Annotated in this window: 98 protein-coding genes and 1 tRNA gene (2 of these 99 running past the window's edge); 41 read left to right on the forward strand and 58 right to left on the reverse strand. The window is 41.5% G+C overall.

Going from position 1 to position 115,343, the window contains the following annotated elements:
- The 3 genes from lpxB to KJK34_RS08495 form a co-directional block, all read left to right on the forward strand.
- Positions 1-868: the 3' portion of a lipid-A-disaccharide synthase gene (gene lpxB / locus KJK34_RS08485; RefSeq protein ID WP_223053431.1), read on the forward strand. Its footprint begins 245 nt before the window's first position; only the last 868 of its 1,113 coding nucleotides appear in the window; the start codon falls outside the window, past its left edge; the stop codon is at positions 866-868.
- 69 nt (positions 869-937) lie between these two features.
- Positions 938-1,687 carry a C40 family peptidase gene (locus KJK34_RS08490; protein ID WP_223053432.1) on the forward strand — a complete coding sequence of 250 codons (750 nt, stop codon included), beginning with the start codon at positions 938-940 and terminating at the stop codon, positions 1,685-1,687.
- Between the two features lie 45 nt (positions 1,688-1,732).
- Positions 1,733-3,757, forward strand: a complete 2,025-nt coding sequence (locus KJK34_RS08495) for a ComEC/Rec2 family competence protein (protein ID WP_223053433.1) — start codon at positions 1,733-1,735, stop codon at positions 3,755-3,757.
- Between the two features lie 3 nt (positions 3,758-3,760).
- On the opposite strand, the gene KJK34_RS08500 is transcribed toward KJK34_RS08495, so the two are convergent.
- From KJK34_RS08500 to KJK34_RS08515, 4 genes are read right to left on the reverse strand one after another with little or no spacing between them, the layout of a single operon-like run.
- A complete protein-coding gene (locus tag KJK34_RS08500; protein WP_223053434.1) occupies positions 3,761-4,225 on the reverse strand; it encodes a thioredoxin family protein in 465 nt (154 codons plus the stop codon).
- A gap of 49 nt (positions 4,226-4,274) precedes the next feature.
- Entirely contained in the window at positions 4,275-6,017 is a 1,743-nt protein-coding gene (locus KJK34_RS08505) for a peptide MFS transporter (protein ID WP_223053435.1), read from the reverse strand.
- A gap of 32 nt (positions 6,018-6,049) precedes the next feature.
- On the reverse strand, positions 6,050-7,672 hold the full coding sequence (locus KJK34_RS08510) for a peptide MFS transporter (protein ID WP_223053436.1): 1,623 nt from the start codon (positions 7,670-7,672) through the stop codon (positions 6,050-6,052).
- Positions 7,673-9,847, reverse strand: a complete 2,175-nt coding sequence (locus tag KJK34_RS08515; protein WP_223053437.1) for a S9 family peptidase — start codon at positions 9,845-9,847, stop codon at positions 7,673-7,675.
- 163 nt (positions 9,848-10,010) lie between these two features.
- On the opposite strand from KJK34_RS08515, the gene KJK34_RS08520 reads away from it, so the two are divergent.
- Complete coding sequence (locus tag KJK34_RS08520) at positions 10,011-11,363, forward strand: hydroxymethylglutaryl-CoA reductase, degradative (protein ID WP_223053438.1); 1,353 nt, start codon at positions 10,011-10,013, stop codon at positions 11,361-11,363.
- Entirely contained in the window at positions 11,341-12,243 is a 903-nt protein-coding gene (locus tag KJK34_RS08525; RefSeq protein ID WP_223053439.1) for a GYDIA family GHMP kinase, read from the forward strand. The genes KJK34_RS08520 and KJK34_RS08525 overlap by 23 nt, the downstream gene beginning before the upstream one ends.
- Positions 12,244-12,293: 50 nt before the next feature.
- Here KJK34_RS08525 and KJK34_RS08530 read toward each other — a convergent pair whose 3' ends face one another.
- From KJK34_RS08530 to KJK34_RS08560, 7 genes are all read right to left on the reverse strand, one after another.
- Positions 12,294-14,399, reverse strand: a complete 2,106-nt coding sequence (locus KJK34_RS08530; protein ID WP_223053440.1) for a peptidylprolyl isomerase — start codon at positions 14,397-14,399, stop codon at positions 12,294-12,296.
- A gap of 90 nt (positions 14,400-14,489) precedes the next feature.
- Positions 14,490-15,755, reverse strand: a complete 1,266-nt coding sequence (locus tag KJK34_RS08535) for a hemolysin family protein (protein WP_223053441.1) — start codon at positions 15,753-15,755, stop codon at positions 14,490-14,492.
- A 10-nt stretch (positions 15,756-15,765) separates the two neighbouring features.
- Positions 15,766-15,963: a hypothetical protein gene (locus KJK34_RS08540; protein WP_223053442.1), complete on the reverse strand. Its 198-nt coding sequence runs from the start codon at positions 15,961-15,963 to the stop codon at positions 15,766-15,768.
- A 19-nt stretch (positions 15,964-15,982) separates the two neighbouring features.
- Positions 15,983-16,546: an LPS export ABC transporter periplasmic protein LptC gene (gene lptC, locus KJK34_RS08545; protein ID WP_223053443.1), complete on the reverse strand. Its 564-nt coding sequence runs from the start codon at positions 16,544-16,546 to the stop codon at positions 15,983-15,985.
- A gap of 2 nt (positions 16,547-16,548) precedes the next feature.
- The gene (locus tag KJK34_RS08550; RefSeq protein ID WP_223053444.1) at positions 16,549-17,919 is read right to left on the reverse strand and encodes a tetratricopeptide repeat protein; all 1,371 of its coding nucleotides are present in this window, start codon (positions 17,917-17,919) and stop codon (positions 16,549-16,551) included.
- A 15-nt stretch (positions 17,920-17,934) separates the two neighbouring features.
- A complete protein-coding gene (gene bamG, locus KJK34_RS08555) occupies positions 17,935-19,197 on the reverse strand; it encodes a BamG family beta-barrel-assembly machinery protein (RefSeq protein ID WP_223053445.1) in 1,263 nt (420 codons plus the stop codon).
- A complete protein-coding gene (locus tag KJK34_RS08560) occupies positions 19,190-19,924 on the reverse strand; it encodes a type III pantothenate kinase (RefSeq protein WP_223053446.1) in 735 nt (244 codons plus the stop codon). Before KJK34_RS08560 ends, bamG begins: the two co-directional genes overlap by 8 nt.
- 99 nt (positions 19,925-20,023) lie before the next feature.
- Between KJK34_RS08560 and KJK34_RS08565 the strand changes: the two genes are divergently transcribed.
- The 4 genes from KJK34_RS08565 to KJK34_RS08580 all read left to right on the forward strand — a co-directional run bounded on the left by KJK34_RS08565 (position 20,024) and on the right by KJK34_RS08580 (position 23,911).
- Positions 20,024-20,096: transfer RNA gene (locus tag KJK34_RS08565), tRNA-Phe, on the forward strand.
- A gap of 165 nt (positions 20,097-20,261) precedes the next feature.
- Entirely contained in the window at positions 20,262-22,286 is a 2,025-nt protein-coding gene (locus KJK34_RS08570) for a thioredoxin domain-containing protein (protein ID WP_223053447.1), read from the forward strand.
- Between the two features lie 2 nt (positions 22,287-22,288).
- Entirely contained in the window at positions 22,289-23,131 is an 843-nt protein-coding gene (locus KJK34_RS08575) for a mechanosensitive ion channel family protein (protein ID WP_223053448.1), read from the forward strand.
- A 90-nt stretch (positions 23,132-23,221) separates the two neighbouring features.
- Positions 23,222-23,911 (forward strand): DOMON domain-containing protein, encoded by a 690-nt coding sequence (locus tag KJK34_RS08580; protein WP_223053449.1) that lies wholly within the window; start codon positions 23,222-23,224, stop codon positions 23,909-23,911.
- Between the two features lie 2 nt (positions 23,912-23,913).
- On the opposite strand, the gene tsaB is transcribed toward KJK34_RS08580, so the two are convergent.
- Genes tsaB through KJK34_RS08595 form a run of 3 tightly spaced genes read right to left on the reverse strand, consistent with a single transcriptional unit; the run spans position 23,914 to position 27,247 of the window.
- On the reverse strand, positions 23,914-24,573 hold the full coding sequence (gene tsaB / locus KJK34_RS08585; protein WP_223053450.1) for a tRNA (adenosine(37)-N6)-threonylcarbamoyltransferase complex dimerization subunit type 1 TsaB: 660 nt from the start codon (positions 24,571-24,573) through the stop codon (positions 23,914-23,916).
- Between the two features lie 5 nt (positions 24,574-24,578).
- On the reverse strand, positions 24,579-25,868 hold the full coding sequence (locus KJK34_RS08590) for an efflux RND transporter periplasmic adaptor subunit (RefSeq protein WP_223053451.1): 1,290 nt from the start codon (positions 25,866-25,868) through the stop codon (positions 24,579-24,581).
- Positions 25,869-25,876: 8 nt separating this feature from the next.
- Positions 25,877-27,247, reverse strand: coding sequence for a TolC family protein (locus tag KJK34_RS08595; protein ID WP_223053452.1), 1,371 nt, complete (start codon positions 27,245-27,247; stop codon positions 25,877-25,879).
- Positions 27,248-27,385: 138 nt separating this feature from the next.
- Here KJK34_RS08595 and KJK34_RS08600 point away from each other — a divergent pair, with 138 nt between their 5' ends.
- On the forward strand, positions 27,386-28,780 hold the full coding sequence (locus KJK34_RS08600; protein ID WP_223053453.1) for a DUF4403 family protein: 1,395 nt from the start codon (positions 27,386-27,388) through the stop codon (positions 28,778-28,780).
- Positions 28,781-28,782: 2 nt separating this feature from the next.
- Here KJK34_RS08600 and KJK34_RS08605 read toward each other — a convergent pair whose 3' ends face one another.
- The 18 genes from KJK34_RS08605 to KJK34_RS08690 all read right to left on the reverse strand — a co-directional run bounded on the left by KJK34_RS08605 (position 28,783) and on the right by KJK34_RS08690 (position 49,965).
- Entirely contained in the window at positions 28,783-29,016 is a 234-nt protein-coding gene (locus tag KJK34_RS08605; RefSeq protein ID WP_223053454.1) for a hypothetical protein, read from the reverse strand.
- Positions 29,017-29,046: 30 nt separating this feature from the next.
- Positions 29,047-29,631 (reverse strand): DUF420 domain-containing protein, encoded by a 585-nt coding sequence (locus tag KJK34_RS08610; RefSeq protein ID WP_223053593.1) that lies wholly within the window; start codon positions 29,629-29,631, stop codon positions 29,047-29,049.
- Positions 29,632-29,642: 11 nt separating this feature from the next.
- Positions 29,643-30,269 (reverse strand): SCO family protein, encoded by a 627-nt coding sequence (locus tag KJK34_RS08615; RefSeq protein WP_223053455.1) that lies wholly within the window; start codon positions 30,267-30,269, stop codon positions 29,643-29,645.
- Positions 30,270-30,275: 6 nt separating this feature from the next.
- Positions 30,276-30,926: a GNAT family protein gene (locus KJK34_RS08620; RefSeq protein WP_223053456.1), complete on the reverse strand. Its 651-nt coding sequence runs from the start codon at positions 30,924-30,926 to the stop codon at positions 30,276-30,278.
- 75 nt (positions 30,927-31,001) lie between these two features.
- Entirely contained in the window at positions 31,002-31,352 is a 351-nt protein-coding gene (locus KJK34_RS08625) for a cytochrome C oxidase subunit IV family protein (protein ID WP_223053457.1), read from the reverse strand.
- Positions 31,353-31,383: 31 nt separating this feature from the next.
- Positions 31,384-32,361, reverse strand: a complete 978-nt coding sequence (locus tag KJK34_RS08630; RefSeq protein ID WP_223053458.1) for a cytochrome c oxidase subunit 3 — start codon at positions 32,359-32,361, stop codon at positions 31,384-31,386.
- A gap of 45 nt (positions 32,362-32,406) precedes the next feature.
- Complete coding sequence (locus KJK34_RS08635) at positions 32,407-32,991, reverse strand: cytochrome c oxidase subunit 3 (protein ID WP_223053459.1); 585 nt, start codon at positions 32,989-32,991, stop codon at positions 32,407-32,409.
- A 3-nt stretch (positions 32,992-32,994) separates the two neighbouring features.
- Positions 32,995-33,897 (reverse strand): heme o synthase, encoded by a 903-nt coding sequence (gene cyoE / locus KJK34_RS08640; RefSeq protein ID WP_223053594.1) that lies wholly within the window; start codon positions 33,895-33,897, stop codon positions 32,995-32,997.
- 247 nt (positions 33,898-34,144) lie between these two features.
- Positions 34,145-34,888: a deoxyribose-phosphate aldolase gene (gene deoC / locus KJK34_RS08645; protein WP_223053460.1), complete on the reverse strand. Its 744-nt coding sequence runs from the start codon at positions 34,886-34,888 to the stop codon at positions 34,145-34,147.
- Between the two features lie 46 nt (positions 34,889-34,934).
- Positions 34,935-35,309 carry a VanZ family protein gene (locus tag KJK34_RS08650; RefSeq protein ID WP_223053461.1) on the reverse strand — a complete coding sequence of 125 codons (375 nt, stop codon included), beginning with the start codon at positions 35,307-35,309 and terminating at the stop codon, positions 34,935-34,937.
- Entirely contained in the window at positions 35,302-35,682 is a 381-nt protein-coding gene (gcvH, locus tag KJK34_RS08655) for a glycine cleavage system protein GcvH (protein ID WP_223053462.1), read from the reverse strand. Before gcvH ends, KJK34_RS08650 begins: the two co-directional genes overlap by 8 nt.
- 60 nt (positions 35,683-35,742) lie before the next feature.
- Positions 35,743-43,062, reverse strand: a complete 7,320-nt coding sequence (sov, locus tag KJK34_RS08660) for a T9SS outer membrane translocon Sov/SprA (protein WP_223053595.1) — start codon at positions 43,060-43,062, stop codon at positions 35,743-35,745.
- An 83-nt stretch (positions 43,063-43,145) separates the two neighbouring features.
- Positions 43,146-43,727, reverse strand: coding sequence for a Holliday junction branch migration protein RuvA (gene ruvA, locus KJK34_RS08665; RefSeq protein WP_223053463.1), 582 nt, complete (start codon positions 43,725-43,727; stop codon positions 43,146-43,148).
- Positions 43,728-43,780: 53 nt separating this feature from the next.
- Positions 43,781-46,075: an NADP-dependent malic enzyme gene (locus KJK34_RS08670; RefSeq protein ID WP_223053464.1), complete on the reverse strand. Its 2,295-nt coding sequence runs from the start codon at positions 46,073-46,075 to the stop codon at positions 43,781-43,783.
- Positions 46,076-46,139: 64 nt separating this feature from the next.
- Positions 46,140-47,063, reverse strand: coding sequence for a tRNA epoxyqueuosine(34) reductase QueG (gene queG / locus KJK34_RS08675; RefSeq protein ID WP_223053596.1), 924 nt, complete (start codon positions 47,061-47,063; stop codon positions 46,140-46,142).
- A 42-nt stretch (positions 47,064-47,105) separates the two neighbouring features.
- The gene (locus tag KJK34_RS08680) at positions 47,106-47,459 is read right to left on the reverse strand and encodes a four helix bundle protein (protein WP_236937616.1); all 354 of its coding nucleotides are present in this window, start codon (positions 47,457-47,459) and stop codon (positions 47,106-47,108) included.
- A 49-nt stretch (positions 47,460-47,508) separates the two neighbouring features.
- Complete coding sequence (ruvB, locus tag KJK34_RS08685) at positions 47,509-48,534, reverse strand: Holliday junction branch migration DNA helicase RuvB (protein ID WP_223053465.1); 1,026 nt, start codon at positions 48,532-48,534, stop codon at positions 47,509-47,511.
- Positions 48,535-48,606: 72 nt separating this feature from the next.
- A complete protein-coding gene (locus KJK34_RS08690; RefSeq protein ID WP_223053466.1) occupies positions 48,607-49,965 on the reverse strand; it encodes a UDP-N-acetylmuramate--L-alanine ligase in 1,359 nt (452 codons plus the stop codon).
- A 92-nt stretch (positions 49,966-50,057) separates the two neighbouring features.
- Here KJK34_RS08690 and KJK34_RS08695 point away from each other — a divergent pair, with 92 nt between their 5' ends.
- Positions 50,058-50,918, forward strand: a complete 861-nt coding sequence (locus tag KJK34_RS08695) for a hypothetical protein (protein ID WP_223053467.1) — start codon at positions 50,058-50,060, stop codon at positions 50,916-50,918.
- Positions 50,919-50,976: 58 nt separating this feature from the next.
- Here KJK34_RS08695 and KJK34_RS08700 read toward each other — a convergent pair whose 3' ends face one another.
- On the reverse strand, positions 50,977-53,121 hold the full coding sequence (locus KJK34_RS08700) for a S46 family peptidase (RefSeq protein ID WP_223053468.1): 2,145 nt from the start codon (positions 53,119-53,121) through the stop codon (positions 50,977-50,979).
- A 179-nt stretch (positions 53,122-53,300) separates the two neighbouring features.
- Between KJK34_RS08700 and KJK34_RS08705 the strand changes: the two genes are divergently transcribed.
- Both KJK34_RS08705 and KJK34_RS08710 read left to right on the forward strand, forming a co-directional pair.
- A complete protein-coding gene (locus KJK34_RS08705) occupies positions 53,301-54,053 on the forward strand; it encodes a nucleotidyltransferase domain-containing protein (RefSeq protein ID WP_223053469.1) in 753 nt (250 codons plus the stop codon).
- On the forward strand, positions 54,050-55,105 hold the full coding sequence (locus KJK34_RS08710; RefSeq protein ID WP_223053470.1) for a DNA polymerase beta superfamily protein: 1,056 nt from the start codon (positions 54,050-54,052) through the stop codon (positions 55,103-55,105). Before KJK34_RS08705 ends, KJK34_RS08710 begins: the two co-directional genes overlap by 4 nt.
- A gap of 139 nt (positions 55,106-55,244) precedes the next feature.
- On the opposite strand, the gene obgE is transcribed toward KJK34_RS08710, so the two are convergent.
- The 4 genes from obgE to hpt all read right to left on the reverse strand — a co-directional run bounded on the left by obgE (position 55,245) and on the right by hpt (position 58,782).
- Positions 55,245-56,255, reverse strand: coding sequence for a GTPase ObgE (gene obgE, locus KJK34_RS08715; RefSeq protein ID WP_223053471.1), 1,011 nt, complete (start codon positions 56,253-56,255; stop codon positions 55,245-55,247).
- 117 nt (positions 56,256-56,372) lie between these two features.
- Positions 56,373-57,647, reverse strand: coding sequence for a hemolysin family protein (locus KJK34_RS08720; protein WP_223053472.1), 1,275 nt, complete (start codon positions 57,645-57,647; stop codon positions 56,373-56,375).
- Positions 57,648-57,658: 11 nt separating this feature from the next.
- On the reverse strand, positions 57,659-58,234 hold the full coding sequence (locus KJK34_RS08725; RefSeq protein ID WP_223053473.1) for an adenylate kinase: 576 nt from the start codon (positions 58,232-58,234) through the stop codon (positions 57,659-57,661).
- Positions 58,235-58,254: 20 nt separating this feature from the next.
- Positions 58,255-58,782 (reverse strand): hypoxanthine phosphoribosyltransferase, encoded by a 528-nt coding sequence (gene hpt, locus KJK34_RS08730; RefSeq protein WP_223053474.1) that lies wholly within the window; start codon positions 58,780-58,782, stop codon positions 58,255-58,257.
- Between the two features lie 185 nt (positions 58,783-58,967).
- On the opposite strand from hpt, the gene KJK34_RS08735 reads away from it, so the two are divergent.
- From KJK34_RS08735 to KJK34_RS08745, 3 genes are all read left to right on the forward strand, one after another.
- The gene (locus KJK34_RS08735; RefSeq protein ID WP_223053475.1) at positions 58,968-60,242 is read left to right on the forward strand and encodes a PQQ-dependent sugar dehydrogenase; all 1,275 of its coding nucleotides are present in this window, start codon (positions 58,968-58,970) and stop codon (positions 60,240-60,242) included.
- A 171-nt stretch (positions 60,243-60,413) separates the two neighbouring features.
- Positions 60,414-62,492 carry a TonB-dependent receptor gene (locus tag KJK34_RS08740; RefSeq protein ID WP_223053476.1) on the forward strand — a complete coding sequence of 693 codons (2,079 nt, stop codon included), beginning with the start codon at positions 60,414-60,416 and terminating at the stop codon, positions 62,490-62,492.
- Between the two features lie 32 nt (positions 62,493-62,524).
- Positions 62,525-63,085, forward strand: coding sequence for a hypothetical protein (locus KJK34_RS08745; RefSeq protein WP_223053477.1), 561 nt, complete (start codon positions 62,525-62,527; stop codon positions 63,083-63,085).
- On the opposite strand, the gene KJK34_RS08750 is transcribed toward KJK34_RS08745, so the two are convergent.
- Entirely contained in the window at positions 63,082-64,359 is a 1,278-nt protein-coding gene (locus KJK34_RS08750; protein ID WP_223053478.1) for an MFS transporter, read from the reverse strand. The genes KJK34_RS08745 and KJK34_RS08750 overlap by 4 nt on opposite strands.
- 127 nt (positions 64,360-64,486) lie before the next feature.
- Here KJK34_RS08750 and KJK34_RS08755 point away from each other — a divergent pair, with 127 nt between their 5' ends.
- On the forward strand, positions 64,487-64,885 hold the full coding sequence (locus tag KJK34_RS08755; protein WP_223053479.1) for a hypothetical protein: 399 nt from the start codon (positions 64,487-64,489) through the stop codon (positions 64,883-64,885).
- Here the strand turns inward: KJK34_RS08755 and KJK34_RS08760 are convergent, their stop codons facing one another.
- Complete coding sequence (locus KJK34_RS08760; RefSeq protein ID WP_223053480.1) at positions 64,886-66,349, reverse strand: glycoside hydrolase family 130 protein; 1,464 nt, start codon at positions 66,347-66,349, stop codon at positions 64,886-64,888.
- A gap of 193 nt (positions 66,350-66,542) precedes the next feature.
- Between KJK34_RS08760 and purK the strand changes: the two genes are divergently transcribed.
- From purK to KJK34_RS08775, 3 genes are all read left to right on the forward strand, one after another.
- Positions 66,543-67,718: a 5-(carboxyamino)imidazole ribonucleotide synthase gene (purK, locus tag KJK34_RS08765; RefSeq protein ID WP_223053481.1), complete on the forward strand. Its 1,176-nt coding sequence runs from the start codon at positions 66,543-66,545 to the stop codon at positions 67,716-67,718.
- Between the two features lie 116 nt (positions 67,719-67,834).
- Positions 67,835-68,323: a 5-(carboxyamino)imidazole ribonucleotide mutase gene (gene purE, locus KJK34_RS08770; protein WP_223053482.1), complete on the forward strand. Its 489-nt coding sequence runs from the start codon at positions 67,835-67,837 to the stop codon at positions 68,321-68,323.
- Positions 68,324-68,351: 28 nt separating this feature from the next.
- Entirely contained in the window at positions 68,352-70,379 is a 2,028-nt protein-coding gene (locus KJK34_RS08775; protein WP_223053483.1) for a M3 family metallopeptidase, read from the forward strand.
- Positions 70,380-70,473: 94 nt separating this feature from the next.
- Here KJK34_RS08775 and KJK34_RS08780 read toward each other — a convergent pair whose 3' ends face one another.
- Entirely contained in the window at positions 70,474-70,908 is a 435-nt protein-coding gene (locus tag KJK34_RS08780; protein ID WP_223053484.1) for a hypothetical protein, read from the reverse strand.
- A gap of 124 nt (positions 70,909-71,032) precedes the next feature.
- Here KJK34_RS08780 and KJK34_RS08785 point away from each other — a divergent pair, with 124 nt between their 5' ends.
- The 4 genes from KJK34_RS08785 (at position 71,033) to KJK34_RS08800 (ending at position 73,207) form a co-directional block, all read left to right on the forward strand.
- Positions 71,033-71,539 carry a GbsR/MarR family transcriptional regulator gene (locus tag KJK34_RS08785; RefSeq protein WP_223053485.1) on the forward strand — a complete coding sequence of 169 codons (507 nt, stop codon included), beginning with the start codon at positions 71,033-71,035 and terminating at the stop codon, positions 71,537-71,539.
- Positions 71,540-71,554: 15 nt separating this feature from the next.
- The gene (locus KJK34_RS08790) at positions 71,555-72,118 is read left to right on the forward strand and encodes a Crp/Fnr family transcriptional regulator (RefSeq protein WP_223053486.1); all 564 of its coding nucleotides are present in this window, start codon (positions 71,555-71,557) and stop codon (positions 72,116-72,118) included.
- Positions 72,119-72,184: 66 nt separating this feature from the next.
- Complete coding sequence (locus tag KJK34_RS08795) at positions 72,185-72,832, forward strand: hypothetical protein (protein WP_223053487.1); 648 nt, start codon at positions 72,185-72,187, stop codon at positions 72,830-72,832.
- An 18-nt stretch (positions 72,833-72,850) separates the two neighbouring features.
- A complete protein-coding gene (locus KJK34_RS08800) occupies positions 72,851-73,207 on the forward strand; it encodes a bleomycin resistance protein (RefSeq protein WP_223053488.1) in 357 nt (118 codons plus the stop codon).
- Between the two features lie 48 nt (positions 73,208-73,255).
- Here the strand turns inward: KJK34_RS08800 and KJK34_RS08805 are convergent, their stop codons facing one another.
- Positions 73,256-74,074, reverse strand: coding sequence for a UbiA prenyltransferase family protein (locus tag KJK34_RS08805; RefSeq protein WP_223053489.1), 819 nt, complete (start codon positions 74,072-74,074; stop codon positions 73,256-73,258).
- A gap of 130 nt (positions 74,075-74,204) precedes the next feature.
- On the opposite strand from KJK34_RS08805, the gene gcvP reads away from it, so the two are divergent.
- The 4 genes from gcvP (at position 74,205) to KJK34_RS08825 (ending at position 79,602) form a co-directional block, all read left to right on the forward strand.
- Positions 74,205-77,054, forward strand: a complete 2,850-nt coding sequence (gene gcvP, locus KJK34_RS08810) for an aminomethyl-transferring glycine dehydrogenase (RefSeq protein WP_223053490.1) — start codon at positions 74,205-74,207, stop codon at positions 77,052-77,054.
- A gap of 47 nt (positions 77,055-77,101) precedes the next feature.
- Positions 77,102-78,055: a hypothetical protein gene (locus tag KJK34_RS08815; protein WP_223053491.1), complete on the forward strand. Its 954-nt coding sequence runs from the start codon at positions 77,102-77,104 to the stop codon at positions 78,053-78,055.
- Positions 78,052-78,432, forward strand: coding sequence for a group III truncated hemoglobin (locus KJK34_RS08820; RefSeq protein WP_223053492.1), 381 nt, complete (start codon positions 78,052-78,054; stop codon positions 78,430-78,432). The genes KJK34_RS08815 and KJK34_RS08820 overlap by 4 nt, the downstream gene beginning before the upstream one ends.
- 111 nt (positions 78,433-78,543) lie before the next feature.
- The gene (locus KJK34_RS08825; protein ID WP_223053493.1) at positions 78,544-79,602 is read left to right on the forward strand and encodes a 3-oxoacyl-ACP synthase III family protein; all 1,059 of its coding nucleotides are present in this window, start codon (positions 78,544-78,546) and stop codon (positions 79,600-79,602) included.
- Between the two features lie 4 nt (positions 79,603-79,606).
- Here the strand turns inward: KJK34_RS08825 and KJK34_RS08830 are convergent, their stop codons facing one another.
- Positions 79,607-81,076 carry a lipopolysaccharide biosynthesis protein gene (locus KJK34_RS08830; protein ID WP_223053494.1) on the reverse strand — a complete coding sequence of 490 codons (1,470 nt, stop codon included), beginning with the start codon at positions 81,074-81,076 and terminating at the stop codon, positions 79,607-79,609.
- The gene (locus KJK34_RS08835) at positions 81,069-81,989 is read right to left on the reverse strand and encodes a glycosyltransferase family 2 protein (RefSeq protein WP_236937617.1); all 921 of its coding nucleotides are present in this window, start codon (positions 81,987-81,989) and stop codon (positions 81,069-81,071) included. Before KJK34_RS08835 ends, KJK34_RS08830 begins: the two co-directional genes overlap by 8 nt.
- A 24-nt stretch (positions 81,990-82,013) precedes the next feature.
- On the opposite strand from KJK34_RS08835, the gene KJK34_RS08840 reads away from it, so the two are divergent.
- The 3 genes from KJK34_RS08840 (at position 82,014) to KJK34_RS08850 (ending at position 84,465) form a co-directional block, all read left to right on the forward strand.
- Positions 82,014-82,862, forward strand: a complete 849-nt coding sequence (locus KJK34_RS08840; RefSeq protein WP_223053495.1) for a glycosyltransferase family 2 protein — start codon at positions 82,014-82,016, stop codon at positions 82,860-82,862.
- An 80-nt stretch (positions 82,863-82,942) separates the two neighbouring features.
- Positions 82,943-83,683 carry an MlaE family ABC transporter permease gene (locus KJK34_RS08845; protein WP_223053496.1) on the forward strand — a complete coding sequence of 247 codons (741 nt, stop codon included), beginning with the start codon at positions 82,943-82,945 and terminating at the stop codon, positions 83,681-83,683.
- Positions 83,683-84,465, forward strand: a complete 783-nt coding sequence (locus tag KJK34_RS08850; RefSeq protein ID WP_223053497.1) for an ABC transporter ATP-binding protein — start codon at positions 83,683-83,685, stop codon at positions 84,463-84,465. The genes KJK34_RS08845 and KJK34_RS08850 overlap by 1 nt, the downstream gene beginning before the upstream one ends.
- Positions 84,466-84,472: 7 nt before the next feature.
- Here KJK34_RS08850 and KJK34_RS08855 read toward each other — a convergent pair whose 3' ends face one another.
- The 10 genes from KJK34_RS08855 to porU all read right to left on the reverse strand — a co-directional run bounded on the left by KJK34_RS08855 (position 84,473) and on the right by porU (position 100,320).
- Entirely contained in the window at positions 84,473-88,228 is a 3,756-nt protein-coding gene (locus tag KJK34_RS08855) for a T9SS type B sorting domain-containing protein (protein WP_223053498.1), read from the reverse strand.
- 124 nt (positions 88,229-88,352) lie between these two features.
- The gene (locus KJK34_RS08860; RefSeq protein WP_223053499.1) at positions 88,353-89,414 is read right to left on the reverse strand and encodes a mannose-1-phosphate guanylyltransferase; all 1,062 of its coding nucleotides are present in this window, start codon (positions 89,412-89,414) and stop codon (positions 88,353-88,355) included.
- An 84-nt stretch (positions 89,415-89,498) separates the two neighbouring features.
- Positions 89,499-90,095, reverse strand: a complete 597-nt coding sequence (locus KJK34_RS08865; protein WP_223053500.1) for a SprT-like domain-containing protein — start codon at positions 90,093-90,095, stop codon at positions 89,499-89,501.
- Between the two features lie 9 nt (positions 90,096-90,104).
- Complete coding sequence (locus KJK34_RS08870; RefSeq protein ID WP_223053501.1) at positions 90,105-90,782, reverse strand: SDR family NAD(P)-dependent oxidoreductase; 678 nt, start codon at positions 90,780-90,782, stop codon at positions 90,105-90,107.
- Entirely contained in the window at positions 90,782-91,729 is a 948-nt protein-coding gene (locus KJK34_RS08875) for a M20/M25/M40 family metallo-hydrolase (protein WP_223053502.1), read from the reverse strand. The genes KJK34_RS08870 and KJK34_RS08875 overlap by 1 nt, the downstream gene beginning before the upstream one ends.
- A 90-nt stretch (positions 91,730-91,819) precedes the next feature.
- Positions 91,820-93,502 carry a pyruvate dehydrogenase complex dihydrolipoamide acetyltransferase gene (locus tag KJK34_RS08880; protein ID WP_223053503.1) on the reverse strand — a complete coding sequence of 561 codons (1,683 nt, stop codon included), beginning with the start codon at positions 93,500-93,502 and terminating at the stop codon, positions 91,820-91,822.
- Positions 93,503-93,505: 3 nt separating this feature from the next.
- Complete coding sequence (pdhA, locus tag KJK34_RS08885) at positions 93,506-94,507, reverse strand: pyruvate dehydrogenase (acetyl-transferring) E1 component subunit alpha (RefSeq protein ID WP_223053504.1); 1,002 nt, start codon at positions 94,505-94,507, stop codon at positions 93,506-93,508.
- A 199-nt stretch (positions 94,508-94,706) separates the two neighbouring features.
- Positions 94,707-95,189, reverse strand: a complete 483-nt coding sequence (locus KJK34_RS08890) for a cytidine deaminase (RefSeq protein WP_223053505.1) — start codon at positions 95,187-95,189, stop codon at positions 94,707-94,709.
- Between the two features lie 3 nt (positions 95,190-95,192).
- On the reverse strand, positions 95,193-96,431 hold the full coding sequence (porV, locus tag KJK34_RS08895; RefSeq protein ID WP_223053506.1) for a type IX secretion system outer membrane channel protein PorV: 1,239 nt from the start codon (positions 96,429-96,431) through the stop codon (positions 95,193-95,195).
- Between the two features lie 40 nt (positions 96,432-96,471).
- Positions 96,472-100,320, reverse strand: a complete 3,849-nt coding sequence (gene porU / locus KJK34_RS08900; protein ID WP_223053507.1) for a type IX secretion system sortase PorU — start codon at positions 100,318-100,320, stop codon at positions 96,472-96,474.
- Positions 100,321-100,527: 207 nt separating this feature from the next.
- Between porU and gldJ the strand changes: the two genes are divergently transcribed.
- Together gldJ and KJK34_RS08910 are read left to right on the forward strand one after the other, a co-directional pair.
- Positions 100,528-102,195: a gliding motility lipoprotein GldJ gene (gldJ, locus tag KJK34_RS08905; RefSeq protein ID WP_223053508.1), complete on the forward strand. Its 1,668-nt coding sequence runs from the start codon at positions 100,528-100,530 to the stop codon at positions 102,193-102,195.
- Between the two features lie 62 nt (positions 102,196-102,257).
- Entirely contained in the window at positions 102,258-103,544 is a 1,287-nt protein-coding gene (locus tag KJK34_RS08910) for a UDP-N-acetylmuramoyl-tripeptide--D-alanyl-D-alanine ligase (RefSeq protein WP_223053509.1), read from the forward strand.
- Positions 103,545-103,797: 253 nt separating this feature from the next.
- On the opposite strand, the gene galE is transcribed toward KJK34_RS08910, so the two are convergent.
- Positions 103,798-104,817 carry a UDP-glucose 4-epimerase GalE gene (galE, locus tag KJK34_RS08915; RefSeq protein WP_223053510.1) on the reverse strand — a complete coding sequence of 340 codons (1,020 nt, stop codon included), beginning with the start codon at positions 104,815-104,817 and terminating at the stop codon, positions 103,798-103,800.
- Between the two features lie 33 nt (positions 104,818-104,850).
- On the reverse strand, positions 104,851-105,984 hold the full coding sequence (locus KJK34_RS08920; RefSeq protein ID WP_223053511.1) for a DegT/DnrJ/EryC1/StrS family aminotransferase: 1,134 nt from the start codon (positions 105,982-105,984) through the stop codon (positions 104,851-104,853).
- Positions 105,985-106,085: 101 nt separating this feature from the next.
- On the opposite strand from KJK34_RS08920, the gene KJK34_RS08925 reads away from it, so the two are divergent.
- Complete coding sequence (locus tag KJK34_RS08925) at positions 106,086-107,315, forward strand: 3-deoxy-D-manno-octulosonic acid transferase (protein WP_223053512.1); 1,230 nt, start codon at positions 106,086-106,088, stop codon at positions 107,313-107,315.
- Entirely contained in the window at positions 107,315-107,761 is a 447-nt protein-coding gene (locus KJK34_RS08930) for a GNAT family N-acetyltransferase (RefSeq protein WP_236937619.1), read from the forward strand. The genes KJK34_RS08925 and KJK34_RS08930 overlap by 1 nt, the downstream gene beginning before the upstream one ends.
- A 4-nt stretch (positions 107,762-107,765) precedes the next feature.
- On the opposite strand, the gene KJK34_RS08935 is transcribed toward KJK34_RS08930, so the two are convergent.
- Entirely contained in the window at positions 107,766-108,131 is a 366-nt protein-coding gene (locus KJK34_RS08935) for a hypothetical protein (RefSeq protein ID WP_223053513.1), read from the reverse strand.
- Positions 108,132-108,424: 293 nt separating this feature from the next.
- Positions 108,425-109,180, reverse strand: coding sequence for a hypothetical protein (locus tag KJK34_RS08940; protein ID WP_223053514.1), 756 nt, complete (start codon positions 109,178-109,180; stop codon positions 108,425-108,427).
- 126 nt (positions 109,181-109,306) lie between these two features.
- Between KJK34_RS08940 and KJK34_RS08945 the strand changes: the two genes are divergently transcribed.
- The 3 genes from KJK34_RS08945 (at position 109,307) to KJK34_RS08955 (ending at position 112,264) form a co-directional block, all read left to right on the forward strand.
- A complete protein-coding gene (locus KJK34_RS08945) occupies positions 109,307-111,454 on the forward strand; it encodes a S46 family peptidase (protein ID WP_223053515.1) in 2,148 nt (715 codons plus the stop codon).
- Positions 111,455-111,695: 241 nt separating this feature from the next.
- Positions 111,696-111,896 (forward strand): hypothetical protein, encoded by a 201-nt coding sequence (locus KJK34_RS08950; RefSeq protein ID WP_223053516.1) that lies wholly within the window; start codon positions 111,696-111,698, stop codon positions 111,894-111,896.
- Positions 111,897-112,030: 134 nt separating this feature from the next.
- Positions 112,031-112,264, forward strand: a complete 234-nt coding sequence (locus KJK34_RS08955; RefSeq protein ID WP_223053517.1) for a hypothetical protein — start codon at positions 112,031-112,033, stop codon at positions 112,262-112,264.
- Between the two features lie 46 nt (positions 112,265-112,310).
- On the opposite strand, the gene KJK34_RS08960 is transcribed toward KJK34_RS08955, so the two are convergent.
- Entirely contained in the window at positions 112,311-112,664 is a 354-nt protein-coding gene (locus KJK34_RS08960) for a winged helix-turn-helix transcriptional regulator (RefSeq protein ID WP_223053518.1), read from the reverse strand.
- 119 nt (positions 112,665-112,783) lie between these two features.
- Between KJK34_RS08960 and KJK34_RS08965 the strand changes: the two genes are divergently transcribed.
- From KJK34_RS08965 to KJK34_RS08975, 3 genes are all read left to right on the forward strand, one after another.
- Entirely contained in the window at positions 112,784-114,295 is a 1,512-nt protein-coding gene (locus tag KJK34_RS08965; protein ID WP_223053519.1) for an alpha/beta fold hydrolase, read from the forward strand.
- 7 nt (positions 114,296-114,302) lie between these two features.
- Positions 114,303-114,800 (forward strand): NADPH-dependent F420 reductase, encoded by a 498-nt coding sequence (locus KJK34_RS08970; RefSeq protein ID WP_223053520.1) that lies wholly within the window; start codon positions 114,303-114,305, stop codon positions 114,798-114,800.
- 241 nt (positions 114,801-115,041) lie between these two features.
- On the forward strand, positions 115,042-115,343 hold the start of the coding sequence (locus tag KJK34_RS08975; protein ID WP_223053521.1) for a tetratricopeptide repeat protein. Its footprint extends 1,273 nt past the window's final position; the window shows 302 of its 1,575 coding nt (coding positions 1-302); it begins with the start codon at positions 115,042-115,044; its stop codon lies off the right edge, out of view.

Consider the following 115,343-nt stretch of genomic DNA (forward strand, 5'->3'; position numbering starts at 1 on the left):
CTTTAAGCCTGATGTAATATTGTTTATAGACTATCCCGGTTTTAATATGCGCATTGCCAAGTGGGCAAGGCTGCAGGGTTTTAAAACCCATTATTATATATCGCCGCAAATATGGGCATGGAAAGAAAACCGCATAAAAGCTATTAAGCGCGATGTGGATAAAATGTATATCATCCTGCCGTTTGAGAAAGACTTTTATGAAACGAAACATCAATTCCCTGTTGAGTTTGTTGGGCACCCGCTGATTGATGCCATACAAAACCGCCAGGCTACGGATACTGAAGCCTTTAAAAAAGAATTTAGTTTAGACAGCAGGCCTGTAATTGCGCTCCTGCCCGGCAGCCGCAAGCAGGAAATCAGTAAAATGCTGAGTGTGATGCTCTCTGTAACCGATAGCTTTCCTGATTACCAGTTTGTAATTGCCGGCGCGCCCAGCCAGGAATATGATTTTTACAAACAGTTCCTGAACAACAAAAATATCCATTTTATAAGTAACCGCACTTATGATTTGCTGAGTGTTGCCCATGCCGCACTTGTTACATCGGGTACCGCAACACTAGAAACAGCTCTTTTTAAAGTACCGGAGGTGGTATGCTATAAAGGCAGTTGGGTGTCTTACCAGATTGCAAAGCGTATCATCACGCTTAAATACATCTCATTAGTTAACCTCATCATGGATCGAGAAGTGGTTAAAGAGCTTATTCAGGATGAATTTAACACCAAAAACCTGAAAGCGGAGCTGCAAAAAATACTTAACCCTGCACATCGTGAAAAGCTGCTGAAAGATTATGATTTACTGGAAGAAAAGCTGGGTGGCGCCGGCGCAAGTGCTACAACGGCAGGCCTCATTTTCAAACATTTAACATAGTTTGTTAATTTCAACACAAAAATTATTTATATTTGCAAAAACCCGTGTTGAATTTGAAAAGATAAAGTTTTGAAGAAACTCCTGCCCCTATCCCTGTTTTTCCTGATGATGGTATCATTCACAACATCAGCACAAATTGTAACCTCAAAAAAAGAGGCACAGAAAAAAGGAATATACTCTTATTCTGAAAAGGAAAATAGCACCGATAATGCTGTAGCAGTTGCTACAGAAAAACCTTCAAAACCTACACAAGGCCCCGCACAGCCTGTAATTACTACTACAAATAACGATAATGTTGCAGAAGCTGCACCTGAAGTACAGCAAGACGCAGTAACAGAAAAAAAGGAGAAGAAGAAAAAGAAAAGGGTAACGGAGAGCCAAAGGCCGGATCCGGATTACATTCCTGCACCTTATGAAAACTACCTCGCCATGCAGATTGTAAACAACGCAATGGAATTTGAAGGTGTTAACTACAGGTCGGGCGGTACTACAAAAGACGGGATGGACTGCAGCGGTATGGTTTACACCACCTTCAATATTTTTGATATCTCATTACCAAGAAGTTCGTATGAAATGGCAAAGGCAGGCAGAAAGATAGACCTTAGCGATGTACGCAAGGGCGATCTGCTTTTCTTTGACAACAACCCGAGGAGGAAACGCATTAACCACGTTGGCCTTGTAACCGAAGTTACCGAAGATGGCGAGATAAAATTCATACACGCTACATTACAGCTCGGCGTTGTGGTATCTTCTATGAGCGAAACGTATTATGATAAGACTTTCGTTCAGGCAAACCGCGTTATTGAAGACGATTTTTAATCAGGACTGATAAAAACGCACAGCTAATTTCAATATCACACACACATGAAGGTATTGAAATATCCTGTTATTCCACTTACTTTTTTTGTAGCCGCAGGCATCTTTTCAGCAGATTTAATTAGGCCGTGTATTAAGGCTGCACTACTATTTTTTGCTGTAAATATTGTATTACTTTTAGCGGCTTATGTTATCTCTAAAAAGCAGTTGCTGCAAAAGCCGTGGTTTACGTTAGCTGCACTTTTATTTGCTCTTTGCATTGGGCTTTCTGCATTTACACTTGCTTATCCTCCAAACAACCCCACTCATTACGCTACGATGCTGAATGAGCAGGATATACCTATAATCAAAGGCTATATATCAGAACGGCTCAAACCCAATGATTACAACGAGAAGTATTACTTTAAGATTCAGTCGGTAGATAAAAAAGCGGCCACAGGAAAACTGCTTGTTACTGTACCTAAGGACAGCCTCCGAAATATTTATAATGCTGGAGATATACTTTATATCGCTGCAACACCACAGCCTGTTTATGTCTCAATGAATCCGTACCAATTTAGCTATGCCAGTTATATGGAAAAGCAGGGTGTTTTCCATCAGGTAAAGCTGAAAGATAATTTTATACAGCAAGGGCAGGTACATAATTTTGATTACTACGTTGGCACATTACGTAACACTCTAACAGAAAAATTAGAGCAGCAGCATTACAGTGCGCAGGTCACCAATGTTCTAAAAGCGCTATTATTAGGGCAAAGGCAGGATATCGACAATGAGCTGAACCAAAATTATATAGATGCGGGTGTTATCCATATACTCGCCATATCAGGGCTGCATATAGGCATACTGTTTTATATACTTAACCTGCTGCTAAAGCCACTTCGGTATTTTAGAAATCAGGGAAAGCTGTTAAGGCTACTCGCCATGCTAACAGTACTATGGAGCTTTGCCATAATTGCCGGGTTATCGGCATCTGTAGTAAGGGCAGTGGTAATGTTCAGCTTTGTGAGCATAGGGCAATACATAAACCGGAATACAAATACATTCAACTCATTAGCGGTATCAATGCTTGTATTGCTTTTAGCTAAGCCTTCTTTTTTGTTTGATGCAGGCTTTCAGCTAAGTTATGCTGCAGTTTTTGCAATTGTGTGGATGCAGCCTCTTTATTCGAGAATAAAACCATCTAAATATAAAGCAATTAATTACTTTACGCAGCTTGTAGCGGTATCCATAGTGGCGCAATTGGGCGTATTACCGCTGAGCCTGTATTATTTTAACCAGTTCCCGCTGCTGTTCCCTCTTGCCAATATTGTGGTCATACCGCTCTCTACCGTTTTATTAATAGTAGGAATAGCAGTGATTATATTAGGTTTCATCCGGGCGGATGCTGCAGCACTTTTAGGTAAGGTATTAGGTTTTATTACCGAAGTAATGAATTCTTTTATCGAATGGGTTGCTTCTTTCAGCACTTTCACTATAAAAGACATACCTTTTAACCTGCTGCTGATGGTGTGCATGTACATACTTATACTATGCACCGTGTCATGGATGTTTAAGAAGAACTATACACGTACTGTTGCGCTCCTGGCTGCTGTAATGGTATTTCAGGTAAGCTATATAGTAATTAAATGGCAGGCAGATAATTTAGATGAGACTATTATATTTCATAACTTGGAGCATAGCCTCATTGCTAAAAAGAAAGGGAAAGCTATTACTTTTTTCAGCCCAGACAGTCTTGCCGCTTCTAATAGGAATGCGAAAAGCTACACTAAAGGTAATTTTACAGATAACACAGAAGTCAGGCCGCTTGAAAACCTGCTTTGGCACAACGGTAAACGAATACTCATATTAGACAGTACCGGCGCTTATACAGGCAATATGCGGGCAGATTTACTACTGCTGACACAATCGCCTAAAATAAACCTTGAACGCACGCTGGACAGCCTTAAACCGGCTGTGGTAGTTGCAGACGCGACCAATTATAAAAGCTACGTGAGCCGCTGGCAGGTAACCTGCCAGAAAAGAAAAATCCCTTTTCATGCTACTGCCGAAAAGGGATCTTATACTATAAGGTAAATGTTATGCTTTTGCTTTAAGCACCTCCATTAACTGCTCCGGAGTGTGGTAGCCGATAATGGGTTCTTTTACATTTCCTTTTTTATCAAAAATTATCATTGACGGATAAGCACGCACTTTTAAGAACAGCGTAAACTCATGTACACTGTTGCGGCCTCTTCTGTCGGCAACATAATTCGGGTTAGCATATTTCTTACCCATGTAGTTAACATCATCATTGCCTTCTGCATTAAATTTTACCGCATAATAATTAGCGTTAATGTAATCGGCAACGGTCTTATCATGAAATGTATTTTTATCCAGCATTTTGCATGGCCCGCACCAGTCGGTATATACATCCATAAATATAGGCTTCGGATTTTTTTTCTGCGCGGCAAGCGCTTCATCCAGTGTCATCCATTTTATTTCCTGTGCCCGGGCAGCAACTGTGCCTAATGCAACAAAGAGTATTAATAACAGTTTTTTCATATTATTTAAGTTTATAGTATTAGTTTTTCAAAAAGGATGCCAAAGCATGTTAACGAACACCGTGCATCAGCTTTTTAAGCAGCGGGTGCAGTATCATTACCAATATACCAAGGCCTATAGGCACAAAGGTAAAGATAAGGAAAAACGTTGATAATGAATACTTTTCGGTAATTGTATTAATCATACCTCCCATAGTACCTGCTGTTTTGTTACCAATGGCAATAGCAAGATACCAGATACCGAACATGATACCGATCATCCTGGCAGGTACCAGCTTACTTACATAAGAAAGCCCTACAGGAGAAAGGCAAAGTTCGCCCAGTGTATGGAAAAGGTAAGCAAAAATAAGCCATACCATACTCACTTTTATATCACCACCATCGGTAAGTGTAGAAGCTCCATAAGCCAGGGAGGCAAAGCCAATACCCAATAATGAAAGACCAAGCCCGTATTTAAATGCTGCGGGCGGGTTATATTTACTCTCCCATACTTTAGACACCATAGGAGCAAAAGCAATGATAAAGAATGAGTTTAATATACCAAACCAGGAAGCGGCAACAACCGTTTCATCTTTTGTGAATTCGCGGTACAGCATCCAGATAACAACACCCCAGATCACTGCAAAACTGAATCCGAGAATACTGTTACCTACCGGATATTTTTTAAATGTCTGGCCGAACAATTTACCTAATACATAGGTTATAATGATAAGAGGGACAACTGTTAGCAAAGCATTTATAACCTTAAATACAGATGCTGTGCTGCCTGTTAATTCTCTTTGGGTATATTTTTCAGCAAAAATGGTCATAGAGCCACCTGCCTGCTCAAACGAAGCCCAGAAGAAAACAGTAAAGAAGGCAAAAATTGTTACGGCAATAAGCCTGTCTCTTGTAACTGTTGCATAACGTGTAAGCCTGCTTACCAGTAGTATAACGAAAAGTACAACACCAAGTATGATGGTAAAGTTAGAACCATCAAGCGAACCAACTGTAAAATCAAGTAAATTATTGCCGCTGATTTTAGAATACGGGTCATTAAGTATCCACACAAGGCCAAGCAAAAGCGATATTACTATAAGTGTAAGGTCAAAATTGGTAAACGGTACACGCTTATCTCCATCAGTAGCTACTTTCCTTTCTGCCTGTTCGGCAGCGGTAGGCTTGGTGCCTATATTGCCAAAAATATTTTGTGTAAAGTAAAATTGCAGCATACCAAAAAACATGAAGATACCGGCAAGGCCAAAGCCCCAGCTCCAGCTTACCTGCTCACCGATATATCCGCAAAGCATAATACCCAAAAAGGCACCTGCGTTTACACCCATATAAAATATGGTATAAGCACCGTCTTTCTTTTCAGGATGGTCTTTATACATATAAGATACTATAGATGTCATATTCGGTTTAAAGAAACCGTTACCGAATATAAGAAGCCCTATACCGATGTAAAGAAACATAGGCGTTTCTACAGCCATACTGGCATGCCCCAACGTCATTAAAAGGGCACCTATTACAACAGCCCAACGATAGCCCAGATACCTGTCGGCCATATAGCCACCCATAATGGTTGTAAGGTAAACAAGCGAAGTATAGGTTCCGTATAAAGCAAGTGCGTTCTCCTCAGGCCATGCCCAACCGCCGTCAGCAATTGAAGATATAAGGAAAAGTACCAAAAGGGCACGCATTCCGTAATACGAAAAACGTTCCCACATTTCGGTAAAGAACAGCACAAACAGCCCTGCCGGATGCCCTAAAACATTGGATTTAAAAAAATCATTTGAAGTTGTTGTAGACATAGTATATATATTGATTCAAAAAAATTTAGTTTCTACTTTTCGTCCTGCATCAGTTTTTTAACAATAGGCGAAATAACAATCAGCACCACACCGGCTATTAATGCATAAATGGCCAGTTGTTTATAGCCATCGGTATAAGTAGCCAGCTTTTGCGGCAGCGAGTCGTTCTCTCCTGCTTCAGATAAGCCTGCACCCAATATACCTGCCACATACTGCCCGTATGCACTTGCCAGGAACCACATACCCATCATTACCCCCTGCAGCCTTTGCGGCGACAGCTTGGTCATTAACGACAGGCCTATCGGTGAAAGGCACAATTCGCCAAAGGTTATTACAAAATAAGCAAGTACAAAAACATCTAGGCTGGCTATGCCCGAACCGGCAATAACCTCGAAAAAGCGTGTAAGGTAGAAAATATAGAAGCCGCCTGCAAGAAAAATAAATCCAAGTCCGAATTTTATAACTGAATTAGGCTCAATTTTCTTTTTTGCCATTGCAATCCAGGCAAGGCCAACAAGCGGTGCAAAAATAATTACAAATACAGAGTTTGCGGCATTATTTACACCGTTAGGGTCTAAGGTCATAGTGCCTAAAACGGTATTATCTAAGTTTTGCGCGGCAAAAATACTGAGTGACCCCCCACTCTGTTCAAAGAATGCCCAAAATACGATTGAGAATAGTATGAATATAAGTGCGGCTATCAGTTTTTTGCTTTCTGCCCAGCTATGCTTGCTCATTTCATAAACAAGATAGATAAGGGTAACAGGGCCTATTATATACATAAACCAGTCGGTATATTCTGTTTTGGCTACCATTGCCATAATTACAGGAACTACCGCAAGCGTACCCAGGTAAACAGCATACTCATACCAGTTCTTCCCTGACTTAATTTTTCTTTTTACGGTGGTTGGTTCTGGCTCTACGGTACCTATACCCTCTATTTCAGGGATTTCTTTTACTTTATTGTGCTGGCTCTTTAATGGCGATAAGCCAATAGGCCCAAGTGTTTTTTGAGTAAAGATAAAAGTGATAAGGCTTATTGTCATTACAACACCTGCAAGGCCAAAGGCAACATTCCATGTATATTCTGCAGGTATGAAACCGGAGAATAACTGCCCTTTACCGATTGCAATACAGGCATAGCCACCCAATAGTGCCCCTATGTTAATACCCGAATAAAAAAGCGAGAACCCTGCATCCCTCCTTGAATCTCCTTTTTTGTAAAGTGAGCCTACCATTGTAGAGATGTTTGGCTTAAAGAAACCGGTACCTACTACTGTAAAACTGATACCTAAAAAGAAATTACTTTCAGGGAAAGGGTCAAAAGCCAGGATGGCACTACCCACAATCATTAAGATACCTCCCCAGAACAGCGACTTCCTGAAACCTAAAATTTTATCTGCAAACAAACCGCCTATAAATGTAAAAGCATATACAAAAGCCTGCGTAGCGCCATATTGCAAGTTGGCCTGGCTTTCCTGCATGTGTTCTCCATTTTCGAGTACCAGGTGGGTAATCATAAAGTAGGTTAAAACACCACGCATACCATAAAAACAGAAACGTTCCCACATTTCTGAAAAGAACAATCCCCAAAGCTGTTTAGGATATTTGCCCTTAAAATTCTGGATTTCTTCCAGCGAAGCAGTTGTATTCATTTACAGGTTTTCTTTAATAAAGTTAGTCATCTTGGTATATAGCTGCAGCCTTGTTGCGCCGCCGTAAATTCCGTGGTTTTTATCAGGGTAAATAGCCCAGTCGAATTGTTTGTTGGCCTGCACCAGCGCTTCTACCATAAGCATGGTGTTTTGCAGGTGCACGTTATCATCTGCAGAGCCGTGCACTAACAGGTATGCGCCTTTAAGCTTGCTTACATGATTTATCGGCGAGTTTTCATCATAACCCGAAGGGTTTTCCTGCGGCGTCTGCATGTAGCGCTCTGTGTAAACCGTGTCATAAAAACGCCAGTTGGTAACCGGTGCCACCGCAATAGCCATTTTAAACACATCATTACCTTTAAGCAGGCAGTTAGAAGACATAAAACCGCCGTAGCTCCACCCGAAGATTCCAATGCGCGATTCATCTATATACTCATAAGCCCCAAGCGTTTTTGCTGCATCTATTTGGTCTTCAACCTCATATTTGCCTAATTGCTTATAAGTAACTTTTTTAAAATCGGCTCCTTTAAAGCCTGTACCCCTGCCATCTACACAGGCTACTATGTAACCCTGTTGCGCCAGCATCATGAACCAATAGTCGTCATAGCCATTCCAGTCGTTATTTACCTGTTGCGAACCCGGGCCGCTGTATTGGTACATGAACAATGGGTATTTTTTTGAAGAGTCAAAATCGGCGGGCTTTATAATCCACACGTTAAGTTCATGCCCTTTATCTGTTTTGATAACTGTAAATTCTTTTTTAGGAAGGTTATAAGGTTTTAGCTTTTCTGTAAGAGCTTTGTTATCGAGGATTTCTTTTACCAGCTTACCATCTTTAGAGTTGTGGAGCGTGTAAGTAACCGGTACTGTTGCACTTGAATACGAATTTATAAAGTAATCGAACTTAGGGCTAAAGGTAGCATTGTTGGTACCTGTTAGCGGCGTAAGCCTTACTTTGTTTTTGCCATTAATGCCAATACGGTACACATCACGGTTAATAGAGCCATTTTCTACCGACTGGTAATATATGTTGCCGCTTGTTTTATCAAACCCATAATAGGCAGTTACCTCCCAGTTGCCGTTTGTTACCTGCTTTATCAGCTTGCCATTACTGCCGTAGTGGTAAATGTGGTTGTAGCCGTCTTTCTCGCTTGTCCAGATAAAGCTGTTGTCGTTAAGAAAAGTAAGGTTATCAGTAATATCAATATAGGCTTTATCGGTTTCATTAAGTATTCCTGTTGCAACGCCACTGTTGGCATCAACAAAAACAAGGTCGAGGTTGTTCTGGTGCCTGTTCATAACCTGTACGCTTAATGTTTGCGCATCCTTGGTCCACTTTAAGCGCGGCAGGTAGTAAGGGTTAAAAGCGCTAAGGTCTATTTTTTTTGTAGTATTGTTCTTTACATCATATATGTAAAGTGAAACTTTAGAGTTCTCCTCCCCTGCCTTTGGGTATTTAAAAGTATAAGGCTGCGGATACAGGCCCTGGTTGTAATACTCCATTGTAAATTGCGGCACATCTGTTTCATCAAAACGGATAAAAGCAATTTTATCGCCTGCTGCATTCCAGTCATAAGCTCTTACAAAAGCAAACTCTTCTTCATACACCCAGTCAGTAATTCCATTAATAACAGCGTTTACGCTGCCGTCTTTTGTTATCTGTGTAACCTTGCCCGAAGCTAAATCTTTTACATATAAATTATTTTTATATGCATAGGCCACTTTGCTGTTATCGGCAGAAAATGTAGGCTCCTGCACTTTTTCATCAACAAGGGCGGTTAGCTTTTTGGCTGCTATGTCATACACAAAATAGTCTGCAACAAACGAATGGCGAAAAATTGGCTCAGAATTAGCAGCAATCAGGAGCTTCTTTTCATCAGGACTAAATATGTAACTGTCTATGCCGCCCTGCAATTCTGGATGATTTTTAGAATCTATCAGTGTAGTCACTTTTTGTAGCGTTGCAAAATCGTACAAGTCAATTTGTGCTGTCCGCGACTTCCAGTCAGTGTTCAGTACAGTGTAATGATTTGTATTTTTAAGTGCCTGAAGTTCGTCCATGTTGCGGGTGCGGAAAGCACCTGTCCATATTTCTTCAAGGGTTATTTTCTGTTGGGCAAAAAGAGGTGCCGCCGACAGTAAAAATAAAAAAAAGGTTATTTTAATGTTATTCATTTTGCAGATGGTAAAAAACTCCCAATTTTAATAAAAATTTGTGAATTAGCGGACGATTTTTTTGTTAAATGCAGGATTGCGTTTTCAGCAACAGGTTTTTATTTTGGCAAATGCGCCACCTATGGCGTATCTTTGCAGCCTGCATACATATAAGCAACTGATAATGAGTAAAGCAATAGCAGGTTTTTCTAAGCTTGCAAAAGACGAAAAAATAGAATGGATTGCGAAAGAATATTTTGCCAATCCGGAAGAGGCGGCAGCATTAGTACGAAAATACTGGAATAATGATGCTGAACTGCAGAAACTCCATGACGAATTTATAGAAAATACCATAACCAACTTTTACCTGCCGTTGGGTGTTGCACCTAATTTTGTAATAAATGGCAAAGAGTACATCCTGCCAATGGCGGTGGAAGAAAGCTCTGTGGTAGCCGCAGCAGCTAAGGCTGCCAAATTCTGGGCGGCACGTGGTGGCTTCAAGGCAACCATACTCGGTACCGAAAAAATAGGCCAGGTACATTTTATGTACACCGGAGATACCACCAAGCTGCAAGCCTTTTTTGAAGCTATAAAACCAAAACTGATTAGCGGCACCCACGAACTTACCAGGAATATGGAAAAGAGAGGTGGCGGAATTACAGACATTGAGCTTCGAGATAAGACTAACATCCTTGAAAATTATTACCAGTTGCATGCCACTTTTGAAACAGTGGACAGCATGGGGGCTAACTTTATTAACTCGTGCCTGGAGCGTTTTGCCAAAATACTGAAAGAGGAAGCTGCGGCCTACAGTGGCTTTACATCTGATGAAGAGGACATAGAGGTAATAATGAGCATCCTCTCTAATTATGTGCCGGGCTGTGTGGTACGTGCCGAGGTGAACTGCCCTGTAGAAGAACTTACCGTTGAAAAAGATATAGACCCCGAAGTATTCGCCAAAAAATTTGTGACCGCCATAAAAATAGCCGAAGCAGAACCCTTTAGGGCAGTTACCCATAACAAAGGGATAATGAACGGCATTGATGCGGTTGTAGTGGCAACAGGTAATGACTTTAGGGCGGTAGAAGCCGGTGTGCACGCCTATGCCTCTAAAAGCGGCAGCTATTCGAGCCTTTCTCACGCCACGATAGAAAATGGTATTTTCAGGTTTTGGATAGATGTACCGTTAGCATTGGGTACTGTTGGCGGTTTAACCTCACTACACCCGCTTGTAAAATTCTCGCTTGAAATGCTGGGCAAGCCTTCTGCAAAAGAGCTTATGCAGATTGTTGGTGTTGCCGGGCTGGCGCAAAACTTTGCCGCAGTGCGCTCTTTAACCACTACAGGCATACAGCAGGGGCACATGAAAATGCACCTGATGAACATACTGAACCAACTGAAAGCGACAGATGACGAAAAACTTGAAGCTGCCAAACACTTCGAAACCAACACAGTAACGCACGCAGCAGTCGCAGATTATATAGAAACTTTAAGAAAAGTAAACCCGACACTTATTGAAAAAGACTTTTTACAGTAACGGTAAACTACTTTTAACAGGGGAATATACAGTGCTTGACGGGGCAAAAGCCCTTGCTTTACCTACACGTTTTGGACAGTATCTGGATATTGAGCCAAATAGTAAACCCTACATAGAGTGGAACAGTTTTGACGCTGATGGTTCACTTTGGTATGAAGATATACTGCCAATAAATGATATTATCAGTAATACCTGTAAAAGCGATAATACAGTAAGCCAGAGGCTCACAAAAATTCTGCACACCGCACACGGCATGAACCCGAGTGTGCTGCAACACGGCTTTACAGCAGAAACAAGGTTAACCTTTCCCCGCTCGTGGGGGCTTGGCACTTCCTCTACCCTTATCAATAACGTGGCAATGTGGTTTGGCATTGATCCTTACAGCTTATTGTGGGAAAGCTTTGGGGGCAGTGGCTATGATATTGCCTGTGCAGCAAATAATACCCCTATTTTCTACGAAATTAAAAATGGAAAACCTGTTGTAAATACTGCAGATTTTAGCCCTGACTTTAGGGATAACCTGTATTTTATTTACCTTAACAAAAAGCAGGACAGCCGTAACGCAATAGCTGCCTACAGGGAAAGAACCGAAAACAGAAGCCTTACAGACACTATCAGCAAACTAACGGAAGCTATATATAACGCAGCCACTTTAAATGATTTCAGGAGCCTTATTGATGAGCATGAAGCTGTAATGAGCGATGCATTAGGGCAGCAAACCGTAAAGCAACAATTGTTTCCTGATTTTGACGGCAGCCTTAAAAGCCTGGGTGCATGGGGTGGCGACTTTATACTTGCCGCTTCTCCGGAAGAACCTCATCCTTATTTTGAAGCTAAAGGATATACTACTATACTCCCCTATAAGGACATGATCTTATAAACAAAAAAACCACTCTTGCGAGTGGTTTTTTTATAGTATGTCACAACATATTACTGATTAAATTCAGCCCTGTTGTCTTCTATATCAGCATTGTCTTTAAGCGCTGTGGTAAGCCTGAACTGTACACCGCCCCTGCTTTCTGTTTTAAGCCTTGTGGCAACTGCATTATAGTTCGGCAGCTCGGCAGCTTTGGTTACATTCTTGGTTTTCACCATAAATACACCCATATTACCTTCTATAAGGCCTGATGTTTTGCCTTCGCCAAGACCGAATGCCTTACCTACAACTTTTGGCTCAGAACCTACACCCGGAACCATTGGTGCTGCAAGCGTAACATCCGTAGCTGAAGCAACACTTGAGCCAGAAGACTTGGCTACCGCTTCAAGCGTATCGCCTTTCATCTTTTCTTTGATAAGGGCAGCTTTCTTCTCATTCCTAAGTATAGGCAGTACAGTATTTTTAGCTTCATCAAGCGGCATTAAGCCTTTCTCGTTCTTACTCTTTAGCTTTGCTATAACATATCCTTCAGGAACGTCAAATTTCTTAACATCTCCTTCTTCAGTATCTTTGTTAAATGCCCAGCTAACAATTTGCCTTTGCTGGCCTAAGCCCTGTATGTTCTCATCATAAGCACCAAGTTTGTTGGTCGTTTTAACCTCAAGGTTAAGCGCTTTTGCAAGTTCTTCAAGCGGCTTATCGGCTGCATCCATCTCAAGTTTGGTTGCTTTGGTGAAAAGCTCATCACTTGTTCCTTCAGACGGACGTATTTCTTTAGCGATTGTAGCAAGCTGAACAGCATCATACTTATCAAGCACTTTCATAACGTGGAAACCAAACTCAGTTTCTACAACTCCGGTTTTACCAACTGGATTGTTGAAAAGGAACTTGTCAAACTCAGGAACCATTTGTTTCGGCATTACATCATCATAAATACCGCCATTATTTTTAGAACCCGGGTCATCACTGTTCTCAGCGGCAAGCTGTGCAAAAGAACCTGGGTTAGCATTTACTTTCTGTAGTATTTCATTGGCTTTAGCCTGAGCTTCTTCTTTAGTCCTGTTATGTTCTCCCGGAGATTTGCTTCCGTCAAAAGCTATAAGTATGTGGCTCACTTTAGCACTTGCATTCGGCCTTCTGCCCACAACCCTTGTCAGTTTCAGGTAACCGTTGTCAGTATAAGGCCCGTAAACCTCACCTGCAGGCAGGTTAAATATCTGCTCTGCATGATCTATAGGAAGGCTCTTTTTGGTTACGAATGTAGTATCATATGCTACATCAGAATTTTTGTTTACAAAATCCTTTACATCAGCTACGCCCCTAAAGCCTGCTATAGTATCGTTAGCTTTTGTCTGCTCATTGTAAACAACCCTCGGAGAAAGTATTTCGTTAACACTTTTCCTAAGCTCAGCCTCATCTTCTGCAGATGGCTTATCTTCTATAAGCACGTATTCTACAAAACGAGAAGCCTCTGCCTTATATTTTTTCTCGTTCTTCTTCATGTAGGCAGTAATTTCCTCATCAGAAACTTTTACCTCATCATCATTTATAGTTGCATAAGGAACAAATACGTAATCAAAGTTTACCTTATCATTTTCCAGCTTATGCTTGGCTTTTGCATCAAGGTTTGTGGCAACCATACCTGCTTTTACCATAGTAAGGTAAAGCTGTTTTTTAGCTGCATCCTCTACAAGCGGCATATTCCTTTCAATCATCCTCCACTGGTCAGGGTTAGTGGATTTCATGTTTACAAGGAACTCATTAAACTTATTTTTATCAAACTGGCCTATAGCGTTAAGGAACTGAGGGTTTTGTGCTACAGAAGGATCCTGCGCATACATATTATAAACGTGGTCTTTACCAACCCTTAGGCCTATTTTTTCGAAACGTTCGCTGTACAATTTATTTTCTACTTCCTGGTTCCAAACCATGTTGGTAGCCTGTGTTGCACTAATGCCACGCTGCCTTGCCTGTACATCATTTACCTTCTGGATAAATTCCTGGGCAGGTATGTCTTCACCGTTTACGCTACCTATATTTTTAGTAACGCCAAAGCCACCGTTGCTTATAACATCAGTAACTATAAATGCAAGCAGTGATAGGCCTATCACCAGTATCAGTAGCAGGGAACGCTCCCTAATTTTTGATAAAACCGCCATTTTATTGATTATTAATTTAAAATTCAGTGGGCGAAAATACAATTATCTCTTTAATAATAAAAGAAGTGACCTTATATTTTCGAAAGTTTTTTACTGCTCCCTGAGGTGCCTTATTTTTAGAAGTTCTATTTTTTTTGACGAAGCCGCCTCTATTGTTATTTCAAAACTGCCGCACTGTATGCGTTCTCCTGTTTTAGGTATTTCTTTAGCGTGGTGTACAACAAAACCACCCAGTGTGGCATAAGAATCTGTTTCCGGAATTTCGAGGCCATACTCCTCATTTACATACTGCACATCAAGCCTTGCAGAGAAAAGCCATTCACCATTTTCCAGCTCCTGCTCTACCAGTTCTTCCTCTTCGTCATGCTCATCTTCAATTTCACCAAAAAGCTCCTCAATAATATCCTCGATTGTAATGATGCCCGCGGTACCGCCATATTCATCCAGAACCACCGCCATACTTTTGCGCTTACGGGTAAGGATGCCCAAAAGTTCTTTAATAAAAATCGTCTCCGGCACATACTCAATGCTTATCATCATCTCCCTGATGCTGCCGCGTTTCCTGAACAATTCGAAAGAGTGGATATAACCGACTATATTATCAAGCGTCTCTGCATAAACCACCATTTTAGAATAGCCTGTATCTACAAAAAGCTGCTTTAGCTCATCGATGCTGTCATTAAGCTCTACTGCAGCAATCTCGGTGCGCGGTGTCATCACTTCACGAGCTTTAAGGTCGGCAAACTCAAGAGCGTTCTGAAACATCTGTATTTCAGAATCTACTTCTTCCTCTTCGTCCACGCCGTTCATCTGCTCGGAAATATAATTGCCCAGCTCACCCCTTGTAAAGTAAGCCTTTCGGGTATCGCCTGTTGTGCGGAGAATTTTAAGCAGTATAAAATCAGAGAGTTTAATAACAAAAAGTGCCACCCAGTAAAAAAGGCAATAAAAGATATAAGCCGGCAAAGCGAAAAACTTTATCAGCGTGTTGGCATATATCTGAAAAAATACTTTTGGAAGGAATTCTGCCGTGAGCAATATTATAAAAAGTGCAATTACTATTTGCAGTAGTATTTCATAAAAAACCGGAAAGTGCCACCCGAAGGCATCCATCCACCGCAGGGCTACCTGCCCCATATAATACCCATATATTACCAAAACTATGCTGTTACCCACAAGCATAGCCGTAATAAACTGAACGGGATTTTCGGTTAAACGGGTTAAGATACGGGAAATAAGGTTGGCCTGCCTTTTTTCTACACCCAGGTAAACCTTGTTAGAGGAAACATAAGCAATTTCCATCCCCGAAAAAAAGGCTGAAAGTAACAGGCAAAGTATGATAACCGCAGCCTCCATGCGCTACGGTTTAATTATCTTTTTTCCTGTCTGCCCACTTTTTTGCATACCTAAGCCTGAAGAAAAACATAAACAATGCCACAAGGGCAAGTAAAAACATAACAATTCCATTACTGCTGTCGCCTGCGTTTAAAGATGATATACCCTCATAAACCAAAAAGGCAGCAGCAACAAGATAAAGATATGCTACTATTTTAAGATAACCCATTTTTATTTAAATAAATTTATTATAAATCGCTGCTGTCGACATTATTGGCTTCACCACGGTTACGTTGGGTGTTAACTACTTTAAAGTCTTTACTAAAGTCGATACCCGGCCCTTCAAGGTAACTGCCGTTTTCCGGATCATACAGCTTAAAATATTTTTCGGTGTAAAACCACTCATTTTTCTGGTCATAGTACAGCTGCTCTGTTTCAAGCACTTTGCCGTCAGACGAGGTAATCTTTACATTGCCCTGCATGTCAATCAGGTCGGTGTCGGCATAGTTAATGGCATAATCGCTCTCTACATAGCTGTTTTTACCGCCTTCATCTACAAGCGTAACATGAACCCCTTTAGGAAACTCATTAAAACCATACTTAAGGTTATTGAAGTCGAGCATCAGTGGGCTAACCAAAATAGCCTTTACCTTTCCTGAATCGGTATATTTCAGGTTTACATTTTCTGCCCTCACCTGCGGACTGAATTCAACGGTATTAATACGCTGCACATCTTTAATATCGCTGTCACAGGATGCAAGTATAGCCAGTACTGCAACTATAGGTAAAAAAAAGCGTAGGGCCTGCTTCATCATTACAGTTTTGGCAGTTTAACCGTTTCGTTTATCCAGCAGCCATACTGCACTTCGTCACCTTTTTTATAACCCGCCGCCTTAGCTTCATCTTTGTTGGGAAGCCTATCTGTATACTGCTTAACAAGCGCCTGTGCCGTTGGCTTATATTTGGGCTCTGCAGCGGCAGCTTTATTAACCATGTCTATAGCTTTAAATAAAAGTGCTTTTTGCTGAAAATCATTAAGGCCGCAATCCCTGCTGCCTACAGACGAATATAATTCTGCAAGGAAAAGATAAGGCTCACCTGATTTAGCATTGGCAGACGCAGCCATTAATGCATATTTTTTTGCCTCTCCTTTATCAATATTACGGTAAATACCTGCAATATGCATATACAGTTCTGCTTTGCGGCTTGGTGAGGTTTCCAAAGCTATGGCATCTTCAAAGTAACCAATTGCCTCGTCTTTTTTAGTTTTCTTTAATGTTACATCTCCCGCCCTGAAAGCAGTTGCCGCAGTGCGGTTATTTTTATATGATGCTACTGCTGTATTATACAGAACATCTTCCCTGTAACATTTGTTTTCATAAAGAACGGATGCAACAGACTCCAGCCATGCCGCATCATCCTTATGCTCTTCAAAACGGCTTCCGTAATAGTCGGCAAGCGATTCGCATGACACATAGTTTGACGACAGCTTATCTATATTCTGGTGAACAGCGCTAAGGGCATTAATGAAATTATCGGCATTTTTTAGGAACTGTTTTTCCCTGCGGGTAAGCGGCTCCTTTTCCTGCTTGTCCTGCAAGGCTGCTTTTTCAGCTATAAACATATTGCGGGCGTACGTAACCTGTGCTGCAATTCCAGTATATTTTTCGATAAAGTCAGTACCTGTTATGTTTTTATCACCCGCTTCATAGCGCTTCAGGTACAGCATAAAATACTCCTGCAGGGCATCATAATCTGTAAACTTCTTCCTGTTTGTGGTATAAAAGCCATCTAGTGCTTTAAACACTTCTTCATCATCTGCCAGCTTATGCTCTTTCATCAACATCGCTTTCCTTACCACACTGCCGTTACCCGGAAAATTTTTCTCATAATCGGCATACAGGGTTAAAAGCGTATCAATATTAGCCTGTTTATCTTCGGGTGTGCGCGATGATTCAGCCTTTATTTTATAGATTTCTTCCCCATACAAATAAGTATCAACGCTATACTTAGGGCATTCTTTAATAAGGTCCTTCAGCAGCGGTGCGGCAGCATCATAATCTCTGTTTAGCACAAGTGCCTCATAGCTTTCAAACTTTTTCTTGCATTCTTCCTGCTTTTGCGCGTTTGCGGCTAAAGCCAAAAAGAATGAAAGTACCGTTAGCAGAACCTTATTCATTTTCATAGATTTGCAATTTTATTAGTCATACTTACGCTTGATGAACCAGCGGTCGCCAAGTGAAAAGCTGACAAAGAAGTTTACATAATTTTCCTGTATCAGGTTGGCGTTTGTTGTACCGCGCCTTCCAAACTCAACCCCCATATTCAGGTTACTCGTAAGGTAAGGTAGCGGCAGCCCAAGGCCAAGTGTAAGCCCATAATCGTTAATACTCTCATTATTTACTACAAGCCCTGTCTTTTCAAACCTAAGGCCTGCCCTGTATGTTATCTTTTTAAGATAGTTGTTATACGACTGGTAGTTTGGCACATAATAACCTCCTAACGCTATTTTATGGCCACTTTCAAAACCTGCCGATGTAACATTATCAAACCTGTTGCCAAGTTCGTTGCTTTGCCTGAAGGTATATTCGGCACCGGCAAACCACTTTGTTTTATTACCAATACCAGTACCAAACGTAAATTTTGAAGGCAGCTTAACATCATCATTCCCTACAGAAACGGTAACCTCATCAACTATAAGTTCGGCACCTGAGTTGGCATAAGTAATTGTTGCATATTGCCTTTCGGTACTACCGGCAAGGGTAACCTGTGGTGTAAAGGTGGCACTGGTAAACCAGTCATATTTGCCGTTCAGTTTTGCCTGGTACATCAGGCCGACATTAAATGAAAAACCATTGTACTCAGAATCGTTTATTTCCCTTGTGGGATACTGCACCGGAACATTAGGTAACGCCACAATAGATTTTGTTTCTATATTCCCGAAGTTATATTGCCCGTCTATACCCACACTTAACTGAGGTAGGACTTTATAGGCAACACCGGCAAAAACGCGGTTAAGCCCGCCGCTGCCCTGAAACCTCCTGTACTCTTCAAACTCACCGTTGTTTACAGTATTTTCTATCTTATACCCAACATCGCTATATGGCATAAGCCCGAAAGCCACACCAATTTTTTTGCCGATAGGCACACCTACAGCAAGATAATCCAGCGTTGTCCTGTTCGAATTGCTTTCAGCATTGTCAGTTTTAAATGTGGTGGTACTAGAGCTACCGCCAACGGTAAAGTTAGTGAAAATAAGCGAGCTGTATGATGCGGGGTTCTGCAGGTTTACGTGAATACTGTCGGGAATAATACCCAAGCCCCCCATGCTGCGGTTTTCTACCGTGCCTTTAAATGTCATATCGCCAATTCCGTAGTACGAATAAGGAGAGGCACTTCTTTCCTGTGCAAACGCTAAGACAGAGAAAACCAAGCAACAGCTTATAATAACTTTTTTAATCATGTTTGTTTTGTATAGTATATAATTTATTCAGGCTTTCCAACAGGAAATTTGAATTGGCAAATATGGTGTTTTTTAACCGTACAGCCAAAAATTCGGCATCGCCCCCGGTAAGTATAACAGTAACACTGCCATAATCCTGCACATATCGATTTATAAAACCCTCAATTTCAAACAAAAGGCCATTAACCACACCCGAGTGCATCGACTGTTTTGTGGTATTGCCGGTATAATGCGCCGGTATTTCCGGGTATAACAACGGAAGTTTTGCTGTAAAATTATGCATGGCCTCATATCTCAGTTTCAGCCCCGGCGATATGGCACCACCGTGATACCTGTTCTGGCTATCTGTAAAATCATAAGTAACGCAGGTACCCGCATCAATAACAAGTTTATTTTCTTGGGGGTATAGGAGTGCTGCCCCCGCAGAAAGCACCATACGGTCTATACCCAGCGTTTGGGGTGTTTCATAAAGATTCTGAAAAGGAAAAACTGACTGATGGTTTATAACTGTTACACACGAATATTTTTGGAGCACCGAAATTACTTCATTATGCCCTGCACCCACCGAAGAAAGCACAGAATCTGCCAAACCGGGATAGCCTGAAAAAATTTTTTCAATTTTTTTTTCGCTGTCGTTTTTGTCGAAAATGAATTTCTCTAAAAGAGCATCATCCTCAAATACAGCGGCTTTAATTTTTGTATTGCCTACATCTACGGCTAAAAGCATCTTTGTTTGATTATCGGCGCAAAGATACGAATACATTTTTTTTGAGATTTGTTTTGGATAATATAAAAATGGTTCTATATTTGCACCCGCAATAACAACGGTACCTTAGCTCAGTTGGTAGAGCAATGGACTGAAAATCCATGTGTCCCTGGTTCGATTCCTGGAGGTACCACAAAGCCCGCTAACAGCGGGCTTTTTTATTTTACTAATATATCAAAATATGATATATTATAATTTACTTCACTTTTGCTTATACATTAGTGCCCTGTTAAGTTGTGGTATTTCTATTGCTCCCACAGGTGTTTTGCCTAACTTTACGTTATAAAATATACGCCTGATGAACGAACTTTCTACAGAAACCAGCCCATACCTGTTACAACACGCCAACAACCCTATACACTGGAAAGCATGGAATGAAGCTACGCTTGAAAAAGCAAAGACGGAGAACAAGCTTATTGTTTTAAGTGTTGGCTATTCGGCCTGCCACTGGTGCCATGTGATGGAGCATGAAAGCTTTGAGGACGATGAAGTAGCAGAAGTAATGAACAGTAATTTTATTTCGATTAAGGTTGACCGCGAAGAGCGGCCCGATGTAGATGCTGTTTATATGAAAGCGGTTCAGTTAATGACCGGGCAGGGCGGATGGCCCATGAATGTGGTACTGCTGCCAGACGGCAGGCCCGTTTGGGGCGGGACGTACTTCCGAAAGGAAAACTGGATCTCTGCATTAGAGCAACTACAGGAGCTTTTTAAAAGTGAGCCTGAAAAAGTAGTAGAGTACGCCGAAAAGCTTCATGCAGGTGTGCAGGCTATGATACCTGTAGGCAACACTGAAGAAGGCCCTATACCCCACCCTGACAACATGAAGGCGATTATAGAAAAATGGGCGCGCAGTTTTGACGATGAGTATGGTGGTTATGCACGTGCCCCAAAATTTATGCTGCCTGATAATTACCTTTTCTTGCAGCGCTACGGCTATCAGGAAAACAGGCCCGATATTTTAGCCATTACCGACCTTACCCTCACCCGGATGGCATGGGGCGGGCTTTTTGATACTGTTGGCGGGGGCTTTTCGCGCTATTCTGTAGATATGCGCTGGCACGTGCCGCATTTTGAGAAAATGCTGTATGACAACGGGCAGTTAATGAGCCTTTATGCCGAAGGCTATAAACGCACAAAAAACCAGCTTTACAAAGAAGTCATAGAAAAAACACTGGCTTTTGTAAAGCGTGAGCTGACACACGAATCCGGGGCTTTTTACAGTGCGCTGGATGCTGACAGCCTTACTGCCGCAAATCATTTAGAGGAGGGAGCATTTTATGTTTGGGAAAAGCAGGAACTGAAAGATTTACTCGGTAGTGACTTTGAATTATTTGCCACTGTATTCAATATTAATGAAACAGGATATTGGGAAGACGGCAAGTTTGTGCTTATACAAACGCTTCCGCTAAATGAGCTGGCGCAGAATGCAGGCATTACTGAAGAAGCATTAAGGCACAAAAAACACGAATGGGAAAAACTGCTGTTTGCAGAGCGTGAAAAACGGCAACGCCCACGGCTTGATGACAAAGTACTTACATCATGGAATGCGCTTATGCTAAAAGGCTACACAGACTGCTATATGGCATTGGGCAAGGAGGAATATCTTAATGCCGCCCTTAAAAATGCTGTTTTCATCACAGAAGTGATGTGGAGCCCTGAAGGTAACCTGTGGCGGACTTTCAAAAACGGAACGGCGAAAATAGAAGGATTCCTTGAAGATTATGCGCTTACAGCACAGGCGCTAATCAGGCTGTATGAAGCCACCCTAGATGAAAAATGGCTAACGTATGCACGCCAGCTTACCGATTATTGCCTTGAAAATTTTTATGATGAGGGGCAGCAATTTTTTGCATATAATTCGCTTAAAGGGGAAAAACTGATTGCCCCGCATTTTGAAACTGAAGACAATGTAATACCTGCCTCCAATTCGGTTATGGCAAATGTACTCTACACGCTGAGCCTGCTGTATGACAATAGCCACTATGAGAAAATTGCACTGCAAATGCTGTATCATATACTGCCATCGCTGGATTACCCTTCGGCTTTTTCTAACTGGCTAAACCTGTGGCTTAGCCTTTCGGAAGACAACAGGGAGCTCGCCGTATGTGGGGATAAGGCAGAAAATGCAATAAAAGAGCTTAATAAAGAATATCTGCCCCACGTAATAAAAGCAGGCTGCATGGCAGAAACCGATATCCCATTTGTTAAAAACCGCTTTGTTAAAGATACTTTAATGTTTTATGTTTGTAAGAATAAGGCTTGTAATTTGCCGGTTTCTACTATAGAAGAAGCTTTGAATGATGTTAAACCCAAATATTAAAAATGAACGATTTTAATGATGCATTAGAAAGGCTCAGTGAAAGCCTTGTCGATTTTTTCCCGAATTTATTAAAGGCACTTGTCATACTTATAATAGGCATATTTGCCATTAAGTTTTTCAGGTGGTTCATGAAGCGTATCATGACACGCCGGCAGGATATGGATCCTACCCTGATAAAATTCATGATGGACCTGCTTACATGGGTGTTGAGGATTTTCCTTTTTATAATGGTAGTAAACGCGTTGGGTGTAGAGACTTCTGCATTTGTTGCCGTTATTGGTGCGGCAGGTTTGGCAATAGGCCTTTCGTTACAGGGCTCACTATCTAATTTTGCAGGCGGCATACTTATAATTTTGTTTAAACCTTTCAGGGTTGGCGATTTTATAGAAGTACAGGGCGAAGGCGGTACCGTTACTGAAATACAAATTTTATATACCCGTATGCTTACACCAAATAATCAGGTGGTATATATACCTAATGGTGCTCTTTCTAACGGAAATATTAAAAACTACTCTAAAGAGCCGATACGTAAAGCAGAACTGATTATTGGCGTAGCCTATAATAGCGACATCAAGCATGTAAAAAGTGTACTGGCCCGTATCATAGAAATGGACAAAACCATACTGGCAGATCCTGCTCCCGTTATACGTATTAAAGATTTGGCTGACAGCTCGGTTAACTTCCAGATGTTTGTATGGGCTACAAATGCAGATTTCTGGCAGATGTTATCTGACTTTAAGGAGAACACAAAAATTGAGTTTGACAAAGAAGGTATTGAAATTCCCTTTCCCCAGCGCGATATTAATGTAAGGGCTTTACCTGATAAAGACAATACTGTACTTTAATAGGTGGCATGTTATTTGTTAAATATTATATGAATAACATTACAGAAAAATTAAATTTCTATTTTTGAGCCACTATTAAAAACTATAATAATGAAAATTTTAAAAGTATTTACACTTACAGCACTATGCACAGCCGCACTTTCGCAGGCACAGGAATTTAAATCTCAGACTTACGTAAGCGAGTCAGGCCGCTTAGGATATACGCTAAGCAAGAAAGCACCAAGCGAGCCTGCAACCGGTACGCAATATTTTATAGAGAACTTTAATGCTGCAAGGGTTGATGATACAAAAGAACTTATCCTTGCCCGCTATAATGCCTATAGTGATGAAATGGAGCTTAAGGTTGACGATAACAATATAATGGTGTTAGACCCTAAAGAAAACACCATTGTAAGGTTAACCAACAATATGGCGATGTATAAATTTACAAAGTACACCAATGAAGATGGTGTGGCAAGCCAGAATTATCTTGTTGTTGTTAGCGAGACCCCTAATGTAACAATATATAAAAGGGAGCGTATAGAACTACAGCCGGAGCAGCATCCTACAGGCGGGTACCAAAGGTATAAAGCAGCAAACTATAAAAAGCTTGATCCTGAGTACTATATACAGTTTAACGGAGGCCCTGTAGTTTATATGTCAGACAAGAAAAAAGATGTTTACTCTTTAGTACCGGGTAAAGAAAAAGAAATTAAGGAGTATGTTAAAGAAAACAGGATAGACCCTTCTAAAGATAACGACCTTAAAAAACTTGGAGCTTACCTTAGCACAATTATATAAGGCTATTTGTTTACAATAAAGTCTTTTAAATAATAAGGTTCAAAATAAGCGACATCAACAGTGTCGCTTATTTTATATTTATTATAAGACAACGGGCTCATTTGTGAAGCCGATGGGTATATGCTGTCACTATGGTAAATAAACTTTTCCGGATTAAGTACCTCACGGCATTTTTCGGCGCCGTCACCGCATAAATGAACGGGGCCATTAAGTTCTGTAAAAGAATCGGCCGTAATAATTTCTGCCTTTGTCTCTCTTAGCTTGATAAATTCAGGAGTAAAAACAGCATTATATACTTCCATACGCCTTGCGTCAATCATGGGTATAATAACTCCTTCTTTTGCATCAATCTGCCTTGCAAGAAGCTCCAGCGTATCAATAGCAATAAGCGGGACATTCAGTGCATAGCACAAACCTTTTGCAGCAGATACTCCTATCCTCAGCCCTGTGTAGCTGCCCGGCCCCATACTTACGGCAACAGCATCAAGATCTGCAAATGTTTTTCCTGCATCGGCAAGTACTTCTTCAATAAAAACATGAAGTTTTTCGGCGTGCGCATATCCTTCGCCTGCAAATTCTTTTAAAGACAGGGTTACACCATCTTCTGCAACAGATACCGAGCAGTTTTTTGTTGCCGTTTCAAGATTAAGTATAAGAGGCATAGTCGTTACTGGTTATTACCTTTTACACGCACCTTGTCGTTAGAATTAAGCTCTTTGGTTACTGTAGTATAAGGTCCTGTTATAACTACATCACCGTTTTTAAGCCCTTTTTTAACCTCAATATTTGTATCGTCCTGAATACCTGTAGTAATAGGCCTTAAAATCGCTTTGTCGCCCTGCTTTACATACACGCATTCATATTTTTTATCGGTGCTCTCCCCTTTCATTTCGTTTTCTTTCTCTTCTAGTTCTGCTACCACATCTTTTTTAACACCTGTTGTGTCAGATTTTACAACTACAGCACTGATTGGCACTGCCAGTATATCTTCTTTTCTTTCTGTAATAATATCAACCGTTGCAGTCATACCAGGCCTGAAAGGCGAATAATTGGCAGGCTTACCCTCTGTCATATCAGCATAAGAATCTTTAAGTATCCTTACCTTAACTTTAAAATTGGTAACCTGGTCGGCTGTTAAATCACTGCTTGCAGAATTGGATATACTGGTTACTTCACCTTTAAACTTCCTTCTCAGGTAAGCATCAACTTCAATCTCTGCAGGGTCTCCAATCTGTATTTTTACAATGTCATTTTCATTTACATCCACTTCAACCTCCATATTATTAAGGTTGGCAACACGCATAATTTCGGTACCTGCCATTTGTTGCGTGCCTACAACGCGCTCGCCCAGTTCGGCATCCAGTTTAGAAATGGTTCCGTCAACCGGAGAATATATAGTTGTCCTGTTCAGGTTATCGCGTGCTTCAGTAACGTTAGCACCGGCACTCTGCACATTAAAGTAGGCCGATTGCTTGTTGGCCTGTGCAACCTCATAGGCCGAAACTATTTTATCCCATTCAGATTTTGATATTACACCCTTGTCAAAAAGCCTTTTGTTACGGTCATAATTTGCTTTTGCTTCTTTAAGTTGTGCTTCTGCCTGGCTTAAGCCTGCTTTGGCTGTTGATAGTGATGCGGTGCTGCGGCTTACACCCGATTCATAAAGGTCAGGATTAATACGCACGAGCAGGTCACCTTTCTTTATCGCCTGCCCTTCCTTGATAGGGAGTCCAATTATCTCTCCCGATACCTCAGATGATATTTTAACCTCTACTTCTGGTTGTACCTTGCCGGTAGCCGTAACGGTTTCTACTATGGTTATAGGCTTAACCGTGGCTACCTCTACTTCTTTGCCTTCATCTCGGCTGCCAAATGCGCCTGATTTACTTAATACTATAAGCACTACAATTAAAAGTACCGAAAAACCTAAAATGTAATATAATGTTCTCTTAGACATAGCTTTTGTTATTGTTGTTCAAGAATTGGTATCCCAAAATAAAACTCAAGGATTTTTACCCTGAAAATAAAATCATATTTGGCACGCAGCACATCGCTTTGCGCATTTACCGAAAGCGTCTGTGCCTGGTTAAAATCAAAAACATTGATAAGCCCCACGTCATAACGCTCGCGGGCATAATCTAACGACTGGCGACGGGCATCTGAGGCTGCAACGGCAGCATCATAGGCTTTTAATGCGCCAATAGCATCGGTATAAGCAGTATAAATATTACGCTCAAGGTCAAGCTCCTGCTGCTCCAGCGCCAGTTTAGAACGCTCAACCGCAACCTTTGCACGCTCAACGCTATTTCTTACCGCAAACCCATTTAATATTGGTATAGATAACTGAAAGCCGAATGAGTGCCCTTTGTTATCCCAAACCTGGTTCCAGAATGGCGGAGGCGACTGCGAAATTATCTGTCCGTCTTCACCAAATGAGGTATAATCATCATAAGTAACCCTTGTATCAAGGCTGTAAAAACCCTGTAAAGTGGGCTGGTAAGCTGACTTCGCAATTTTCACATCCTGCTCGGCTACCTCAAGGTTGGCGCGTGCCAGTTTAATTACTGTCTGCTCATCTTTTGCTTTGTTATAGATGGTTTCAGGAGTCTGCACCAGCACTTCGCTGTCTTCTTTACTAAACTCCTCATCAGCTATATCAAAATTCTGAAAGTCTTCTATCTGTAATAACTGTGCAAGACTAAGGCGCGAAAGCAACAGTTGGTTCTCTGCATCAATAATACGCTGCCTGTCGGCGGCAACGGTTGCCTCAATATCAAGCAGGTCGCCCCTTGGTATTACCCCGCCTTCTAAAAGTTCTTTAGAACGCTCCAGTTGTTGCAAGTCCACCTCAAGCTGCTCATTCTGCACCTTCAGGTTTTCACGGTTAAATAATATCTGCAAATAAGCATTGGCAACGTTAAGCGCCACGTCTTCCTGCATTTTGGTGATATTATATTTACCTGCAATAATGGCAAGCCTTGCGCGCTGGTTGGTGCGCTGGTTTTGCAGGCCTTTAAAAATATCTACGTTTGTGCTGAGCCCTCCTGTAGTAAACTGGGTTGTCTGTTGTTGAAGGATGCCCGAAAAGTTACGGATAAGACCTATGTTCCAGGAATGCCCGGCAGAAAAATTGGCATTCGGCAGAAAGTTGCCCAATGCATCTTTCTTATCAATCTGGTTCAGTTTAAGGTCGAGTTCGGCCTGGCGTACCGAAATGTTGTTTTTTAAAGCATATTCTACACACTCCCTTAGCGTCCATTTTTTTTGCTGTGCGTGCATATAGCCCGTCAGTAAAAAAAACATGAGTATGTATATTGCCGTTGGTTTGCTTCTCATATAGCTGAAAAGGATTTTTTACAAAGGTATTTAAATTATCTAAAGTTGACTGTTTAATGTATAATGATTAGACAATTTAGACTGTTTTTTGTTACAGATTATATACTACATTTACACCGTTTTTTAACTATACGTTATATGAAGCTAAAACTTTTTGCCGTTGCTGCGCTTGCATCGGCTTTACTGGTATCCTGCTCTTCTGCAAAAAAGATAGAGGCATTAAAACCGGAACCCGGAAATGATAAACCCGTTGCCGTAGAAACTACCACCTCTTTTATTAACCTGCCCGTAACCATTGCCATAGCCGATGTGGAAACACAGGTTAACAAACTGCTGAACGGCCTTGTTTATGAAGACAAAAAGATAGAAGATGATAATATAGCCATGAAGGTCTGGAAGACAGCACCTATAAAATTCAGTGAGCAAAACGGTAAGCTGCAAACCGTTGTACCCATAAAAATTACGGCTAATGTGCGCTATGGCACAAGCGCACTGGGCATGAACCTTTATGATACACGTGAGGTTAACATGAACGGCGTTATCACCTTTAACAGCAAAATAGGCCTTTCTAACTGGAAGATTACAACGGCTACTACCATAGAGTCTTTAGAGTGGAAAGAAAGCCCGAGCGTTACCATAGGCAGCAAGCAGGTTAGTATAACCTATCTTATAAACCCTGCCGTTAAGCTGTTTAAAAAACAGATTGAAGATGAGCTTGATAAGGCCATGTCTAAATCTATGGATTTTAAGCCGCAGGTACTGGACGCACTACAACAGGTAAGCACGCCGATTCTTGCCAACGAGCAGTATGAAACCTGGTTTATGGTAACACCAAACGAACTGTATGTTACCGATGCCGTGCTTTCCAAAAAACAAATAACCATGGATATGGGCATGAAATGCAGCATGCAGACGTGGGTGGGCGAAAAACCGGCTAATAATTTTAAAAAGGAAAATGTTGTTTTAAAGGCTGTCAGCAAAATGCCGGATAAAATCACGGCTACTGTGGCAGCGGTATCTACTTATGAAAGTGCCAGCAAACTAATAACCAAGAATTTTCAGGGACAGGAGTTTGGCTCAGGCAAGCGCAAGGTAACGGTACAAAATGTAAACCTGTGGAGCAAAGACAGTAAAATGATTATTGCGCTTGACCTTACAGGGAGCATTAACGGTACTATTTACCTTTCGGGTTATCCAAGCTATAATGCAGCTACAAAAGAAATTTATTTTGACCAGCTTGATTATGTATTAGATACCAAAAGCGCACTGCTTAAAACAGCTAACTGGCTTGCAGAGGGAATGATATTAAGAAAAATACAGGAAAGCTGCCGCTACTCTATAAAAGAAAACCTTGAAGAAGGCAAAAAGAACCTTACACCGTACCTTAACAACTACTCACCAATGGCAGGTGTGTATATTAACGGCAGTGTAAACGACTTTGAGTTTGACAAGATAGAACTAACTGATAAAGCAATAATCGCTTTTATAAAAGGCTCAGGCAAAATGAACCTGAAGATAGACGGGATGAAATAATTTCACCCCTCTGCTTCGGGTAGTTCGTTTTTCTTTTTGCGCAGCCTGTAAACCGCATACCCTGCAAGGGCGACAAGCAGGTATGGGAAAATCATCAGGTACACTATACCATCATTTACGGCTTCAGGCTTAATACCGCTGTCGCTGCTTTCTAAAGCGGCACGGCACATGGCACACTGCGCGTTTGCAGAAAGTGCCATAAATAAAACTGCGAGTGTATAAACTACATTTTTCATCTTCATCATTATAAACTGTAACTCCTGCGGTTAGTTAGCGTAATAAGGCGATATCATAAGATATACAATAACCCCTGTAACGGCAACATACAACCACATAGGATACGTTATTCGCGCCAGTTTTTTGTGCCTTTCAAAGCTGTTTGTAATAGCCCTTACATAGGTTATCAGTACAAAAGGAATTATTACAACCGAAAGGGCTATATGCGTAAGCAGAATAAACAGGTACACATAGCGCATGCCGCCAATAGCAGCCTCTTCTGCTGCAGAGAGCATCATGTCATGGTTAGTATCGCCAAACTTCGTAGAATCGGCTGTCATGTGGTAAGCTACATACATACCAAGAAAGAGAACCGAAAGGCTTATGGCAAACTTCATAAGGTTTTCGTGCAGCTTTTGCTTTCCCCTCCTCACAGCCATAACTGCAACTACAAGCACTACGGCAGTAAGCGCATTAATACCTGCATAAATGGGCGGAAGGAATGTCAGCGGTTCAACATCATACCCAAGGTCTTTCAGCTTAACGCCGAAGAGCAGCGCCACTACTACCGGTATGGCTACCGATAACAGCACTATCCATTTATTATATTTTTTTTCAGCCTCGTTGCTGTTCATTATATTTTCCATTATTCTTCCAATAACTTTTTAATATCCTCTTTTATGTCCTGAACTCCTTTATCGTCAAGCCCGTCATAATACATTATTGGGTTGCCGAATTTATCTTTACGGCTCCGGATGTTACCTTCTTTATCTACTAAGGCAAAAAAGCCTGAATGCTCAAACCCGCCGGCTACTTTTTTGTTTTCGCCTGCATACAGGTTAAAACCGTTTCGTGCCAGGTTAAGTATGTATTCCTGATCACCCGTTAAAAAATGCCAGTTATAGTGTTTAACGCCTAAATGTTCCGCATGCTCTTTTAGTACCTGTGGTGTATCGTACTGCGGGTTTATGGTTACAGATGCAATGCCGAATTCAGGGTTGCCATAAAACTCCTGTTGCAGCTTCAGCATGTTCTGGTTCATTTTAGGGCATATAGTCGGGCAGGTAGAAAAAAAGAACTCCACTACGTAAACCTTGCCCAGGTAATCTTCATCTGTTATGGTTTTCCCGTTCTGGTTAGTCAGCTCAAAAGACGGCACGGGGCCAATGGTAACAAGGTCTGACTTTTGGAATTTAGCGACTATTTTGGGTACAGCCCAAATACCAAAAATCAGCACTATAAACGAAATACCAATATATGATTTGTTTTTCATCAGGATTTAAATCTTCCTTTTGTTATTTTTCTTTAAGGCGAGGCGATATTCTGCCAGGATGATCTTTACATCATCGCTCATTTCGTTATGCAGCTCTGCGGCAGATATAGTATTATACCCCTCTTTATACTCCTCTTCTCCCTTTTTGTTCATGCCCTTGCGTCCGCGCAGGTTAAGGTCTTTATCTATAATATAAACATTTGGTGTACCTGCTTTATCATCAAGCCCGCCAACGAGGTTTAAAGAGGCGTGAAAGGCTTTTATTTCTTCTTTAGGGGCAAACACAAAATGCCAGCCCGAAACGTTTGTAAGCCTGCTCAGTTCTGAAAGCAGCTCTTTTGCCTGCCCTTCTGTACCCAGCGGGGCAACCATTACCATCTGGAAGTCTTTAAACTCCCTGTTCTTGTTGTATATCTTCTGGTTAAGGTTAAAGGCATTGCCTTTGTTGTATAATATATCTTCTCCCGGAAAGCCTAAAATGGTAATTTTATCTTTAAGCTTTATATCTTCTCCCGAGAGTGATTGCCATACCGGAAGCTCTTTAATATCGGGTGTAACTACGGGCAGCTTGGCAAAAGTATTAACCCCCGAAGCAAAGAAAAGATAGGCTACAATAGGCAGTGCAAACAAAACAGAAAGCACTATTGTCTTTTTCATTATGAGGTTCTTTAAATGTATTGCAAAATTAAAAAAAGGCGGTTATTAAACCGCCTTTTTTATAATTAATGTGTTTTAGAAAATCCATTTATAATGAGACCCATGAAACACGTCATAAACATAATTACCTTCCATAAGTAAGATGAACACTAAGTAGATAATTAAGAAAACCAAGGGTGCCACAATGGTCCACCTAAAGTTAGCTTTTTCGCCTTCAAGGTGCATAAATGCCCACATAATGTAGTAAGCTTTTACAACCGTCAGGATGATGAATATCCAGTTAAGGAGATTAAGTTTTAAAAGGTCGGTTTTAAAAAGGAAGTCAGGCTTAACAATACCAAGGGCAACCTCTACTATTGTTATAATTGACAGTAACCCGAAAACCGTCCATATTCTTTTTACGTTAGACTCGTGCGAATGTGCCATGTCTTATAATTTTTTAAACTTAGTAATCTGATTATACAAGGTAGAAGAAGGTAAACACGAATACCCACACAAGGTCTACAAAGTGCCAGTATAAACCAACCTTTTCAACCATTTCGTAGCTTCTCCTTTTCTCATAAGTACCTAAAAGTACATTGAAGAATATTATGATGTTAATTACAACACCTGAGAATACGTGGAAACCGTGGAAACCTGTAATAAAGAAGAAGAAATCAGCAAACAGTTTGTGTCCATATTCATTCCTTATAAGGTCTGCACCTCTTACTACTATTTGTGCATCCTGCAACCTTGCAAGCGATTCTTCGCGTGAAAGTACAGTCTTCTTTTTGTCTTTAATCCATTCTGTCCTGATAAGTATGTCAGGGTTAGCTTTAAAGCCCGCTATTACTTCTTCTACAGAGTGTTCTCCAAGGCTGTTAGATTCTTCAAACCAAACACCGTTACTCCTTGTTTTCTGCACCCTTGTTGAAGGTATGTTTGCAGCAAATGCATCTATACTAACACGCTTTCCGTCAGTATCAACAAACTGAAGTATCGCACCACCCTTAGTTTCTACAGCACCATATTCACCTTTAATGAAGTTTTTCCACTCCCATGCCTGAGAGCCAAGGAATATTAAACCACCCACAATGGTAAGCAGCATGTATATCGCTACTTTGGTTTTTTTCATCTGGTGGCCTGCATCAACGGCAAGCACCATAGTAACTGATGAAAAGATAAGTATAAAGGTCATCAAAGCCACATAGTACATAGGTGCATCAACACCATGTAAAAACGGGAAGTGAGTAAACACCTCGTCGGCTATTGGCCATGTTTCGATAAACTTAAATCTTGAAAAACCGTAAGAAGCAAGAAAACCGGAGAATGTAAGGGCATCAGACACGATGAAGAACCACATCATCATCTTGCCGTAGCTCGCTCCCATTGGCTCGTTTCCGCCGCCCCAGGTTTTGCCTGTAGTAGTAGCTGTTGTAGTAACTGTCGCTGCCATATAGTGTTAAGTGTTAAAAAGTTTTCAAATTTACATTTTTTTTCATTAATAGAAATAGAAAAATAAAAACAAGTAAACCCACAAAATATCGAGAAAATGCCAGAACATTGCACCTAACTCTATTCCAAGGGTTTGAGAAGGATTGTATTTTTGTTTAAAATGATTATAAATTACAACCAATAGCACCACCAGCCCCGCGAAAAGGTGGGCTAAATGCACTATGGTAACTATGTACAGAAATGAAGTAGTAACTGTACTTGCCGCGCCTGTAAAATAAAAACCTGCATCTATTACCTGAGAAAACCCGTAAAACTGTAGCGCAACAAAGGCAACACCCAAAACAAGTGTAGCCATAAGCAACGCTGACGTTAAACCCCTGTTGCCTTTTTTAATGGCATTTTTAGCAAGGTGAAACGTTATACTGCTTGCTATGATTACTGCGGTACTAAATGCAAATGCATTTGGCAGCTTAAAATCGTTAAGCCAGTCGGGGCGCGATGTACTCACCACATAGGCGCTGGTAAGCCCCGCAAACATCATGAACATGCTTATCATACCGAACCAAAGCAGCATCTTGTATGATTTTGCTTTGCGCTCATTATGTTCCTTAAGTGACATTTTCAGTTCCATATCTTAAAAAATAAATTTATCCAAAACATAAATTACCTGTAGCAGCGATATGTAAGACACACTTACTATCATCAGCTTCCGGGCTGCCTTCGCATCCATATCGCGGTACAGCTTTACAGCACTGGCAAGCATCCATAAACCAAGCAACAGCACTACAACCGCCGAAATAAGGTTGATATGCAGCTCCCCTGTAAAACCTGTTGCCGGGAGTAACGATGCTATAATTAGCCATACGGTATACAAAATAACCTGCAGGGCTGTTTTTTTATCCTTCCTGCTGGTTGGCAGCATAAAAAATCCTGCTTTTTCATAATCTTCATACAGGAACCAGCCAATAGCCCAAAAGTGGGGGAATTGCCAAAAGAACTGTACAAGAAATAAGGTTCCTGCCTCTATACCAAAATTATTGGTTGCGGCAACCCAGCCCAGCATAAAAGGTATAGCACCCGGAAATGCCCCCACAAAAACAGAAAGAGGCGTCATCCGCTTTAGCGGAGTATAAACACTTGTATATAAAAATATTGAAATAGCCCCAAACATGGCTGTTTTAGGGTTAATGCTGTACAAAATAGCTATACCGGCAACCGTTAGTGCAGCGCCAAGGGCAAATGCATTACGAACCGAGATTTTACCTGAAGGCAAAGGGCGGTTCTTGGTGCGGTTCATAAGCGCATCAAGATCTTTTTCTATTATCTGGTTGAAAACGTTTGAGGCGCCCACCATGCAGTAGCCCCCTATTGTAAGTAAAAAAAGTGTCAGCCAGCTAAATGGATGTTCTGCCGAGAAGCCGAGAAGATAACCGGCAACAGAAGAAAAAACTACGCTAAGGGCAAGCCTGGCCTTGGTAATTGCAGTAAAATCGGCTATTAAAGATTTTATAGAGACCTGGTTTTCTGTAGCGTTCAATGTAACTTTCATGGTTTTAAAAACTTGTGCAAAGATACTCCAAAAATTATTTTTCTTCAACAGGAATGCCCGTTAAAATAGAAAATGAAAAAATAATTTATTTTTTTGCTCCTGCTACGCAACCCATCTGTATAATCTGCATCTAATAATTGCAGTAAAGGTGAAAGCCTAACCTGTATGAAAAAGAAAATTTGGGATTAATTGCTATGAGAACAAAGCCTTTCTGTTATTAGAAAGGCTTTGTTTATTAATATCCGCCCTGTGCAGTATCGCCTTCGGCTATAGCTTTCGCGGATGATGTACCGATGCGCTTTACACCGAGCTGTATCATTTGCTGTGCTTCTTCAAAAGTACGCACGCCCCCGGCAGCCTTTACCGGCAAAGGGAAACAATTTTCCAGCATCAGCTTAATTGTGTGCAGGGTTGCACCGTTTGGCACACCTTCTTCGGTTTTATAAAAACCCGTTGATGACTTCACAAAAACCTTATTATAGTCTTTTTCCTCGAAATTAGAAATCACCACATTCTTAACCAGTGCGCTGATCTTTATTATCTCCATATCAGTAAGCGCAGCAACCTCTATAATCCACTTTGCTGTTTTGCCCTGTTGTAAAGCAAAACGCGTGCAGGCCAACACCTCTTCTTTTACTATTGCAGCATCTCCTGCTTTAAAAGCTGTATAATTCACAACAAAATCAAGTTCATCAGCGCCGTCTTCAACAGCCTGCTGTGCTTCGGCAAGCTTATTTTCGAGGCTGCAAAGTCCATCAGGGAAATCTATAACAGTACCTACCAATACCACTGCGCCTGCATTTACAACCATTTCTTTTGCGGCTTTTACTACTTCGGGGCGTATCATAACAAGCTTATAGTCTTCTTGTATTGCCTCAGCAACCGTTGCTTTTGCTACTTCTAAATTTTCTTGTTCAGACAGCCCCGCCACGGCGGCAGTTTTTAGGTAAGTTGAATCAAGGTACTGTTTTATATCCATAACTCTATAAATAATTATCCCCCCGTTATTGCGGAGGGATATGATATTAATTTTTACTTTTTTGCAGTAGCCAAAGCAACAATACTGCTGCCGCGCTACCCATAGTGTTGAATGCTATATCAAGAATATCGGCGTTTCTGCCATTTGTAAAAAGCAATTGCGATAACTCCACCAGCGAGCCATATATGAAAGCTGCAGTGAGTGCAATATACCTAAGCTTTACAAGATTTGTTTTTTTGCGGCTGTAAAAATAAGCATACCACAAAATGGTGAACACAAAATAAAAAACAAAATGCCCTATTTTATCTTTATACGGCAGCTCCCACGCATTAACAGGTCCCAGCTTTTCCATGCTTACAAGACACAGCACGGTTAAAAAAATGGTCCAGGCAATGGCAGCGCCAAGATAAATGTTACGCACCAATAAGTTCTTTATACTGTTCGCTGCTAAGCAGCTCGTCAGCCTCGGCAGGATTGTTTATTTTAACTTTTACCATCCATCCTTCTCCGTAAGGGTCAGAGTTTACTTTTTCAGGTGTGCTTTCAAGCTCGTCATTAAACGCTACTATTTCGCCGCTAAGTGGCAGGAACAGGTCAGATACTGTTTTAACAGCCTCAACGGTACCAAACACTTCATCTTTAGATAGTGACTGGTCAAGCGTTTCCACCTCTACATATACTATATCGCCAAGTTCTTTCTGGGCAAAATCGGTAATGCCAACGGTAGCTGTTTCGCCTTCAATCTTAACCCATTCGTGGTCTTTAGTGTACTTTAAATCTGCAGGTATATTCATTGTTGTTTGTTTTTAGCAAATGTATGTTTTAATGCAATATATTTAAAATGATTTTAATCATTAATTACCAAAATTATACCTAAGCGTAAAGCCTGTCCTTATGTTGGTAAGCGGATATGACGTAGAGATAACAGCCTGAGAGAACGAATGGTCGTAGTAGAAAATAGCAGTAAGGTTTTTACTGAACGAATAATCTGCCGTAAACCTTACCGACCATATATTCTGCCCGCCGCCAAGCTGGTTGTTATCATAATCGAGGTAACGCACTATGGTTTCATTCTTCCTTAACGTAAAATCGGCTTTCAGGTTAATGTCGCTCTTAATAGTATTGGTAGGGTTATCTGCCAGTTTAGAGTTTATAACCACATCTTTAATGCGGTAGCCAAGGCCCAGCGTATATTCGTTACCCTTAACCTCTGTAAGCAGGTTATTGTCAAAACTCATGTTAAGCGTCCTGTCCTTCCTTATCTCCGCAAGTACCTTTATAGAGTTTTTCATTTCAAAATCTAACCTTATCAATGGGTTAAACTGCTCTGAAAGGCTGATGTTAGAGATAATCATCCTGTTGAACAAATTACCGCCATTGTCTACCTGAGACTGCATAAGCGTACCATCCGGCTGCAACTGATTAGAATTATATTCAAGGTTAGAAGTATAGGCATTAACATTATAAATAGCAGTATAACCATGCTGAACAGAGAACCTCCTGAACCTGTCTTTAAAGAATTTGTAACGCATAAGCCCGGTGTACTTAACAATCCAGTTAGGCAATGGTACACTCCTGAATGCGCTTGTAGATACCTTAGATGCATCCTGCCCTGTGTAAGCGGCCATAAATGACGGAAGTAGCACCCTTTGACTGTTTTTACCAAAACCGACAGGATATCCTGCATTTGCTTCTGCAAAATCACCTGTCGGGGTTCCCGGTTGCCCGTCTCCGTAACGGTTGAAGTCAGTAGTACCATAAAACTGCTCGGCAAGCCTGTTGGCAATTGTCAGCCTGTTTTCCCTCATCTGGTCAAACGCTTCAGAACCGTTTACATCACTACGGCTGAAAGCCGTTTTTATCATTATGGTAGAAATCTGGAAATTACCAAAATTGTATGGAGAGCGTGAATTATAATCAAAAATGCCGTCACCATCCTGGTCGGTAAGGTCATACTGTTCAGAGAAATTATCCTGCTTTATCTTTTTGGCTGAAAGGTCTATCCTGAAATCAGGGAATAAATCTACTGCCGAAGTAAGGTTAAGTGTTTCTGAGGTAACCTGTGTAAAGTTTTGGTTAAACTCGCTATATGTAGTAAGGTAGCCGTTTTGTGCTGCCTCCTGCCTAACATCTAAATCCTGGCTACCCAGAACAAAACCTACCGTAGGCCTTGTAGAACCCAGGAAGCCAATGCTTGGCAGGTAACCCGGTAAAAAGATACCGCCATTTTTAACATAGTTTACCTGAACATCTTTAACGCTGGTAACTACACCTATAAGCCCGTTAACAAACGTGTTGCCGCTTTGCTGCGGTTGTGGCTTAGCCGCAATTTTTTCTCCCGGCTTTGGCGCTGCCTGTGGCGCTGCATTACGTGCAGCCGGTTTTTTAGGGACAAGCCCTATATACTTATAGAACGAATCAAGATTGAACGATGCAGTTAATTTATGCTGGCTGTTGTTCTGAACTGTATTACCCAAATCGTAAACAGTAAGCTGCCCTGTATCTTCATTTCTCTGTTCTATGCTTGACAAAGCCTCTGATGAACGCTGCCAGTTGTAAGTACCTGTATAAGTGTAAGTAGATTTAACAAAACTGAATACCGGCAACTTGTACAGTGGCAAATCATAATTAAATACGAATGTCTGGGTGTGGGTGTTAGCCTCGCCTACATTCCAGAAGTCGTGCCATACATCATAACTTTGCACAGGCCTGTTATCTTCATCAAGATAATTGCGCACAATATTGCTGGTAGTAACATTATAGTTAAACCTCAGCGATTTGGTTATATTATAATTAAAGCCGTAGTTGTAGTTAAAGAAATAATTCCTCCTGTAAAGCGGGTCTATCGGAATTCCTTCTACCTCAATATTCCTGTATTGCTGCCTGTTATACTGCCTTAAAATATTAGAGCTGAAGGAAATATTATTAGGCAGGTAATTAAAATTGAAATCGCTCAGCAGTTTCCAGTACTGGCTCTTCTTCATAAACTCTACATTCTTTAGTGGCTCAACAGGCTTACTCTGGAATGCATAAGTATAATCTGCCCCTACCCTTACCTGCTGGTCAAGAAGGTTTTCAATTTCATAGTCGTGGTGGTTAACCTGGTTGTAAGAATAGGACAGCGTAACGTTTTCTACGTCATATATGTGTGGCTTTTGCTCCGGTGCCCTTTCTTTTTTAACACCAATAAAGTTGATGCTTTTACGCTTGGTATAGTCTATAGCCCTGTTTCTAAGATTTTCCCTTTCTGCTTCAGAATCAGCCTCGTCTATCATCTGCTCCAACCTTACATCCTGCTGGAACGGGTCATACTCAGGTGTTATTATTTCTTCGCCAACACCATAGTTAAACGGCACGTTAATACCCCACTTTTTCGGCAACAGCATACCTAAATTAACATTGGTTACTATATCATATTGCTGCACGTCTTCCCTGCTCCTTTCGTTAGGGCTTTGCTCTACAGAACCAAAGCCTATGGTGCTCATGCGCCCCGTAGCCGAAACAGTAGCAAAATCGGCAAGGTTGGTATCCATACTGGCTACGGCTGCCATACCTCCTTTATTATCCATGTCACTAAGGCGGAACTCGTTAAACCATACTTCTCCCCTCAGGTTTTTGGCACCCGGTTCACCAAGTTCATAGCCGTTCCTTACCCCCAGCATAAGCGTGCGGACATAACCAAAGTTAGGGTTACCCTTAATACCGATACGCATCCTGTTATCAGGGTCGGCACCCGAGATGAGATCGTTCAGCTCTGCATATATAACACCCAGTTCGTTAGGTGTAGGTGCAGTACCGTTAAGTGCCGCTATTTTAAGTTTGGTAAGCGCATCCAGCGCAACCTGAATTTCATTTTCTTCCGGCCATATTGCCTCTGCCGTCCTTTCAGTCTGGCCGGTAACATTAAGCCTTATCTCTACCTCATAAAAGTTTTCGGTAAAGTCATTACCAAACCTCAGGAAGGCTTTCATTTCACCGTCCAGAAGCGGGTTGGTATCAGTTGGCAGTGCCTCGGCATGTAAAAACATACGCAGCTTTTTATACTGGCGCATATCCACATTCACATTTTTAAATACTGCACGCGCATCGCCGGGCTCAAGTCCGCCGTTAACGTCGCCGTCACCGGCATATACCCTTAATGAAAGCGATTGCTCATTTTGGTTTATAACTGCGTTATTGTTATAAAGCTGTTCCCTTTGCACACCCGGTGGCGACACATACGGTATAGGCGAGCGGTCTCCGTTTTCCTGAATGTTAAGCGCAACCACATCAAAGCCTGTATTGTCCTGGTTGTTCTGCTCTGTGTTTTCATTCGGGTCAAGTGTGTTGGCATACCTTCTCCATTCACCACGTACTAGATCAAGAGCACCAAAACGAAGCGTTATCTCTCTCCTGAATCCGGTAACGAACATCCTCATAAAACGAATGGCACGGATACTGTTTATACCGCCAACAGATTCGCGGTCAGGATTTTCTATAGGAATTTTATAAAGAAGCCACCTACCCTGCGCCTGGTCACCGTTTGCCAGGTTAACCTGTGTAAAAGGCCTTTCGTCAACAAGATAGTTCTGCCCTATTACAGCATTAGGCCCAATCGGCACCCTGTATCTGTAATAAGCGTCTATAGTGTTCATCGTGTTATCCCTATTCACATCTTCTGTGTCAGGAAGAGTAGTATTACCGCGGTTTGCGTCACCCACATCTACAGGAGAGTTACCATCTGTACCGTTATAATTTTTATACCTTGATATTACATCTCCCTGTGCATTAAGATAGAACTGGTAGTTATCAGCAGAAGGGTCATTAGTGTCAAATCCGGGAAACTTAGCTGCCTCCTCTGCATCGGTAAGGCCATCAAAGCCCACATCCTGAACGTTACGGTTTGCGGTACTTGTATCAAAAGCATAAATAAGTGATTGTGATACCGGCACATCTCCCCAAACGCTGTTAAAGACAGGCTGGTTTCCGTTAGCTTCCGGCAGGCCATTTTCATACTGCTTCCTGTTATCCTTAAGTATATCTTCCGATATTTCACCAAGGTTAATTTCAAGAGTACCCGTATTGTCAAAATCGGCTGCGCCGGGGTTACCGTCATATGGGTCGAGCATCCAGAACTGGATGTACTCAACGTTTGTCTGCTCAAAGTTGGTTGAGTTAATGGCACGCATTATACCCGCCCAGTTGGTTTCGGCTTCAGCCTCTGTAAAAGTATTGCCGCCCTGCACTAAAGGGTTAAAGTTGTATGGTCCCCTTTCCTGCGGGAAATAGGTAAGGTCGAGTGTATTTACAACACTCACCTGCCCTGGCACTACATCTGTTACCGGATAAAGCTCATCATAGTAGATTCTCCTTGTCCTGTTAGAAGAAAGATCTACCGGACTAACGGGGCGCTGGTTACTGTAAAATATTGGGTCTATACTGTACCATGCCAGTTTTGCCCTTTTAAATCCGTACGAAAGGTCATTTGTTGGCGGGTTATTATCAGGGAACATTGTTACAGGTGCGCTTGATAATGTCCAGCCTTGTGCAGAGCGCATGTCTATAGTAGTCTGAGAACCTTCAAAGTCATCTACATAAGTGGTAGCCTCTCCATTAAACTGGTCTGCTTTAGATGCTCCCGGTTTAAGATAGGCAATCTCGCCCCTGAAAGAGAAGTTAGAAGGCACATCGGTATCTATATTCGGCAGCTTATTAACAAGCCTTGTAAAGAATGGTACCTCTGTATTATAAATAGTATTAAGCCCAAAAATGGTATTGTTAACAGATTCCTGGCCGTAATTGGTCTTTGTAGTGAATGGCCTTTCGGACATATTAAGCATGGTAGCACCAACTAAAAACTTATCGCTGAATTTATGCTCGATATTAAAGCCTGCAAATCGCCTTGTCTGCTGCCCGAAAACGGCATTGTTCTCTACAGAAACTTCTATTGGCGTGTTAGAAGCAAGTAAAGACGGGTCTTGTATGTACACGCGCCCTATTTGGTAGTTAACTGTATAATCTACACCCTCTACCAACACGCGCCCACCGGCAGTAACCACTACCGAACCCTGCGGAACGTTGAATGCACCTAAAGGAATGCCATCGCCACCACTTGACTTGAAACGCCCCCTTAACTGGAACTTATTCTTTTCACTGTCCTGCAATGCATCAGCCTGTGTAGATTTATAAAGGCTCCTGTAAACATACCTGAACTGGTTGGCGTTAAACCCTGACTCATCCTCATCATCGTTATAATCTTCAACAGAACCGTCGGTTGTATCTAAAAGGTCATATAAATATTCACCAAAAGGCTCTACTGTTGTAAATATGATACGCCCGTACTGTGCATCTACAGTAAGCCTTGGCACATAGTCGAAGAATCCGTCTCCACCTTCCTGCGGGTCGTTGGTATAATTTAGCCTGTCAAGGTTAAAAACACGCAGTAGTGGCGTGTCAACCGCTTCTTCGGGCAGTGGCGCTGCAGGGTGCTGCGGAGTTCCCGGAGCAGCCGTAATGTAGTTTAGCGGTGAAGGATCTGTATATAGTATATTAAACCTGAAATCTTCCTGCTCTAATTGATAGGCGTTGGGTATCTGGTAGATGTTTTTCATCATCAGGTCCCAAACCGGCTCCTCTACATTAACAAGGTTACTTTTAAGCATCTTCAAAATAAGGCTTTGTGTTGACACAGTACCCGCATCCTGGTTTTGCTCATTAGGGTTGGTAACCACAGTGGCATCTACACCGTCAGTACCAAATTCACCCACCTGGTACACCTGGTCGCCTATGGTGTACTGGTAAGCAACTGCAAGCACCTCATCATTTTGCAGCCTTTGGTTTAATGATATATAACCTAACTGCTCATGGTAGGTAAACTCGCTCGTAGTTAGTTTTCGTGCATTTTCAAGTTTAGAATAGTCACGGCCCTCATCAGCATCAAGCCCATTTGTAAAACTCGCATCACTTACTGTTACTATTTCCCTAACAGATGAAGCAAGCCACCCGGTAGTACCTATTTGTGCAGGGTCAAGTTTGTTATTGCTGTTATCAGGCGGTGAGTTAAACTGTACTGTACCCTCCTGATTGGTAAAAAAGCCTGCAGGAGCAGAACCTCCGCTCGCAAAACCTACTGCCTCATCTGTAATGTCCTGCACATCATTGCTAACAATGCTCAGCTTTGTTAGCGGTGCTTCACCTAAATCCTGTAAAGCTATAATGTTACGCGTGTTATTTTCCTGTGCATTGATGCGGTTTTGCCTGTTGGTTACCCAAACTTCTATACGGGTAATTTGCACACGGGTATCTATGTAAGGATAATTGCGCAGGGCATTATCATAGCGGTTCCTGAAATACTGCGACAGGAAAAAGTGCCTGTCATTATCATATTCAAGTGCAAAAAGCTCAAAGTCCTGTATGGTACCGCCACCCTCGGCAGTTACTGTACGGGTTTGCGATTTTTGTTCTGAAAATATACCTGTAAAGGTGGTTTTACCAAATTGTAATTGTGCCTTAACACCGAAAAGGCTTTGTGCACCCCTTACCAATGAATTGGAAAGCGGGAAACTCACGTTACCCACTTCTATTTTCTGAATAATATCGTCTTCGGTGGGAGTATACTCCAGCTTGATAAGGTTCTGGAAGGCAAATGTAGATTCGGTATCATAGTTGGCGGTAACGTTTAGCCTTGTACCCACCTTACCCTGAAGGCTCATACTGATACGTTGGTCGAAATCAAACGTAAAAGTACGGCGGTTTCGCGGGGAAAGCTGCGGGTTATCCTGTTTGGTGAAACGCACTCCCAAATCAAGTTCTACCGAACCCTGGGGCTTAATATCTATAGTGTTACTACCGAATATTGTTTCAAAAAACCTTGAGTTTACATAGTAGCGCGGCAAAAGGTTACGCTGTTCTTCTTCTGTACCCTTGCCATCCATTGCCCTCGATTTTTCCTGGTAATACTCGCGCATCGATTCGCGAAGCACCAGTTCTTCATACTGCTCGGGGGTTAATATTACCGGATAAGTTATGTTAAACCCTGCAAAGTCTTCGGTATAAATATAGCGGTTGGTAACAGGGTCGTAAGTATAAGCCTCAATAATACTCTTGGGGTTAGGCACCTCTACCTTACCTGTATTATATCCTTTTATGGTATCACGAGCAGCCTCTTCCTCTTCTTCATCTACCTGGGCCTGCATTGCAAGTCCAAAAAGCAAAAAAACTGCGGAAAGCGTATATTTTAGTTTAATAAAAAAATCGTTAGAGTAATCTGTTTTCAAGATTATAAATGTTTTAATGCTTGTTTTATAATAGTTTCAACAGTGGACTGCGGGTTCTCCTTAACAATTTTTTCTACGGCTTTTTCTGCCATTTTTTTGTTAAAGCCCAATACCTCCAAGGCAGATAACGCTTCATCTTTATTTGTATTGTAACCTGAAACAGAAACTTCTTCTAAATCGTATAGTTTTAACACTTTATCCTTTAAGTCGAGTATAACACGCTGTGCTGTTTTAGCGCCTATTCCTTTTATAGACTGTATGGTGGCTACGTCTCCCGAACCGATAGATTGTATTACCTGTTTCGGCTCTAAAGATGAGAGCATGGTGCGGGCTGTTCCTGCCCCTACACCCGACACTGATATGAGTAATTTAAATAACTCCCTTTCGGCTTTTTCCATGAAGCCGAATAACGTATGGGCATCCTCTTTTATCTGCAAATAGGTGTACAGCCTGATGCTCTCTGAATCGGGAAGTAAAGAAAAAGTGTGCAGCGATATATTAACCTGATAGCCTACCCCGTTGCAGTCTATCACCACTTCTGTTGGTGTTTTTTCTACCAGCCTACCCTGTAGATGTGCTATCATATCTGATTTTTAAACAATTCCCAAAAATAGTAAAATTCTTTAATCCTGAACCGTTATCTTGTTTTTGCTATTTTAAGGCGTTTTTCTTTCTCCTGCGCATCTACCACAGCCACGGCAGCCATGTTAACCATCTCTTCCACACTGGCGCCAAGCTGGAAAATATGCACCGGCTTATCCATACCCAGCATTATAGGACCAATAGACACCACTTTGTTAAGTTCCTTTAGTAATTTATACGTGATGTTAGCCGACTCCAGGTTAGGGAAAATCAGCGTATTTACTTTCTTACCTGCAAGCTTGGAGAAAGGAAATTTATCCTTAAGCATGTCGGGATTCAGGGCAAAATCGGCTTGCACCTCACCATCTACAATAAGCTCCGGGTAATTTTTATGCAGGAATGCAACAGCCTCCCTCACTTTATTCGCGCTCCTGTCGGAAGACGAGCCAAAGTTAGAGAAAGACACCATGGCAACAACAGGTTCCATACCAAACATACGCACTGTCCTTGCCGTCATTAAAGCAATTTTAGCAAGGTCATCAGCAGACGGGTCCGGGTTTATAGCGGTATCAGAAAGGAAAATCGGCCCCCTCTTTGTCATCATCATGTTCGTGGTGGCAATGCGGGTAACGCCGGGCGCTTTCCCTATAAGCTGCATTATTGGCTTCACTACGGCAGGATAACTGCGGGAATAGCCTGTTACCATAGCATCGGCTTCACCCTCGTTAACCATCATTGCAGCAAAATAGTTGCGCTCGCGCATCCATTTCTGGGCATCTAACTGGGTTAATCCCCTGCGCTGCCTTGCCTGCCAGTAGGCCTCGGCATACCTGCTGCGGCGTACTTTCTCTTCATCCGTTTTAGGGTCTATAATGGTAACTTCATCTGTAAAATCTATCTCCTGCATCAGTTCCTCTATAATTTCCCTGCTGCCCAAAAGTATCGGCTTGCCTATACCTTCTTCGTGTACTATCTGTGCGGCTTTCAGCACATCTAAATGGTCGGCTTCGGCAAAAACAATACGTTTAGGGTCGGTCTTGGCACGGTTGGTAAGCAGGCGCACCATCTTGTTATCATTACCTAAACGCTCCAGCAGTTCCTCTGTATATTTATCCCAGTCATTAATCGGGTGCATGGCTACACCGCTATCCATTGCAGCTTTTGCCACTGCCGGCGCTACAACTGCTATTAGCCTCGGGTCAAAAGGTTTCGGTATAATATAATCGCGGCCAAAGTTAAGCTTGGTTTCGCCATAAGCTATATTAACCTGCTCCGGTACGGGAGCTTTTGCCAGTTCGGCAAGCGCCCTTACAGCCGCCATTTTCATTTCTTCGTTAATTACCGTAGCCCGTACATCAAGCGCACCACGGAAAATGTATGGAAAACCCAATACATTATTAACCTGGTTAGGATGGTCGCTACGGCCCGTTGCCATAATAATATCATCGCGGGTAGCTATGGCAAGGTTATAATCTATTTCCGGAACCGGGTTAGCCATAGCAAAAACTATGGGGTTCGGGTTCATGGCAAGCAGCATTTCGGGAGTAAGTATATTACCAACTGAAAGCCCGAGGAATACGTCGGCACCTTTTATCGCTTCGGCAAGTGATATAGCTTTTCCTTCTTTAGCGTACTTTTGTTGTATGGAGAGTAAGTCGGTTCGGCTTTTTACAAGCATACCGTCTTTATCAAACATGGTTATGTTTTCGGCCTTAACACCAAGCAGCAGGTAAAGGTTGGCACAAGCAAGCGCAGCAGACCCGGCACCGGAAACCACCACTTTTACATCTTCTATATTTTTTTCGGCAAGCTCTATGGCGTTCAGCAAAGCTGCCGACGATATTATTGCCGTACCGTGCTGGTCGTCGTGCATTACCGGGATATTAAGCTCTTCTACCAGCCTGCGCTCAATCTCAAAAGACTCAGGTGCTTTTATATCCTCAAGGTTAATACCTCCAAATGTGGGGGCTATATTTTTTACCGTTTCTATAAACTTATCTACATCCTTGGTATCTACTTCAATATCAAAAACATCTATATCGGCAAATATTTTAAACAGCAAGCCTTTACCCTCCATTACGGGTTTAGAGGCTTCGGGGCCAATATCGCCCAGGCCTAAAACAGCCGTTCCGTTAGATATTACGGCAACCAGGTTACCTTTGGCGGTATATTTATAAACGTTATTTACGTCTTTTGCAATTTCAAGGCAGGGCTCTGCAACACCCGGAGAATAGGCCAATGACAAATCTCTTTGCGTTGCATATTTTTTGGTTGGCACTACCTGTATTTTGCCGGGATGGGGCTTGGCATGATATAACAGGGCTTCGCGCCTTTTACTGTACTGATTCATTTTTCGGTTTTTTACACGATTTACAAAGGTAACCCTATGACTGAAATTTGGAAATTTTTAACGTTTATTCTTTAAGGAAGTTTATATTGCGTTTAAGCCCTTCAAATTTGGTACGTTTAACGGCTGAGTTTTTAAAAACTTTGCGGAAGGTATCTTCTGTAATTTCTTCCCAGTCTTTTTTGGTCATAGAAAGTAAATCAGGATGCGGATTAAAAAGCGGTTCGTGGTGCGGTTTACTGAAACGGTTCCACGGGCATACATCCTGGCACACATCGCACCCGAAAGCCCAGTTGTCAAAACTGCCTTTCATACTGGCGGGGAGGTTGTCTTTTAACTCTATCGTAAAATAAGAGATGCATTTGCTGCCATCAACAACATAAGGTTCTATTATGGCCTGCGTGGGGCAGGCATCAAGGCAGGCGGTGCAGCTTCCGCAATGGTCGGTTACGGGAGTGTCGTACTCAAGCTCTATATCTACTATCAGTTCGGCAATAAAAAAGAATGAGCCCACCTGCTTGCTAAGCAGGTTACTGTTTTTGCCAACCCAACCAAGCCCGCTTTTTGCCGCCCATGCCTTATCTAAAACGGGAGCACTATCTACAAATGCTCTGCCTCCTACTTCTCCAATATGTTCCTGAATGGAATGCAGCAGTTCTTTGAGTTTTGATTTTATTACAAAATGATAGTCCTGCCCGTAGGCATATTTAGATATTTTATAAGTATTGTCAACATGGGTTTCTTCGGGGTAATAGTTAAGCAGTAATGATATAACGCTTTTCGCACCATCAACAAGCAAAGTCGGGTCTAGGCGCTTATCAAAGTGATTTTCCATGTACTGCATCTGCCCGTGGCGGCCTTCTTTAAGCCATTTTTCGAGGCGCGGCGCTTCTTCTTCCAAAAATCCTGCTTTAGCTATACCACATGACAAAAATCCGAGGCGTTTGGCTTCGGATTTTATGAACGCAGATATTTTGGATTTAGAATTCAGAAATTAGAATTTAGATTTCAGAATTTAGAATTATTATAAAACTTAAATGAGTTTTGCTTTAGCTGTTTTTAAGGATGTCACAAAAATAGCTGTTAGTTCATTACCCTCTTTCCACACAGTATCTATCAGCATGTCAGGTAACCATTGTTTTGCTTTTATTATTTCAAGCCAATAAAGTGTTTCATCAACTTCTTCAAGTACAATTTCTATTTTAGCTATAAACTCTTTATTACTCCTTGATCTGCATGCTGCCCTGTAATTAGCGCCAACAGAGGTTCCGCTTTTAGCTATTTGATAAGCTACAACCTTCGATGAAGTTGTAATCGGTAACTGCTCTACAACATTCAGTATAGCGAGTGCATAACTTTTAGTACGGTTTTTCAACTCTTCGCCCATAATAAGTGTCTTATTGATTCTGATTTCTGAATTCTAAATTCTGACTTTCTTAATCAAACAACCCACCCTGGTTTCCAAGCCTTACCCTACCCAAATGCTTATAAGCTTTCTCGGTAACTTCACGCCCGCGTGGTGTACGTATAATGAAACCTTCCTGAATGAGAAACGGCTCGTAAACCTCTTCTATTGTTTCGCCGCTTTCTGATACCGCAGTGGCAAGTGTAGAAAGCCCAACGGGGCCTCCTTTAAACTTATCTATTATAGTGGTCAGTATTTTGTTATCCATCTCATCAAGCCCATGTGCATCTACATAAAGAGCTTTAAGTGAGTATCGTGCAATTTCTATGTCTATTTTGCCATTGCCTTTTATCTGGGCAAAGTCACGCACACGGCGCAACAGTGCGTTGGCAATACGCGGTGTGCCACGGCTGCGCCCTGCTATTTCTATAGCAGCCTCCATAGTAATAGGCATACTGAGTATTGCCGAACTGCGCTGCACAATGGTTGTAAGCAGCTCTGTAGTATAGTATTGCAGTCGGCTCTGTATGCCGAAGCGGGCCCGCATGGGAGACGTTAATAAACCCGAACGTGTGGTGGCGCCAACCAGTGTAAACGGGCTAAGCCCTATTTGTACTGAACGGGCATTTGGCCCTGATTCTATCATTATATCGATGCGGAAATCTTCCATTGCGGAATACAGGTACTCTTCCACTACAGGGCTAAGGCGGTGTATCTCATCTATAAAAAGGATATCACGCTCATCCAAGTTTGTTAAAAGCCCTGCCAGGTCGCCAGGCTTATCGAGCACAGGGCCCGAGGTTATTTTTATACCCACACCCAACTCCTGCGCCAATATGTTTGCCAAAGTAGTTTTACCTAAACCCGGCGGGCCATGAAAAAGGGTATGATCGAGCGCTTCGCCACGCAGGTTTGCTGCCTGCACAAAAACCTTAAGGTTTTCCAGCACCTGGTCCTGCCCTGTAAAGTCATCAAACGACAGGGGCCTGAGCTTTTTTTCAAGATCAAGCTCATCAGCGTTATATTGCGAATTGGTAGGGTCTAAATTCGGATTCATAACACAAAGATAGCGGAAATGAATTTAGAAACTCACCCCCGCTATCGTTCAAAAATTATATTTGGTTAGGTATTAAACCAGCTTTTTCACCTCATCAAAATTAAGCCCACCATAATTACCGGAACTCATCAGCAGGAGTGCCATACCGCTACTATCCGGTTTCAGGTTAAAAAGGTAGTCTTTGAATTCCGCCGGATTGGTATAGATGATAAGGTCTTCGCGGTTAAACGCTTTTGCTATCTGCTCATAAGTTACCTCTTCAAGCTGCTTTATCTTTACAGCATCAGGCGAATAAAATACAACAGCCACATCGGCATTATCCAATGCGCCTTCATATTGCTTTAAAAACTCGGCGTTTAGGCTGCTGTAAGTATGCAGCTCCAGGCAGGCAATAAGTGTCCGGTCAGGGTACTGTTCCTTTACCGCTTTTGTGGTTGCTGCCACTTTACTTGGCGAATGGGCAAAATCTTTGTAGGCGACATTTTTGCTGCTCTCGGCAATTTTTTCGAGGCGCTTGCTTGCCCCCTTAAAAGTAGCTATGGCTTCATAAAAATCGGCTTCATCAATACCCATGTTCTGGCATATCCACTTTGCCCCGGCAAGGTTATTCAGGTTATGCGCCCCAAATACTTCTACAGGCATTGGCCCTTCGGGTGTTTCAAGCAAAGTTGTACCGTTTTCAACAGAGTATTCAGGTGTGTGATACGGAATTTTACGTATAGGGTTTGTAGCAGCCTCTGCCACACGTTTTACCTCGGGGTCGTTTTCGTTATAAACCAGTATACCGCCGTTGGTTATTTTACTGATAAAAATTTCAAATTGCTCCACATAATTTTCATATGTAGGAAATACATTGATATGATCCCATGCTATACCACTTATCAGGGCAATGTTGGGCTGGTAAAGGTGAAACTTAGGCCTCCTGTCTGTGGGTGAGCTCAGGTATTCGTCACCCTCAAGCACTATAAAGTCGGCATCTGCTGTAAGTCGCACCATAGTATCAAAACCTTCAAGCTGTGCCCCTACCATATAATCCACCTCGACATTATGATAATGCATAACGTGGAGTATCATACTGGTAATGGTTGTTTTGCCATGAGAGCCGCCAATAACCACACGGGTTTTGTCTTTAGACTGCTCATATAAAAACTCCGGGTATGAATATATTGTAAGCCCTAATTCCTGCGCTTTAAGTAATTCGGGGTTATCCGCTTTAGCGTGCATACCGAGTATTATGGCATCAATATCTGTAGTTATCTTTTCAGGAAACCAGCCCATCTCTGCCGGCAAAAGCCCTTTGGCTTGGAGCCTGCTTTTGCTTGGCTCGAATATGGCATCGTCACTACCGGTAACGTTATATCCTTTTTCATGAAGTGCCAGTGCAAGGTTGTGCATGGCAGCGCCGCCTATGGCTATAAAGTGTGTACGCATCTGATCGTTTTATGAGTTTCAAAAATAGCGAAAATCAGCTTACAATTATGATACCTTTATTATAACTATATTTATCAGAAATTACAACAACTATGTATAACTTTTCAAAGATCATTAATTTAGGAAATTTGAAATCAATTCAATTATATGGCTTTGAGGCTTTAGTTCCAAATCACTTTGACAAAGAACTAATAAATAAAATTAATGCCACTATAATGTCACATACATTTGAATATTCTTCAATTGATTCAGTTTACAAAAAATATTTCAAAAATGCAGAAGCAATTAACACTCCTGACACCGATCTTCTTTACGAAATAACTAGTGGTATAAAGAAAGCTTTGAATAATATTTATAAAAAACATGACGAGATACCTTACAAAGAAGAGAAAATCGTAATTTTTGGCGCACACCTCGCTTTAAAAAGATTACAAATTAGCTACGATACTTGTATGATGCTGATAAATTTAGGATGTTTTGTCGAAGCAGACTGCATTATAAGAATGATATTTGAACAGCTTAGCTATTGTGTCAACATTTGTGATCTAAGCGATGCAGAATTTCATGAGAAAACAGAATCTAAAAGAGATAAAATTTTCGATTCAACTAATATATCTAAAATTAAAAAAATTATACAGCTTTTAGATTTAGGCAGACTATATAGTAATTTATCCAAAAAAGCCCACATTGATCTCGATGTAATATCTAAATTCGTCATGTATGATCATTCCATAAATGATACAAAAATTATATTTCAATCTAAAGATGAAACTATTATATGCGCAACTTTATTATATATAATGTGCTACATTCATGAAGTTGTTCTTGAATATGTCTTCAAGGAATATATAAATAAATTTGACTTTTTGAAATTTGAAAATGAAACATATTTATCTCTTCCACACGAAAACTATATGAAAGTGCTGTCTGTTTATTATAAAATGTACCCATAAAAAAACCGCCTCTCATCAAGGCGGTTAGTCTTTTATCTCTAATCTATTATCTAACAGTCTATCTCACAATTGTCATTTCGTCAACAATGTGCTTGGCATTAGAGAACCTGTCTATTACCCAAAGCACATAGCGGATATCTACGTTAATAGTCCTTTGCAGGTCTTTGTCAAATATCACGTCGCCGGCCATAGCCTCTATGTTACCGTCAAAAGCAAGGCCTATAAGCTCTCCTTTACCATTAAGCACCGGCGAACCTGAGTTACCACCTGTAATATCATTATCAGTAAGGAAGTTAACAGGCATATAACCTGCTTTGTCGGCATACTGACCGAAGTCTTTTTTCTCATAAAGCTCAAGTAGCCTTTTTGGAAGGTCGAACTCCTCATCGTTTGGCTTATACTTGGCTACCTCGCCCTGCATGGTCGTGTAGTAGTTTACTTTGGCATCATTTCTTTTATCAGCCGGGAGCGACCTTACTTTACCATACGTTAAGCGCAGTGTGCTGTTAGCATCAGGGTAGTATTTTGCGTTAGGGTTAGCTTCCCTCATGCCTTGTACAAGCAGGCGGAAAGCCTTGCTATACTGGGCGTCAAGTTCTGCCTGCTCATCTGTTTTAGCCCTGTACTGGGTTATGATGGCATTAGACAGCTTGTAAAGCGGGTCGTTATTTAAAGACTCCATGTCAGGATTTTGCATCCATGCCATAAGTTTCTCTTTAGTGGCGAATATACTGTTATCGAATGCTTTATTAACAACAGCGGTATAATCATAATTAGCCGGTTTGCCAAGCTCATCTATATAAGGAGCTATAGGATAGCCTGCAGATTTTGTTGCATATAGCTTAAGCTGCGCGGCAAGCACATCTTTTTCAAGCGGAAGATAAAGCGTTTTATAGCTTTCGTTTATACCTTCTTCAAGCTCCGGCATCATTGCTGCACGGCCATTTTGGTTAGAATTGGCATAAGCCTCTAAACCACGGCCCAGGCTGTATGGCAATACGGCAAAAGTGCTGGTACGCAATAACCCGATAAGGTAGTTATCATGGCGTGCCTTTTCGTTGGTTTTGCTGTAGTAGTTGTTAAGAGTGGCAATAACATCGCCATATTTGGCTTTGTTTTCTTTTTTGTTAGCCCATTTGTTAAACTTCTCTTCGTCTTTAGCCTTGGTAGCAGCTGTTTTATGCTTGGTTAGCGCATCAATCATACCTTGGCGGTTTTTCCAGTAGTTGGCAACCTGTGCATACTGAGAAGCATAGTTAAGGCGCACCTGGTCGCTCTTATCCATATGCACTTTCATTTTATCCATGCCCAGTTTAGAAGCCTCTACCCATGCCGGGTAAGCATACTTAACATTTTGCTCTATACCGCCCGATGGCATCCAGCGGTTGGTACGGCCCGGGTAGCCTAATATCATCGCAAAATCATTTTCCTGAACTCCTTTAAGGCTCACAGGCAGGTGGTGCTTAGGCTTAAGCGGAACATTGTTAGGAGAATACTCCGCAGGGTTACCGTCTTTATCGGCATAGATACGGAACATAGAAAAGTCGCCTGTGTGGCGTGGCCATTCCCAGTTGTCTGTATCGCCCCCAAACTTACCGATGCTTTCAGGAGGTGTTCCTACAAGGCGGACATCTGTATAATCCTGGTAAACGAAATAGTAGTACTCATTACCCTGAAAGAATGAACGTACTGAAACAGTATATTTACCGTCCTCATTATTTTCCTGTTCAATCTTTGCAATTTCCTGGTTAATAGCTTTTTCCCTTTCAGCTTCAGTCATCTGGTCATTAACCTTGCTCAGTATCCTTTTAGATACATCATCCATACGTACAAAAAAGCGTACATAAAGGTCTTTAGGCTTCAGTTCATCTTTGCGTGTGGCAGCCCAAAATCCGTTTTTAAGGTAGTTTGCCTCAGGCGAAGACAACTCTGCAATGGCATCATATCCGCAGTGGTGGTTGGTTAAAACAAGCCCCTCTTTAGATATAACCTCGGCAGTACAGCCACCGTTAAACTGCACAATGGCATCTTTAAGGCTGTGGTTATTTATGCTGTAAATCTCCTCTGCCGTAAGCTGAAGGCCCATTTTCTGCATATCCCTGTGGTTTAAACGTTCAATGAACATTAAAAACCACATTCCTTCGTCTGCCCTTACAGGCAACACCATGATGAACATGGTAACGAACAAAATCAGTTTTTTCATTAAATTGAAAATATTTAGGTTAATAGTTTTACGATGATAAGTACACAATAATTAAAAATTGTTACATCAGCTTTATCATCTTTTTATTATAATGCTGCGAAGATAATTTATTTTGAGAATTCTTTAAAATTATAGGAGCATAACATCATTTGTATAAATTTGCTTTAAAATAAATCTTTATGAAAGAGACTATCCTGAAAAAATTATCTGAAATAGAAGAGAAACATAACATTACAATTCTCCACGCTGTCGAATCTGGAAGCAGGGCGTGGGGATTTGCCAGTCCGGATAGTGATTATGATATTAGGTTTATTTATAAAAAACCTTATATAGAATATTTAACCTTATGGGATAAGCCTGATACTATTGAATTTATTACAGAAGATGACCTTGACGGGGCCGGTTGGGATCTTAATAAAACTTTGCAACTACTGGCTAAATCTAACGGAGCACTGCTGGAGTGGCTTTTTCCTCCTGTTACTTACTTATCTGACAAGAGATTTCTATCGCAGATTCAAACCCTTGCCAAAGAAAACTTTTCTCCTATCACCACACTTTACCACTACTTAGGCACCTGTAAAAATTTTATGGATGTATGCGAAGCGGATAATGTAAAACTGAAAAGCTATTTTTATGCTATGAGATCGGCATTAGCCGGAAAATGGATAGTTGATAAACAAACAATCCCTCCCGTATCATTTAATGAGCTTTTAATTATTGCACCGGAAGAAGTTCAGGATATGGCAAAAAAACTAATGGCTATAAAAGCTGTAAATGATGAGAAATACCTGCACCCGAGAGAAGAAATTATCACGAACTTTTTAAAGGAAACTATAAATTATAATCAGGCAAATGCATCACAACTTTCTTCTGGCAGAAAAGACAACAAAAAGCTTGAGGATTTTTTTAGAAATGAGATACAATATAAATGACAATAAAAGATTTAAAAAACCAAAACCTTATTCTTTTTGAAGTAATTGCAGGAAGCAGGTCGTTTGGATTGGACACTGCAACATCAGACACAGACATAAAAGGAGTTTTTTATCTGCCTAAAGAAAAGTTTTTTGGATTAGAATACATTCCACAGATTAGTAATGAAACAAATGATGTGGTTTACTATGAATTGGGCAGGTTCATAGAGTTACTTACTAAAAACAATCCTAATATTATTGAGCTGCTTGCTTCTCCGGAAAGCTGTATCATTTACAGCCATCCAATTATGAGTAAAATTAAACTTGAGTTCTTTTTATCTAAGCTATGTAAAGAAACTTTTGCGGGTTATGCAGCCACGCAAATAAAAAAAGCAACAGGATTAAAAAAGAAGATACTCAATCCGCTCCCCAAAAAGCGAAAAGATCTTTTAGACTTTTGTTATATAGTGTCAGGATATAAAAGTTTGCCTTTAAAAAAATGGCTGAAATATCAGGAAATAACACAAGAGCAATGTGGAGTAATTAATATTCCTCATTTAAAGGATGTCTATGCTATTTTTATTGATAAATGTAATGACTTTAATTATAGAGGCCTGATAAAGTCTGATGACTCCAATCAGTTATCTTTGTCATCAGTGCCTAAGGAAGCCAGGGAAGCTGGCTATTTGTACTGTAATAAAGATGCTTATTCTGCCTATTGTAAAGATTATAGAGAATATTGGGATTGGATTGCAAAGCGTAATGATGATCGGTATAACACTAATAGTTTACATGGAAAAAATTACGATTCAAAAAATATGATGCACACGATAAGGCTATTGCAATCAGCTAAAGAAATACTTACAAATGGTTCATTAAATATTAGGGTGAGTAACCGCGAAGAACTTCTAAAAATAAAATCGGGAGCAATAGAGTATGATGATTTGATGGCTAAAGCAAGTCATCTCATTCAGGAAATCGAAGCTGCAGCGGACATATCAACATTGCCTGCAAAACCTGACTTAAAAAAGGCGGAGGCACTACTTGTAAGATTAAGAGAAGAACTATATTAAACAAAAAAGCTGTCTCAAAAATGCTTTTAACAAGCATTTTGTCATTCTGACGGAAAAAAATCTCTTTGCCAATTAAACAATTGAGATTCTTCACTTCACTCCGTTTCGTTCAGAATGACACTTTTTAAGACAGCCCCTTTTACTTTTTCTCGGTATTAAGCATTTGCCATAATTTATCTTTAAGCTCTGTAAGCCCCTGTTGCGCCACAGAAGATATAAAGAGGTAAGGCACACCTTTTAGTTCTTTGTCAAGCTGGGCTTTCATTTCGGCTTTAAGCTCCTCATCAAGCATATCGCTTTTAGATATGGCAACCAGCCCGTCTTTATCAAGCATTTCAGGGTTATAACGCCTCAGCTCATCCAGCAGTATGTTGTATTCTTTTTTAATATCCTCTGCATCGGCAGGCACGAGGAACAGTAATGTTGAGTTGCGCTCTATGTGACGTAAAAAATAATGCCCAAGCCCCTTGCCTTCGGCGGCACCTTCTATTATACCGGGGATATCAGCAATAACAAACGATTTAAAATCCCTGTAAGCCACAATACCTAAGTTTGGCTTTAGTGTGGTAAACGGATAATCGGCAATTTTAGGCTTTGCAGAGGTAAGCACGCTAAGCAGCGTACTCTTGCCTGCATTTGGGAAGCCCACAAGACCTACATCAGCCAGTACTTTAAGCTCCAGGATAATATCCAGCTCTTCTCCTGCCAAACCCGGCTGTGCGTAACGCGGTGTCTGGTTGGTACTGCTGCGGAAGTGCCAGTTACCAAGCCCTCCCTTACCACCTTTGGCAAGTATCTTTTGTTCTCCGTCGTCAGTAATTTCAAACAGCACTTCGTTGGTTTCCTTATCGCGCACAACAGTACCCAACGGCACCTCTATATACTGGTCCTCACCATCGGCACCTGTACTGCGCGAGCTGCCGCCATCGCCGCCGTGACCTGCTTTTATATGGCGTGCAAACTTTAGGTGGTACAGCGTCCAGAGGTTTTTGTTGCCTACTATAAACACGTGCCCGCCACGGCCGCCATCGCCGCCATCCGGGCCTCCTTTTTCTATAAATTTTTCCCTGTGCAGGTGTGTAGATCCCCTACCCCCTTTACCGGAGGCTACATATATCTTTACATAATCTACAAAATTCCCTTCTGTCATTTTATTTTTTGTTTCAGGTTCTAGGTTTGATACCTGCAACCCCATCCTTATTAACTATTTTATTAACCTGAATAAGCAGCTATCCTGTTCGCTATTACTTAACCCTGTTAAACCTGCTTACTCTTTAATAGACCTTACCAGTACCTTATCAATCTTAACCCCGTCCATTTTTATTACCTCAAGCTCATAAAGGTTCCACGCCAGCTTTTCACCCTCTTTGGGTATATATGAAAGCTCTGTCATTATAAGCCCGCTCACGGTAGTAACATCATAATCGCCTGTCAGTTCGTCAAGATCAAAATAGGTAAGAAAATCATGCAGCGGGTAATGCCCGTCCACCGTCCATGTACCGTCAGGGTTAGCCAGGAGCTGGAATTCATCATGGTAAAAGTCAGATGCATCGCCCACAAGTGCCTCTAAAATATCATTCAGCGTTATTATACCCTGAAAAACACCATACTCATCAGTAACAAAGGCATAGTGCACTTTAGTTTTCTTGAATATTTCCAGTGCTTTGTAAGCCGATGTATGCTCTATAAGGTACACCGGCTCTTTAGTAATGGCCCTAAGGTTAAAGCCCGGCTTTTCGTAATTGGCAAAAATATCTTTTAGCTGTACCACGCCCACTACATCATCAAGGTTGTCTTCGCAAACGGGATAAACCGAGTGTAGCTCTTCGAGCATTATATCGCGTATTTCATCTTTATCTGACTGGAAAGTAACATAAGAAACCGATTTGCGGTGCGTCATCAATGAGTTAACTTTTCTGTCGCCGATATGAAACACGCGCTCCATAATGTCGTGCTCAATTTCCTGTACCTCCCCGCCTTCGGTACCTTCTTTAATAATTGCCTTAATTTCTTCTTCTGTTACTTTACCGTCAGCTGTTGGGCGTATGTTAAACAGCTTCATCAGCACATCGGTAGAAGAAGTAAGCAGCCATATAAAAGGCGCGGTTATGATGCTGATAAACTTCATCGGCACCGAAACCAGCTTGGCTATAGATTCCGGATAAGTAAGCCCCACCCTTTTGGGCAGCAGCTCGCCCAGTACCAGTGAGAAAAACGTCAGTATGATAACCACAACGGCAACGGCAATACGCTCGGCATAAGGTTGTAACGATTCATACTGCATGAAAAACACCTCTACATCGTCAGTAACCTTATCACCACTGTAAATACCTGTAAGGATACCTATAAGCGTGATACCTATTTGTACCGTACTCAGGAATTTATTGGGCGAATTGGCAAGGTCAAGTGCTGTCTGTGCGCTTGTATTACCTTTTTTGGCTGAATTTTCCAGACGGCTCTTGCGTGCAGATATAAGCGCAATCTCACTCATAGAGAAAACGCCGTTAAGCAGTATCAGCAATACTATTATTACTATTTCCAATAGGTGTGGTTTTAATTAATCTTGTCGATTACAAGGCTAAGCCTTTCTGTAATCTCGGCTATAGAGCCTATACCGTTAACCGCATAAAATTTATACTGGTTCTGGTAATAATCCATCAATGGGGCTGTTTTTTCGTTATATTCCACATAACGGTTGCGTATCAGGTTTTCATCCTGGTCGTCTTTGCGTCCGCTGGTTTTACCCCTCTCCAGCAGGCGTTGCACAAGCACCTCATCATCAGCCTCCAGCGCTATGGTGGCATTTACCTTCCAGCCTTTGCTCTCTAAAAACCTGTCAAGGGCTTCTGCCTGGGCTATGGTACGCGGAAATCCGTCAAACAAAAACCCGTTGGTATCAGGATGCTTTTCTACCTCATCCTGTAGCATTTTTATAGTCAGTTCATCCGGCACAAGGTCACCCCTGTCCATATATTCTTTGGCTTCTTTGCCAAGCGCCGTTTCGTTTTTAAGGTTGTAGCGAAACACATCGCCGGTAGATATATGGGTAAGGTTATAACGTGTTTTTAAAAATTCTGCCTGGGTGCCTTTTCCTGCTCCCGGCTTGCCGAATAATACGATGTTAGTCATTGTTGTTTTATTGTTGTTAGTTATTGCAATTGGTAAACTTCAGGCAGGTTCCTGCCAAGCCCGTCATAGTCCAGCCCGTAGCCTACTATAAATTTGTTGGGTATTTCTATGCCTATATAATCCAGCTTAATATCTTTTTTATAAGCTTCAGGCTTAAAGAAAAGCGTGGCTATTTTAAGTGATTTTACATTAACGGCTTCAAACATTTTTTTCAGCTCCACCACAGTGTTTCCGGTATCTACTATATCTTCTATAATAACCACGGTGCGGCCTGCAAGGCTTTCGTTAACGCCTATCAAATGCTTTACCTGCCCGGTAGTAGATGTTCCCTCATAAGATGCCATTTTTACAAAACTTATTTCACATGGCTTTGTATAATGTTTGGCAAAATCTGACACTACCATAAAAGCGCCGTTAAGAACCCCTACAAAAACGGGTACTTCATCACCCATATCTGTTTCTGCCTGTTTTGCCATGCGGGCAATGGCTGCATCAATCTCGGCTGCTGTAATAAACGGCACAAAGTGCTTATCGTGTAGCTGTATCAATTAAATTCAATGTTAGTAATAATCTGCAAATATACTAATTACGCCACAGGTACCCGAAAACGGCTGTTTATTTTACAAAATTTTACAGATGTTAAAATATAATTAATATTCAGCAGGTTACACACCGATCTTTGTGGTATTGCTTAATTTAGATAGCCTTAAATCACATTTAATGAAAGTATCAGATGAAGAATAAAGCTACATTATTAACGCTCATCGGGTTAATATCGTTAAGCTCCTGCAACGGGCAGGTAAGCAAAAAAGAAAAAGAACAGGCACGTGCCCAGGGCAGTACCACTGTGCAGACAGCCGTTGGAGAGCTTACACTCCCCGCACCCTATGCTACAGAATCGGTTACCAAGCGCAGCGGCATGACCGACTGGCCCGACGGGCAAGGGCCAAAAGTGCCGGCGGGTTTTACCGTAACCAAATTTGCAACGGATTTAGAAAATCCGCGCAACACTTATATAGGGCCTAACGGCGATATTTTTGTGGCGGAATCTAACACGCACAGCAGTGCCGACAGGATAACAGTTTTCAGGGATAAGGATAAAGACGGTACTTATGAAACACGTAACGTTTTCCTTGAAAACCTGAACCAGCCTTACGGGATGCTGATACTGAAAGACTATTTTTATGTTGCAAATACCGATGGGCTTTACCGTTACCCGTACAAAAAGGATGCGCTTAAAATTGATGCCGAAGGCAAAAAAATTGTAAGCCTGCCTGCAGGCGGATACAACCACCACTGGACACGGAACCTGCTTGCCAATGCGGATGGTTCTAAAATATATATTTCGGTGGGTTCTGCCAGTAATGTAGGCGAATATGGCATGGATGAAGAAATAAGGCGTGCTAATATTCTCGAGATTAACCCCGACGGCAGTGGTGAAAGGGTATATGCAAGCGGCTTGCGTAACCCTGTGGGAATGGACTGGAACCCTGCTAATAATGAATTATGGTCGGCGGTTAATGAGCGTGACGAACTTGGCGACGAACTGGTACCCGATTATATTACAAGTGTTAAGGAAGGTGGTTTCTATGGATGGCCCTACTCTTATTTCGGACAGATAGAAGACCCCAGGATGAAAGGCAAAAAGCCCGAACTGGTTAAAAAAGCTATAGTGCCCGATGTACCAGTTGGTAGCCACACAGCTTCACTGGGTATTGCTTTTTATGATAAGGATGCATTCCCGGCAAGGTATAAAAACGGTGCATTTGTAGGGCAGCATGGTTCGTGGAACAGGTCGAACCTTGTGGGGTATAAAGTACTGTTCGTTCCGTTTGAAAACGGAAAGCCATCAGGCAAGCCTGAAGATTTCTTAACAGGGTTTATTGCCGACAGGAAAAAAGCACAGGTTTATGGTCGCCCTGTAGCCGTAACGGTTATGAACGATGGTTCGCTGCTGGTTAACGACGATGCCGGAAATACCATCTGGAAGATATCGGCAGATAAATAAAACTATTATTTCTAAATAGATTAGGCTGTCTCGAAAACGTCATTCTGAACGGAATGTAATGGAGTGAAGAATCTCAATGATTGATTCCCGGAGATTCTTCCTTCTTAAGAACGACAATGATGCTTAAATAAAGTACTTGCGAGGCAGCCTATTTCTTTTACACCAGCACCAATGCTTTTACGGATTTTATTCGCCATATTATTACTGTTCAGCGTACGCTTATCGGCACAGCAGGACACCATCAACACCACAAAGCAGCTTAAGGAAGTAAGCATAAGCACCTATCATATAAACGACAGCCTGCTTAATGCGCCCGCTTCTATCAGCATCCTTACGGCAGCAGATTTACAGCGTAACGACAATACCAACATAGCCCATGCACTTAACACCCTGCCAGGGGTATATATGCAGTCGGGCAGCATCAATACCAACCGAATCAGCATTCGCGGTATTGGGGCACGCACTCCATACGGCACCAATAAAATAAGGGCTTTTTACGGCAGCATACCGCTAACATCGGGCGACAGCGAAACCACTATAGAAGATATAGATGTAGAGATTATCGGCAAAACAGAGGTAATCAAAGGGCCACTTTCGAGTATTTACGGTGCAGGGCTGGGCGGTGCCATAATACTTTCGCCAAACCATACAATCGGGGAAGGGCACAACGCATCTGTCAGCAGCACTACAGGTTCTTTCGGGCTGACCAAAAACACCATACGCTATGGCTATGCCACCAAAAAAGGGAATCTTAATATCAGCTATCACAAACTTGAAAATGACGGCTGGCGCAGCAACAGTGCGTATAATCGCGAAGGCATTACCCTTGCCGGGGAAGTTTTTAAAAGTGAGAAAGGCAGCCTTACCTATTTTGGAAACTACACCTACCTGAAAGCCTATATACCAAGCTCCGTGGACAGGGAAACATTTGAGGATAATCCGCGAAATGCAGCCTTTACCTGGAATGTTGCCAAAGGCTATGAGCAATATGACAGCTGGCTTGGCGGGCTTGCTTACAACTGGCAGCTAACGGATTGGCTGCAAAATGCCACATCGGTTTTTGTGAATATAAAAGAGAATTACGAACCGCGCCCTTTTGACATACTCACGCAGGACACCAAAGGCTACGGAGCGCGAACACAGTTTACGGGTAACATATCGGTAAATGAAACCAAAATTATATGGCTTGCCGGGATGGAGTATTTTAAAGATGGTTTTACAGGCGGCACCTTTGCCAACCTGTATGAGCAGAATAACGGCAACGGCAGCCTGCAGGGCGAACGCCTTACAGGCACCGGGCAGGACAGGCAGTTTATAAACGTATTTGCGCAGGCACGCATACCAATTGTAAAAAAACTGGAGCTACAGGCAGGCGTCAATTACAATAAAACACACTTTGAGCTTGAGAATACTTTTCCTGCTGAAACTTCAGGCACACAGGATTATAGCTATAACGGAATATGGTCGCCACAGGTGTCGTTACTGTATAAGCTTGCAAAGCTGCAAACACTATACTTTTCGGCAAGCAGGGGATTTTCTATGCCTGCCATAGAAGAAACACTTACGCCTGAAGGCACAATAAACCCTGACATTAAACCCGAAAGCGGATATAACTTTGAAGCGGGCGGAAAGTTTTACCTGGCGGGAGAAAAGTTATATGCTGAAGTCACGGCTTATACCATGAGGGTTAAAGACCTGCTTGTGGCACAGCGTGTTGACGATGACAGGTATGTAGGCGTGAATGCAGGTGAAACGTTGCATCAGGGTATAGAGGTAGCTGTTAACTATTACTGGCAGCTTAATGGCAATTACACCATACAACCTTATGTGGCAGCCTCTGTAGGTAATTATGAATTTAAAGAGTTTATTAATAACGGTACCAACTACAGCGGAAACAATCTTACAGGCGTACCCGATAACAAAATAAATGCAGGGTTTACCGCCACTGCACCTTTCGGAGTCTACCTTTCGGCAGATTATTATTTTACCGATAAAATACCACTTAACGATGCCAACAGCCTGTATGCCGACAGTTACAGCCTGCTCAATGTAAAAGCAGGTTACCGCACAGCGTTGTTTGAGAACCTGTCAGCGCATTTTTCAGCAGGCGTAAATAATGTAACCAATACACATTATGCTGCTATGGTACTGGTCAACGCAACGGGCTTTGGGGGTGCGGCACCACGCTACTACTACCCGGGACTGCCCGTTAATTATTACGGCAACCTTTCTGTAAATTATTCGTTTTGATTTTATACATTCGGGAGGCATAACCAAGCAGCATGAACAGTATATTTTACAACAGGATTGCAGCCAGCACGGCACACCGCACGATAAGAGACGAACTTTCGGGTATGGTGTTGCAGGACACCATGCTCTTGCCCTGCCTCATGGAAATTGCTTTAAATACCGAAGATAAAAACCATCATAAAGCCTGCTGGATAGCTGAGCTTGTTTTTGAAGCAAACCTGCAACTGCTGGAATCTTACTTATCTGATTTCTGCAAAACGCTTAGCAGTTACAAACATGAAGGTGCAATACGGTCGGTTTCCAAGATATGCTTGTTTGCTGTAGGCCTCAACCGGAAACAACCGGGCCTTCTTACTCCTGAACAACTACAACAAATAACAGAAGCCTGTTTTGACTGGCTTATAGACCCTGACGCTAAAGTTGCCGCAAAGGCTTATGCCATGCGGGCACTATACATAATCGGTAAAAAACAGGAGTGGATTTACCCGGAGCTTTCGCAGATACTCGCGCAGGACTTTCCGCAGCACACTGCCGCCTATAAAAGTGCCGCAAAAGATATACTTCGTAAAATTGCATGGCAGCAAAGCAGTTAGTTTTCCTCCTGCTCTTCGTATTTGAAATTGCGCAGTTGCGGCGCACTGAAAAAAGTAACGGCAACCACCCCGAGCGTAAGGCAGCCCCCTACCACAACCGCACGAACGGTGCCGAGCCAGTGTGCCATTACGCCACTCTCAAAATCGCCCAGTTCGTTAGATGAGCTTACGAATATAGTGTTTACCGATGCCACCCTGCCCCGCATATGGTCGGGTGTTACAAGTTGCAAAATGGTGCTGCGCACTACTACGCTCACGGCATCAAACATACCCGAGCACAGCAGCATAAAAAAAGACAGTATAAAATTGGTGGAGATACCAAATATGATAATAGACAGTGCAAAGCCTGTTACTGCCAGAAAAAGCTTTCTTCCCGGATTGGTTTTCAGCGGCAGGAAAGCCAGTACGCTCATGGTTATAATAGCGCCAATTCCCGGCGCTGCGCGCAATATACCAAAGCCCACCTCATCTACATGCAGTATTTCTTTCTGGTAAACGGGTAAAAGCGCTACTGCCCCACCAAACAGCACCGAGAACATATCCAGAAGTTGTGCCCCAAGCAGAGCAGGGGTTTTTACCACAAAACGAATGCCCTGTGTGAGGCTTTGCAATATGGGTTCTTTTTCTTTTTTTAGTATGGGTTTGGTTGAAATTGAAAGTATGGGGATGAGCATTAGCACCTCTACAACCAGTACAGCAAACATTCCGGTTGTTACACCGCTAACGGCTATAAGCACACCTGCGGCAAGCGGGCCTACCACAGCGCCCAGTTGCCAACCCATACTGCTCCAGCTTGTTGCGTTTGCGTAGTGCTTGCGGGGAACAATAAGCCCGAACAGTGAAAAGACGGAAGGCCCCATAAAAGAACGGATAATACCTCCGCAAAACACTAAAAAGTAAATAAGGTACAGCGTATTGGAAAGCCCTAATGAACCCAATGCATAAGGCGTTGTAAGCAGGAACAAACTGAGCCCAAGCAGTATATAAGCCGAGATACAGAACAAAACCATTTTGCGTTTTTCGGCAAGGTCAACATAATGCCCGGCGAAAAGCGAGCAGCCTATTGCAGGTATTACCTCGGCAAGCCCTACAAAACCAAGCGCCAGCTTATCGTTTGTAAGGTGGTAAACCCAATAAAATATAATGGTTATCTGCATGTTCAGGGCAAAAATTAGCCCAAAACGTATAGTGAGAAACGAAAGGAATTCGCGGATTTTAAGTACGGGGTTCTTTTTAAAGAAGCCCCTGCCGCCTTCATCTTCGTTATTTTCCATAGCCGCTTGTTATTTGCGGCAAATATACAACTGCAGGCATTGAACGCAGAGGTACACAAATTATATTTTTGAAAAATCTGTACTGGAGATTTTTAGTATTTTAGCGTTATAAACTAACTAAAATTTTATGAAACTGAATCTCTTAACCGTTTTTGCGTTCACTTGCGTTTCTGCTTTTGGACAGGCTCCCGAACAAAAAACAGATAAATACTCTATTGAAGCGATAAGGTATTATGAGCAAAACCCTAGCCCCGATTGTTATAAAATACAATTCAGTATTTACAGAACTGATGTATATGGTACACGATGGCTTACACATGCCGCAAAAATAATGTTAGGCGACTGCATTGAATGTATTGGTGAATATTTTTACAGCAGGGACTATGGTTTCAGGGATTGCATTATAAAAGACGATAAGATAATGGACAGACCTTTTTTAGACTTCTTTAGGAAACATCCTGAAATGCTGCCACAGTATGCTACGGAAAGAAGCGAAATCCTCAAAAAACTGAATAAAAAGAACTAACTACCCGCCGCTTGTCAGCCTGTCAAGTAAGGTTTTAAGGTTAACGGTAACAAAACCGGAACTGTGGTCAGACAATCCGTAAGGTATAATTAGCTCATCATTGTGTATTATTGAGCCGCAAGAATACACTACGTTAGGCACATAACCTTCGCGCTCGTCAGGGTTAGGCACAATAAGCGGGTCTTTAAGCCTGCCAATTTCTTTTTCAGGATTATCAATATCGAGTAAAGAAGCGCCTATGCTGTAACGCCTCATCGGGCCAACCGCATGGGTAATAACCAGCCAGCCGCAATCGGTCTCAATAGGCGAACCGCAATTGCCTATCTGCACCAATTCCCAGGAATATTCAGGCGATTGTATTTTTATCGGCTCATCCCATTCATTAATGTTGTCGCTGTACATCAGGTAATTGTTCCAGCCGTCTATTCTCGACAGCATTGCATACCTTCCGTTTATCTTGCGCGGAAAGAGCGCCAGGTTTTTGTTACGGGCACCCTCACCATGCAACGGACTTGTTTTAAACTCATAAAAATCGGTGGTCTTTAAAAGCTTTGGCATTATGTGTACCCCGTCATAAGCAGTATAGGTGGCATAATATATAATGCGGCCGTTATCATCTGTAAAACGAACAAAGCGCGCATCCTCTATACCTTTAATCTCAAAATCGGATATGGGGAAAATAACGCGGTCGCTTATGTCAGTATCTTTAGAAAAGGAAATACGGCGGTAGCTGTCGGATAAGGAGAGTATCATATTATACTGGCGTATAATTTTAGGGTCTTTTGTATCCTGTTTCACCTCCATTATAAGCGCTTTGAGCTGATCATAATCAAAACGGTCGCCCAGCCTTTTATCAACAATATCAAGAAACTCACCGTTTATATCTTCCTCTTTGGCTTTGCGTAAAAACTGGCGTTTATGGTAAATAAGATTGTGTATTTTTTCAGCTTCATCAATATAATTGCCTGCGGGTATAACCGTAATATTGTTCTGCCTATCAATTATTGCCCTGCGGAAAACTACTGAAGACACATGCCCCTCGCCTACTGCCCTGAAGCTGATGATTACCCTTAGCTGCCCCTCTTCAAGGTTGGTCTGGTCGGGGTCTGCCACTATGGAAGGGTTAAAAAATGCAGCCGACTCTATAGAATATTCGTGTGTAAAGTAGGCCCCTATCAAGAGCTTTGTATATTCGTCGAGTGTTGCATAGTCGGCTCCCGCCCTTTCAATATCAACCCTTACGCGTTCGCAGTGGCGCAGCAGTTTTTTGGTAATACTGCGGTGGCGTTTAGAGAAATCCTGCAGCAGCGGAGACACAAGCCCAAACACCCGCTCCCTGTCCATTGCCAGTATTTTTTTTATGAGTTCTACGGCGCGTCCTTCACCATTAAAAAAGAAGCGTGCAATAACCCTTTTGGTGTCGGGATACACTTTAACGGGCTTTCGTTCTACAGATAATCTCATGTTCAGGTTTTTTGTCGTAATAGTATTGATTATACCAAATTACAATTTCTATCAGGAAAATTCACACAGCTAAATGCTAAAGTTTAGTAAAAATACTACAGCTATATTTTAGGCACGTGTACAATTACGAAGATTTTAATAGTTAGTTTTTGCAGCATTAAGTATCTTTGGGCTTGCAAATTACAACACAACAATGAACTACTTTTCTTCAGATTTTAAACTCGGAATTTTAGGCGGGGGGCAGCTTGGAAAAATGCTGCTTACCGAAACCCGCAAGTTTGACATACAAACCTACGTGCTTGACCCAAGTGACGAAGCACCATGTAAAATTGGCTGTAACCATTTTGTGAAAGGCAGCCTTACCGATTTTGATACGGTTTACAACTTTGGCAGGCAGGTAGATGTGCTTACTATAGAAATTGAGCACGTAAACGTAGACGCCCTGGAAAAACTGGAAGCCGAAGGCGTTAAAGTTTACCCAAGCCCTGCCACGCTGAAACTGATTAAAAACAAAGGCGGGCAAAAAGATTTTTATGCCGCCAACAATATACCTACTGCCGATTACAGGCGTTTTGAAAATATAAATGACCTTAAAGTAGCGGTAGATAACGGCGAAATAGCAATGCCTTTTGTGTGGAAAAGTACAGAAGGTGGTTATGATGGGAACGGTGTTAAGGTGATACGGTCGGCTGAAAGTTTTGAAGGTGTGCCGAATGTGCAGTGCATTGCCGAAGTAATGGTACCCTTTGTTTATGAACTCGCAGTAATAGTGGCACGCAGCCCAAAAGGTAAAATTGCTACCTACCCGGTAGTGGAGATGGAATTTCATCCGGAAGCTAACCAGGTGGAGTATGTAATATGCCCGGCACGCATACCGGATGCCGTTGCAGAGAAAGCTCAGGAAATTGCGCTTAAAGTATCAGAAGCATTTGGACATGTTGGGCTTTTAGCCGTAGAGATGTTCTGCACCGAAGATGAGCAGGTACTGGTTAATGAAGTTGCGCCGAGGCCCCACAACAGCGGGCACTATTCCATAGAAGCAAGCTATACTTCTCAGTTTGAGCAACACCTAAGGGCGATACTTAATCTGCCATTGGGCAATACAGGCAGCAAAGCCGCGGGTATAATGGTAAACCTTGTAGGCGCAGAAGGATATATTGGCGATGTAAAATATAAGGGAATGAAGAAAATCCTTAAAATGGATGGCGTTACCCCTCATATTTACGGCAAGAAGCAAACAAGGCCATTCCGCAAAATGGGACACGTAACCATTGTGCATAAAGACATAAGCCAGGCACGCGATATTGCAGAAAAAGTTAAGGAAAGCATTAAGGTAATCAGTGTGCCTACGCAGGAGTGGGACAAGTAGAGATAAGGCAAGAGGCATTAGCCATTAGTTATTGGTTGATAGTTATTAAAATAAAAAAATAAATCCTGTTTCCCCTACAGGTAAATTTCCCCTTTAGGGGTTTAGGGGCTAAAAATATGAAAGTCGGAATTATAATGGGCAGCATTTCGGATATGCCGGTAATGCAGGATGCCATAAACATATTAAAGGATTTTGGTATAGAAACAGAGGTTGATATAGTATCGGCCCACCGCACACCCGATAAACTTTATGAATACAGCAAAGATGCCCATACACGAGGTATATCGGTAATTATTGCCGGTGCAGGCGGCGCAGCCCACCTGCCGGGCATGGTAGCCAGCATGAGCCCCCTGCCGGTTATTGGCGTACCTGTAAAATCAAGCAACAGTATAGACGGATGGGACAGTGTGCTTTCTATACTGCAAATGCCGGGCGGTGTGCCTGTAGCAACAGTAGCACTTAACGGAGCCAAAAATGCGGGCATACTTGCCGCACAAATACTGGGCAGCCATGACAAACTGGTTCAGGCAAAAATACTGGCTTATAAGCTCAGCCTAAAAGATGCCGTAAACAAGGCTGCCGCAGAACTAAAAAACAAGGAATAGTTTTCAATACAACTAAGCATAAGATTGCATGAATATACTCACACAAAAATTCAATACCAAACACGATACAGCGCCTTTCAGCCAAATAAAGAACGAAGATTACCTGCCTGCTTTTCAGGAAGGCATCGCTTCTGCAAAAGCTGAAATTAATGCTATTGTTAACAATCCTTCCGAACCTGATTTCGACAACACCATTGCCGCCCTGTCATTTAGTGGCGAAATGCTGGAAAGGATATCATCTATATTCTTTAACCTGCATTCGGCAGAAACCAATGACGAAATTCAAAAAATAGCACAGGAGGTTTCACCCCTGCTATCTGAATTTGGCAATGATGTAAGACTGAACAAAGAATTGTTCGAAAGGGTTAAGGCAGTATATGACAAACGCGCATCACTTAACCTGACGCCCGAGCAGGCTACACTGCTTGAAAAAAAATATAAGGGTTTTTCACGCAACGGCGCTAACCTGCCGGAAGATAAAAAGACTAAACTTCGCGAAATAGATAAAGAGCTATCTAAGCTAAGTTTACAATTCGGTGAAAACGTACTTGCTGAAACAAATGCATTCCAGCTGCATATAACGGATGAAAAAGACCTTTCCGGGTTGCCGGAAGGTGCTATTGAAGGCGCTCGTGAGATGGCTATGACACAGGAAAAGGAAGGCTGGATTTTTACGCTTGACTATCCGAGTTATGTACCGTTTATGACCTATGCTGATAACCGCGAACTCCGCAAAAAGCTTGCATTAGCTTTTGGTGCAAAAGGATTTCAAAAAAATGAGTTTGATAATCAGGAAATAGTTTTACTAATAGTAAAGCTGCGCCACGAGCGCGCTAACCTGCTCGGTTATAAATCGCATGCCGATTTTGTACTGGAAGAGCGCATGGCAGAGAGTCCGCAAAAGGTACGCGACTTTTTAGGCGAACTGCTTGAAAAGGCTAAACCCGCAGCGCAGAAAGAGTTTGAGCAGCTTACACAGTTTGCAAAAGAGCTTGACGGGATTGATGTACTTCAAAAATGGGATGGAGCTTACTACTCTGAAAAGCTGAAGCAAAAACTTTTTAACCTTGATGATGAAAAACTAAAGCCTTACTTTCAGCTTGAAAAAGTGCTGAACGGCGCTTTTACCATTGCAGGAAAATTATACAGTATCCGATTTGAAGAAGTTCAGGATATTGATAAATATCATAAAGATGTAAGGACATATGAAGTAAAAGATGAAAACGATGAGCTTACAGCTATCTTTTATGCCGACTTCTTTCCCCGCAAGGGTAAACGCAACGGAGCGTGGATGACGTCTTACAAACCACAGTATATAAAAGATGGTGTTAATGAGCGTCCGCACGTTTCTATAGTCTGCAACTTTACCAAGCCTACCGAAACGAAGCCATCATTACTTACCTTTAATGAGGTTACCACGCTTTTCCATGAATTTGGGCACGCACTGCATGGCATGTTGGCCAACACGGTTTATCCGAGCCTTTCGGGTACAAGTGTTTACTGGGACTTTGTAGAGCTGCCGAGCCAGGTTATGGAAAACTGGTGCTACGAACCGGAAGCGCTGGAGCTTTTTGCACACCACTACAAAACCGGGGAAATGATTCCGATGGAATACATTGAAAAGATTAAAGAAAGTGCAAGCTTTCAGGAAGGCATGGCAACACTGCGCCAGTTGAGCTTTGGCCTGCTTGATATGGGCTGGCACAGCCTAGACCCCGGCAGCGTAACCGATGTAAAAACTTTTGAGTTGGAACAATTTGTCTCAACACAGCTTTACCCAGATGTGGCAGAAAATGCCATGAGCACGGCATTCAGCCATATATTCCAGGGTGGTTATTCATCAGGTTATTACAGCTATAAATGGGCAGAGGTACTGGATGCCGATGCTTTTGAACTGTTTCAGGAAAAAGGCATTTTTGATGCTGAAACCGCCCGTTTATTTAAAGAGCATATTCTCTCTAAAGGCGGTACAGAGCACCCGATGGAATTATACAAACGTTTCCGTGGGCAGGAGCCAAAACCCGATGCGCTTTTAAAACGCGCAGGGCTGTTATAATAGATATATAATAAATAGATTACAGAAAATAAACAAAGGCTGCCTTAAATTGAAATTTTGAGTCAGCCTTGTTATATTATTCATGTCTTTTGATTTAGCTATTGCCGCTATCATCAGGTTTATCAGGCTTGCCCGCTTGATTACTCCCTTGGTTACTATTCGTATTTCCGGCATTTGTACTCCCATTTGCACTAGAAGGTCCTCCAAATGTATTATTCCCCCTTTTATTTATAAAAGTTGTAAAAATACCTTCTATAAAGTCGGCACCGGCATAGCCTGCCGCTACTATTGCAAAAAGATATTCATCATCTTTAAAAAATCCTTTGTTAACCAATACATATAATGCACCCGCTACAAAGCCTATAAAAAGGCTTATTATAAGGCGTGATGCATTTACGGGTTCGTTTTCTTCCCTCCGGCTATTTTCGTCCGAAAGTTTTTTCAGGCCAACTGCCATACGTATTCCCTGCCCTAAAAGGCCAAGCAGCCCTCCCGCAAGAACATTGTTAATAACATCTGTTGCAGTCATACATGTAAGATTTAAGTTGATCCTTAAAATTATTTTTAATTTAATTTTAACAAAATACCCATTAACAGGTATTTTTGTTTTCAAATATTTTTGAAAGTTTAGAATTTATATTTACCTTTGATACATGGAATTCAGCGAAGCAAAAAATAAATTCATACAAACCTGGGGGGCACTTGGCTCACAATGGGGTATTAACAAGACCATGGCACAGATACACGCCCTGCTGATGGTGTCGCCCGATGCGCTTTCTATGGAGGACATTATGGAAGAACTGCAAATATCCCGTGGTAATGCCAGTATGAACCTGCGTGCGCTTATGGATTGGGGAATTATTTATAAAGACCTAAAGCCGGGTGAGCGTAAAGAATATTTTATCGCCGAAAAAGACCTTGACGAGCTTGCTGTAAAAATTGCCAAAGAGCGCAGCCGCCGCGAAATTAAGCCTGCACTTAAAGTGCTTAAAGATGTTTCAAGCGGAGTTAAAGATGATAAATCGGCTGAGGCAAAACATTTTACCAAAAAAACAGGTGAACTTTATGACTTTGTACTAAAAGCTGACAACATGATAGAGAAGGTTACCGAAATGAAAGACAACTGGATGGCACGCCTTGTTATGAAAATTATGAAATAAATAATAATATCTTAAATGAATATTAATGTTACTGAATATAAAAAAATACTGAATTCTATAGGTCAGTTTTCAGATCTTGATATACAATTGTTTAAAGAATTTATAAGTTATAAATCTTTTAAAAAAAATGAAATCCTTTTGGAACAAGGTGAGATATGTAAATCTATTTACTTTGTCTTATCAGGCTCTTTTTATCAATATCAGATGAAAGATATTTCTGAGGTAATTATCGATTTACATCTTAGTAATGAATGGATATACAACCATCAAAGTCTCATTCTTCAAAAACCTTCAAATCAAACTATAAAAGCTTTTTCCGCATCTAATATTTTAGAATTAAGTTTAAATCATTTTCATGTATTGGTCTCTGCTTCACAATCTTTTTTAAATTTTAACAAAGTTCTAAATTTAGAAAACAATAAGAGTTATATTTATGATAATTCTCTAACTCCTAAAGAAAAGTATGAGTACATAAAAAGCGAAAAACCAAACCTGATTAAAGAGTTCCCGGTTAAAATGATAGCTTCCTTTTTAAAAATCACGCCTGAAACTTTAAGTAGAATAAGAGCAAGTAAATGAATTTACTGATTGAGATCAAGCAGTTTATAATATGTTTATCACGAATTTTGTCATAAACAGTTTCTAATGGACCAGTCTCATAAATCTCTGAATAGAGTAAATAAATTCATTTTTTTCTTAGGAAGTATCTCATTAATAACAGCCCCTTTATTAACTTTTATAGGGTGGTCTATTTCTCATGACACATTAACCTCTTTCTTAGATTTCAATTTTATACATAAAATTACTGATGCTACTAAAAATCTTGATGCAAATTCCAGCCCTCAATTGATTTTTAGATTTTACCTGTTACCACATTACTTTATTTATAGTTCAATGCCCTTTTATGTGGGTTTAGGATTAAAAATAATAAGCTATACATATAAAAGAACGCCTTGGCTTTCGGTGACAGGAATACTTTCAGTAATCATCGGTAGTATATACTTCATCGGTGTTCTGGGAGCTTATTTATCCACTCCAATAGGGGGTGTTATGCAAACTAATATTTTAAAAATTTCATTTAGTTTATGTCTGCTACTATTTGTAGGTAATATATTCTTAGGTATTGCTACTTATGTATCTTGTGTTATTGCCAAGTGGCAATCTGCACTCTTTATTTTTGGAAATTTGTTAATCTTAATATTCCCAGGTATTGAAAACTGGATGGCACTAGGATCAATCATGATGATTACTGCATTGTTTCCATTATCATTAAAAAAAAATATAAAAATATAACCTTCAAATATTCTAAAAATGTTAATTACAATTATTCCTAAGCTCCCAATGCGTGACAAAGCTGTAACAAGAAAATTTTATATAGAGAAACTTGGCTTTAAGGATATTGGAAAGATTGATTTCAATGAATATTTAATTCTACATAAAGATAATATTGAAATTCATTTTTTTGAATTTAAAAATCTTAATCCGAAAGAAAATTATGGACAAATATACATCAGGATCAATGAGGTCGAAAATCTTTATGAACAACTATTAGATAAAAATGTAAAAATACATCCATTTGGAAAATTACAGGTCAAGTCTTGGGGACAAAAAGAATTTTCCTTACTTGATCCGGATAATAACCTTCTAACATTTGGACAATCCTTATAAGGAGTTTCAATTCAAATATAGCAACCTGCATGATGCGTTAGGCAATCTCTAAAAGTTTGAAACGATTATTACCAGCCCAAGCCAGAAAATGGGAATACTCTCTACCCAAAATAACGTATAGTATTTTGGCCTTTCAGGTGTTGCATAAAGAGTAAATAAGGTAGTTGCCACTACAAGAACCACGTTTACAGCCAACTGTTTTGCATCAACATCTGATTTAAAAAATTCAAGGCAGTAAAAAAGGGCAAGCAGTAAAAAGTTAACTATTTTAGTATTTCTTACACCTATGCGCTGGGGTACCGTTTTTAGGAGCGGGTCGTCTTCCATAGAGTCTATTATTTCAAAAATCAGGATAAGTATTATTACCAGCACGAACCGTTGCACAAATTTAAGCAAGACATCCTGCGTGATGTCAACACCCGCATTAAGCAGTGGCACAAGCGTTGTTATACCTGCCCAGCATAGGGCAACCATATAAATCTTGATACCGGTCCAGTTACGCATGTTCTTGCGGTTCGGGAAAAACGGTACGGTATAAAGCAGTGTAAGCCCGAAGAAGAAAAGTCCCCAAAGCTGAGCCGCCCTTGTTAACATTAAAAAGCTGATGCCTGCGCCAATACCTGTAACAACAGTTATAAATGCATATAGTTTTACCTGTAGGCTTATCGGTTTGCGGTGGCGGAAAAGGCTTTCATATTTTACAAAATTATACCCGGCAACCGTTCCGCAAAAAGCAAAACACGCGGCAATACTATCAAAGGGCAGGGCAAACATGTGCAGTGTCATGAGCGTGAGTGCCAGCACGGCAAAAGCCACATGTATGCTGCCGTGTATATAAATGTCGAATAGCCTGTGCAGTGCCTTCATTACACAAAAATAATCAATGTGTTAAAAGTAATTGTTTTACAATGAAAAATTCACAAAATACAGCCCCGAAACAGATTTTAATTTGAAGATAAATAATTACTTTTGTGCCTTTAAAACACGCAACGAATTTATGAGAACAGATGCTTTTGCTTTAAGACACATTGGCCCGAGGGAAAGCGACCTTGAGCATATGCTTGGTGTGATTGGTGCAGAGTCTATAGACCAGCTGATATATGAAACCCTTCCGGATGATATCCGCCTTAAGGAGCCGTTAAAGCTGGATCCTGCCATGACGGAATTTGAGTACATGAACCATATCAGGGAACTGGGTGGCAAAAACAAAATATACAGGTCTTACATTGGCCTTGGGTACCACTCTACCATAGTACCCGGCCCGATACAACGTAACATTTTCGAAAACCCGGGCTGGTATACTGCCTATACGCCATACCAGGCAGAAATAGCACAGGGAAGGCTTGAGGCACTGCTTAACTTCCAGACCACGGTAATAGAGCTTACCGGGATGGAAATAGCAAATGCTTCGTTACTTGACGAGGGTACTTCGGCTGCCGAAGCTATGGCACTTTTGTTTGATGTGCGTACACGCGACCAGAAGAAAAACAATGTAAATAAGTTTTTTGTTTCGGAAGAAATACTTCCGCAAACGCTTAGCGTACTGCAAACACGTTCAACCCCTATAGGCGTTGAGCTTGTTATAGGCAACCATGAAGAATTTGATTTCTCTGAAGAATATTTCGGTGCCATCCTGCAATATCCGGGTAAATTCGGACAGGTATATGACTATGCCTCGTTTATAGCAAAAGCAAAAGAAAAAGAAATAAAAACAGCAGTAGCTGCCGATATATTAAGCCTTGTTAAGCTAACCCCTCCTGGAGAGCTTGGCGCCGATGTTGTGGTAGGTACCACACAGCGCTTTGGTATTCCTATGGGTTACGGTGGGCCACATGCTGCTTTCTTTGCCACTAAAGAAGAATACAAGCGCAGCATGCCGGGCAGAATTATAGGTGTTACCATTGATACCAATGGTAACCGGGCGTTGCGTATGGCACTGCAAACCCGCGAGCAGCACATTAAGCGCGAAAAAGCAACTTCAAACATTTGTACAGCACAGGTACTGCTTGCCGTTATGGCAGGTATGTATGCCGTATATCACGGGCCAAAAGGGCTTAACTATATTGCTGATAAAGTACACCGTTCTGCGGTAACTACTGCCGATGCGCTTAATAAGCTTGGCGTATATCAGGTAAACACAGCGTTTTTTGACACTATAGTTGTAAAAGCTGATGTTGCAAAAGTGCAGCCTGCTGCCGAAGCAAAGAAGATTAACTTCTATTACATTGACAGGGAAACCATCTCGATTTCATTTAACGAAACCACTTCCCTTAAAGATATTAACGACATAATTTCGGTTTTTGCCGAAGCAGACGGCCGCGAGGTGGAAACCATCACCAAACTGGCTGATGATATTGCCATACCGCAGTCTATTCAGCGTACCAGCGAATTCCTTCAGCATGAGATCTTCAACAAGTACCATTCTGAAACTGCATTAATGCGTTACATTAAGATGCTGGAGCGTAAAGACCTTGCGCTTAACCACTCTATGATATCGCTTGGCTCTTGCACCATGAAGCTGAATGCGGCTACTGAAATGCTTCCGCTAAGTTTGCCTTACTGGAACAGCATACACCCCTTTGCCCCGCTTGAGCAGGCAGAAGGCTACCAGATAATGCTTAAAAAACTGGAAGAGCAGTTAAATGTTATTACCGGTTTTGCAGGTACTACGCTACAGCCAAACTCTGGCGCTCAGGGCGAGTATGCAGGGCTTATGGTTATACGTGCCTATCACCAGTCGCGTGGCGACAATCACAGGGATATTGCCCTTATACCGGCATCGGCACACGGCACCAACCCCGCTACCGCTACTATGGCAGGTATGCAGGTAGTGGTTACCAAAACATCTGAAAACGGAAACATAGATGTAGAAGACCTTAGGGCTAAAGCAGAGCAGTATAAAGACAGGCTTGCCTGCCTTATGGTAACCTACCCTTCTACACATGGCGTGTATGAAGCATCTATTAAAGAAATAACTCAAATAGTACACGATAACGGCGGACAGGTATATATGGACGGCGCTAACATGAACGCCCAGGTTGGGCTTACCAACCCTGCTACCATTGGCGCTGATGTTTGCCACCTTAACCTGCACAAAACTTTTGCGATACCACACGGCGGTGGTGGCCCGGGTGTTGGTCCAATATGCGTGGCAGAGCACCTTGTGCCATTCCTGCCAACCAACCCGGTAGTACCAACAGGCGGCAGCAATGCCATTACGGCTATTTCGGCTGCACCTTGGGGTTCTGCACTGGTTTGCCTTATATCTTACGGGTATATTACCATGCTTGGCGAAGAAGGCCTTACAATGTCAACCAAATATGCAATTGTAAATGCCAACTACATAAAAGAAAGGCTTAAAGGCCACTACGAAACCCTTTATACAGGCGAAATGGGCAGAGCTGCACACGAAATGATTATTGAGTGCCGTCCGTTCAAGCAAAAAGGTATTGAGGTTACCGATATTGCCAAGAGGCTTATGGACTATGGTTTCCACGCACCAACGGTATCTTTCCCTGTAGCCGGAACACTGATGATAGAGCCTACAGAGAGTGAGAACCTTGAGGAACTTGACCGTTTTTGCGATGCGATGATTGCCATCCGTAAAGAAATTGAGGAAGTTACCGCAGAGGATAAAGAAAACGTACTGAAAAATGCACCGCATACACTTGCAATGCTTACTGCTGATAACTGGACACTTCCGTACACTAGGGAAAAAGCGGCATTCCCGCTGGATTACCTTCACGAAAATAAGTTCTGGCCATCAGTACGCAGAGTAGATGATGCCTATGGCGACCGAAACCTGGTTTGTTCATGCGCACCTATTGAAGCTTACATGGAAAATTAATTTTATTAAAAACTAAAGCTGCCTTAGGGCAGCTTTTTTTATCACATATGGAAACTCATGTTTACTTAGATTTAAATGTTTTTGATTTGATTGAAAAAAGAAATTCAATCGATGAAGAAAGAAAAGTTATATACTCCAATTTATATAATTTAATTGAAAATGAGAAGATATTGACACCTTATTCTAACGCCCATATTAATGACTTAAAAAGAGCTTACAAGAAAAACAGTGAAAGAACGATCAAGCATTTAGACAACATAAAATTTTTAAGTAATGATTTATGCATCGTAAACTATTGGGGGGATTTAGGTGTAACATGGCATTATAGAGATATTCTCGAGTTTTTTGAAACTTCTTTACAAGAAAGTGATTTGATGGATCAAACTTTTGAAGAATTTCTTGATAATGCAGAATTTGGAAGCTTTATGAAACTTTCTGTTACTCCCTTAAAGCTTCAGTTTCTACCTAAAGAATTTATTTCATCAATTGAGAGTGAACCAATACTAAAAATGATATATCCCAAAACGTGTGACGAACAAACTGTTTACGCTTTGTGCAAAGATCTATTCCACTTAAATACTCTATTAACAAAGGATTATTCACTCTTTAAAAAATTAAAGCAGTATATAAATAATCATCGATTGAAGTGGAAGAAAGAAGAGAAGTATTTCAAATTCACGGAAAAGTTGCATGAAAAGCCAAAAAGCCTACAATTCAATGACTCTCTTGATTTATATATCGAGCGATCGCAAAGCGCAGCAAATCCAATTAGACAGAATGTTTTAACATCCTATTTCAGAAAAAACTTTGAAGGATTTAAGGCTGATGAGGTATATTTAAATTCAATTGATGATGCACTGCATACATACTATGCCTCTCACTGTGATTTCTTTTTAACAAATGACGACAAATGTATGTTTAAGGCAGAGGCAACCTTTAACGATTTAAAAATAAATACAAAAGTGATGACGCCAAAATCTTTTATAGAAAATTTTGAATGAAAGACATACAAAATCGTGAAGACATACTATTATTGATGCGTGAGTTTTACAACAGGCTCCTTGCAGACCCAGCCATAAGCTATATCTTTACCGATATTGCCAAAATTGACCTTGAAGCACACCTGCCCCATCTCACTGATTTTTGGGAGCAGACGCTTTTTTACACAGGCGGCTATAAAAAGAATGTACTGCAACTGCATTTAGACCTCAACGCAAAAGAAAAGCTTACAGATACACATTTTAAAACCTGGCTTAATCATTTTCATAAAACTATTGATAAAAACTTTGCAGGAGAAAATGCCGAACGGATGAAAAGCAGGGCAGAATCGATAGCTACTGTTATGAAAACCAAAATTTTTGAGCATTCGCAATCCTGAATATAAAATTAAAAAGCCACTTCCTTTAATTTTTAGCAATTATTATGCTTACATAATAATCAGGCTTCTTTACTATATTTATTATACTTAACTTAGCTAAAAAGTAACGGTATGACTATAAGGATAACAGGCAGCGGCAGCTATATACCCACAAGAGTTGTAACTAATGAGGAGTTTGCCAAACATTCTTTCTATGACGAGGCAGGTGTGCCCCTTACCTACAGAAACGAAGTTGTTGCAGAAAAGTTTAAGCAGATAACAGGTATTGAGGAACGCCGCTATGTAGAAGAAAACATGCTAACATCTGATATTGCCTATAAAGCAGCACAACGTGCCATAGAAGATGCCGGTGTTGACAAAGAGGCTATAGACTATATCATTATGGCACACAACTTTGGTAATGTGAAGCAGGGTGCCATCCAGACTGATATACTGCCAAGCCTTGCCGCACGTGTAAAGCACAGCCTTGGCATTAAAAATCCTAAATGTGTTGCTTATGATATTCTTTTCGGCTGTCCGGGCTGGGTAGAAGGAGTTATACAGGCACAGGCATATATAAAAGCGGGCATGGCAAAACGCTGCCTTGTGGTAGGGGCTGAAACATTATCTCGGGTGGTAGATCCGCATGACCGCGACAGCATGATATACAGCGACGGTGCCGGGGCAACTATTATTGAAGCCACAGATGAGCCGGGCGGAATACTGGCACATGAGTCGGCTTCTTTTACACATGATGAAGCTTATTTCCTTTTCTTCGGCAATTCTTATAATAAAGAACTGAACCCTGACGTACGTTATATAAAAATGTACGGCCGCAAAATTTATGAGTTTGCTTTAAACCACGTGCCACTCGCCATGAAAGAGTGCCTTGATAAAAGCGGTATAGCTATAGACGAGGTTAAAAAAGTACTGATACACCAGGCAAACGAAAAAATGGATGAAGCCATTATCCACCGCTTCTTTAAATTATATGATAAAACCCCGCCTGAGGGTGTTATGCCCATGAGCATACACAAGCTGGGCAACAGCAGTGTTGCTACCATACCCACACTGTATGACCTGCTTATAAAGCACCAAATAGAAAACCAGGAAATAAACAAAGGTGATGTGTTGTTATTTGCCTCTGTAGGTGCGGGTATGAATATAAATGCTTTTGTGTACAGGCTATAAAGGCTTATTTAATTTGTGTGTAGCGCAGCGCTTTATCTATCCATACATTTACCTGATATACCAGCCTGAACCTGTATGTGATAAAAACATTAACCGCAATCGAAAGTCCGGTTTTATAAATAAGGTCGATTAAGTGGGATCCTGTATCGGGCAAGAAGAATATCATTACTCCTGATATAAAGAATATAGCTACGAGTTTAAAAAAGTCCATATCAAAAGGTAATATTTTGAATTTTTTGTAAATAAACCACAATTTCGCAACATTAAATATTGCCATCGCTAGAAACGAGGCATATGCCACACCTGTAATACCAAGATTCGTGTAATGTATAAACCATAGATTAAGTGACACATTGATTACAGTAAGTAACAATACTGCCACAAGATTAAAACGGTAATAGCCGGAATAGGTAATAATTTCGGAGTTAAAGCCTGTAGCCATGTTAACCAATACACTAAAACCCAATATTAGAATAACGGGTAGAGATGCTTCTAGACTTTTACTGGTGGGCAGAAGCGAAAACAAATCGTCGACACCCAAAAGTATGCAACTGTATAAAACCGCTCCGATAAAAAACAACAAACGGGCTACTTCTTTATATTTTATATGCAACTCCTGAATATTGTTGTTTTTAAGATATCCAGATACCAAAGGAGCATATATAGCAAACATCCCTACGGCAGGTATTTGTAAAGTACTGGCAAGTGTAGAACCAATATTATAACTACCATTTGCCTCTACCGATATTAGTTCGGGTATTATTATACCATCTATACGGAAAGCCAACAGCGAACCAAAGCTACCTGCAAAGGCATACAAACTGTATCGCAGGTAATCTTTATGCGGAATTTGATAGAAAAGTGATTTAAATTTATAATTTAGTCCTGGTTTAAATCTTTTAAAGAGATATATCGCTGTTAATGCAAACATAAGCAAGTAGCTTATTACATAAAAATAGAGTGAGACATAGACCTGCAAGATATGGTTAAGAACCAGTAAAAATAGTATAGGGAGTATAATTTTAGGTATTAGCTTTTCATATAGGGTAGGCACTGCAATTTCTTGCATATCCTGTGCCTGTCGCTTGAAAAGTTCTATAAAGGCCAGCGATACGGCAGCAGGAAAAGCCAAATACAATATGTGGGCATTATCAAAACCGGAACCCCATACGAATAAAGGTATCGCCAGCAAAACAGCCAGACTCATGAGCATAATGGAAAGCAGGCTGTAGTTGAATAGTTTTTTGCGATGACTTTCGTCCAGCGCCGGGTAAAACTTTATTAATGACTGGGATGCTCCAAGTACCATAACTGGGTAAAGCAATTGAGCTACATTGTCAACATAACGCACGGTTCCTAAAAAAGATTTGTTGTTAGGATAGATGAAAAGTGTAGAGATAACCCCTATGGCTGTACCGGTATAGTTAATAAGCGTAAAAAGTAATACCTGCCTTGACAATGCTTTTTTATCCATATACCCTTGCTCTTTTACGTGCAGACTTTATAGTTGTAGACTTAAACAACAGTCCTGTATAATAATATAGTAATATGAGAAACATCCGAAAAGCTATCAAGGGTCCGTAGAATTTAAAAAAATATTTTGGTAGCCCCATAACTTCTTTAAAACCAAACATACAACTTCGGAAAAAGCTGTAGTTGATATTTAGCAGTGTAGTTAATACTTTATATTTAGATTGTATAATATCTTTTTTAAGGTTTCTTTTTATTACCCTGTCATGTATTATTTTGGCATCATGATTTATACCGATAAGAAAACCATGATATTTTACACGATCACAATAGTTGCGGTCTTCCCCATAATGCCCGAATAATGGTTCGAAATAACCTACTTTTTCTACACACTCCCTGCTCAGCATCCAAGCTGCTGCATTTACAAAAGGTACTGTAACTGTATTTATATCTTTCAAATCGGAATAAGCCCTCGATAAATAGGTATTGAAGGCCTGATCGTAATTCTTGCCATCACTACTATAATGCAGCGGACTCAATATACCAAATTGAGTGTTTTTTTCCATCACGCCCACAAGACTACCTATTGTATCGGGAAATACCCACGCATCCTGATTGAGAAGAAAAACATATTGAGCCCCTCGAAGTAAAGCCTCTTTCATACCGATAGTATTAGCTTTACCAAAACCTAAATTTTCATCAGACTGTATAATCTCAATTTCTTTATACTTTTGCAGCAGCACAACAGTATCATCCAAAGAACAATTATCTATTACAATAATTTCAACAGGATAATGAGATTGCAGTAAAGAATTTATATTCTTATCCACCCAACGTGCACCGTTATAAGTAACAATAACTATAAAAACTTTCTTTTTCAAGGCTGTAAGATTTTCCAATAGTACAAAAATAGCCATATTTGTATCCATTTATACACGAACATGAAATATTACGTTATCATTCCCGCATATAACGAAGCTGCCTCTATAGGCGTAATGCTCGATTCGCTTGCGGGGCAAACGGTGCTGCCTGCAAAAGCTGTGGTAGTAAATGATAATTCTGCCGACAGCACCGCTGATATTGTGAGCGAGTATGCGAAAAAACACCCATGGCTGACTTTAGTAAATAAACAATCAGAGGCGGTACATATGCCCGGCAGCAAGGTTATTCATGCTTTTAATGCAGGTTATGAACAGCTTGATGAAAACTATGATATAATAGTTAAACTAGATGCCGACCTTATTCTTCCCCCTGATTATTTTGAAGTTGTGATAAATGCTTTTAAGGAGGATGATAAAACTGGTATGGCGGGCGGTTTTGCCTATATAGAAAAAAACGGCGATTGGGTACTGGAAAGCCTTACAGACGCCGACCATATAAGGGGCGCTTTTAAAGCCTATCGCAAAGCCTGTTTTTTGCAAATAGGAAAACTCAGGCCCGCAATGGGCTGGGACACTGTTGACGAGCTTCTTTCCAAATACTACGGATGGAAAGTAGTTACACTAAAACAACTTAAGGTAAAACATTTAAAACCAACAGGGGCGAGCTATACCAAAGCAGCACGTTACAAACAGGGTGAAGCTTTTTATACACTTGGCTACGGCTTAACGATAACGGCAATTGCGGGGGCTAAACTTGCAATGCGTAAAAAGAAGCCATTATTGTTTCTAGATTATATAAACGGCTACCTTAAAGCAAGCCGCGAACACAAGCCAATGCTTGTAACACCACAGCAGGCGGCATTTATAAAACAGTACCGCTGGAAGAAGATAAAACAGAAGCTTTTTTAATAAGGAAAGTATTAAAAAACTATTAACTACTGCCAATAAGTGAGTACAATTCGGTACTTTAGCCGATATTTTTACCATAAATGATTAAAGCTTTACACCAGATTGGGCGCTATTTCCTGATGATAGGAGATATTTTTTATAAACCTGTAAAATGGAAGGTTATGAAGCCGTTGATTTTTAAGGAAATCGACGACCTCATAGTAGGCTCTTTAGGCATTGTTGCATTTATTTCGTTCTTTATCGGCGGGGTTGTTGCCATACAAACGGCACTTAACCTTACTAATCCGCTTATACCAAAATCGCTTATTGCATTTGCAACAAGGCAGTCAGTAATACTAGAGTTCTCCCCCACTTTTATTTCCATAATCATGGCCGGGCGTGCCGGTTCTTATATTACATCAAGTATCGGGACCATGAGGGTAACAGAGCAGATAGATGCATTGGAAGTTATGGGTGTTAATGCACTAAACTATCTTGTATTCCCTAAAATTATTGCGTTTATACTTTACCCGTTTGTAATATCAATATCTATGTTTTTGGGTATCCTTGGCGGAATGATGGCAGGCGTTTACGGAGGCTTTATAGGAATGGAAGAGTTTATTCAGGGCATACGCACCGACTTTATTCCTTTTCATGTGTTCTACGCCTTTTTAAAAACATTTGTATTTGGTTTCATTTTAGCTACCATACCTTCTTTTCACGGATTTTATATGAAAGGCGGCGCACTTGAGGTGGGTAAAGCAAGTACTACATCTTTCGTGTGGACCAGCGTTGTTATAATCCTGGTGAACTATATAATTACACAATTACTGTTAAGCTAATGATAGAGGTTAATAACATAGAGAAGTCTTTTGGAGATGCCCATGTACTAAAGGGTATATCTACAGTATTTGAAACAGGCAAAACAAACCTTATTATAGGGCGAAGCGGTTCGGGTAAAACCGTAATGCTTAAAACACTCTTGGGTATACACACACCAGAGAAAGGCACTATTTCTTTTGACGGAAGGGTATATTCTGAAATGACACCTGACGAAAAACGCAAACTGCGTACCGAGGTGGGCATGGTATTTCAGGGGAGTGCGCTGTTCGACTCTATGACCGTTGAAGATAACGTTGGCTTTCCGTTAAAGATGTTTACCAGCAAAAGGAGCCGCGAAGTAAGGGAGAGGGTTAATGTGGTTTTAGACCGTGTTAACTTAAAAGATGCCAATAAAAAATTTCCGGCTGAATTATCAGGTGGTATGCAAAAGCGTGTGGCAATTGCCCGGGCAATTGTAAATAATCCTAAGTACCTTTTTTGTGATGAGCCTAACTCAGGGCTCGATCCTGAAACATCTATCGTTATAGATGAACTGATACAGGAAATCACGAAGGAATATGATATAACAACTGTTATCAACACCCACGACATGAATTCTGTTCTGCAAATAGGGGAAAAAATAGTTTTCCTTAAAAACGGGATTAAGGAGTGGGAAGGCAACAATGAGCAGATACTGGAAACCCGCAATAAGTCTATTGTAGAGTTTGTCTATTCATCTGACCTGTTTAAAAAAGTAAGGGAAAGCCTCCTCGCTGAAGAAAACGAGGAGGATAATAAATAATATCTTATTAGTTTACCTGCCTTTGCAGGTAAACCCAACCCGTCATCCTTTTACCTTCGGCTAAGGTGAGTACATAAAAGTAAGTACCTGCAGGCAATTCACCTTTATCGCTCTGGCCATACCATTCGTTTACGTAGTTTTTCTTTTCATAAACCTGTAAGCCGTAACGGTTAAATATCTGGATATCTTTTACATTAAGGTTAGAAAGGTCAAAATTCTGGTTATATTCATCATCATTTGGCGATATACCCCTCGGTATCATACAACCTGTATTTTCTACCAAAGCACTAGCCGTTACACTGCAACCATCAGCATTGGTTATTGTAATCATATATTCACCTGCAGCAAGATCTGTAATAACAGCTTCTTCACCTACGTAATAGTAGCCGTTTGGCCCTGTCCATATATAATCCAGATCAGGTATTTCATCAGCATTTGCTACTGAGAGTGTATATTCAAAGTCTATACAGCCCTGCTCTAACACAATATCAAAACCGGTGGTGCCCTGCACTACCTCAAGCTGTTTTGTGGTTTCGCAACCGTTGTTATTTACAGTAACTTTATAAGTACCTGTTTCAAACACTTCTATATCTCCATCAGTAACATCAGCAAGCAGTTCATCGTTGCGGTACCACGCGTACCCGGCAGTATTTGCATTAAAGTTTTCCGGATTAACCGACAACACTGTGCTTTGCCCCTCGCATAGTGCAGTTTGTCCATCGATAGTGAAATCCGGCAGCGCATTAACTGTTACAGCAACGCTTGATGCATCAGACGTACAGCCATTCGCGGTAGCTGTAACCGTATAAGTTCCCGAAGCCGCAATACCGGCGCCTGTAATAAGCGGACTCGCTCCTGTTGCGGTAAAGCCATCCGGCCCGTTCCACTGATAAGTTACACCAGGTTCTTCAGTTAATGATAACTGTACATTTTCTCCTTCGCAAACAGCGTTTACTGCTGCCACTACAGGAGGTTGCGGAGCATCATTCAGTGTTATTGTTACAACTGCATCATCAGTAAGTCCGCAAAGCCCGTTAACCGTATAGCGGAAGCTATACGTTCCGGCAGTTATGCCACTTGTATCAAAATTACTTCCTGTCAGGGCGCCTGTTAAATCAGTATCTTCCCAGGTACCGCCTGCATCATTCCCAACAAGATATGCGCCAAGGTTAAGGCTGCTGCCGTCATTACAAACTACAATTGCGTTATCCTCGCCGGCATTTGGCAGTGCATTCGGCTGCAACTCATATTCTAAAACAGTGTTCATGCACGATGCAGGGTTATCTGCGGTAAGCCTCACAAAATAAGTTCCTGAATCTGTATCTGAATCAAATGCAGGAAAAGTAAGGCTGTTGGTTGTGCTCAGTATAGTATCAGGGTCAGATTCTGTATACCATTCATAGGTAAGGAAAGAGAATGGCTGCACGGCAAGAAAGCTCTCCTCACCTTCACAGAAGCCCGTAGCTTGTATTTCTAAAGGTTCTGTTGTATTAATATTGAACTGTGCATTAAGTATATTGCTGCAAGCATCGGTTACCTGAAAATTGTAATAAGCCGGCTCAAGAGATGAGAATATATTAGAATCGCCGTTATCTATAACAAACGGCTCACCGTCTTTAGTAGTTATTTTATATGCAAATGGCGGCACGCCTTCTACCTCAACAGCTACTTCTGTTAAACCGTCGGCACAAGGAAAGCTGTACACTTCTGTAATAACAGGCCCGCCGGTAAAGCTAAATTCATGCAGTATTTCAGTACACAGGCTATTAGATGAAGAGCCATTACTGTATGTGTAGAAAGCCTTTACAATCCTGAAGTCGCCTATTGCCGAATAAAAAGTAGAGTTGTCGTTAATATTAATATAGATGGAATTAGAGTTTAACGGCAGCCCTGATGTATAAGGTACTCCTGTATAAGGATGCCCCCAAGTGCCATTAACCTCATCATAACGCTGCAACCAGAAAGACTGTACATAATTACCGTTGCTAAAATGGTCTAAATCTATTTGGAAAGAACCGCAATAAGGAATTACTTCAAGTTCATTAACTGTTTTTGCATAGCCGGTTACCGTAACATCTCTTACCCTTACAAAATCACATTCATCTACAGTAGTAAACTCATAAAGGCCTTCAGGCAGTGAATTCATGTAGAAATCGCCATTACCGGCAATATTTTCCGTAACTACAACCGGATAACTGTCGCTGAACTCGGCAGGGCCATCTGTAATAGATACTGTCTCGAAATCTCCGTCAGCATTAAGCCTTATCGAGCCGAATCCTTCTTCGCAACCCGGACGCTGCAACAGGCTTATGTTGGGATTACCGCCAAAAACTTCCACCTCAACTTCTTCAGTGTAAGTCTCTCCGCATTCGTCTGTCAGTTCAAACGTGTAGGTACCTAAAGGAAGTGTCATATCCAGTTTGCCATCAACAAGCAAATCGGTAACATCATCAGGAAAAGGACCGTATTCTGCAGGGGCATCAGTAATCTCTGCCTCAGCGATATCCCTGCCGGGCAATTCTATGTGCAGAGATCCTGTATCACTGCCGCACACTGCATCTACAACTATCTGCGGCTCTATTATAGGTTCTGTAACTTCAAATGTCTCTGTATAGGTACGTCCGCATGAATCTGTAATAGTAACTGTATATTCACCTAAAGGCACAGCATTACCGGGAGCTCCATATTCTGCCTCCCCTCCAAAAGTAGGGTGTGCAGCATTATAATCTACCGGGTTAAAGCCAGGTACAGGCACTGCATCAAAACTTACCGTGATAGGGCCAACATAATTTAGTGGCTTTATCTTAAAGTTCCTTTCATCACATCCCTCATAATTAAATTCTACTGTATAATTAAGTGATTCATTAACGATTATATCATTCATGTTCCACACATTACCACAGGCATCAGTAACCTTAAGGTCATACTCATACTGTTGGCCGTGATAAAAAGGAATAGCCTGGATAACGTTGTTTACCTCTATCAGAGAACCTCCCGCAATATTTTGGGTTACAACTGTTGGTGTACCGCCGCCGGGAGGAAATACAGTATATTGATAGGTTAAAGGCCAAAATATATTTGCTCCTCCTGAACCTAAAGCATATGGATTAAAAACATTGATTAAGTTACAGCCCGGCAATTCGCTTCCATAAATGCCCGGTTCAAATAAATTTATATTAGTCGTATCCTGAGATACCTGTACTGTTACAACCACAGCCTCTCCACAATTATCATATACTCTTACTCCATAAATACCTACAGGCAGGTTATTGAAAATATTTGATGACTGCTGCGGAACTGTAACAGGACCCGTTAGTATCTCGTAAGAAACCGCAGTACCCGAAGTTACGTTTACCGTTATCTTTCCATCGTTCCCGCAACGTACCTTAGTAGGTGTAAGCGTATATACAAGCGGCTGAACCTGATTGGCAATTGTTGCGTTTGCAGATGCAGTATTAGAATTGGCTCCCAATGACTGTGTAGCCACTACAAGATAGTTACCGGCAGCAAGGCCGGTTACGCTTGGGTTTGTAACCACGGTTATGGGAGTGGTTGTATTCGGTAACAGATAAACCGAATAATCTATAGATGCTGCGGGATTGGTACCCGAAACCGTGAAAGCCAAAGCACCATTACCCAAGCAGGTTTGCGGTGTAGGTGTTACAGTAAGAGTAAAATCAGGCAGTTGTGCGTAGCTATAAATACTGAATAACAGCAAGCCTACAATAGGCAGTACTTTCTTAATTGGCAGGTTGGTAATCATGCAGTATGGTTTTTGTGTTTTTAGATAGGTATGTTAAATATACAGTATTCCGTCACTATAATTTTAACATAACATTCTAAAAGTATAAAACCCTACCTTATTATTTCTTTTTTTGCAGAAATAATTACCGTTTAATTACAATTTCTGCAAACTTTTTAATTTCCTGCTCTTTCTCTTTCGGGTAGATGAGCAAAATATTTTCTTTATCTACTACTATGTAATCATTAAGCCCGTCAACAACCACAATCTTTTCTTTATCAGTCCGGATGATATTGTTTGTGGCATTCTCAATATAAACCTGCGCATTAACAACTGTGTTATTATATACATCTTTGTTCAGCTTGTCGTGCAGTGAACCCCATGTACCAAGGTCATTCCAGTCGAAAGATGCAGGCAGAACATATACATTATCGGCATTTTCCATAACTGCATAATCTATAGATATATTAGCCGATTTTATGTAATTTTCATTGATGTATGTTTTCTCCCCCGGCAGGTTATAATGGTCATATCCATAATCAAAGAGTGTGTACATTACCGGCTGAAATTTTTCAAACGCTGCAGTGATTGATTTTATGCTCCATATAAAAATTCCTGCGTTCCATAAAAAGTTGCCACTCTGCAAAAATGTTTTGGCAGTTTCATAATCCGGCTTTTCCCGGAAGTGCGATACTTTTTTGATAACCTCAGTGTCAGCTTTGCTGTATTCTATATAGCCGTATCCGGTGTTAGCGAAAGTCGGCTGTATGCCAAGTGTCATCAATACATCCTGTTTTTCGGCGAACTCAAAAGCCTGTTGCAGGTCGGCAGTAAAGGCATCTTCATCCTCTATCCAATGGTCGCTGGGTGCAACAACCATTACAGCATCAGGATTCATTTTTTTAATTTTTAGAGAAGCATATAATATACAAGGGGCAGTGTTGCGCATGGCAGGCTCCAGCACTACCTGTTCCTGCTTTACCTGTGGCAGTTGCTGCAGCACAAGGTCGTTATAAAGCTCATTTGTAAGTATCAGAATATTTTCCTGCGGTATTAATTTAGAAAGCCTGCCAAAAGTTTTCTGGATAAGGGTTTCACCCGTACCAAGCATATCATGAAATTGTTTGGGAAACTGTGCAGTGCTTACAGGCCAAAAACGTGAGCCTACCCCACCGGCCATTAATACAGCATAATAGTTGTTATTCATCTTACTGATTATCTTAAAATCTGTTAGTAAAGGTTTTGATATTTCCTTTCAGTTCAAAGCGGTTTATTTTTTATTTAACACATACTAAGGCAGTAACTCTACCTCTGCATTCGGATTAAATAAATAAGTTTTTCCCGTACTTATTTCAAGGCATTCAAAACGCTTAACCCTCTGTGCGCCCTTCCTGAAAATTTTTCCGTTATGGATGCGGAACTGGCTGCCAAAGGGAATTTCAAAGATATAATTCTTTTCTGACTTTTCATCAAACTGCTTTAGTGCGAGTGAGAGTGTAGCATCAGTATCGCTGCTCGCCTTTGGGTTGCGAAAATGCCTTGCGAGCAGGGGCAGTAATTGCGGCGGAAATATCTCGGGGCGTATAAAAGGAACCATTAACCGCTGAAAAGTGAGCTTCCACTCATTGCCGTGTGGTTTAATATTACGTCCATATTTTTCAAATGCGGCAAGGTGCGCAATTTCATGCACCAGCGTTATCAGGAACCTGTACTTGTTAAGGCTGGCGTTAACGGTAATGCGATGCGCACCACTACCATCCCTATGGTAGTCACCATGGCGGGTAACACGGTCATTTACAATTTTAAGATGCACGCCGTAAACCCTTATCAGCTCAAAAACGGCATCAACGGCATGTTCGGGCAGGTATGGCTCAATAATGTGCTTCAAAATGTTATTTTATGGTGTGCTTGATGATACCTGCAACAGCTTGCCGTTATAATACCTGTTACCTGTAAGGGCAAAATTATATATATAATCGGCCATTTCGGCTGCCGAGAGCGGCGCTTCATATCCGGGGAAAGCCTCCTGCAACATTTCTGTATTTACTGCACCAAGTGCCAGCACATTAAAAGCAATGCCCAGTTCTTTATATTCTTCCGCAAGCAGTTCAGAGAGGGTTATAACTGCTCCTTTGCTACTGCTGTAAGCAGAAAGCCCTGCAAACTTCATGCTGCCCTGCACGCCACCCATACTGCTTATGGTTACAACATGCCCGCCTTTGCCCATATAAGGCAATACAGCACGGTTTAAAGCCGCAACACCAAACACGTTTACTTTGTATATATATTCAAATTCTTCGGCTGTAATGTCTTTAAAAGGCTTTAAAAGCAATGCGCCTGCATTATGGATAATAATATCTGCTTTTTGCCATGAACCGGCTATAAAGCTGCTAACCTGCTCCAATTGCTTTTCGTCTGAAAGATCTGTAGAAAGGCAGGTTATGTTCTGATGCTCTAAAAGTACCTGCGGCATTTGTCTTGATAAGGCAAGCACATTATGCCCCGCATCTGCAAACTGTAATGCAAGTTTATACCCTATACCACGGCTGGTACCTGTAATAACTATATTCTTCATTAATTCTTTAAAACTATTTCTTTTGTTTTGGCATTTACCATTTTCTCTACAACCGGAATCATTTTATTAATGAAACCTGCCATGTGGGCGGTATCCATATTCTCAAATTCATCATCAGGATGATGGTAGTACGGGAAGGTGGTCATCTCTGTAGTGCTTACAGTATGCGCCGGTATGTTGAACTCGGTAAAGAAGGGGTAATTATCCGATGCCCTGAAAAGCTGGTATTTCATTTCAAACTCATTAGCGCCTATCATTTTTTTACCTGCATATTCATTCAGCTTGTCTGCCATGTTGCTGCGGCCCATACCGGTGATATAAGCATCGGTAGTACCGCCAAGCGGAACGCCTATCATCTCAAAATTAAGCATGGTGTAAATATTGAAACCGGCAGCATGCAGTTTTTCTGCCAGGTGCTTACTGCCTAACAAACCTTTTTCTTCAGCCGAAAAGAAGCAGAACATAATACTGCGCTTATTGTTCTTTGCACTTCCAAAGTAATTTATCAGCTCCGCTACTGCGGTTGTTCCGGTTGCGTTATCATCGGCGCCGTTGTATATAGTGTCGCCTTTCACTTTGCTGTCTCCTGTGCCAATATGATCGTAATGTGCCCCTATAACCACAAATTCATTTTTGAGTTTAGGGTCAGTACCCTCAATCCATCCTACAATATTATAAGCGGGCCTGGCAAAATTAGAAAGGGTATCACGATAGGTTGCAAAGTAGGGCTTAAGGTTATTTTTAGCCATGATATCCTCAAGAAAAACTGCTGCTTTTTCAATCCCTTCGCTACCACTGTCGCGACCTGCAAGTTCATCTGAAGAAAGAAACTTCAGCGTGTTGGAAATCGACTCCTGTGTAGCCACATAGTTTCCCGGTTTTGCTTTTTGAGCACATCCGGCCGCAGTTATAAAAAAACATGCGGCAAACATTACAATTCTATGCATATTGATTGCTTTAAAAAGCTAAAATACAAAAATAAAAATACCCGCCTTGAGGGCGGGCATCTATATAGGTAACAAATTATATCGTACTAATTACGCCAGCATGGTTACCGGGTTCTCAATATACTGCTTAAGCGTTTGCAGGAATTGTGCACCTGTAGCGCCATCTACAGTTCTGTGGTCGCAGGTTAGGGTAACGGTCATAGTGTTGCCCACTACAATCTGTCCGTTCTTCACTACCGGCTTCTCTACTATTGCGCCTACAGAAAGTATGGCAGAATTTGGCTGGTTGATGATAGAAGTAAACTCCTGTATGCCGAACATACCCAGGTTAGATACCGTAAAGGTACTGCCCTCCATATCGGCAGGGGCAAGCTTCTTGCTGCGTGCTTTGCCTGCAAGGTCTTTAACGTTGGCACCTATCTGAGACAGGCTCATCATATCGGTAAATTTAAGTACCGGTACTACAAGGCCGTCTTCTACCGCTACTGCCACACCAATGCTTATGTGCTTGTTGTAAACAGTAACATCATCTTTCCATACAGTGTTTATCTGCGGATGTTTTCTTAGCGCCATTGCACAGGCTTTTATAACCATATCATTGAAAGATACCTTAGTATCAGGCAACGAGTTTATAACGCCACGTGATGCTATGGCAGCATCCATATCAAGCTCTATGGTAAGGCTGTATTCCGGAGCCGTAAATTTAGATTCGGCAAGGCGGCGCGCAATAGTTTTGCGCATCTGGTTGTTCTTAACCTCTTCTGTGCTTACTTCTCCCGCAGGGGTATATACCGGAGCTGCTGCCGCTTTTGCAGGCGCAGCCTGTTGCTGTGCTGCTGCGGGTTGTACAGCCTCCTCTTTATAGCCTTCTATATCTTTGCGTACAATCCTTCCGTTTTCGCCTGTACCTTTTACTTTATTAAGGTCAACACCTTTTTCCTTGGCAAGTTTTCTTGCCAGCGGAGAAGCAAAAATGCGCCCGCTATCAGCAGTATCGTCAGATTGTTTGCTTTCTTCTGCTTTCGGCTGTTCTGTTTTGGCTTCGGCAGGTGCAGCTTCTTTTTCATCTTCACTACTTTCAGCAGCCTCACCGCCGTCTTTATCATAATTCTCGGCAATACCTGAAACATCTGTTCCTTCCGGGCCTATAATGGCAAGTACGCTGTCAACAGGAGCCGACTGCCCTTCCTCAATACCAATATACAGTAAAGTACCCGAATTGAACGACTCAAACTCCATAGTGGCTTTATCGGTTTCAATCTCAGCAAGTATATCACCTTCATTTACTTTGTCGCCCACTTTTTTAAGCCATGTGGCAACAGTACCCTCTGTCATGGTATCGCTAAGGCGCGGCATGGTAATAACCTTAACGCCGTCAGGCAATCCACCTGATTTTTTAGCGGCTGGCTTTTCTTCTTTAGATGTCTCTTTTTTCTCTTCAGCTTTAGGCTCCTCTTTGCTTTCTTCTTTTTCAGCATTATCATCGGCAGGCGCATCACCGCCCTTGCCTTCAAGCAACGCTTTATAATCTTCGCCTTCTTTACCAATAATAGCAAGAACAGAATCTACAGCGGCGGTTTCGCCTTCCTGCACTCCTATGTATAAAAGGGTTCCGGCATCAAAAGCCTCGAACTCCATTGTTGCCTTATCAGTTTCAATTTCGGCAAGTATATCGCCTTCAGTAACTTTATCTCCAACTTTTTTAAGCCACGTAGCTACAGTACCTTCGGTCATGGTATCGCTTAGGCGCGGCATTGTAATAATCTTTGCCATTTCTTATTGTAGTTTATGTGGTAAAAACGGATAATCTTCCTGTGCGTAAACAACGTCATACATAACATTAAGATCCGGATACGGAGACTCTTCTGCAAATTTCTCGCATTCATCTACCAAATCCCTTACCCTTTGGTCTATCGCATCTATTTCTTCGTCTGTAGCGTAGTTATTTTCTTTAATTATATCAAGTACTTGGGTAATAGGGTCTATCTTTTTGTACTCCTCTACCTCTTCCTTAGTACGGTAGTGCTGGGCATCACTCATAGAATGTCCGCGGTAACGGTATGTCTTCATCTCAAGGAAGGTTGGCCCCTCTCCTCTGCGTGCCCTCTCCATTGCCTCGTGCATTGCCTCGGCAACTTTTACAGGGTTCATACCATCTACAGGGCCGCATGGCATTTCATAGCCAAGGCCAAGTTTCCATATATCAGTATGGTTAGCAGTACGCTCTACAGAAGTACCCATTGCATAACCATTGTTCTCAACAATAAAAACTACAGGAAGTTTCCATAGCATAGCCATGTTAAACGCTTCGTGAAGCGAACCCTGGCGGGCTGCACCATCTCCAAAGTAAGTAAGCGTTACGCCACCTGTTTCAAAATATTTATCGGCAAAAGCCAAACCGGCACCAAGCGGAATTTGCCCGCCAACAATACCGTGACCGCCATAAAAGCCATGCTCTTTAGAGAAAATGTGCATAGAACCACCCAAGCCTTTAGATGTTCCTGTTGCTTTTCCTAAAAGCTCTGCCATAACCTTGCGCGGATCTACACCCATGCCTATTGGCTGCACGTGGTTACGGTATGCGGTTATCATTTTATCTTTAGAAAGATCCATAGCATGAAGCGCACCTGCAAGTACGGCTTCCTGACCATTGTACAAGTGTAGGAAACCTCTAACTTTTTGCTGAATGTACAGTGCTGCAAGCTTGTCTTCAAACTTTCTCCAGAACTGCATATCCTCGTACCACTTCAGATAAACTTCTTTAGTTACTTCTTTCATTGCTGAATATTTGTTACTTAATGTGATTTAAAATAAACGGAAATAAACATTCGCAAAAAGTTTCCTCACACAAATTTGCGAAAGGCAAAAATAACACATCCCGCTTATAACTAAAAAAATAATATAAAGTATTTTAAGTTTTAATAACCCTTTGTGCGGGAAATAAAAAAGGACTTCTTTACGAAATCCTTTTAGCTGATTATAAATATTTACTTTCAAACACCAATGGCAGCAAATTTTGCAGCGAAGGCGAATGATATACTTTCCCGGTTTCGCCCATAAAATAAATTTCTACAGGTGTTTCCTGCTTCGATTCATATTCGGCTATGGCCTGCCTGCACGAACCGCATGGCGGTATAGGGCTATCTACAACCTTATCTTCGGCGGCGGCAGAAATGGCAATCTTTATAATTTTTGCATCAGGGTAAACAGCACCTGCCTGAAAAACAGCGACACGCTCGGCGCAAAGCCCTGATGGGTATGCCGCATTTTCCTGGTTGGAACCTAACACCACCCTGCCGTTATCGAGCAGTGCGGCTGCGCCAACGTGAAAATGCGAGTATGGCGCATAAGATGTTTTTCTCACCTCAACTGCCTGCTGCATTAAATCTTTTACATCTCCCGGCAATTCATCTGCCGACTGATATACATTAAAAGTTGATGTTATTGTGAGTTTCTCCATCTACTACCACTCGTCATAGGTGTTGTCTCCAAAATTGAAGGTAAGTGAAAAACGAAGTGTATTTTCAAGCGGGTTCCTTACGTTAGACGCAGAGAACAGATAAGATACATCTATCTTAACCACTGTATATTTAAAGCCTGCACCAAGCGAGAAAAACTTACGCGCACCTTTTAGTTCGTTTTCATTAAAGTAACCTAAACGCAGCGCGAATGAATCCTGGTACATATATTCTGCACCAACAGAATAAGTAACCTCTTTAAGCTCTTCGCTGAAACCATCAGGAGCATCGCCAAATGATTTAAAGATACCTGAAACCCAGCTTGTCCTGTTGTAATCATTAAGGTCTGAAGCATATTGTTCATCCGCAATATCTTCTGCAGCATCAGCTTCAGAGTTGCTTATCTCGCCATCGTTGTTTAAGTCTATGTAATTAGGCTCTGTAATTGCAGGAGGGGTAGGCACCAATAGCTTTGCTATCTCTACGCTAACGCCTACTTTGTTATATTCATCAAAAATAAAATCGAAACCTGCACCAAGCCTCATATTGGCAGGCAGGAAGTTAGAATTGCTGCTGTTGGTATCCTCATCATTATTATAATTGATTTTAGGACCCATGTTCTGGAAGTTAAAACCAGCCCTCCAACGGCCATTAAAATCTGAATAAGCCACTTCTTCCGACTGGTAAAAACCTGCCACGTCAAACGCGAATGATGTAGCAGCACGCGCATCACCACCATCCGCTGTTTCCGGTATCCTGAGGTTAGAACTTATAAAGCGCCCGGCAACCGCCATAGAGAAACGCTCGCTCAGCTTTAGTGAATAAGAAAGGTCTAAAGCCAGTTCGTTAGGAGACCTTACAAGCGCAGGGTCTTCAGGATTTTGCCTTAATTCTATTTCACCAAGGCCAAAATAACGAAGGCTACCGGCAAAAGCACTACGCTCGTTAAACCTGTTATAGTAGTTTAACTGTGCCAAAGATATATCGCTTGCAATCTGGGTAAGGTATGGGGTATAGCTAACACCTACCCCCTGCCCGTCTAAAGCAAAGGCATATTTGGCGGGGTTCCATTGCTGCGAATAAGCATCTGTAGAAGTTGCCACACCCTGATCGGCCATACCGGCGGCACGGGCATCGGCTGCAATTAATAAAAACGGTACTCCTGTTGTAATTACTCTTTCATTTTGCGCCTTTGCAATATGCACTCCCAAAAGGCACAAAGCAAACAAGATAATTTTTTTCATTTCGGTTTTTAAAATTTAAGGGAAACAAATATAGTGTTTTTTACAGCAATACAAGTTTTTCATATCTGTATGCTGTTTTATTAGTTACGGTAGATCTTACAGTTAGCTTATATACATATACGCCTTTGCCTATTTTATCGCCAAAGTCGTCTCGCCCGTCCCACCTGATATCACGGCTTAAAAAGCCATCGGTTATTACCGACTGGTTTATTGTTTTTACCACCTTGCCCGATACCGTAAATATCTGCACCTGCACATCAAGCGGCTCAAAAGGCCTGTTGTGGTTAAACCAGAATTCGGTATAACTTACAAACGGGTTAGGGTAGTTAAGCACCTTATCTATTGTAAGGGCATCATCTCCCGAAACCACGAACTGAATATCGGCAGTAACAAGGTTATTGTAAACATCCCATGCTTTAAAGGTTAGCGTATGCAATCCTTTTTCAAGATTGGCAAACGGAAAACGCACTTTTCCTCTTTTATAGGTATCAGGGTCGGCTTCATAATAATCGTTCATCAGGAACGGGTTATTTTCATCGCCATCCAGTATACCAATAATATCGTGGCCTATTCCACTCGCTGTATTAATACCATGCTCATCTTCCAGAAAAGCAAGCAGCATCGGTGAGTCATTGGTAATACCACCGCTCACAAAGCTTTCGTCGTTCATGTAGAGCCTTACGGAAGGCGCTGTCCTGTCTTCGGCGGCATTTTCGTTTATACCTCCTATAAGGATATCATTATCATGACCGGTTTGGTCTTCTAAAATATTATTGCGTTTGGCATAGAAGCTTACACGTCCGTTACCAACCGCTATGCGAATATCGCGCGGCACCACAAATCCAACCTCGAACTGTCCGTTTGTTACCGTGGCACTACCCCTGAAAACTGTTTCGCCCAAGGTGCTAAATAAATAGGGATTTGGCGTATTGTTGTCGTTATTAAGTGTTTGCCTTTGTACTTCTTTATCAAAAACTGTAATTTCAAGGTCACCATTATAATTGGTGAGTACAGCACCTCCTTCGGTAGTTACCTGGCCTTTAAGTGCTACATAATCAAGAGCCCTGATGGGCGCTGTGTTTTCGGCAACAGGCACATCATTTATATGTGTAAGTACTATTTTAGGTTTAGGCACTGCAAGCTTTAGTGCCGGGTCGCCCACAAAGGCAATAACCCTGTAACCTGTACTGCTTGAAGCCTGCACCTTGGTAAGCCTGAAGGCTTCTGCCATTGTAGGATATTCAGGCAGGTTAAAGGCGTAAAGCCTTTCTGAAAGGTCTTTATTGAAATTATAAGCGCTGATTGTAAAGATAGCCCTTGTGGTGGTTATCATGGCAATAGCGCCACCTTGTGGGTTCCAGTAAATAAACTCCCCTGCCGTTTGCCTGTACGGGTTATCAAACTTGGTAAGGTCGCACGTTGCCGTTACGAATAACGGATATTTATACCTGTTGGTAAGCACCTGCGCATCGGCACTCTCCAGCATCCTTTCGCTTGCCATACCGTTCTCGCTGCCATGCCCCAGATAGTTAACCACCAACGTACCATAATTGATAGAACGTATCAACTGGTCTTTGGCATCAGGGTAGCGTTCACCTCCTGAAGACACCTGCTGCACAAACGAGTCGGTATAAATTTTCCTCACATTTACAAAAGGCCTGAAATCATTTAGCTGGTTGGCAACAGTATCCTGTGTAGATGTAAACGGGACATCAGACAAGGTGTCTGCATCGTCTGCAACCAGTGTATATTCATTTCTCCATCTTCCGTATGATTCTTCTCCAAGGTATTCCGCTATTTTGTTTACCATTTCACGGGCTTGCTGGGTGCTGCTTACCAGCATCCGTCCAACTGCAATATCGGCTTCTTCACTATCACCGGCAATCCTTCCTTCTGTAGGATCCATCAGCACAAAAAACTCATCAGTAGCAAAAGTGCTTACTTCGCTGTAATTGGAAGAACCTGCATTTGTTTCGTTATAATAGTGAAAAATAGGGACAATATTCGTGTTATTTGGTATCCTGTCTTTAAAATCAAATGATGCATCACCAAAAAGGTTTACATACTTAACCCTGTTATCATCTGACGAAGCATTATTATATACATACTTAATAAAGTTACGTATAGCGCCTATATCCTGTTTGCCGGATGCAAATTCCTGGTATATTTTTTCGAGCGTTACCACTTTAACCACCATACCCGAGTTGGTCCTGTGGATACCGGCAAGCTCTTCAGCCTGATTACGGAGAAACTCAGGAGTAATAATAAGGTATTCCACATCCTGAAACTGCCCCTGCGCATTATTAAAAATAGTACCTTTCAGGTTTTGGTTGGCTACCCTTGTGTTAGATTCCCTCAACGGGGTAAGGTAGCCTGAAGATGTTACGGTAATATACTCCCTAACCTCGCCCATATTAGCCCTGAAGGCAAACTGACTACTACTGTTTTCTGCTACCTGGGCGGCATTATATATGTCAGTAATATCCCATATGGCATTTATATCGCCCGCACCTGTAAACTGGTATTCTATTACACCTATATTATTTGCCGCATCGTTATACCTGAAACGGAACTGCCCGTTACCTCCCCTAAGGCTGCGCTTGCATTCTATTGCTATATAATCCAGCCAGGCATCCGAAGTAGGCACACCATTGTTATTATAGCTCAGCGCAACGGTTATATCTTCTGCAGAGGCATTAAAATTGGTAATAAGTGTGCCGTCAACACCCCTTGCAAGGGAGCCTACAGCACCAAAGTTGATTGTACCTGCCGTTTGCCCGTTTACTGTTACCCCCATAGAGGTGGATGTAAGTGAGTTGGCTGCCGCCCTTACTGTTATTTTAGCTTCACCGGGCACTATATCAGGCACTGTAAAATCAAACTCCTGCTCATCTTCTATATCAAAAGCTTCGCCATGCCACTTGCGGCCCAGCCTCGCTATACTTACAAGGTCGCGCTCGTGATACACATACTCATCAAACTGGGTAGTGGTTATGACAGGCGTACCCGATGGCTGCGGCACAGCATTTATGCGCTTACCGTTACCCCCGTATGAAGTTACATAATAATATGACCTATTGGCATAAAGGTTATTATGCGTGCCGTTTTCACGGCTAAAGTTATCTACACCTTCCGCATAAAATAATATGTAGTCAGAATTATCAAACTGCCCGTCCTGCTCGCCTACAAACATAATGGCGTTCTCGGCAAGGTCGGCAGGATAATCGGCAGAGTTAAGCAAAGGCAGCATGCGCCCACCGTTACCATAAATTTTTATCCTTCGCGGATCTGCATTTACATCAAGCCCCAGTTGCTGCAAAAAGCTTTTAGACAAACGGTAAACACCTGATTTTTCTACATAAAACCTGTACCATTCGCCTGCGGCAAGAACAGAGTTGGATATATTATTGAAGTCGTTAGTGCTTTTTGGCTTTTCGGCAGAAGCCCTGTATGAAAATGAATAGCTGAAAGATTTAACTCTTTTATAGGAATTGCCTTCTTTTATAATAGGGTTTAGCTTAATAGTGGCGTAATGGGTGTTGCGCGCTTTAGAAGCATTAACAACAGCATCAAGCTTTACAGGCACTTTGCTTCTATCTATATCGCCCAGTGCTGTGGGGTTTATATTTTCATAAACCACATTGGTAACCGTAAGCGAGTTAGGGTCAGCTACAGCAGGAGCAGGCATTTTATAAGTAAATAAAAGCTGCTTATCCTCAAAATCAAAACCCATGTAGTCCTGCTGAAACGTGGGCATCTGCAAATCTGTTTCGGCAAAAGATACTTTCTGGCTTTCTTTCCAGACAAGCTCAACAGTACCCGACTGCTGGCCAAAAACAGTAGCCGACAGCATCAATGTACATATATATAGGAGTATATTGTATTTCATCACACAACAAAACGCAAACAAAAAAAATATATTACAAAGCTTACAAAATATTTTTTTGCCTGTAGCAGTGCAATATTACTTTAAAATAGCCGTTCTAGAAAGACACATTTAACATAAATTTGGATTTTTATTAAAAATTTTAAAATCGTGTTGCGGTTTAATGGTTAATTATTATATTGCGCCACGAAATTTATTACCTAGAGAAAGATGAGAATTAACAAGATGACTGCTTTAAAACTGGTTGTGGCGCTTGCCATAACTTTTGGTTTTACCGCTTGTAGCAAGAAATCGGGAGGCTCTAACACCTCTACCGCTACAGGATGGAGAATTAATGACAAGAAAGGCGGATTTCAACACAACTCGCGCTACAAGCAGCAAGAGCCTGGGCCCGGACTTGTGGAAGTAGAAGGAGGAACTTTTACTATGGGTAGGGTTTCCGATGACGTTATGCACGACTGGAACAACACGCCTACGCAGCAGCACGTGCAATCTTTCTACATGGATGAAACCGAGGTAACAAATGTTATGTACATGGAGTACCTTGACTGGTTAAAGAGGGTTTATCCGCCAAGCGAGGAAAACTATAAGAACATTTATGTTGGCGCCCTGCCTGATACACTTGTATGGAGGAGTGCACTTGGTTATAACGAAACCATGACCAACAACTACCTTAGGCACCCTGCTTATGGCAACTACCCGGTAGTTGGTGTTAACTGGATACAGGCTGTTGAATTCAGCAAATGGAGGACAGACCGTGTTAACGAAGCTTTACTTGAGCAGGAAGGCTACATAAAAAGAGATGCTAAAATTACAGATGTAAGCGCTGAATCTACTTTCAGTACCGAGGCTTATCTTGAAAGCCCGAGCAAGAGCTATGGCGGTAACGAAGAAATTGTTTACAAAGGCCGTAACAATAAACTTGCCGGTGACGAAGAAGCTAAAGGCGTTTATGCACAAAGGACATCAGGACTTATTTTACCTGAATACAGGCTACCTACCGAAGCTGAATGGGAATATGCCGCTATTGCACTTGTAGGCAACCGCGAGTATAACCTGTACAGGGGTAACAAAAAATACCCATGGAAGGGACAGTACACACGTAACTCAAGAAGGCAGAGCAAAGGCGACCAGCTTGCTAACTTTAAGCAAGGTAAAGGGGACTACGGCGGAATTGCAGGCTGGAGTGATGACAACGCAGATATTACTGCTCCTGTAAAATCATACCCACCAAATGATTTCGGCCTTTATGACATGGCAGGTAACGTTGCCGAGTGGGTTGCTGACGTTTACCGTCCGATTGTAGATGATGAAGCAAACGACTTTAACTACTACAGGGGTAACGTTTACATGAAAAATAAAATTGGTGACGATGGCAGGGCTGAACTTGTTACTGCTGAAACCATAGAATATGACACACTGGCAAACGGACGCATACAGTACCGTAACCTGCCTGGCCAGATTGCCCAGGAAGCCATTACCCAGGAAGATGTTTTCTTAAGGCAAAACTATACCAGGAGTGATAACAGGGATTACAGGGATGGTGACGTACAGTCTTCCCGTTTCTATAACTATGGCGCAACAGATGAAGGCGGCCTTAGCGAAAACCAAAGGATGTATGACGCTCCTAAACACGAAGTAGGAAGTGACAGCCTTGGCGAGATGTACAAAAAATGGGACCCTTCTTCTACAAGGACTACGCTTATCAATGATAACGTAAGGGTTTACAAAGGCGGCTCATGGAGAGACAGGGCTTACTGGCTAGACCCTGCTCAAAGAAGGTACTTCCCTCAGGATATGGCAACCGACTATATCGGTTTCAGGTGTGCCATGAGTAAAGTAGGACCTAAAAACGGCAGGAAAACTGCAAGGAACTAAATAAATTTCAATTCAGATATTATAAATAAAGCCCTATCTTAGGGCTTTATTTTTTGTTATATATGGAAACAGCAAGCCTTTACGAATATTTTTTGCAATGTGGTTCAGTATCAACAGATACACGAAAAATAGCCCCCGGGTCAATATTTTTTGCACTGAAGGGTGATAACTTTAATGCAAACCATTTTGCGCAGGAAGCGCTTGCCAAAGGGGCAAAATTTGCCGTAATAGATGAAGCTGAATATAAAACTGCCGACAACATACTTTTAGTTGATGACAGCCTTACCGCTTTACAGCAACTGGCTAACCACCACAGGAAGCAGCTTGGGCTGCCTGTAATTGCATTAACCGGAAGCAACGGCAAAACTACTACCAAAGAACTCATAAACGCTGTGCTGGGGGCTAAATATACCACTAAAGCCACGGTAGGCAACCTTAACAACCACATAGGTGTGCCGCTTACGCTTTTATCATTTACTGCTGATACAGAAATAGGTATTGTGGAAATGGGTGCAAACCATCAAAAGGAAATTGAATTTTTATGTAGTATTACCGAACCTAATTTTGGTTACATAACCAACTTTGGCAAGGCACACCTTGAAGGGTTTGGCGGTTATGAAGGCGTAATAAAAGGTAAAAGTGAACTGTACAATTATTTAAAAGAAAATATCAAAACGGTTTTTGTAAACCTGGATGATCCTATCCAAAAAGAAAAAACAGAAGATATACCACGATTTACCTTTGCTGTTGATAATTACAACAGCGACCTCCGCATCGAAAAGACAGAAGCGAGCCCGATGGTTACCATAACCTATAACGGAACTGAGATAAAAACAAATCTTATAGGTTCTTATAACATACCTAACATTTGTGCAGCAATTGCTATTGGTAATTATTTTAAGGTAAGTGATACAAAGATTAAAGCCTCGCTTGAGGATTATATACCAAATAACAACAGGTCGCAACTGGTTGAGAAAGGCAGCAACAGCATTATCCTTGATGCCTACAACGCTAACCCAAGCAGTATGGCTGCTGCACTTACTAATTTTATCCAGCTTGAGAGAGACACCAAGATAGCTGTTTTAGGCGATATGTTTGAGCTTGGGGATGAAAGTGCAGAGGAGCATAAAAAGATAGTTCACCTGCTGATAAACCATTCAGATAAAGTAACATTTTATTTTGTCGGGAGGGAGTTTTACAACCACAACCCGGAAAAAGCCAACATGAACTTCTTTGCCGATTATGAAAGCTTTGCAAAACATTTTAGTAATGTAAAGCCTGAGGGAGCCACTATACTCATCAAAGGCTCAAGAGGTATGGCTTTAGAAAGAACACTCGAACTCCTGTAATTAATATAAAGATTTCTTCTTGCTTATATAAACCTTCCACATCTTAAAGATAAACAGTGTATTGAGCAAAAACAGAAATTGCAGCAACAAGTACTTTTTATTAAATATACTTTGGGTAAACAAATCACTCATTGCTAATAGTAAAAGCAACCCTCCTATAAACCAAAGGGCAGTAAGCACTACTGCCCTTTTCTTATTTATAAGATGAAATAAAGCTTTATCCTTAAGGTTTATTTTATTGCGTTGCTCCATATTATTCTTTTCCTCTCACTTTCTTCTCCCATTTCCATGCAGAGGCCAAAGCATCTTCCATTGTTAATTCAGCTTTCCAGCCCAGCACATTATTAGCTTTAGCAGTATCGGCATAGGCTTCGGTAATATCACCTGCCCTGCGCGCTACAATTTTATAATTTAGCTTTTGCCCGGTTACTTTTTCGAATGCATTTATTACCTCAAGTACGCTGTTACCCTTGCCTGTACCCAGGTTAAATACCTCAACTTTATCAGCATTTTTACTATCGATAAGCCTTTTTAAAGCGGTAACGTGTGCTTTTGCGAGGTCAACCACGTGGATATAATCTCTTATGCAGGTACCGTCCGGAGTTGGGTAATCATCTCCAAAAACCGAAAGCTGCTCACGAAGGCCTATAGCGGTTTGCGTAATAAAAGGCACTAAGTTTTGCGGTGTACCTTTTGGCAGCTCGCCAATCATAACAGAATCATGCGCTCCTACAGGGTTAAAATAGCGTAATAGGATAGCGCTAATATTCGACACGTTAGCAACATCGGTAATAATCTCTTCACCTATTTGCTTGGTATTTCCGTAAGGCGACATTGCAACCTGTATGGGTGCATCTTCGGTTATGGGCATTTTTTCGGCCTGACCGTACACCGTGCATGACGAGCTGAAGATGAAATGCGATTTCTCTTTTTGCTGTAACCCCTGCAACAGGTACACTAAAGAACCTAAGTTGTTTTCATAATACAGTAGCGGATTTTCTACACTCTCCCCTACTGCTTTGGATGCCGCAAAATGTATAATGCCTGAAACATCATTATACTTACTGAAAAACGCCTGCACTGCAGCCTTGTCGCGCAGGTCAATCTGTTCAAACTCGGGTTTTTTGCCGGTAATGGCAGTTATGCCGTCCAGCACTTCAATTGATGAGTTAGAAAGGTCGTCTATCACCACTACATCAAAACCTTCATTTTGCAGTTCGACCACTGTGTGCGAGCCTATAAATCCGAGGCCACCGGTTACAAGTATTTTCATGGGTATGTTTGTTGGTTGGTTGTATGGTTAATGCTATATGCTCAGGAAATCTAAAATGGCTTGTGTTATAAATGCTATCTGCTCATCATCCAGCTCGGTGTGCATAGGTAATGATATTACCTCTTTTACAAGCTGGTTGGTTACGGTAAAATCATCTTCGTTATAGCGGCCGCTGGCATAAGCTTTCTGGCTGTGCAACGGTATCGGATAGTAAATAGCACACGGTATGCCTTTATCCAGCAGGTGCTTCATCAGTGCATTCCTGTCAGCATTCAATATCCTTAATGTATATTGATGAAAAACATGGCTTTCATCATCGCCTTTTATAACAGGCGTAATAATATCGGCATGGCCAGCAAATGCCTTGCTGTACTTATCGGCAGCGGCACGGCGTGCTTTATTATAATCATCAAGATGTGGCAGCTTCGCATTCAGTACCGCAGCCTGAACACTGTCAAGCCTTGAGTTTACCCCTACTACATCATGGTGATAGCGCTCATACATTCCGTGGTTAACTATACCGCGTAGCTTGTGCGCAAGCTCATCATCATTGGTAAAAATGGCACCGCCATCGCCATAGCAGCCCAGGTTTTTAGACGGAAAGAAAGATGTTGAAGCCACATGGCCTATAGTGCCCGCTTTCTTTTTAGTGCCATCGGCATAGGTATATTCGGCGCCTATTGCTTGAGCGTTATCCTCTATCACATACAGGTTATGTTCCTCTGCAAGCGCCATTATAGCTTCCATATCGGCTGTCTGCCCAAACAGGTGAACCGGTACTATAGCTTTCGTTTTAGGCGTTATTGCATTGCGTATTGCCTCTACAGAAATATTAAAGCTGTCGGGCTCTACATCTACTAATACAGGTGTAAGTTGCAACAGAGCAATAACTTCTACCGTAGCGGCAAATGTAAAGTCGGCCGTAATAACCTCATCACCCGGCTCAAGCCCAAGGCCCATCATGGCTATTTGTAATGCATCGGTACCGTTTGCACACGGTATTACGTGCTTAACGCCAAGGTATTCTTCCAGGTTTTTCTGGAATTTATGTACCTCCGGCCCGTTAATATAGGTTGTTGTATCAAGCACTTCCTGTATAGAGGCATCTACAGTTTGTTTTATCTTATCATACTGACCCTTAAGGTCAACCATTTGTAATTTTTTCATTTGCTTTTGTAATTTAAGCCATCGCAAAACTACTAATTAAATAGCTCCCTGCCAATGAAAATGCCCTAAAGTGCGTATTTTAGCAGCACAATACATATACCATGCTTTTTCTTTACAACCTGCTTACTTATGCCGCTATGGGCGCAATAAAAATAATTGCACTTTTCAGCCCCAAGATAAAACTGTTCGTTAACGGGCGAAAGCCTGTGTTTGAGATACTAAAGCAAAAAATTAGCCCCAACGATAAGGTTATATGGTTTCATGCCGCATCTTTGGGCGAGTTTGAACAGGGGTTACCGGTTATGGAACGCATCCGCGAAAGGCACCCGCAGCACAAAATACTGCTCACTTTTTTTTCGCCGTCGGGATATGAGGTGCGTAAAAATACCCCCGCAGCCGATGTGGTGGTTTACCTGCCGATGGACACAAAAGCCAACGCCGAAAGGTTTATACAACTGGCGCACCCCGATATGGTGTTCTTTATTAAATATGAATTCTGGCCCAACTACCTGAATGCAGTAAGGAAGCGTAATAGCGAAGCCTACCTTATTTCGGGGCTGTTTCGCGAAAAGCAGGTATTCTTTAAATGGTATGGCGGGTTTTACCGCGAGGCGCTAAAAGCGTTCCGGCATTTTTTTGTACAGTACGAAAGCTCTAAGCAATTGCTGCATAACATAGGCTTTACCAATGTAACCGTTAGCGGCGATACCCGCTACGACCGCGTGAGTAAAATACTGGAACGCGACAACAGCCTGCCTTTTATAGAGCAGTTCATCAACGGAAAAACAACGTTGGTATTCGGTAGCTCGTGGCCTAAGGGCGAGGCAATGTTTACAGGGTTCATTAACAAGTCAGCAGATATAAAATGTATTATTGCCCCGCACACAGTAGGCGAAAGCCATATAGCCGAACTAAAAAGCAGCATTACCAAAAAAACGGTACTGTTCTCTGAAATGGAAGGCAAAGACCTTTCAGCTTATGAAGTTTTTATTGTAGATACCATTGGCATACTGGGCAAAATATACAGCTATGCCGATGCGGCCTATGTGGGCGGCGGCTTTGGCACCGCGGGGCTGCACAATATACTGGAGCCTGCCGCTTTTGGCGTGCCCATTGTTATCGGCCCCAACCACGGGCGTTTTCCGGAGGCGGTGGCGCTGGTAAACCTGGGCGGCTGCCTGGTGGTGCACAACAGGGAAGATATGGAAAACACCCTTACCAAACTGGTGTATGATGCTGCCTACCGAGCGGAATGCGGCCACATTGCAGGGACTTTTGTACACATGAACCGCGGGGCGGTTGACACTATAATGAACAAAATAGCACAATAATGGAATATTTTAAGCCGATAGCGCAACAGGATATAGAAGTGGTTACCACCATGATGGAGGAGTTTTACGGCATAGACAACTACCCCATTAACATAGAAAAGACGAAAAGCCTGCTGAAAGAGTTTATTGTAAACGATGCACTGGGCAGCGGCTGGCTGATACTGCACAACGGGCAGGCTGTAGGCTATGTGATACTGACCTTTGTGTTTAGCTTTGAGTATGCCGGGCGCATTGCTATTTTAGATGAACTGTACATCCGTAACGAATGGCGCGGGCTTGGGCTGGGCGGCAACACGCTTGATTTTATACATGAGCAGGCAAAACAACTGGGCATAAAAATTATTTACCTGGAAATAGAGAACCATAACGAAAAAGCCCGCAACCTGTACCTATCTAAAAACTACACCATGCACCACAGGGGTTCAATGAAGTTGGTGGTGAAGTAGTTATTTATTCATCAAATGGCTCATCGTATTCATAACTAATAACACCTTCCGTAATAATTAGTTCCTCGCCATTTGCATTAATTTTTCCGGAAAAAGTGGCATAGAAACATTCAGACCTATTTACCAGGACGTTGCTTTCAAAATCATCATTAACTAACTCATACATACCTGTATGCGCCTCATCAAAATTGCCAAGCTTTAATAGATCTATAACATTGTTCCCTGTTTCTTTATATATCATTTCCAGCCTTAGCGTACCTTGGGTGCTTCCGTAAAACAATAAAGATAAATCATATTGTCCCGTTCCCCATATAATAGATATTTCCCTCCCTCCGGTGGTAAAGGTTTTTAATTCTCCATTAATTTTCATGGAAATGTTAGTAGCACGACAATCCTGAGATGACTCATCGTCTTTTTAACATGAAGAAATAAAGCGGCTGACGCTACAATAAGGAAGATTAGCTTTTTCATAATTTTTTAGTTAATTAATCAAATAAATAAAATTTTGACTAATTAACCAAGCGTCACGAATAGATTGTTATTGTATATAGGGCCACAATGTAGAATTGTTTACATTATCCTCATGAAAAAGCCTGCAACCTGTAACTTTCTAAAAACTACACCATGCACCACCGGGGTTCGATGAAGTTGGTGGTAAAATAGTTATTCCCCTCCAGCTTTTAGTCTTTTAGCCCCCTCTTCTAACGACACAGCTTTTATTTCTTCCATTTTCGTAATTAATTCTATTGGTCTATGTAAAAGACTTGGTCGTTCTGCTACTACTTTCAATTGTTCTTGAGTGAGTACTTGAGCAAAAACAACACTTTCACCATTGATAGTTGCTTTTGCAAACAGAAGACTTCCTACAAGTGATGAAAAATTATTAATATTATTGGTAGATTCTATTAGCCTAGCGATTGCTTCTGCTATGTTTAAATCGACTTCGGACTGCACCTTATCTACATGTTTCAACTGGAGAGCCCTTTCGACTTGCTCAAGCCTTGAAACCACTTCTTTACTTGTAGCTGCTCGTTTAAACTTCAGCAATGCATTCTTTATCCAAGACCCAAGGATAGCCGGATCCTCCTTTTCAACTTCAAAATCTAATTTCTCCAATAAATCTAATAGTGTCGAGTAATAAGTATTAGCATGTTCAACATTATTAGTATCTAGATATATTTTCAGAGGAATATTTTCAGTAGAATTAATTTTCTTAACTTTATCAATATTCCTTTGAATATTCCACTTCCTTTTTCTGTTATTGTTATCGCCTCCAAAGGTAACTCTGAACTTACTCGGGGGTATTTTACCACCACCGTCAAATGGTTGAATCACTCTCATCTTACCATTAGGCTTACGTACAATTCTAATAGCACGTGTTGAATTCGAATTTGGTTTTTTAGTTTGGTTTTTTTCCATACTATATTTAATAATGATTAGCATTACAAATATATACAAGTACATTACATTTATATTCAGTATTTCTACCTGTTTTCTACCCACCGCAAAAATCCCTATCTTGCACCATAATTTTTTAATCAAACTATGAGAATATTACGATTACTGGCATTATTGCTGCTAACGCTTCCTGCCGTTGCCCAGCAGGGCGGCATGTGGATACCCTCGCTGCTAAAGGGCATGAACGAAAAAGAAATGAAAAGCCTGGGCATGAAAATGTCGGCTTCCGATATTTATGATGTAAACAACTCATCCTTAAAAGATGCCGTGCCGCATTTTGACGGTGGCTGCACCAGCGAGGTAATTTCGCCAAAGGGGCTGCTGCTTACCAACCACCACTGCGGGTATGATGCCATACAAAGCCACTCGACTGTAGAGCACGACTACCTGGCTGACGGTTTCTGGGCCATGAGCATGGAAGAAGAGCTGCCCAACCCCGGTATGGAAGTAACCTTTATCGTAAAGATAGAAGATATTACCAACCAGGTGCTGGAGGGCGTAAGCCTGCTGAAAAGCGAAGAAGAAAAGCAAAAGAAAATCCAGGAAAACATATCAAAGCTCACCAACTCGCTGCCGAAAGAATCGTGGCAGGAAAACATGATCCGCACGTTCTATGAGGGCAACCAGTACATGCGCTTTGTAACTGAAACCTTTAAAGACATCCGCCTTGTGGGTGCGCCGCCTTCATCAATAGGTAAGTTCGGTTCTGATACTGATAACTGGGTATGGCCGCGCCATACGGGCGATTTTTCGCTGTTCCGCATTTATGCCGGTAAAGACAACCGCCCTGCCGAGTACAGCAAAGACAACGTGCCTTATACACCTAAGCACTACTTCCCTATTTCGCTTGGCGGTGTTAAAGAAGACGATTTTACGCTGGTATTCGGTTACCCGGGCCGCACGCAGGAATACCTGCCTGCCGTTGCCGTAGAGCAGATTGTAAACGTGCTTAACCCTGCCAAGATAGAAGTGCGTGATGCAGCCCTTAAGGTTGCCGACAGCTACATGCGCAAAGACAAACAGATAAAAATTCAGTATGCCAGCAAATATGCAAGCATAGCCAACTACTGGAAAAAATGGATAGGCGAAACACAGGGGCTAAAACAAACCAATGCCGTTGCCGTTAAAAGAGCTTTCGAGAAAGACTTTTTGGCAAGGGCTGCAAAGGCAGGCAAAACTGCCGAATACGGCAACCTGTTCAACGATTTCGCCAGGCTGTATTCAGAAATTGAGCCTTACCAGCTAAGCCGCGATTATTTTATAGAAGTAGCACTGCGCAATACAGAGCTGCTTACCGTAGGCTACAGGCTATACCAGCTTGAGCAGGTGTATAATGCCCGTGGCGAGCAGTCCTTTAACGACCGCAGGAACAATACCGTTGCTTCGCTTGAGGGTACTTATAAAGACTTTAGCAAGGTGGTTGACGAGAAAATATTCGAGCAACTGATAGAACTGTATGCTACTAAATCGCCGAAGCAGTTTTTACCGGATGTATTAAAGAATAAAGACTATAAAGCACTAACGCAGGAGATATACAGCCAGTCGAAACTGACGAGCTATAATGGCGTAAAGGAACTGCTTCAGGGCGATGCCAAGCAGGTAATGGAAAAGCTGAACAACGACAAAGGCTACAGCCTGGTAAAAGCTATGGCTACCGCTTTTATAGAGAACGTTAACCCGAAATATGAAGAGTTTAACCTTGAAATAGCCGCATTGCAGCGCACCTACATGAAAGGCATACTGGAACTAAGCCCGAAAGATGCCCGCATCTTTCCTGATGCCAACAGCACCCTGCGCGTTACCTATGGCAAGGTAAAAGGCTATGAGCCGAGGGATGCCGTTTACTATGAGCCTGTAACCTATCTTGACGGGGTTATAGAAAAATATGTGCCCGGCGATTATGAATTTGACGTACCACAAAAGCTTATAGAGCTGTACAACAAAAAAGATTATGGCCAATATGGCGAAAACGGCAAAATGCCCGTGTGCTTTATAGGGACTAACCACACCACAGGCGGCAACAGCGGCAGCCCTGCAATAGATGCAAAGGGCAATCTTATAGGCCTTAACTTCGACCGTGTTTGGGAAGGCACTATGAGCGACATTTATTATGACCCGTTAATTTGCCGTAACATAATGGTTGACATACGCTATGTACTATTTGTGGTAGATAAATATGCGGGTGCAAAAAGGCTTATCGAAGAGATGAAACTGGTAGATGTAAAGAAAAAATAAGCACGTTTTGTAAAGCAGCTAAACTATACTTTTACCCTTATAGCTATCTTTTGGGAAGATTTATAATTACAGGCGATAATCCTTGTACAAAAAAAATAGGAAAATACCGAAAATTAAGCACGTAATATGCTGAATTTCAGCGTTAGCATATTTTTAAAAAAAAACTGTGGAAATATTTTGCGGAATTAAAAAATTTATATCTTTGCTCCGAATTAATAATTAACCTTTATAATTTAGTAAGATGAAAAAAGTTGTTTTAAGCATGGCTCTAATCGCTATGATGAGTGTATCTTTCGTATCATGCAAAGAGAAAGCTGAAGAGGCTCCGGTAGAAGAAACTAACGTAGAAGTTGAGACTCCAGTTGAAGAAGTTGCTCCAGTTGAGGCTGACACTATGGTTGTTGACACTGTTGCTACTACTGAAGCTCCTGCTGCTCACTAAGAGAAACAGTTTAAAAGCATTAAAAGCTCCGCATAGCGGGGCTTTTTTATTTATAGATGGTGGCAAAATGTACATGATTACAAAAAGTTTATATCTTTGTCCTGAATTAATAGTTAACCTTAATAATTAGTAAGATGAAAAAAGTTGTTTTAAGCATGGCCCTTATTGCCATGATGAGTGTATCTTTCGTATCATGCAAAGACAAAGCAAACGAGGCTGAAACTGAAGTAGAAGCTAACGCTGAAGCTGCTACTGACGCTGTTGAAGAAACTGCTGATGAAGCTACTGAAGCTATTGAAGAAACTGCTGACGCGGCTAAAGACAGCATAGATGCTATTGAAGAAAACCATGAAGGACATTCTCACTAAGAGAAACAGTTTAAAATTATCTAAAGCTCCGCATAGCGGGGCTTTTTTATTTTATCTCATTATTTTTCTTTTCCTCTTCTATAAGTTCCAGCCCGTATTCCCTTATCTGCTCAATAATCACCATCAGTCTCTTGCCTTTCACTGTTAAGGCATATTCAGTTTTAGGAGGCACAACCGCATATACTTTTCTTGATATAAGCCCGTCAGCCTCAAGCTGCCGCAACTGGGTTGTAAGCATTTTGTCTGATATATGGGGTATGTCTTTGCGCAGTTCTCCGTAGCGCTTTACCTCATTTCGCAAGCGCCATAATATAGGAGCTTTCCATGTACCCCCTATCATCTCCATTACAAACTGTACCGGGTTATAGTATACTTTCCCTTTATAAATAAAATCAGGCATTTGCAGTCATCATTATTTACTAATACTCACCTAAAGGTATGTATTATACTTTTAGGTAAGCAAAATACACCTGAAAAATAAAATAGTAAAATTTGTATTGAAAATAAAACAATACAAATATGAACAAATTAATTGTAATCCTGGTTTTACTGTTGTCTTCCTTACCTTCATTTTCCCAGCACAATGCAGGCACCAAAGGAAAAATACTAATGATAGTCAGCAATCCGGCTGTAAGCAAACAAACCAACTGGCCTATAGGCGTATGGTATTCAGAATTAACCCATCCGTACTGGATATTTTCAGAAAATGGCTACGCCGTAGATATTGCAAGTTTAGATGGCGGAGAAATTAAATTTGATTCTTTTTCAGATCCTGAAGATGAAAGTGGGTATGCTGCTTTTGATTATATATCACTCGGCTTTAAAAAAGACCCAAATAAGGTGGCAATCATCAAAAATTCAATAAAATTATCTGCTGTTAATCCTCACGATTATAAAGCAATATTTGTATGCGGCGGGCAGGGACCTATGTACACCATGTACAGGAACAAAGAGATAGAAAAGTTTTTCTCTGATTTTTACGAAACAGGAAAGCCATCTGCAGCTATATGCCATGGCACCTGCATTTTGCTTACCACTAAAGGCAGCAACGGCAAACTATTGGTAGAAGGCAAAAAGTGGACAGGCTTTGCAAGCAGCGAAGAACAGTATGCCGATAATTATGTGGGAATGAAAATACAACCCTTCCGCATAGAGGATGAAGCTAAAAAAATACCCAATACCACATTTGTTACTGGGCATCCTTTTGAAGCCTTTGCCGTAAAGGACGGCAACCTTATAACAGGCCAGCAACAAAATAGTGGTGCGGCAGCAGCTACCCTGGTTATTGATGAGCTGGAAAAACAGAAACAGAATTATCCGACTTATGTACTTGTACATGGCGCATGGGCCGATGAAAGCGCATGGGGCTTTGTGCGCAACAGCCTTGCCGTTAATGCAAATGTAGAAGTTATAAACCTGCCCGCGCACGGCATTGATTTAACAGATGCAGCTAAAGTATCGTTATCAGATTATGTTGAGACAGTAGAAAACCGCATCAGGAACTATAAGGGCAAAGTAATACTTGTCGGGCACAGCATGGCGGGCATAATCATATCTCAGGTAGCAGAAAATATGCCTGATAAAATTGATAAACTTATCTATGTGTCGGCCTATCTCCCAAAAAACGGAGAGGATATTCTATCATTATCCAAAAAAGACAAGCAAAGCCTTGTGGGCAATGCACTGCAATTCAATACCGGTTATACCGCTGCAACCATTAAAAAGGATGTTATAGCACCTGCTGTTTGTGCCGACTGCCCTGATTACATGAAAGACATACTGGTTAAATACCACAAAGAAGAACCCGTTAAACCTTTAGGAGATAAGGTAACACTCACAAAGGTTAAATTCGGCAGTATACCCAAATACTATATCCATACAACTAATGACAAAGCAGTAGGCTATGCCCTGCAGCAACAAATGGTAAAAGATAATGGCGGTATTAAAGAGACATTTATGATGAACACTTCGCACCTTCCATTCGTTGTAAAGCCGGATGAGTTTGTAGCAATCATTAAATCTATAAAATAATTTTTAAATGAATATAGCAGTAATAGGAACAGGAAACGTGGGCGGTGCTCTGGCACAAAAATGGGCAGGCAAAGGCCACACAATTTGTTTAGGTGTAAGGGATATGGGAGGCTTTAAAGGAAACGCGATAGTAGCTCATGAAAATATTAAGGCACTAAGCATTGACGAAGCAGTACAAAAATCGGATATAATTTTACTGGCAGTACCCGCTGCTAACACCATAGAAGCTGTTAAGGCACTGGGCGACACCACCGGTAAAATAATTATAGATGCCATGAATATCATTATGAACAAAGGCCCGGAAGGGTTTACCAATACATCAGATGCTATATTAGCGAACACACAAACAGAAGATGTTGTTAAGTGCTTTAACACTACAGGCTATAACAATATGGCCGATACTGTTTATGATGATATGCAGATTGATATGTTTGTTTGCGGCAACAGCACTAAGGGCAAAGAAGCGGCAACAGCACTAAGGGCAAAGAAGCGGCAACACAGTTAGCCATTGATGCCGGGTTTGGCAAATGCTATGATGTTGGCGGAAACGATAAATTCCTCCTTATGGAACAATTTGCCTGGTTCTGGATTAACCTTGCCATGTTTCAGGGGCAAGGCAGGGAGATAGGGTTTAAATTGTTAAGCAGGTAGAGAATAAGCCTTAAATATTTAAAGCTCCGCTATGCGGGGCTTTTTTATTTTATGTTAATTTTATAATTATATTAGCCCGACCAACTGACCAAATTATGACTACCAAAGAGCTTATAAAAAAAGCAGAGCAGCTTTTTAAAGAGAAAAAATATCAGGAAATAATTGACCTTCTACCTGATGAATTATTAGCTGAACATAATAGTGCAGAACTTTATGCTTGGAGAGGGAGAGCCTATAACGGATTAAATAGTTTTGATAATGCATTAGAAAATGCTAATAAGGCAATTGAACTTGATGGACAATCATATTTGGCTTATCATGTTAGAGGATATATTTGTCATGAAAAAAATGAATTTAATAAAGCTATAGAAGATTACACCAAAGCTATTAGGATAAA

The organism is Flavobacterium coralii (genome assembly GCF_019891545.1).
GTDB classification, from domain to species: domain Bacteria; phylum Bacteroidota; class Bacteroidia; order Flavobacteriales; family Flavobacteriaceae; genus Flavobacterium; species Flavobacterium coralii.

Coding starts and splice junctions, on each gene's coding strand:
- KJK34_RS08500 (WP_223053434.1), bottom strand. CDS start 4,225: ATGAAAAAACTGTTATTAATACTCTTTGTTGCATTAGGCACAGTTGCT.
- KJK34_RS08535 (WP_223053441.1), bottom strand. CDS start 15,755: ATGGAGGCTGCGGTTATCATACTTTGCCTGTTACTTTCAGCCTTTTTT.
- gldJ (WP_223053508.1), top strand. CDS start 100,528: ATGAGAATTAACAAGATGACTGCTTTAAAACTGGTTGTGGCGCTTGCC.
- KJK34_RS08700 (WP_223053468.1), bottom strand. CDS start 53,121: ATGAAAAAACTGATTTTGTTCGTTACCATGTTCATCATGGTGTTGCCT.
- KJK34_RS08515 (WP_223053437.1), bottom strand. CDS start 9,847: ATGAATAACATTAAAATAACCTTTTTTTTATTTTTACTGTCGGCGGCA.
- KJK34_RS08945 (WP_223053515.1), top strand. CDS start 109,307: ATGAGAATATTACGATTACTGGCATTATTGCTGCTAACGCTTCCTGCC.
- KJK34_RS08880 (WP_223053503.1), bottom strand. CDS start 93,502: ATGGCAAAGATTATTACAATGCCGCGCCTAAGCGATACCATGACCGAA.
- porU (WP_223053507.1), bottom strand. CDS start 100,320: ATGAAATACAATATACTCCTATATATATGTACATTGATGCTGTCGGCT.
- KJK34_RS08570 (WP_223053447.1), top strand. CDS start 20,262: ATGAACGAACTTTCTACAGAAACCAGCCCATACCTGTTACAACACGCC.
- purE (WP_223053482.1), top strand. CDS start 67,835: ATGAAAGTCGGAATTATAATGGGCAGCATTTCGGATATGCCGGTAATG.
- KJK34_RS08600 (WP_223053453.1), top strand. CDS start 27,386: ATGAAGCTAAAACTTTTTGCCGTTGCTGCGCTTGCATCGGCTTTACTG.
- galE (WP_223053510.1), bottom strand. CDS start 104,817: ATGAAAATACTTGTAACCGGTGGCCTCGGATTTATAGGCTCGCACACA.
- KJK34_RS08725 (WP_223053473.1), bottom strand. CDS start 58,234: ATGACTAACATCGTATTATTCGGCAAGCCGGGAGCAGGAAAAGGCACC.
- KJK34_RS08820 (WP_223053492.1), top strand. CDS start 78,052: ATGAAAGACATACAAAATCGTGAAGACATACTATTATTGATGCGTGAG.
- deoC (WP_223053460.1), bottom strand. CDS start 34,888: ATGGATATAAAACAGTACCTTGATTCAACTTACCTAAAAACTGCCGCC.
- KJK34_RS08750 (WP_223053478.1), bottom strand. CDS start 64,359: ATGGAAAATAACGAAGATGAAGGCGGCAGGGGCTTCTTTAAAAAGAAC.
- KJK34_RS08780 (WP_223053484.1), bottom strand. CDS start 70,908: ATGACTGCAACAGATGTTATTAACAATGTTCTTGCGGGAGGGCTGCTT.
- sov (WP_223053595.1), bottom strand. CDS start 43,062: ATGCAGGCCCAGGTAGATGAAGAAGAGGAAGAGGCTGCTCGTGATACC.
- KJK34_RS08805 (WP_223053489.1), bottom strand. CDS start 74,074: ATGAAGGCACTGCACAGGCTATTCGACATTTATATACACGGCAGCATA.
- KJK34_RS08610 (WP_223053593.1), bottom strand. CDS start 29,631: ATGAACAGCAACGAGGCTGAAAAAAAATATAATAAATGGATAGTGCTG.
- KJK34_RS08510 (WP_223053436.1), bottom strand. CDS start 7,672: ATGAATACAACTGCTTCGCTGGAAGAAATCCAGAATTTTAAGGGCAAA.
- lptC (WP_223053443.1), bottom strand. CDS start 16,546: ATGAAGCAGGCCCTACGCTTTTTTTTACCTATAGTTGCAGTACTGGCT.
- KJK34_RS08935 (WP_223053513.1), bottom strand. CDS start 108,131: ATGAAAATTAATGGAGAATTAAAAACCTTTACCACCGGAGGGAGGGAA.
- KJK34_RS08530 (WP_223053440.1), bottom strand. CDS start 14,399: ATGGCGGTTTTATCAAAAATTAGGGAGCGTTCCCTGCTACTGATACTG.
- bamG (WP_223053445.1), bottom strand. CDS start 19,197: ATGATTAAAAAAGTTATTATAAGCTGTTGCTTGGTTTTCTCTGTCTTA.
- KJK34_RS08830 (WP_223053494.1), bottom strand. CDS start 81,076: ATGGATAAAAAAGCATTGTCAAGGCAGGTATTACTTTTTACGCTTATT.
- KJK34_RS08930 (WP_236937619.1), top strand. CDS start 107,315: ATGGAATATTTTAAGCCGATAGCGCAACAGGATATAGAAGTGGTTACC.
- KJK34_RS08615 (WP_223053455.1), bottom strand. CDS start 30,269: ATGAAAAACAAATCATATATTGGTATTTCGTTTATAGTGCTGATTTTT.
- KJK34_RS08950 (WP_223053516.1), top strand. CDS start 111,696: ATGAAAAAAGTTGTTTTAAGCATGGCTCTAATCGCTATGATGAGTGTA.
- KJK34_RS08860 (WP_223053499.1), bottom strand. CDS start 89,414: ATGAATAACAACTATTATGCTGTATTAATGGCCGGTGGGGTAGGCTCA.
- ruvB (WP_223053465.1), bottom strand. CDS start 48,534: ATGAATCCGAATTTAGACCCTACCAATTCGCAATATAACGCTGATGAG.
- KJK34_RS08815 (WP_223053491.1), top strand. CDS start 77,102: ATGGAAACTCATGTTTACTTAGATTTAAATGTTTTTGATTTGATTGAA.
- KJK34_RS08745 (WP_223053477.1), top strand. CDS start 62,525: ATGAACAGTATATTTTACAACAGGATTGCAGCCAGCACGGCACACCGC.
- KJK34_RS08580 (WP_223053449.1), top strand. CDS start 23,222: ATGAAAATTTTAAAAGTATTTACACTTACAGCACTATGCACAGCCGCA.
- KJK34_RS08595 (WP_223053452.1), bottom strand. CDS start 27,247: ATGAGAAGCAAACCAACGGCAATATACATACTCATGTTTTTTTTACTG.
- KJK34_RS08825 (WP_223053493.1), top strand. CDS start 78,544: ATGACTATAAGGATAACAGGCAGCGGCAGCTATATACCCACAAGAGTT.
- KJK34_RS08875 (WP_223053502.1), bottom strand. CDS start 91,729: ATGCATAGAATTGTAATGTTTGCCGCATGTTTTTTTATAACTGCGGCC.
- KJK34_RS08790 (WP_223053486.1), top strand. CDS start 71,555: ATGAATATTAATGTTACTGAATATAAAAAAATACTGAATTCTATAGGT.
- KJK34_RS08850 (WP_223053497.1), top strand. CDS start 83,683: ATGATAGAGGTTAATAACATAGAGAAGTCTTTTGGAGATGCCCATGTA.
- KJK34_RS08560 (WP_223053446.1), bottom strand. CDS start 19,924: ATGCTTTTAGCCGTAGATGTAGGCAATACAAAAATTAAAGCCGCTGTA.
- KJK34_RS08575 (WP_223053448.1), top strand. CDS start 22,289: ATGAACGATTTTAATGATGCATTAGAAAGGCTCAGTGAAAGCCTTGTC.
- KJK34_RS08755 (WP_223053479.1), top strand. CDS start 64,487: ATGAAACTGAATCTCTTAACCGTTTTTGCGTTCACTTGCGTTTCTGCT.
- KJK34_RS08840 (WP_223053495.1), top strand. CDS start 82,014: ATGAAATATTACGTTATCATTCCCGCATATAACGAAGCTGCCTCTATA.
- KJK34_RS08960 (WP_223053518.1), bottom strand. CDS start 112,664: ATGCCTGATTTTATTTATAAAGGGAAAGTATACTATAACCCGGTACAG.
- tsaB (WP_223053450.1), bottom strand. CDS start 24,573: ATGCCTCTTATACTTAATCTTGAAACGGCAACAAAAAACTGCTCGGTA.
- KJK34_RS08890 (WP_223053505.1), bottom strand. CDS start 95,189: ATGGAGAAACTCACAATAACATCAACTTTTAATGTATATCAGTCGGCA.
- KJK34_RS08740 (WP_223053476.1), top strand. CDS start 60,414: ATGCTTTTACGGATTTTATTCGCCATATTATTACTGTTCAGCGTACGC.
- KJK34_RS08620 (WP_223053456.1), bottom strand. CDS start 30,926: ATGAAAAAGACAATAGTGCTTTCTGTTTTGTTTGCACTGCCTATTGTA.
- KJK34_RS08520 (WP_223053438.1), top strand. CDS start 10,011: ATGAGTAAAGCAATAGCAGGTTTTTCTAAGCTTGCAAAAGACGAAAAA.
- KJK34_RS08970 (WP_223053520.1), top strand. CDS start 114,303: ATGAATATAGCAGTAATAGGAACAGGAAACGTGGGCGGTGCTCTGGCA.
- KJK34_RS08710 (WP_223053470.1), top strand. CDS start 54,050: ATGACAATAAAAGATTTAAAAAACCAAAACCTTATTCTTTTTGAAGTA.
- obgE (WP_223053471.1), bottom strand. CDS start 56,255: ATGACAGAAGGGAATTTTGTAGATTATGTAAAGATATATGTAGCCTCC.
- KJK34_RS08735 (WP_223053475.1), top strand. CDS start 58,968: ATGAAGAATAAAGCTACATTATTAACGCTCATCGGGTTAATATCGTTA.
- KJK34_RS08550 (WP_223053444.1), bottom strand. CDS start 17,919: ATGAAAATGAATAAGGTTCTGCTAACGGTACTTTCATTCTTTTTGGCT.
- KJK34_RS08775 (WP_223053483.1), top strand. CDS start 68,352: ATGAATATACTCACACAAAAATTCAATACCAAACACGATACAGCGCCT.
- KJK34_RS08670 (WP_223053464.1), bottom strand. CDS start 46,075: ATGAATCAGTACAGTAAAAGGCGCGAAGCCCTGTTATATCATGCCAAG.
- KJK34_RS08795 (WP_223053487.1), top strand. CDS start 72,185: ATGGACCAGTCTCATAAATCTCTGAATAGAGTAAATAAATTCATTTTT.
- KJK34_RS08690 (WP_223053466.1), bottom strand. CDS start 49,965: ATGCGTACACACTTTATAGCCATAGGCGGCGCTGCCATGCACAACCTT.
- gcvH (WP_223053462.1), bottom strand. CDS start 35,682: ATGAATATACCTGCAGATTTAAAGTACACTAAAGACCACGAATGGGTT.
- KJK34_RS08760 (WP_223053480.1), bottom strand. CDS start 66,349: ATGAGATTATCTGTAGAACGAAAGCCCGTTAAAGTGTATCCCGACACC.
- ruvA (WP_223053463.1), bottom strand. CDS start 43,727: ATGATAGCACATCTACAGGGTAGGCTGGTAGAAAAAACACCAACAGAA.
- KJK34_RS08635 (WP_223053459.1), bottom strand. CDS start 32,991: ATGGAACTGAAAATGTCACTTAAGGAACATAATGAGCGCAAAGCAAAA.
- KJK34_RS08925 (WP_223053512.1), top strand. CDS start 106,086: ATGCTTTTTCTTTACAACCTGCTTACTTATGCCGCTATGGGCGCAATA.
- KJK34_RS08605 (WP_223053454.1), bottom strand. CDS start 29,016: ATGAAAAATGTAGTTTATACACTCGCAGTTTTATTTATGGCACTTTCT.
- KJK34_RS08495 (WP_223053433.1), top strand. CDS start 1,733: ATGAAGGTATTGAAATATCCTGTTATTCCACTTACTTTTTTTGTAGCC.
- porV (WP_223053506.1), bottom strand. CDS start 96,431: ATGAAAAAAATTATCTTGTTTGCTTTGTGCCTTTTGGGAGTGCATATT.
- KJK34_RS08785 (WP_223053485.1), top strand. CDS start 71,033: ATGGAATTCAGCGAAGCAAAAAATAAATTCATACAAACCTGGGGGGCA.
- KJK34_RS08835 (WP_236937617.1), bottom strand. CDS start 81,989: ATGGCTATTTTTGTACTATTGGAAAATCTTACAGCCTTGAAAAAGAAA.
- KJK34_RS08955 (WP_223053517.1), top strand. CDS start 112,031: ATGAAAAAAGTTGTTTTAAGCATGGCCCTTATTGCCATGATGAGTGTA.
- KJK34_RS08910 (WP_223053509.1), top strand. CDS start 102,258: ATGGAAACAGCAAGCCTTTACGAATATTTTTTGCAATGTGGTTCAGTA.
- KJK34_RS08695 (WP_223053467.1), top strand. CDS start 50,058: ATGTATAACTTTTCAAAGATCATTAATTTAGGAAATTTGAAATCAATT.
- KJK34_RS08705 (WP_223053469.1), top strand. CDS start 53,301: ATGAAAGAGACTATCCTGAAAAAATTATCTGAAATAGAAGAGAAACAT.
- KJK34_RS08965 (WP_223053519.1), top strand. CDS start 112,784: ATGAACAAATTAATTGTAATCCTGGTTTTACTGTTGTCTTCCTTACCT.
- pdhA (WP_223053504.1), bottom strand. CDS start 94,507: ATGAAAGAAGTAACTAAAGAAGTTTATCTGAAGTGGTACGAGGATATG.
- purK (WP_223053481.1), top strand. CDS start 66,543: ATGAACTACTTTTCTTCAGATTTTAAACTCGGAATTTTAGGCGGGGGG.
- KJK34_RS08940 (WP_223053514.1), bottom strand. CDS start 109,180: ATGGAAAAAAACCAAACTAAAAAACCAAATTCGAATTCAACACGTGCT.
- KJK34_RS08625 (WP_223053457.1), bottom strand. CDS start 31,352: ATGGCACATTCGCACGAGTCTAACGTAAAAAGAATATGGACGGTTTTC.
- KJK34_RS08855 (WP_223053498.1), bottom strand. CDS start 88,228: ATGATTACCAACCTGCCAATTAAGAAAGTACTGCCTATTGTAGGCTTG.
- KJK34_RS08870 (WP_223053501.1), bottom strand. CDS start 90,782: ATGAAGAATATAGTTATTACAGGTACCAGCCGTGGTATAGGGTATAAA.
- KJK34_RS08505 (WP_223053435.1), bottom strand. CDS start 6,017: ATGTCTACAACAACTTCAAATGATTTTTTTAAATCCAATGTTTTAGGG.
- KJK34_RS08845 (WP_223053496.1), top strand. CDS start 82,943: ATGATTAAAGCTTTACACCAGATTGGGCGCTATTTCCTGATGATAGGA.
- KJK34_RS08680 (WP_236937616.1), bottom strand. CDS start 47,459: ATGGGCGAAGAGTTGAAAAACCGTACTAAAAGTTATGCACTCGCTATA.
- KJK34_RS08630 (WP_223053458.1), bottom strand. CDS start 32,361: ATGGCAGCGACAGTTACTACAACAGCTACTACTACAGGCAAAACCTGG.
- KJK34_RS08590 (WP_223053451.1), bottom strand. CDS start 25,868: ATGTCTAAGAGAACATTATATTACATTTTAGGTTTTTCGGTACTTTTA.
- KJK34_RS08800 (WP_223053488.1), top strand. CDS start 72,851: ATGTTAATTACAATTATTCCTAAGCTCCCAATGCGTGACAAAGCTGTA.
- KJK34_RS08920 (WP_223053511.1), bottom strand. CDS start 105,984: ATGAAAAAATTACAAATGGTTGACCTTAAGGGTCAGTATGATAAGATA.
- gcvP (WP_223053490.1), top strand. CDS start 74,205: ATGAGAACAGATGCTTTTGCTTTAAGACACATTGGCCCGAGGGAAAGC.
- KJK34_RS08540 (WP_223053442.1), bottom strand. CDS start 15,963: ATGGGTTATCTTAAAATAGTAGCATATCTTTATCTTGTTGCTGCTGCC.